The following is a 107,156-nucleotide window of genomic DNA, read 5'->3' as shown; positions in this document are numbered from 1 at the left end:
AGGGAACCCACTTAGTGGGCAGGCGATACGTGCGGAGGCGCGGATTGTTAAGGCTCGCGCTTACGAGCCTTAACTCGGTTGAGGCTGTTGAGGTGAGATATTCACCAAGCTAATATCAACCGAAACCAGATGCGGTTTTAGATATGAACTTCTACCATAACGCTTTTTAGCCGCGCGATATTAGCTTAGCCCCAGTGCCTTTTTCACACCCATTCCATAGTCTGGATGTACTTGCTCAAACAGCGCTATCTGACGGCGTTGAATCTCTTCTGGCACCTGCGAAAGTTCCCCAGCAATACGGGTAAACATGCGCTGATGTTCTTCTTCGCTCAACAGGTTAAATAAGGCCCGTGGCTGACTAAAATAGTCATCGTCATCGCGGTGATTCCAGTGATCCGCCGCACCGGTCAGCGTCAACGGTGGCTCGCTAAAATCAGGCTGCTCCTGGAATAAACCGAAGCTGTTCGGCTCATAGGTGGCGGTATTGCTGCTGTTTCCGTCCACGCGCATTGCGCCATCACGATGATAGTTGTGGAACGGGCATTTGGCGCCGTTAACCGGAATCTGATGGTGATTAACGCCTAAACGGTAACGATGCGCATCGCCGTAGGAGAACAGGCGACCTTGCAGCATTTTGTCTGGAGAGAAGCTAATGCCCGGAACCACGTTGGCCGGGTTGAACGCCGCTTGCTCCACTTCAGAGAAATAGTTCTCTGGGTTACGGTTCAGTTCGAAATATCCGACGTCAATCAGCGGATAGTCACCGTGTGGCCAAACTTTGGTTAAATCGAACGGATTGTACGGAACTTCCGAGGCTTCGTGCTCCGGCATAATCTGCACTTGCAGAGTCCAACGAGGGAAATCACCGCGCTCAATGGCTTCGTACAAATCGCGCTGAGAACTTTCCCGATCGGAACCGATCAGTTTTTCCGCTTCATCATCCATCAGGTTTTCAATGCCCTGCTGGCAACGGAAATGGAATTTCACCCAATAACGCTCGTTCTGATTGTTGATAAAGCTAAAGGTGTGGCTGCCGAAACCGTGCATATGACGGTAGGATTTTGGTAGGCCGCGATCGCTGAAATCGATAGTTAACTGGTGAAGTGATTCAGGAAGCTGAGAGAAGAAATCCCATTTGTAGGTTGGGTTACGCAAGTTGGTTCGCGGATCGCGTTTGACCACATGGTTCAAATCCGGGAATTTCAACGGGTCGCGCAGATAAAACACCGGCGTATCGTTGCCCACTAAGTCCCAGTTACCTTCTTCGGTATAAAACTTCATGGCAAAACCGCGAATATCCCGCTCTGCGTCAGCAGCGCCGCGTTCACCGGCTACCGTTGAAAAACGCACGAACATATCGGTTTTCTTACCGATCTGAGAGAAAATCTTAGCGCGAGTATACTTGGTTATATCGTGAGTAACGGTAAAGGTACCGTAAGCGCCAGAGCCTTTGGCGTGCATCCGGCGCTCAGGGATCACTTCCCGATCAAAGTGAGCTAATTTCTCAAGAAACCAGACATCTTGCAGTAACATCGGGCCGCGAGGGCCTGCGGTCACCACGTTATTGTTGTCGACAACGGGTGCGCCTGCTGCCGTAGTTAGTCCTTTCTTTTTGCTCATCATGTTCTCCAGTATCGCTGTTGAATTGACTGCGGGTGTTGAAATGAGTCTGAGTGAGAGACTCTGTTAAAAATTGGACTTATTGCCAGATGACAAAGAATGACTTTAGCGAATCGCCGCTGACTGTTCTTTGATCCCCCCACTAGTTGTAGCTGTATAGGTCACCTTCGGCAAATAGATATAGGTTATCGCTGGGATTAAATCTACGGCGGAACGATTCATCGCATTTAGTTACAATCATATGAAATGATGAGTTATTTATTCGGTTTTTTCTGGCTTGTTATGGGAAGCTTTTCGGTTAAACTCATGGCGGGAAAGCTCTGTCGGCAAGTTGCGCGGCAGATAATTGAATAATAACGAGAGATTATATGAGAAAGACACTTATTGCCTGTGCAGCAAGTTTGCTGTTTGTAGCAGGTTCAGCCAGCGCGATCAGCGTCACCGCAGAAGCAGGACGTCATTACACTAACCTCGGTGTCGGTATGGGCACCAACAGCGGCGGCCTGGCTGTGAGCGGTAACTGGGCGCGTAGCGACCACGACGGTGACATGGGCAGCTTAGGTCTGGGCTTCAACCTGCCAATTGGCCCATTGATGGCGACCATTGGCGGTAAAGGTATCTATATGGCACCTGAAGACGGTAAAAACGGCGGCGCAATTGCCGTTGGCGGCGGGTTGAGCTATCCGATAACCAAATCATTCACTTTATACGGTGAAGGTTATGTAGCGCCAGAATCCCTGACCAGTGGGATGAAATCCTACACCGAAGCGAACGCCGGTGTGCGTTGGAGCGTGATTCGCCCGTTGACGGTAGATGTTGGTTATCGTTACATCAATATGGAAGGGAAAGAAGGCCGTCGGGATAACCGTCTGGCGGATGGCATGTATATCGGTGCCGGTCTAAACTTCTGATTTCATGCGTTGAAAACAAAACGGGCGCTGGGTGTGATACCCGCGCCCATTTTTTTATGTAGAGATACTCGGTTTCTATGTGGAGATACTAGGTATAAAACCTGTTATTTCAGTGTATTAACCCACTGCGGGTAATACCCCGGCGACAATACCGACCTGAATCGCAATCACGGTTACACCGCAGGTAAATACCAGTGCCAGAGCTGGTTTACCGCCCCAAACACGATAGTTTTTACCCTGATGCATCTGGCGCGCTTTCCAGGCCAGTAACGAAGGCAAAATCAGCGCCAGCACCGATAGGGCAACGGCGGCAAAGCCCAGCGCCATGACAAATCCGCGTGGGTAAAACAGGGCGAACAGCAGCGGTGGTAGGAAGGTTATTACGCCGGTTTGCAGTCGACCGCGCACCGTATTACGACGCTTAAATAAATCTGCCAGATAATCGAATAACCCTAAGGCTACGCCGAGGAATGAGGTCGCCAGCGCCAGGTCGGCAAACAGGTGTACCGCCAGTTCAACGTGCGGTGAGGCGACGACTTCACGCACGGCCTGTAATAAACCGTTCAGACCGGCCTGCTGCGCCAGAATACCGACAAAGGTATGAGAAGAAATCGCGCCCAGCGTCGCTAATTGCCAGAAAATATAAGCGATTAATGGAATGGCGCTGCCGATGATAAACACCCAGCGCAGTTTGCGAATATTACCGCCCATATAATTGACGATACTTGGTACGCTGCCGTGGAAGCCGAAAGAGGTGAAAATCACCGGAATGGCAGACAGCGCCAGCCCTTGCTCCAAGGGTAAGGTCAGCAGGTTGGCTTTTTCCACGTGCGGCATCATTAATGCCAGCATTACCACGAGGAAAATAATTTTCGCGCTGAATAAAATTCGGTTAAATAAATCGACTGAATGGGTGCCAATGCACACAACTCCACCGGCTATCAACGTGAATAGCAGTACGCCGAGATAGGTCGGGAAGCTCTGCTCTGTCCATTGGCTGATACTGGTTGCCAAAAGCTCACCGGCGCCGCTGATATAGGCAGAGGTCAAGGCGTACATCAAAAACATCATGCTAAAGCCGGTTAACCACTGACCACGGCTGCCTAGATAGCGTTTGGCCAAAGTGCCCAGACCGGTATCAGCCGCTTCGTGTTGATATACTTCAACCAATAATAATGCGGTGTAGCACATCAATAGCCAAAGGGAGACCAGAAGGGTCAAGGTTACGCTGAAACCCACGCCAGCGGCAGCAAGCGGCATCGCCAGCATCCCTGCACCAATTGTGGTTCCCGCCACGATAAAAATACTGCCAAGAGTGCGATTCTTCACGCTTTCCTCTGCTAACCGACATTTTATTGAAATTATTGAGTGCAGCAGAGTAGATGATCCCATTAATTCTGTCAAATCGACGTTACAACTGATGTAAAATTATGTTTACACTCGGTTGTTGTTTGATTTATCAGGTTTTATTTTAAAGTTGTTGCGGGCGCGGTGGAAAGAGTAGAAAAGATTGTGTTTCACCGAGGCTGTTCTTAAAGTGTGAGTAAGGGAATTTGCGGAGAGAAAAATGCTGAGAATTGAGATGTTAAGCACCGGCGATGAAGTATTGCACGGGCAAATCGTGGACACCAACGCCGCCTGGTTGGCGGACTATCTGTTTACTCAAGGATTGCCGATGAGCAGCCGGGAAACGGTAGGTGACGATTTGGAAGCGCTCATCGCCGTACTGCTAGAACGCAGCCATGTAGCCGATGTTCTGATCGTCAACGGCGGGTTGGGGCCGACCAGCGACGATTTAAGCGCGCTGGCGGCAGCACGAGCCTGCGGGGTGGAACTGATCGAACATCCACAGTGGATTGCCCGTATGGAAGCGTTTTTCGCCGAGCGCGGAAGAGTGATGTCCGCCACTAATCGCAAACAGGCACACATACCGGCCAACGCTGAAATGCTGGATAACCCCGTGGGAACTGCCTGCGGTTTTGCGTTCCAACTGAATAAATGTCAGATGTTTTTCACTCCGGGCGTGCCTTCTGAATTCAAAGTGATGGTGGAGCAGCAGATTGTGCCGCGTTTACGGGAAAGTTTTCCGCAGATTGCGCCACCGCTTTGTTTACGTATGACCACCTTTGGCCGTTCGGAAAGCGATTTGGCGATGGAGCTAGACCCGCTGCCGCTGCCGGAAGGCGCGGTGCTAGGTTATCGTTCTTCCGCCCCTATTATTGAGCTGAAACTGACCGGCCCGGCTTCACAGCGTTCGGCGATGGAAGAAGTCTGGCAGCAGGTGCGTCAGGTGGCCGGTGAAAGCCTGATTTATGAAGGCACAGAGGGATTACCAGCGTTGGTTGCCGGGCAGTTGAATCAGCGCGGATTAACGCTGGCGCTCAGTGAGCAATTTACCGGCGGGCTGATCAATTTACAGCTACAAAGCGTGCAGGCACCTTTAGCCGGTGGGGAATTGCTGCCGTTATCCTGTGTGGAAACTTTGCCTGAGCTTGCCGCCCGCGCTCAGTCGTTGGCTGCCCTGTGCGGTGCGCCGTTGGTATTGGCGGTTAGCGCAATGAAAGGTGAAAATCTTAGCGTAGCCTTACATACGCCAAACGGTACTTTCGGACAGACGGTTCGCTCTCAGGCCAGCCGTCACGGGTTAAGAATTCGACAGGAAACGAGCGCGATGCTGGGCCTGGAAATGCTGCGTCGCTGGCTGGCAGGAGGCAAAGTCTGCGGTCAGCACGGCTGGCTGACGGTGATTGAAATGCTGTGATATCACGGCGCAAACAAAAAAGCAGACAGTGCCATCACTCTGTCTGCTTTTTATCTATTTCGTCGATTTTTATTGCCGCCGCGGATTATTTTTCCTGCGCGCTGTGTACTTCCTTACTGGCTTCCCACAGACGATATTTCACTTCCACGCCTTGAGGCACGTATACCACGATTGGCAGGCGGCTGTTATAACGCTGCATGGTATAGTTACCCAGATTGGCGGTAACAAATGCCGGATGTTTAGCGCTTTCTGGGCAGGCCATCTGGGTTGATAAAACTCCAGAAATTTCATTCATTACCAGATAGTCATAACCCCAGCCATCCAAAGTATGGGATTCTAACTTGCCGCCCAACATATGGTGGTTACAGTCAACTTCCAGATTTTTGCCAATCAACAATTCAACTTTAAAGCGATCTTCATCAGGCCGCTGCGGCAGATAAATAACATGGCGGCTCATACCTGTTTCAGCGGCTGGGAAGGGCGCGATTTTTTCCAGCGGCTGCTGTTCTGGTGCCGCATTGTCTGCGGCGATAGCTCCGGCGGAGGCGGCAAGCAGTAAACCGGCGATCAGGGAAAATGTTTTATTCATATTGATTTCTCCTTGCGATTAATGCCGATAATTTTAACACAAAAGTATCATAAGGTTAGTATATGCAATTGGCTATAATCATATTATTCATAGATGATTATAGCCCTGATTTTTTGTTAAAATGCTGAATATAATTTTACAATGCTCGTTTTATAAAATGAAAAACTAAATTTTGTCTTATTATACCTCCTCATAGTACAAGGTATGTATGTGCCCAATGATTCCAAGGGTACGTGATTCCATATTTCTATTCATTATTGTTAATGAATGAATATTTTTTTATATATTGATTTACTGTAATTGTAATAAGGAGAGGCTATGAATGTTGGTATGACATCAGGCGTTTATCAGATTAATAATTCAATGGAAAACGTCGCTGAAATTAAACGTGGTTCTCAGTTCACTCATTCGTTGGCTAAACTTTTAACTAAAGTAAAAAATGTCTACATTTCACTTGTTACCTCGGTGAGGTCATCAGCAGTATCGAAAGGGGAAGATAAAACTTCCCCTGAAGTGAAATCAGAAGGACGGTTACAAAAATTGCTAACCGGAATTAAACAATTATTTGGCTCTTTATCCACATCCTTTAATATCGACAAATCAAAATCATCAGCAGCGAGTTTTACGTTACACAGTCTATTTGATATTAAGGAGGTAGAGCGCGGCGATGGGATTGAAAAACTTTGTAAAAAAATAAAAGAGACTGCAAAGCATGAAGATATTCTTACTATGTTTAGGACGTCACCGTCGAGCGATGATGCACAAGAAATAAAACAAAAAAGGTTTGGCTTCGAACAATTTTGTTCAAGTCAGAATTGTACTCCTGAGGTTTTGTCCTCAATTTTCAAAAAAGAGATGAGTCATCTTTTGCCTAAATTAGATAATAATGATTTTAAGCGTCTTCCTGATATTCATCCCGAAAATAAACAAACGCTTGATGATTGCAAAAACGCGGTACGGAATGTCTTGATAGAGAAAATTAATCAGATGCCTGCGGATAAAATAAAACTTGTGGTTATGATGCTCAATACGCTAGCAGAAGTTAAAAAAGTGGCAATAGATAAAGAGGACCATACTCTAAGAGACATCAATGGACTTAACCGCTATGTGATTCCCCATTTGATTGGTGATGATCTTGAATCTCGCTATTTAGAAAAAATACCCGGTACCAATAAGATGATGAAAGATGATATTGAAGCTAAGTTAACTACGCCATTTAATCACTGGCAACATCTATCTATAGCGCAATCTGGTTACGTACAGGTATTTAACTGAGATAAAAGTTGGGTGGTGATATGTTTAATAAAAAACCGCGCTAGGGGCGCGGTCATCAGTAGTTTACTTTGTTTTATCTGTCTGCCTGAAAAAGTGCGTTGCAGACTAAATTTCCAGCTCAATATCACCCACCGGTTGGCAGCAGCAGGGGAGAATTTCCCCTTCTTGTACAAAGGCCAGCGGTTGCTGGGCGTAGCAAACTTCGCCTTTTAGCAAACGGATACGACAAGAACCGCAATAGCCCGAGCGGCATTGGTATTCGACCTGAATCTGATGCTGCTCCAGCACTTCCAACAGGTTGGATTCATTATCGGGATAGGGCAACTGCGTACCTGAAGTACGCAGATTGATAATAGATTTTTCCATGCAATTAAAGCTGGAAATCACTCAAATCGTCGGCGCTGACTTCGGAATCAATCTGACCGACCAGATAGGAGCTAACTTCCACTTCCTGCGGGGCAACCTGCACGTTGTCTGACACTAACCAGGAGTTAATCCATGGAATCGGGTTGGTGCGGGTTTTAAACGGAATGCCTAAACCTACGGCCTGCATACGGATATTGGTGATGTATTCCACGTATTGACACAGAATATCTTTATTCAGGCCGATCATCGAACCGTCGCGGAACAGGTATTCTGCCCATTCTTTTTCTTGCTGCGCGGCTAGTACGAATAGGTCGTAACACTGTTGCTGACATTCTTCGGCAATTTCAGCCATTTCCGGATCGTCTGCACCGGAGCGCATCAGGTTAAGAATATGTTGAGTGCCGGTCAGATGCAGAGCTTCGTCGCGGGCAATCATTTTGATGATCTTGGCATTGCCTTCCATCAGTTCGCGCTCGGCGAAGGCGAAAGAACAGGCGAAGCTAACGTAGAAGCGAATCGCTTCCAGCGCATTGACGCTCATCAGGCACAGATACAGCTGCTTTTTCAGCTCGCGCAGGTTAACGACCACGGTTTTACCGTTGACCTGATGGGTGCCTTCCCCCAGTAAATGGTAATAGCTGGTCATTTCAATCAGATCATCGTAATAAGCCGAAATATCTTTAGCGCGTTTCAGAATTTCTTCATTTGTCACGATATCGTCAAATACCACCGCCGGATCGTTCACGATATTGCGAATAATATGGGTGTAAGAACGAGAGTGAATCGTTTCCGAGAACGACCAGGTTTCTACCCAGGTTTCCAGTTCAGGAATGGAAATCAGCGGCAATAAAGCCACGTTCGGGCTACGACCTTGAATGGAATCCAGCAGCGTTTGATATTTCAGATTGCTGATAAAAATGTGTTTTTCGTGTTCCGGCAACGCGTTGTAATCGATGCGATCGCGGGAAACGTCAATTTCTTCAGGGCGCCAGAAGAAAGAAAGTTGCTTTTCAATCAGCTTCTCGAAAATTGGGTGTTTCTGTTGGTCGAAACGTGCCACGTTAACGGACTGACCAAGAAACATGGGTTCGAGTAACTGGTTGTTTTTGTTCTGAGAAAAAGTGGTATAGGCCATGATGTCCTCGAGGATATCGCAAAAGGCAAAAAGAAATGGCCCTCAGGATGACTCGATTTTTGCGCGGCCGAAACGGCAGGGCGCAAAATGATCAACCGCCAGCCAATCGCTGAATGGATTGTCCGGCGGGAGGGCCTTAACTAAAAATCAAATCTTACACGCACCGCCTTCGCAGTCGTCGTCTCCGGGCTGACCCTGAATGTCTTCCTGCACATCGTCAGCCCCGTCGCGGGTGTTTTGATAATACAGTGTCTTCACACCAAATTTATAGGTGGTCAGCAGGTCTTTTAGCAATTGCTTCATCGGCACTTTGCCTGATGGGAAACGAGCCGGATCGTAATTGGTATTAGCTGAAATGGCCTGATCGACGAATTTCTGCATTAAACCGACCAATTGCAGGTAGCCATCGTTATTTGGCATTTCCCACAGCAGTTCGTAAGCCTCTTTCAGGCGTTCATACTCAGGAACAACCTGACGCAAAATACCGTCTTTCGAGGCTTTGATACTGACATAGCCGCGCGGTGGCTCAATACCGTTGGTGGCATTGGAGATCTGCGAAGAAGTTTCTGATGGCATCAGGGCAGACAGCGTGGAGTTACGCAGGCCGAATTCCTGAATATCTTTACGCAGCGTTTCCCAATCGTAGTGCAGTGGCTCATCGCTGATCGCGTCCAAATCTTTCTTATAGGTATCGATCGGCAGAATACCTTGAGAATAAGTGGTTTCGTTAAACCACTGGCATGCGCCTTGCTCACGCGCTAACTGATTAGACGCTTTCAGCAGGTAATACTGAATGGCTTCAAAGGTACGGTGAGTCAGGTTATTTGCGCTGCCATCGGAGTAACGCACGCCGTTTTTCGCCAGATAGTAAGCGTAGTTAATCACGCCGACGCCCAGAGTACGACGACCCATAGCGCCACGGCGAGCCGCTTCGATCGGGTAATCCTGATAGTCCAACAAGGCATCCAGCGCGCGAACGGCCAGAATAGCCAGGTCTTCTAATTCATCCAGGCTATCAATTGCGCCGAGGTTGAAGGCAGACAGCGTACAAAGCGCAATTTCACCGTTCGGATCGTTGATGTCGTTCAGCGGTTTGGTCGGCAGCGCGATTTCCAGGCACAGGTTGGACTGGCGTACCGGCGCAATCTTCGGATCAAACGGGCTGTGGGTGTTGCAATGGTCAACGTTCTGAATGTAGATGCGGCCAGTTGATGCACGTTCCTGCATCATCAGGGAGAACAGTTCCACCGCTTTGACGCGTTGCTGACGGATGCTGCTGTCCTGCTCGTACTGGGTATACAGACGTTCGAATGCTTCCTGATCGGCGAAGAAGGCGTCATACAGCCCCGGTACGTCGGACGGGCTGAATAAAGTGATGTCGCCGCCTTGCAGCAGACGTTGATACATCAGCTTGTTGATTTGTACGCCGTAATCCATGTGGCGAACGCGGTTTCCTTCCACCCCACGGTTATTTTTCAACACCAGCAGGCTTTCAACTTCCAGATGCCACATCGGGTAGAACAGGGTGGCTGCGCCGCCGCGAACGCCGCCCTGCGAGCAGGATTTCACCGCGGTCTGGAAATGCTTGTAGAACGGAATACAGCCGGTGTGGAAAGCTTCGCCGCCGCGAATTGGGCTACCCAGCGCACGGATACGACCGGCGTTGATACCGATACCGGCGCGTTGAGAAACGTATTTCACAATGGCGCTAGAAGTGGCGTTGATAGAATCCAGGCTGTCGCCGCACTCGATCAGTACGCAAGAGCTGAACTGACGGGTAGGAGTACGTACGCCGGACATAATCGGCGTCGGCAGTGAAATCTTGAAGGTGGACACTGCATCATAGAAACGCTTGATGTAATCCATGCGGGTATCACGCGGGTAGCCGGAGAACAGGCAGGCCGCAACCAGGATATACAGGAATTGGGCGCTTTCGTAGATTTCACCGGTAACGCGGTTCTGTACCAGATATTTCCCTTCCAACTGCTTAACCGCAGCGTAGGAGAAGTTCATATCGCGCCAGTGGTCAATAAAACCGTCCATCTGCTCGAAGTCTTCAGCGGTGTAGTCTTCCAGCAGATGCTTATCGTATTTGCCCATGTCGACCATTTTGCTGACGTGGTCAAACAGTTTTGGCGGCTCAAACTGGCCGTAGGCTTTTTTACGCAGATGGAAAATCGCTAGACGCGCGGCCAGATATTGGTAATCCGGTGCGTCACGGGAGATCAAATCCGCTGCGGCTTTGATAATAGTTTCATGGATATCGGCGGTTTTGATGCCATCATAAAACTGGATGTGAGAACGTAATTCTACTTGAGATACTGAGACGTTATGTAAACCTTCCGCGGCCCAGTCGATGACTCGGTGGATTTTATCAAGGTTGATGCGCTCTTTGCTGCCATCGCGTTTAGTAACAAGTAGACTTTGGTTCATGTGTTCTTGACCTTTTTTCCCCTGTTCAGCCTACATAAAACACAAGTCTATGCTCTCCTTGATTGCAGTAATCATTGAGGGCAGTAGTGCATTGTTCAGTATGTAAACACTATATGTGGGGGTAGTATGTTGGTGAGATAACAAGATAGTGAGAAACGACGATTTTAGCAAGTGAACAAAACCGACGAATTGTGTGGATAACTTGGGGGTGAAATGTTACCAACGGCTTACAACCTGCGTCAGCACTGGAGATCTTGCTCCCTCAGTCTGGGGGATAAGATTTTACCGAAAATCTTAAAAATTTGATTGTTTGACGCTTTATTAAACGTTAGAAAAAAACGCGATAAGGTCTCTGTTTTAATGTCAAAAAAAGCGGCTTGGATCGCATTTTTCTGTTGACGGCGCATAAATCAACGTATTTCGGATAGAAGCTGATCAATCTGATAAAAATTCGGGCGACGCGCAGTTGGCCGCCATCGCCCTTAAAGCTATGAACTATTCAACGCTACCCATTAAGACTCTCTTGATCCCTTTGGGTGTGTAGCATGTAGTTGACGTCTACGTTGCGACCGAGCTTAAAGTGATCGGTCAGAGGATTATAATGCAGGCCAATAATTTGCTTTTCTCGTAGCGGAGTTTGGTCGATCCAACCGATCAATTCTGACGGACGAATGAATTTTTTCGAGTCGTGAGTGCCTTTCGGTACCATTTTCAAAATGTATTCAGCGCCAACTACCGCCATCAGCCAGGATTTGGTATTGCGGTTAATGGTAGAGAAGAATACGTGGCCGCCGGGTTTAACCAAACGGGCGCAGGCGCGAATCACCGAAGCCGGATCTGGAACGTGCTCAAGCATCTCCATGCAGGTCACTACATCGTACTGCTGCGGATGCGCTTCAGCGTGAGACTCGACGGTTTCTTGTACGTAATCGAGCTTGACGCCGGTTTCCAAGGCGTGCAAACGAGCCACTTGCAGCGGCTCGGTGCCCATATCCAGCCCGGTGACTACTGCGCCTTCCCGCGCCATACTTTCCGCCAAAATGCCGCCGCCGCAGCCGACATCCAGAACTTTCTTACCGAAAATACCGTCTGCGCGTTGCAAAATATAGTTCAGTCGCAACGGATTTATCCGATGAAGGGGTTTGAATTCACCTTCTAAATCCCACCAACGGGAGGCGACGGCCTCGAACTTGGCGATCTCGCTTTCATCAACGTTAGGGCGGTTTGCTGGGGTTTCTGCACGCATGGCTGAATATCACTCCTCTATCTCTTTGCGCGGATTATACATGCTCCCCGCAGATTGGCGCAGTTTTGTATCGTCAGCCTAAGTTTCATCGGAAGCTTGTGGAACAGGAATTCGAGGATAAACTTGGCATATTCACGTCTGTAGTTTCCCCAAAATCTGCGGTTTGTGATATAGTTTCGTACCTTTGAATCCGGTAATTAGTAGAGGGATAGCGGCTCAATGAGCGACCTTGCCAGAGAAATAACACCGGTCAACATCGAAGAAGAGTTGAAAAACTCCTATTTGGATTATGCGATGTCCGTGATTGTGGGACGTGCGCTACCAGATGTTCGAGATGGATTGAAGCCGGTACACCGTCGCGTTCTGTTTGCGATGAATGTACTGGGTAACGACTGGAATAAACCATACAAAAAATCGGCCCGTGTAGTTGGGGACGTTATCGGTAAATATCACCCGCATGGTGACAGCGCGGTCTACGACACAATTGTGCGTATGGCTCAGCCGTTCTCACTGCGCTATATGCTGGTGGATGGGCAGGGCAACTTCGGTTCCGTTGACGGCGACTCCGCCGCGGCGATGCGTTATACCGAAGTGCGCATGTCAAAAATTGCTCACGAACTGCTGTCGGATCTGGAAAAAGATACCGTCGATTACGTGCCTAACTACGATGGCACCGAGCAGATTCCTGCCGTCATGCCAACTCGCATACCGAACCTGCTGGTCAACGGCGCGTCGGGTATTGCCGTCGGTATGGCAACCAACATTCCGCCGCATAACCTTTCTGAGGTTATCGATGGCTGTCTGGCGTATATCGAAGATGAAAACATCACCATTGAAGGGTTGATGGAACACATCCCAGGGCCAGATTTCCCAACGGGCGCCATTATCAATGGTCGCCGTGGTATTGAAGAAGCTTATCGTACTGGCCGTGGCAAAGTGTATGTCCGCGCCCGTGCTGAAGTGGAAGCTGATGCTAAAACCGGTCGCGAAACCATCATTGTTCACGAGATTCCGTATCAGGTGAACAAAGCGCGGCTGATTGAAAAAATCGCCGAGCTGGTGAAAGAGAAACGCGTCGAAGGCATTAGTGCGCTGCGCGACGAGTCTGATAAAGACGGTATGCGCATCGTTATCGAAGTGAAACGCGACGCGGTTGGGGAAGTGGTTCTTAACAACCTGTATTCTCTGACTCAATTGCAGGTCACTTTCGGTATGAACATGGTTGCCTTGTCTCAGGGCCAGCCAAAATTACTGAATCTGAAAGATATTCTGGTGGCATTCGTGCGTCACCGCCGCGAAGTGGTTACACGCCGGACTATCTTTGAACTGCGTAAAGCCCGCGACCGTGCTCATATCCTGGAAGCGCTGGCGATTGCACTGGCTAACATCGATCCGATTATCGAACTGATTCGCCGTGCGGCAACGCCTGCCGAAGCAAAAGCCGGTTTAATTGCCAATCCGTGGGAACTGGGTAACGTTGCTTCCATGCTGGAACGTGCTGGCGATGATGCTGCGCGCCCGGAATGGTTGGAACCAGAGTTTGGTATCCGCGACGGCAAATATTACCTCACCGAGCAACAGGCTCAGGCGATTCTGGATCTGCGTTTGCAGAAACTGACCGGTCTGGAGCATGAGAAACTGCTGGATGAGTATAAAGAACTGCTGACTTTGATCGCTGAGCTGATCTTTATTCTGGAAAACCCAGAGCGCTTGATGGAAGTGATTCGCGAAGAATTAGTGGCGATCAAAGAACAGTACAGTGACGCACGTCGTACTGAAATTACCGCTAATACTTCCGATATCAACATCGAAGACCTGATCAGTCAGGAAGACGTGGTTGTGACGCTATCCCATCAGGGTTACGTCAAATACCAGCCGCTTTCTGATTACGAAGCGCAGCGTCGCGGCGGTAAAGGTAAATCAGCAGCCCGTATCAAAGAAGAAGACTTCATCGATCGCCTGCTGGTTGCCAATACCCACGACACTATTCTGTGCTTCTCCAGCCGTGGTCGTCTGTACTGGATGAAGGTGTACCAATTGCCAGAAGCCAGCCGCGGTGCTCGTGGTCGCCCAATCGTTAACCTGCTGCCGTTAGAGCCGAATGAGCGTATTACCGCTATTCTGCCGGTGCGGGAATACGAAGAAGGGCGTCACGTCTTTATGGCAACCGCCAGCGGTACCGTGAAGAAAACTGCGCTGACCGAATTCAGCCGCCCTCGCAGCGCCGGCATTATTGCCGTCAATCTGAACGAAGGCGATGAGCTGATCGGCGTCGATCTGACCGATGGTAGCAACGAAGTCATGTTGTTCTCCACCGAAGGTAAAGTGGTTCGTTTCCCAGAAGAACAGGTTCGTTCGATGGGTCGAACCGCGACCGGCGTGCGCGGGATTAACCTGAATGGCGATGACCGCGTCGTGTCACTGATTATCCCTCGGGGTGACGGTGAGATTCTGACGGTGACAGAGAACGGCTACGGTAAACGTACTGCGGTAGAAGAATATCCTACCAAGTCTCGTGCAACGCAGGGCGTTATCTCCATCAAAGTCAGTGAGCGTAATGGTAAAGTGGTCGGTGCGGTTCAGGTTGCGCCAACTGACCAAATCATGATGATCACCGATGCCGGTACTTTGGTGCGTACTCGCGTTTCAGAAGTCAGCATTGTGGGCCGTAATACCCAGGGTGTGACGTTGATTCGTACTGCTGAAGACGAGCACGTTGTCGGCCTGCAACGAGTTGCAGAGCCAGAAGACGACGATGAGGATGAAGCACTTGAAGGTGAAGAAGGCAGCGCAGAGAACTCTGAGCTGCCAGCAGCACCGGAAGATGATGCCAACGACGCGCCGGAAGACGACAACGGATAATGTTAAAACAGGTGCGGAAAATCGCGCCTGTTATTGACTGCTGTGATGAAAAGACAAGCCAGCCTCAGTGCTGGCTTTTTTATGTGTTATCGGTAGTGTATTCTGTTAGCAGAACTGCCCATCCGGCAACGTTTTCACCATGGTATCCGATTGAAATATCTTTCTTCTTTTCGAACAACGCTAAAAATATCCCGCTATTTATTCCGGGTACTTGCCGTTATGCTGTGGTCGCTAGGCGCACTGCTGACCACCTTCTATATCCTGAATATTCTGAATGAGAAAAAATCGGATATTCGTCAGGAATATAATACCAATTTCGAACAGGCGCAGAATTACATCCGGCATTCTGCTGATATTATCCGTGATATCAGATATATGGCGGAAAATCGCCTCAGCGAGCTCAGTAATTCCGTCGAGATACGCAGCAATGGCATGGCGCATAAAGCCGGTGAGCCAAAATATTATCCGCTTAATGTCAACGCTGAATGTGGCGATCTGCGTTCTTCGTACCATTCTTCGCTGGAATCGCTGAGCGATCTGATTCTGTACTGGAAAGAGAACTTTGCCGCTGCGTACGACCTTAACCGGATCTTTTTCGTTGGCGCTGAAAGCCGCTGTCTGGTTGATTTCAATATACGTAATACGCCGTTGGATCAGAAAAACCTGCTTTCCGCTCTGCATGAACATATGCAGAAATATATGGATGCGAAAAATCAGGATAAAGACAACACTCTGTATTTTGTGGTGCCCGGCGCGCGCTCAGATACCGGTTATCTTTATGTGCTAACGCCGGTGTTTATTGGCAATAAGCTGGAAGCGTTGATTGGTACTGAGCAGACGATTCGTCTGGAGGACTTTATCTCAGCGGGAACCTTGCCGATTGGCGTTACTTTGCTCGATCAGAATAATGAGCCGGTGCTTCGTCTGGCTACCGGCGAACGCTATGCCTCTATGCTGGATGAATATCCGGACTCACCCTCCTATTTTGGCTATGCAGATGATTATAACGACCTGATCCTAAAGAAGAATTTACTGCCTTCATCGCTTAGCATTGCTTATTCATTGCCGGTGAAAACCGTGGTTGAACGTTTTAAGATGTTGATTTTTAACGCGCTGCTACTCAATGCTTTGTCTGCGGTTGTGATTTTTACTTTAGCCTGGGTATTTGAACGCAAAATGTTCCGCCCGGCAGAAAATAACGCTTCGCAGCTGGAAGAACACGAGCAATTTAACCGGAAAATCGTAGCTTCCGCGCCGGTGGGGATCAGCATTTTGCGGCTCAGCGATGGGACTAATATCCTGAGTAATGAGTTGGCTCATAACTATATTAATTTGCTGACCAACGAAGACCGGGAACGCATTACGCGAATTATCTGCGATCAGCAGGCTAATTTTGTCGATGTGATGACCAGTAATAACAATAATTTGCAAATCAGCTTCGTCCATTCCCGCTATCGTAATGAAGACGTGGCGATCTGTGTACTGGTGGACGTCAGTTCGCGGGTCAAAATGGAAGAGTCGTTACAGGAAATGGCCGCCGCCGCCGAGCAGGCTAGCCAGTCCAAGTCCATGTTTTTGGCTACGGTTAGCCACGAATTGCGCACGCCGCTGTATGGCATTATCGGCAACTTGGATTTACTACAAACCAAGGAGCTGCCGCCGGGCGTGGACCGCTTGGTCACGGCGATGAATAACTCTTCCGGTTTACTGCTGAAAATCATCAGCGATATTTTGGATTTCTCCAAAATCGAGTCAGAACAGCTAAAAATCGAGCCTCAGCCCTTCTCCTGCGTGGAAGTGATTACTCATATTACTGCGAACTATTTGCCGCTGGTGGTGAAAAAACGGCTTGGCCTGTACTGCTTTATTGAGCCTAACGTTCCGGTCATGATGAACGGCGATCCGGTGCGTTTACAGCAGGTCATATCCAACTTATTGAATAACGCCATTAAATTCACCGATACCGGCTGCATTATTGTGCAGGTCAGGCTGCACGGTCTGTATTTGGAATTCCGCGTACAGGATACCGGCGTTGGTATTAATGCGAAAGAAATCAATCAGTTATTTGACCCCTTCTTTCAGGTCGGTACTGGCGTACAGCGCCACTTCCAGGGAACGGGGTTGGGGCTGGCGATCTGCGAAAAGCTGATCAATATGATGGATGGCGATGTTGAGGTGAATTCCGAACCGGGTATCGGCAGCGTATTTTCAATCCGAATTCCGCTATATAACGCGACGTTACCGACGCCTCCGACTGGCAAATGCTGGAAGGGGAAGACTTTGCTGATGGAAGTGCGGAACGCCCGCCTCGAATCTTATCTGACCAGCCTGTTTTGCAGTTACGGCGCAGATATTCAGCGTTACAACGGTCAGGCAACCCGTGGGGATGAGGTGCTGATTACCGATTACATTCCGCAAGTCGCCACGCCGCTGTTGGCGCGAATTCATTTTTCTATCGAACATATTGGTTTACCGCAGGAAACCCGGCCAGGCTACTGGGTGGTCAGCACTTCAACGCTGCTGGAAGCCGTTCCTCTGTTGCATCGAATTTTGCTGGATGTATCGATTATGACGTCCACGCCGCTGCAATTACCGGTGCCGGATAAAGATAATCAGGTAGATAATAGCGATATGCGTATTCTGGTGGTAGATGACCATCCGATAAACCGTCGTTTATTAGCTGACCAGCTAACGTCCTTAGGTTATCAGGTGCTTACGGCTAATGACGGCATTGATGCATTGACGGTATTGGGTAGCAATCCTATTGATATCGTGTTGACAGATGTCAATATGCCAAATATGGATGGTTATCGCCTGACCCAATGTTTGCGCGAACAGGAGCTGCATTTCCCAGTGATTGGTGTAACGGCTAATGCGCTGGCGGAAGAGAAGCAACGCTGTCTGGATGCGGGAATGGATGACTGTCTGTCTAAGCCGGTGACGCTGGATACGCTGCGACAAATGCTTAATCACTACAGTGAAAAGGTGCGGCAGGGGCGGTGAGTGGATTTGAAATAATAAACCCGACGCGAGAAAGCCGGGTTTATTGGTAGGAAAACCGCTTTATTACCCTTTATATTACTCTTTATCAACCTGGCTGATGCTGACGGAAGACAGGTAATTTAGCAGGGCAATATCGTTATCCACACCCAGTTTCAGCATGGCTGATTTTTTCTGGCTACTGATGGTTTTGATGCTGCGGTTCAGTTTCCGGGCGATCTCTGTCACCAGGAAGCCTTCGGCAAACAGGCGCAACACTTCGCTTTCTTTTGGAGAAAGACGTTTGTCGCCGTAGCCGTTAGCGCTGATTTTTTCCAACAGTTTAGCCACGCTTTCCGGGGTGAATTTTTTCCCTTTCTGCAATGCGGCCAAGGCTTTGGGTAAATCGGTCGGCGCACCTTGTTTGAGCACAATCCCATCGATATCCAGATCCAAAACGGTGCTGAGAATCGCCGGGTTATTATTCATGGTCAAAACAATAATGGCCAGATGCGGAAAATGACGCTTGATATATTTGATCAACGTAATCCCGTCACCGTACTTGTCTCCAGGCATGGAGAGGTCGGTAATCAGAACGTTGGCATCAAGTTTTGACAAGCTGTTTATCAGTGCAGTGGAGTCTTCAAACTCACCGACTACATTTACCCATTCAATTTGTTCTAGTGATTTCCGAATGCCAAACAAAACGATTGGATGGTCATCTGCAATAATTACATTAAGGTTGTTCATGTTATGGGTTACCTTGCTGCAACAGCCTACTGACGAACGAATCAATCTGGCTGATGCTAGTTTCGATCTTCAACTGATCGCCGTTTGCGATATGCTGTTCTAATGTTTCACACAGTTGCTTGCCGAGAACCAGATTCAACATAGCAAACACGCCTTTCAATCGGTGCGCGGTCTGCGAGAGCGATATAAAATCACGTTGCTGGGCCTCAGTATACAGTTTCTTCAAATCTACCGGTACTGTCTCAACAAACAGCGCATAATAGTCACTAGATTTTAACTGTTGCTCATATCCGGAAATATCATCCTCGACAGGGTTTTCTTCCGCTGTTTCCACGCTATGAGCGGACTCATAGGAAGAAATCTGCTGCTCTATCAGTAACAGAATGGCGTCTATCACCGCGCTGCCAAGGTTGTAGTTAACCCGAATATAGTTCTGTTGCAACTGTTGTAAACCCGGCTCGTCTGAAGTCAGTAAGAGGGTATAAGGCGCATAGTTTTGCGGGTTATCCGTTAACATTACGTCATACTCCCTGCCCGGCAGACGATCGTCTGCAATAATACAATTTGCACCGAACGCATTCAGTAGCGTAGTCACGATGGATTTCACTTCATCTGAAGTAATATCCAGCATCACGGTTACGCCATCTAGTAATTTCTCCTCTTCATCTTCTTGATTTTCGTGCAATCCCATAGCAACGCGGACGGTGTAACGGGTACCGATGTCCACTTTACTGCGGATTTCCAGCTGCCCGTTCATTTTTTTGCATAACTGATTGCACAAAAAGAACGTCAGACCAGAGCCCTGACTATAGCGATCAACCAGCGTTTGGCTTAGGAACGGATAGCTGAGATTACTGATTTCTTCGTCTGAAATACCGGCACCGGTATCCACAATCTGAATAGTCAGTAACTCTGGATGCTCAGGTTCATGTTTCACCGTTAAGGTAATTTTACCGTAGCTGGTGGTCACAATGGCATAGTTCAGCAACAACGCTAGCACTTTACGCAATGCACGTTCATCACCGATATAGGTTTTGTCTACATCTGCCAAATAATGGTTGAATAAACTCAATCCTTTTCGGTTTATGGACGGCAAAGCTTGCAGCAATAGCTCATCGATCAGTCTGGATAGCGAGAAATTCTGCTGTTCCGGTTGCCAATCCTGCGTTTCCAGACGGGTGAGCAGAGTGATGTTATCGATGAGCGTTAGCACGCTATCTGAATGCTGAACCAACTCGTTGACTAGAGACTCACGTAACTCTGGATCGGTGTCCGGATGCTGTAGCAACCGGTGCGCTAGCTGATTTAACATGCTAACCGGTTGATTCAGCTCGATGCCCAGATTATGCAACATCAGCTTCCGCGCCTGTAGATTCTTATCGTATTCGCGCCGCGCCATTTGCAGTTTTTTGTTCACCAGTACTTCTTTATCCTGATCGTGCAGCAGGAAAAGGTAAGTTTTTGGGGATAATCGACTGCGGAACATTCGTATTTCATATACTTCGTTGTTAACCGTTCCCTGAATGACCCCGTGATGCTGTTCTGCCATATGGGCAATTTTTTGCAAATTAAGATGAGGCAGCAAGTGCTCGGCAATTTTGTTGCTGGCCACCAGCTTACTGGTCGCAAAGTTATATACCAGTAATCCTAAAGGCAGGCTGGCAATAATTTCCTGATTCAGAGACTTCTGTGCTTCCAATTGCTCGGCCATATCTTCACCGGGGCGAACATACTGATGGCGAATCAAATAGATGCACAGCAGCGTCAGGCCGAATAAGAACAGATTAGTTAAGATCAGCCAGGAATTATTGCGCGCCAGATCGAGGGCCAGACCGGTCAAGGGAACGCGATACACTACTTTGAGCGAGGCATTGGCCAGCGGAGCGGCAAACTCCAGCCATGAACCGTTAATGGCTACCGAGGCGGTAGCCAAATCTTCCGGAGCCATCCCGCCATCGCCAATTGGCGTGTTGTCCGGCTGGAGCAGGAAGCTGGAGCGCGCCATATTGACTGGAATCAGATCGTTAATCGGCAAATCAAAGGCGATAACCGTCGCCAGATGGCCGGGATGGTTGAAGGTGGTTCTGAGCGTAAAATAATAGGCATTTTGAAAACGCTGTTTACGTAACGGAGAAAAACTTTCCCGCTCATCCAGCGTATTGGCCTGTTGCAGCATTTCCGCCCGGCGAGACTCAGCGGACGCTGTCAGGTAGGTTTCCTTAAAGCGGGTGGTGAGCTCTTTTAGCGACTGAGTCGTAATCAGGATCAGGCTGTTATCCTGCCCGTTCAGGTAGTACATGGAAAAGGTGTCGCTCTGTGAACCCCAGCGGCTATCCAGATAGTTTGACATACGCAAAGTCATGCCCAGCGTGGCTCTATCATGATTACCGAAAATCACCGCATCAGTTTTAGCTCTGGGTTTTTCAATGAAATAAACATCAGGCCGCAGGCGGGTTTCTTCTACACCCGCGGGTAGCACCTCATCGGCATCATTGTAGGCGGGATTGGTCGCCAACTCGTAAATCTGATAGGTATTGTAGCGATAATCATCAATACGCTGCTGCAAGCTGGTAGCGATATTATTCAGAGCAAACTTTTTTTCTGCCAGATATGCGTTGGTATAGTTGTAGCCGTAGAGACCCACGGCGATCAGCAATAGCAGGATAAACAGCCAAAAACAGCGGGCGATATTGGTCAGGCTAAGAGGTAACGAATTATTTTGCATAGGGATAACGCTGATTCCTTGATTAACGCGTTACTGTCCGGGCGCTGGCCGTTACGCTGAGTAACAGAACCGCTACGCACCCGAAGGCAAAGGGCAAACTACTGAGCTGTGCGATAAAACCTATCAGCGCAGGACCTGCCAGAATACCGGCGTAGCCAATGGTTGTCATTGAGGCAATGGCTAAATTCGTTGGCATAACCCGCTGATTGCCCGCAGCGGTAAACAGAATCGGTACCACGTTCGAAGCCCCCAACCCGACCAGCATAAAACCAGCCATAGTTGCCGTAGGATTATCAAAGCTGATAGCAATAATAAAACCGGCGGCGGCAAATAGGCTACCGCCCAATAATACGGCATAGCGGCCTAGTTTATTCACGATACGATCGCCGTTCAAACGCCCCATCGTCATAGCGATGGCAAAAATAGCGTAGCCCATGCCGGCCTGAGAAGGTTCGATACCGCGTAAGCTAGTGAGAAACAATGCGCTCCAGTCCAACATTGAACCTTCAGCCAAAAACATCACGAAACACAGGAAACCGAGAAACATCACCCAGCCTTTAGGGCGTACAAACAGCGGGCCATCGTGCGGTTCTCCGCTGCCTGCCAGCAGGTTTCTGTTCGCCATCGCCAGCAAGGCAATAATGACTATTACGGTAATCAACACCGCGACTAAAGGAGAGAGACCTAGCCACAGTAGCGCACTGACTCCGCCAGCACCGGCGATACCGCCAACGCTGAACAGGCCGTGGAATCCTGACATCATGGCGCGACCGCTGGCCTTTTCGACAATCACCGCCTGAATATTCATTGCTACATCAATTACCCCGATAGCAGCCCCAAATAGCAGCAATGCCACGGCCATGCTGATGGGAGTATCCATCAGTACCAGCAGCGGTAAATCCAGACACAAAAGGGCACCGGCAATCAAAATAACCCGGCGACAGCCCCATTTCGCCGTCATTACGCCGGTCAACGGCATAGCCAGCAGGGATCCAACGCCAATACACAGTAGCAGTAACCCTAATGACGCATCATTAAGAGCAATTCTGGCTTTGGCGAAGGGGACTAGCGGCGCCCAGGCGGCCATTGCCAAACCGGCAATAAAAAAGGCCAGGCGGGTAGCGATCTGTTGAGGAACGCCGGGCAGTTCGTGTTGTTGCTCTATTTGGGTGCTCATGTTGATTTTGGCTTGTCGTGAGGGTGAATAACTAAAATTGAGACTTGTTTCTATCACAAAGCGAAATCCGGGTCGAAGATATTCACGGCTTCGGACGGATTAATCGTGGGTTAGCGTGCTGGGTTGATAAGGTCTGGGTCGTTTCATTGGGGGGTAATTCAGCCTGTTATTATTTTCTCTGGATTTTTTAATGATTAAAAAAATTTAATAATATGGTTTGGCGGTGATTCTTCCAGTGATTATCTATTTTTATCATATAAAAAAATTCATACACATCGTCAGGGACAAAAAAACCATAAAACACCGATAGGTCAATTGGCGAACTGCTTGATTAAATGTAAAGCCATTGCAATTAGTTAGTTAACTTTGTGTCACCCCGAATGACCCTTTAAGGTTCGCCCCGTCATTGATTCCCCTACTTTTTATCATGATTAGTATTCACTCAAATAATGAAAATATTTTTGTACAAGCGTTGAAATATCTACTTATATCTAAGTATTAGCTTTTGAAGTAACTACGCAAAATTTTAACAAAATAAATGTATTTATCGTGCCTTGGTTCATTTTTACGTTGTCATCAACACCGAAAACAAGCTTAAACCCAGATTAACAAGGTTTACTTTACTCTCCTGCGTCTGACTACCCGCCCTGGGGTGGTTTTACGTGGAGGTCGCGTCCTGCTTGCTTTGTGAGGTTACCTATGGCGAACACCGCTGCCGGCTCAGTTGATATCATTTCCCGCCTAAATGGCAAACAAATCACCCATGTTGCCAGTGGCAATCAAATTGTGGTGCTTAATGAACCCAGCGTGGTGCGTATCCATGCGGCTACGGATAGCGTTGTTCGCTATGAGCGTCAAGGTAACGATCTGATTTTACATATGAAAGATGGTAGCACCGTACGCTATCAACACTTTTTCAAGGCAGATGCAGAAGGCCACTACAGTGAGCTGGTGTTTGATGACGGCTTGCATCAACCGTTCTATGCCGTCTTCCCTCCGACGCTGTTGGCCGCAGGGGGCGAAACCGTTGCTCTGGTGCCGGAATTTGCCGCCATCGATGGGCTATCCAGCCTGGTCTTAAGCGACGGTATTGCCTCCAATGCTGTGCTGGCTGGCGTTTTAGGCTTTCTGGCCATCGGTGCCGGGATTGGTATCGCAGCGGGTAGCAGCGGCGGTGGTGGCAGCGGCGGCGGTAATCCCAATACGCCGACTTTGACGGTAAATCCGTTGACCGGTGACAACCGTTTGAACGCGAACGAAACCCATGCATCACAGGTATTGAGCGGCGAGACAACCTTTATTGCTGCGGGTCAGACAGTTACATTGATTTTGAACGGCGTAACCTATACCACCACCGTCGGTGCCGATGGTAAATGGAGTTTCAATCTGCCCGCTTCGGTACTAGAGGGTCTGCAAGACGGCCGCTATAGCGTGATTGTCAAAGTGACCACGCCAGGCGGACAGACGCTGGAAAAAGATTTCACGCTGGAAGTGGATACCGTTGCGCCAGCGCTCACGGTTTCACCTTTGGCTGGCGACGGTATTCTGGAAGGCGCGGAACTGACTCAGCCGCTGGTGGTGAATGGTACCGCGTCGGCTGGAGATGCAGGACAAACCGTAACCGTTGGCTTTAACGGACAGACATATACCACCACGGTAGGATCTGATGGCAGCTGGAGCGTGACAATTCCGCCTTCGGCCTTGACCGGTATCAGCGTGGGTTCTCATCCGGTCACGGTGACCGTTTCCGATGCGGCGGGCAATACTACCACGGTAACTCAACCCTTGACCGTCGCGGGCAATGCTTCGCTGACTATCGGCGATTTTGCGGTGAATAATATTCTGGATGGAGCGGAACAGCAGCTTAATCAAACCATTAGTGGCAGTACCAAAGGCATTACCACCGGGCAAACTGTAACTGTAACTTTGAATGGTAAAACCTACACCGCAACCGTGGATACGAATGGTAATTGGAACCTGTCCGTACCCGCCGCCGATCTGGCGTTGCTGATGAATGGCACTAGCACCATTCATGCCTCGGTTAACGATCCGGAAGGGCGTCAGGTCACCGGCAGCCATGATTTCATGGTGAATAACAACTTCAGCGCCATAGCTATCAGCCCGGTGTCCGGCGATGGCCTGATTAATGCGACCGAAGCGCAAAGCGATATGACCGTCAGCGGCAGTACCAGCAATGTTGCTGCCGGTACTCAATTGACGCTGACTTTAAATGGCAAAACCTATACTGCGACCGTTGGCCTCAACGGCAGTTGGAGCGCGCAGATTCCGGCGGCGGATCTGGCATTGCTGGCCGATGGCAACATCACATTGACTGTAAGCGGCACTGATGCCGCCGGTAATCCGGTCAGCGGATCGCAGCAACTGGGCATTTATATCCACGATCTGCCGTCAGCTAGCCTAACCTTGCCTTTTGGTGATGGTTCATTGAACGGCGTTGACGTGCAGGGGAATCAGACATTAAGCGGTTCGACCGGAGTCAGCGGTGCGGGGCAAACCGTGAGCGTCACCATTGGTGGCATGACTTATCCGGCAGTGGTAGCAGCGGACGGCAGCTGGTCTGTCAGCATTCCGACTTCTACCTTACAAGGTTTGGGGCAAGGCCCGCAGCCGATCTCGGTGACGGTGAGCGATATCGCAGGTAACACCAATACCCAAGTCACGCCGGTATTGGTGGATACTTTCGCGCCGACCATAACCCTTTCCCCTATTGCTGGCGACGGAACAATTAACGCAGCCGAAGCCGCGTTACCGGTTGCCATTAGCGGTACTTCTTCTGAAGCGGGCTCGACTATTACGGTGAGTTTCAACGGCGGCAGCTATATCGGCGTGGTGCAAAACGACGGTACCTGGAGCGTGAATATTCCTGCCAGCGCCTTTGTCGGTCTGCCGGATGGCCCGGCATTGGTTAGCGTGACGGTCACTGACGTCGCAGGCAATACGACGACGGTCAATAAAACCGTCATTATGGATGCCGCTCCGGCTAATTTGCCAACGTTGGATATCCATAACTTTGCTGGCGACAACGTACTGGATGGCGCCGAGCAAAAAGTGAATCAAACCATCAGCGGGAGTACGACTCATATCGAAGCGGGTCAGGTTGTGACCATTACTTTGAATGGGAAAACCTACACCGCGACGGTGGATGGAGTGGGGAACTGGAGTACTCAGGTGCCTGCTGCCGATTTGGCGTTGCTAGCCAATGGAACAACCACCATCAATGCTCAGGTTGGCGATGTCAGCGGTAACCTGGCGTTTAAGAGCGAAATTATTGACGTTGATAGCACCAAGGGGGGGCTGGCTATCAACACCATCGCTGGTGATAACTTACTGAATATTCAGGAAGCGTCCGCCTCTATCAATATTACCGGTACTTCTGCCAACGTAGCCGTGGGGACGCTGTTACAGGTGACGATCGGCGGGGTGCCTTATTTTACTACGGTTCAGGCCGGCGGCGTTTGGAGCGTAACCATCCCATCGGTTAGCCTGTTCGTGTTGCCTGATGGTAGTACTCCGGTCACCGTTTCCGGGGTCGATCTAGGGGGGAACCCGGTTTCCAGTACTCTGGACTTAGGCGTATTCATACATAATCCACCCAATATTTCGGTCGATCCGCTGTTTATCGATGACAGGCTGAACGCTGCAGAAGTAGCGGTCAATCAGACGATTACCGGTTCTACCGGGATTACCGGCCCTGGCCAAACCGTGGCTGTGACTTTTGGCGGTGTCACTTATCAGGGTAATGTGGCTGTGGATGGTAGCTGGAGCATAACGCTGCCCAGTGCGGCGTTACAGGCTCTGGGGCAAGGTCTGTTGCCTTTCAGTATCATCGTTAAGGATATTGCGGGTAACGAAGGATTCTTTGCGACCAGTATTCTGGTGGATACCGTTGCGCCAACGTTAGCCGTGAACCCGGTTGCCGATGATGGCATTATCAATCTGGCGGAAGCCACTGCAACGGTAGTGATCAGCGGAACCAGTTCGGAAATTGGGGCGCAGATCAGCGCGACGCTCAACGGAAAAACCTATTTTGCAACAGTATTGTCTAACGGTACCTGGCAGTTCAGCGTGCCGCCGGCAGATCTGGTGGGGCTGGCAGAGGGCAACTATTCGCTATCTGTTATGGTAAAAGACGGCGTTGGCAACACGACAACGGTTTCACAGAATCTGACGATCGATGCCGATCCGGCCAATTTACCAACGCTGACCATCAATCCCTTTGCGGGTAACAATATTCTGGACGGTGCCGAGCAACAGGTCACGCAAAGCATCAGCGGTGTCACCACTGGTATTGAAGCGGGTAAGAGCGTGACCGTGACTTTAAACGGTAAAAGCTATACCGCAATCGTAGCCGGTGACGGCAGTTGGAGCACGCAGGTTCCCTCCGCAGATTTGGTGTTACTGGCGAATGGCAGCGCCACTATTACTGCTAGCGTCAGCGATGCAGCCGGTAATCCGGCGGTAGGCTCGGAAACTATTACGGTAAATAACCAGTTAGCCGGGCTGAGTATCAATCCGGTCGCTGGCGATAACCTGATTAATGTGGCTGAGGCCGCCAGTAATATTACCGTGAGTGGCGCCTCGACCAATGTCAATGTCGGGCAAATTGTCACTCTGACGCTCAATGGCAAAACCTATACCGCGACGATTGGAGCGGGCGGCGTATGGAGTGCGCAAATACCAGCGGCTGATTTGGCTCTGCTGGCTGATGGAACAATGACCCTGACTGCCAGCGCTACCGATGCAGGGGGTAACCCGGTTTCTGGTTCAGTAGATTTGGGTATTTATATCCACAACCTGCCGGTCGTTAGCGTCGGTCCTCTGTTTGGCGATGGTGTGGTGAATATTGCCGAAGCGGCGGTAAATCAAACCATTACCGGTAGCACTGGCATTAACGGCGCGGGGCAGAAAGTATCCATCACCGTTGGCGGCGGAACCTATACCGGAATCGTGGCGGCGGATGGTAGCTGGAGCGTCACGCTGCCAAGTGCGGCGCTGCAAGGATTGAATCAAGGCAGTCAATCGCTGATAGTGACGGTTTCCGATGCCGCCGGTAATACCAACAGCCTGAGCACGCCGATTACGGTAGATACCCAAGCTCCGTTACTGACTCTGGCACCGATCGCTGGCGACAACATTATTAACAACCCTGAAGTTCAAGGCGTAATTACGCTAAACGGGACTAGCTCAGAGCTGGGCGCTACCGTTTTTGTCACGATCAATGGACAAACCTATACCGCGGTAGTTCAGCCGGGTGGTAACTGGAGTTTGTCATTGCCAGCGGGCGCGCTGTCTGGCCTGAGCGATGGTAACTATGCGTTCACGGTGAAAGTGACGGACGCGGCGGGCAATCCGACCACGGTAACGCAAAATGTCGCCGTTGATGCCGATCCGGCTCATTTACCAACTCTGAGTATTCATGTTTTTGCGGGGAATAATATTGTTGATGGTGCTGAGCAGCAGGCCGCGCAAATCATCAGCGGTGTCAGTACCGGATTAGAAGCTGGACGTATCGTTACCATTACCTTGAATGGCAAAACCTATACCGCCGCGGTCGGCAGTGACGGCAACTGGAATACGCAGATTCCGGCGGCAGATTTGGCTCTGCTAAGTAACAGCCCGTTCACCATGACCGCCAGCGCCACGGATATTAGCGGCAACCCAGCTAACGGTAGCCAAAGTATTACGGTAGATAACACCGCTAGCGGTTTGTCCATTAGCCCGCTAACCGGTGATAACCTGATTAATGTGGATGAAGCTCTGGCCGGTGTTACGGTTAATGGTACTTCCAGCAATGTGAACGTGGGTCAAAGCGTGGTTATCACGCTGAATGGCAAAATTTATACCGCGACGGTTCAGGCTAACGGTAGCTGGAGCACCACGATCCCGACCGTTGATTTAGGGTTACTGGCCGACGGAAACATTACTTTATTCGCCACCGCTACCGATGCTGCGGGCAATTCTGTTAGCAGCAGCGCCGATCTGGGCATCTATCTACACAGCCTGCCAAACCCACAGATCAACACGCCATTTGGTAATGGCACATTAGATGCGAGTGAGGCGGCGGTTACTCAAGCTATTACCGGTACAACCGGCGTCAGTGGGTTGGGGCAAACGGTGACAGTGACTATCTCTGGCGTCGAGTATCAGGCGCAGGTTGGTACCAATGGTCAGTGGGCGCTCAATCTGCCGAATAGCGTTTTACAGGGGATCGGCCAGGGGGCGCAGACCATTGATGTGACTGCTACCGATGCCGCCGGTAACTTCGCTAGCCATTCAATCCCAATTTTCGTCGATACCGTGCCGCCAACGCTGACTGTAGGCAATATTTCCACCGATAACGTTGTGAATGCGTTGGAAGCAACAGCCATTATACCGATTAGCGGCACGACGTCTGAGCTGGGCGCGACCGTTAGCGTTACCATTAACGGCATCACCTATACCGGCTTAGCCAATGGTTTAGGCGTCTGGACCGTCAATATTCCGGCCAACATCTTGAATCAATTACCGGATGGGACTTATCCGGTACGAGTTAGCGTCGCGGATGCTGCGGGCAATACTACCGTGGATACCCAGAATATTAAGCTGGTGACTCAAGGCGTGCCGGTTCCATTCATGAATACGCCGTTTGGCGACGGATATTTAAACGCCGCCGAAGCGGGAACCAGCCAAATTCTGACTGGCAGCACCGGCGTTTCCGGTAGTGGTCAAAGCGTCACGGTAAACGTCGGCGGTACGCCTCACTTGGTCAGCGTGGACAGCACCGGGAACTGGCAGTTGGTGCTGCAAAGCAGTGAACTTTTGGCATTGCCAAACAGTCACGTGGCGATTGTCGTTACCGCGACCGATTCATACGGAAATAGCGTGGTGTTGAACGGATCTGCGGTGGTAGATAAATTGGCACCGACGCTGAATATTGCCCCGATTACCGGCGATAACATAATCAACGCCGCAGAAGAACTGGCACCTTTGGCCGTCACAGGGACGACAGATGTTAGCGAAGCCGGACGTACGGTTTCCGTGGTATTGAACGGGATAACTTACACCGGTCTGGTGCTGAGTGACGGTAGCTGGAGTGTGGCGCTGAGCAATTCGGCGGTGCAGGCATTGGCCGATGGCAACTATACCTTGACCGTTAGTGTGCAGGATCTGGCGGGTAACCAAACCTCGGTAGATCGGGTGATTACCATTGATGCTAACCCGGCTAATTTACCGACCATCACCATCGGCGCGATTTCCGGTGATAACTATATCAGTCGGGCTGAGTCAACACAGGACGTATTGATAAACGGTGTAACTGAACGCGTCGAGCAAGGTCGTCAGGTCACCGTTGTGTTAAATGGGAAAAGCTATTTCGGTACGGTGCAGCCGAACGGCAGTTGGTCGGTAACGGTACCGGCCGCAGACGCTACGCTGTTGCCGGAAGGGCCACTCACGGCGCGTGCCAACGTTAGCGATTTGGCCAATAACCCAGCCTCGGATGTTCATCAAGTCACGGTCATTGCGTCGCTGGCGGATCAGCCTTCTCTGACGGTTGGAACCGTGGCTGGCAACGATATTATTGATTTGCAGGAAAGTCACTCGCCGCTGATTATTTCAGGGACCAGCCAGCGGGTTCCGGCTAATCAAACGGTGACCGTGACGTTAAACAGTAAAACCTATACCGCGCAGGTTCAGGCCGACGGTAGCTGGCAGGTCAGCGTGCCTTCTGCCGATGTGAAAAACTTGCCGCAGGGCAGTAATACCATTGAAGCCAGCGTGAACGATGCGGCGCAGAACCCGGCTAATGCGACTCACCCTGTTAGCGTGGATACTCAGGCACCGCTGCTGGTGGTGGACGTGGATACCAGCATTAACGGCGTGCTGAATCTGGCGGACGCATTGCTGGGCTTGGTGGTTCACGGCACCTGTGTTGGCGATACGGGCCTACAGGTGACCGTTACCGTCGCGGGCAAACCTTATCAGGCGACGGTGCAGAATGACGGCACCTGGACTTTAACCATCCCAACGGCGGATTTACTGCTGCTGGGCGATGGTTCGTTGGTCGGCGGAATGAATGTAAGCGTCACTGATGCCGCCGGTAATAAATCCGAACAGGTGGTAGATTTGACCGTCGCGGTGCATCAATTACCGACGCTAACCTTCGACCCGCTGTTCACCGATGGCATTCTGAATCATGCCGAAGCTGCTGTAAGCACCACTTTGACCGGTGTCAGCAGTGGGCTGGACGTGGGGACACCGGTAACCTTAACCCTTAATGGTGTAGGTTATCTGGGCAGCGTGACCTCGTTGGGCGTGTGGCAGGTGAACGTCAATGCATCGGTACTAACCGGTTTGGCTGACGGCACGCTGCAAGTTTCGGTTTCCGCTACGGATCCGACTACCGGCAACCCGGCCAACGGTTCGGCCAGTCTGGATGTGCTAACGCATAATATTCCGAATGTCACTTTCCCAACCTTGCCGTTTGGCGACGGCCTTATCAGTAAAGCGGATTCCGATTTAACCCAGTTATTAACCGGTCAAACCGGCGCTACCGGTGCTGGACAGACAGTTTCCGTCAATATTAACGGTGTGGACTATCTGGCTAATGTGGCATTGAATGGTACCTGGACGCTGTCAGTGCCGAGTCTGATCCTCACCGGTTTGACCGACGGTTCACACACTATTACCGTCACGGCAACCGACCGCGCGAAAAACGTGAGCGTGGAAAGTGTAGACTTCACCTCGATTATCAACAGCATGCCAGCACCGACCATCAGTTCCGTCAGTTTTGGCACCGAGCTGAATGCGACCGAGGCGCTTTCTCCAGCGCTATTGACCGGTACTGTGGGAACCCCCGGGACTTTTGGCAATGTGCAGGGTGTCACGGTCTTTATCAACGGTTTTGGCTATACCGCCACGCTACCGAATCCGCAGGATGGCACCTGGTCTCTCAGCGTACCGTCAGCAATATTGAAGGCCTTGCCGGACGGTTCATGGCCGATTCAGGTGGTGACCACCGATGCGGCGGGTAATACAGGTTCTGTGACTGGCTCGGTCGATGTACTGATTCACGGTCTGCCAAATCCGACCTTCAATCTTCCGTTTGGCGATGGCATTTTGACGTACGCGGAAGGCGCACTGACGCAAAATCTGACCGGTACCACCGGCGCGCTCGGGGCGGGGCAAACGGTGACCGTCGTCATTGACTCACTGGCGGGGTTAACCTTTAGCGTTACTGCGAATGCGGACGGCACCTGGTCGCTGCCTCTGAGTTCCAGTGTGTTGCAGTCTCTGGCTGGTGGAAACCATACCCTTAGCGTCACCGTCACCGACCGGGCGGGCAATGAAGCCACTATCACGCCGCCGCCGTTTTTATCGCAGCAGCAATTGCCTTTGCCAACCATCGATACTCTGTCGTTTGGCACCAGCCTGAACGCATCGGAAGCCGCTGGTCTGATTATTATTCGCGGGACTACCGGATTGAGCGGTTTGGGCCAGAACGTTTCTCTGAAAATTGATATTGCTGGTGTAAGTTACCCCGGCATTGTTGATTCAGTCGGCGGCTGGTCGGTGAACATTCCTGCCGGTGCGTTAGGTGGTTTACTCAACGGTTCCCATTCTGTCAATGTCACCGCGACCGATTCGGTGGGCAATAGCGGCAGCATCAGCACGCCGTTCGATAGTTATGTTGTGTTACCTGTTCCAACGATCAATACGCCAATCTTTGGCGACTATCTGAGCGCCAACGAATCGAACGCTGGAGTCACCTTTACCGGAAACTCCGGCACTTTAGGTGCGGGTCAAAGCGTGAAGTTTTACATCAATGGCTCAGAATATACGGCGACCGTTAACCCATTGACCGGATTCTGGACTGCGCCTGTTAGTTCTCCTGACTTAAAACTGTTGGTGGATGGCGTACAAACCATGAACGTAGTGGTGACGGACGCTGGCGGTAACGTTGTGAATACGACCCAAGAATTCACCTCCGTTATTCATAATTTGCCGACCATCACCGTTGGAGCTTACAGCTTCGGTAGCGAGCTGGACTTTAGCGAGAGTCATACTAATCAGACAATTAGCGGAACGACCACCCACATCGGTATTGGTCAGCAAATTACCGTGAATGTCGGCAGTCTGGGGCCGCTAACGGCTACCGTTGGTGTGGGCGGAATCTGGTCACTGACGTTAACTCCGGTTCAAATGACGGCGGCAAGCTTGGGCGCCAGCCCGGTACATGTTTCTACATCTTATACGGATATGGCCGGTAATCCGTCCACGGGCACCGATCTGCCAGACTTTACCCTGAGCCTGACGCCGCCGGCGGTTAACCTAACGATCAACGCGGTTGCTGGCGATAACGTCATTAACGTTGCGGATAATTTACAGGGTTTACCTACTGACCTTATTACCATTAGCGGCACCGTTACTGGTGCGAACCCCTTATTACAAACCGTTACGGTATTGATTAACGGCGTGCCGGTTTCCGTATCGTTACCGATTACCAGTAATACCTGGACCACTCAGGTATTGGCCTCGCTGTTTGCCAACAACGCGACAACCACCGTTGAAGCAACGCTGGTGGGCATTGGCAGCCCGGCTTCGGCCACGGTATCCGTTATCCGTGATACCACGGCTCCAACGCTGACGCTGGCTGATTTTGCGGGTGACAACATATTGACCATCGACGAATCTCAAAGCAGCAAGACAATCAGTGGCACCGCCTCACTGGATGTGGTTGGGCAGGTGGTTACCGTCACGCTGGGAGCCAAAACCTACTTTGCAGAGGTATTGGCGGGTGGCACTTGGAGCGTGACGGTGTCGCCTACCGATCTACAAGCGCTGGCGCAGGGGAACGTCACTCTGTCAGCCTCGGTGAAAGACAGTGTGGGTAACGTGGGTGGCGCGAGTGAAACCATTGTGGTTGATACCGTAGCGCCGCTTATTTTGCTGGATGTCGGTACTAATCTGTTGAATAACCTCGGCGGATTGTTATCAGGTACGGCGACCGGTGCGGAAGGTAAAACTTTGACCATTACGCTGGGGAGCAATCCGGCAAACGTGATCAACGTAGTGGTGGGATCCGATGGTAAATGGACGGCCAATATCGATCCCTCCAATCTGGTTGGTCTGATTAACGGTCCGCTGGTGGCGGATATTACCGTGACCGATGGCGTAGGTAATACCGCAGATACCCATGTGACTCTTAGCGTGGCGCTCAACAATACGCTGGCGCTGGTGGTTGACCCGCTGTTTAACGGTGGCTACCTGAACGCCGCCGGAACTTTGGTTTCGCAGGTTATTTCCGGCGTTGCCACCGGAGCCGGTTTAGGGGCCAAGGTGAATCTAACCCTCGGCGGTGTGTCGCTGGAAGCAACGGTGGGTAGCAATGGTAAATGGAGTCTGACGATTCCGAGTGCCCAGTTAGGTAACCTCAGCGACGGTTTGGTTCACTTGGATCTGGTGCTGACCGATGCTAACGGTAACATCACCAATAAAGTGGTGGATCTGAACGTACTGAGTCACTTGCTGCCGAGCTTTGGAACCACCAGTCAGGTGTTTGGCCCCGATGGCATTCTGAGCGCGGCGGAAGCCTTAACCACTCAGACGCTGAGCGGTGTAATTAACAACGTTGCGCCGGGGGCGTTAGTCACGGTAACCGTAGGCAGTGCCTTGCTGTACACCACGGTCGGCGCTGGCGGTGCCTGGAGCATCAATCTATTACCAGCGTTGCTGGGTGGATTACAGGATGGTTCGTTGCAAATTGGCGTTTCGGTGAAAGATGTGGCCGGGAATATTGTTAATTCGGCGCTAAATCTGAATGTTTTAACTCACAACCTGCCAAGCATTACCCTGAACCCGATCTTTGGCGATGGAATCCTGAATCTGGCGGATGTATCGCTGGGGCAGGTCATCAGCGGTGTGACCAAGAATCTACCGGCTGGATCGACCGTCAATATTCTGTTTGGCAGTACGCCACTCAGTGCCATCGTTGGGGCGGACGGTACCTTCTCCGTACCGGTTCCGGCGGGCTTGCTAAGTGCGCTGACCAACGGCACGGTGAATGTGACCGCTAACGCCAGCGATGCGGCGGGCAACCCGACATCGTCAACCGGTGTGCTGAATGTCAGCGTCACCTTACCGCAAATTACCTTGCCAGCACTGTTTGGTGATGGATCCCTGAGTTTGGCGGATACCGCAGTGGCTCAGTTGATATCCGGTACGGTGAGCGGTGTAGCCGCCGGAACTCAGGTTAAAGTGAGCCTAGGGGGGAAAGATTTCTTCGGCGTTACCGCAGCCAACGGCAGCTTCAACATTACTTTGCAACCGGCCGATCTGAAAGCGCTGGCGGACGGTAATCTGTCTGCCATTGTCTCGGTGACCGATGCGGCAGGCAACACCGGCACCGCCAACGGCGCGCTGAATGTCATTATCAACAACGTACCGAAACTGATACTCAACCCAATCTTCGGCGATGGTCTGCTCAGTCTGGCCGATTCCTTACTGCCGCAGATTATTAGCGGGCAGGTGGTCAACGGTGTGGTTGGCTCGCAGGTTCAGGTGACGGTGGGAGCCACGACGCTGTATGCAACGGTCGGAGCCGGTGGAATTTGGAGCCTGCCTGTGCTGCCAGGAATTCTCTCCGGATTACTGGACGGTACGCAAAACATCAGCGTTTCTCTCACTGATAGCGTCGGTAACACCAGTAGCGCCAGCGGCTCGGTAAAAGTGCAAATCCATGCACTGCCAACCCTGACGGTGCAACCGATCTTTGGCGACGGCGTTCTCAGCGTGGCGGATCTGTTGACGGCGCAAACCATCAGCGGGACGTCGACCAACGTGGCCGTGGGAACGCAGATCAGTGTCACGCTGAATGGAAAAACCTACCTGACTACGGTGGGGACCGGCGGTGGCTGGAGCGTGGCGGTACCACCATTGGATCTGAAAGCGATTCTGACCGATGGCAGCATATCGGTTAACGCGAGTCTGACGGATGCAGTGGGCAACCCGGCAACGGTTTCCGGCTTGCTGAATGTTATTTCTAACACGCTGCCGAGCCTGACGTTAGACCCCATCTTTGGCAACGGTTTGCTGAACGCGACGGAAGCGGCGCTGACTCAAACTATCAGCGGGCAAACCACCAACGCGGTGGGTTCAACGGTGAATCTGACCGTAGGCGGGCTACATTTCAGTACCACCGTGGGCGCGAACGGCAGTTGGAGCATCGCCATACCGCCGACCAGTTTGTCCCAGTTGCTGGATGGCACTATTGGCGTTAGCGCCAACCTGGTGAACGCCGCGGGTAATAGCGCGGGCGCGGCAGTCAATGTGACGGTGGGCATTCACAACCTGCCTACTTTAAGTCTGGGCACCTTCTTTGGGACGGACCACTACCTGAACGCCGCCGAAGCGTTGGCCGCGCAGGTAATCTCCGGCACCAGTACTCATGCGGCGGGGGGGACCGTTACCATTACCTTGGGCGGCGCTACGCTGACGGCTAGCGTCAATCTGGATGGCACCTGGAGCGTGCCAATCACGCCATCGGTGCTGACCGGATTACTGGATGGTACTGCCAACATTGGCGTGACACTGACCGATGCCGTGGGCAATAGCATCACTGATAACTCCTCCTTTACCGTTAAAACCCATGCGTTACCGCTGCTGGGGATTAACCCGGTTACCAGCCTATTGGGGATATTGCTAAATGGTCTGGTGGTTTCCGGTAGCAGTAAAAACGTCAGCCCGCCTGCGCAAGTCAGCGTGACCTTGCTGGGCCAGACACTACAGGGCGATATTGCTCCAGATGGTAAATGGAGCGTGAAATTCACCGGTTCCATTCTGAATCTACTGAATCTGGGCAACCTGCTGACTACGCTGGTCAACGTCGCGGTTACTGATGAAGCCGGCAACCATAAAGAGTTAACCGTCGGCTTGGGCGTGGGGTCTGTGCTGCCGCTTTCTCTGTCGGCAGAATCAGAGGCTCAGGCCACCAGCTTTATGCTGACCAGCGATACTGACACCAGCCACACCACCACGTCAGATCAGCATCAAACGGCGGCGATTAATGGTGAAAGTACCGATACCGGATTACACACTGCGGCTGCGGCGAATACGGTACAGGCGGAATCCACGTTGGTCGAACCATTGGCGCAGCAAATCGATAGCATCCTAATCACGGATGTGACCGAGGGCGGCTACACCATCGGCGGCGTTACGCTGAATCTAGCGGATGGCACCGTGCTAAGCGGTGAGTCGCTGACCGGTAGCGTCGAGAACGATGAGTTCATTCTGAATACTATGGACTTTACTCATATCGACGGCGGTTTGGGCACCGATACCTTGTTGTTGGGCGGTCTGCATCAGGTGCTGGATCTCACCAGTCTGGGGCTGAAAGTAGAACATATCGAGGTTATTGATTTAGGCACCAGCGGGACTAACAGCATTGTGCTTAATCTACATGATGCTTTAACCATCACTGATAAACCGCAGGACGACCTGCTGATTAAAGGTGCGGAAGGTAGTCAGGTTACGTTGAGTCATACCGAAGGCGGCGTCTGGAGCAGCGTGAGCCAGCGTATCGTTGATGGGCAAACCTTTGACGTATACCACAACTCGTCATTAGACAGCAGCAATACTCTGGGTGATGTACTGGTGCAGCACGGTTTGCAGGTGCATCTGGCCTGAGGCTAAGCGGCGGCGAGGTGACGGCATGTCCCTCGCCGTATTTTTATAATAAATCAGATGGTTAAACGCTGGATTCATCAGCGCGAAATACGAGGTTGGGAAGTATCGGAATGGGTGCCTGGGAGCGCCTTTTTCGCAGGGCGCAAAGCCAGTCGGCGTGACTGGCTGATACATCAGTACAGCAACATGATTCTAATAAAGAATCTCGGCAACGGAGTCGTGTCGGTGATGAAAAACACACAGCAGCACCTTCTGCCCTGGCGCATTGCGGGCAACTTGTTGGCAGTAGGTATTTTTTCAATTGGAATTAATGCCGCTACGCTGGCTGAAAATGTGCCGCCGGCGGCAGTTTTTAACTGGCAGGCGGCACCCAGCGAGGAAGCCCTTGCTGAACTCAGCCTGCGGGAAGCCATTCTGCGGGCTTTTGCACGTAATCCGCAAATCGCTCAGGCGTCCGCGCAAATTCGGGTGGGACAGGGGGATTTGGACGTCGCTGAAAGTGCCTGGTATCCGCAAATTTCTTTACAGGGAACGGCGGGGAAATCCCATCAAACTGATTCTGCCGGTAGCCTGAATAGCAACGCTTCTGCTGGTGTGATGCTCAGTCAGTTGTTGTATGACTTCGGGAAAACCGGAGGCAGCATTGATGAACAGAAACAACTCTCCGACGCCTATCGCTATGAATTGTTTAACACGATGACCGCCGTGGGGTTAAGCACTTTACAGGCCTATTTACAGGTCAAACGCTATCAGGCGCTCACCGCCGCGGCCAGAGACAATCTGGCTTCTCTAGAGCGAGTCAGAGACATTGCCCAACTGCGGGCGGATGCCGGTCTCAGCTCTCAGTCCGACGTATTACAGGCCGGAACCCGCATTGCCGGTATGGTGGCGACGCTGGAGCAATATCGGGCGCAGCAGCGCTCGGCTCAGGCGCAGCTTACGGTTCTTACCGGTGTGGTTTCCGACAATCTGCCGGATCTGCCTAAAACGCTACTCAATCAGAAAATTGCTCTAAACGCGATTCCTTATGATGCCAGCAGCGCGGTGCGGGGGGCGGAATCCAAGCAGCAGGCGGCAATGGAACGGGTACGACAAAATCAGGCGCAGCACTGGCCGACGTTTAAAGTACAGGCGGGGCGTACTCGCTATGAAAATGACTCACGATCTTACTGGGACGATCAGGTTCAGTTGGCAGTGGAAGCGCCTTTGTATCAAGGGGGCGCGGTCAGCGCACGAGTACGTTCTGCCGAAGGAGCCAGAGCTGCTGCGCAGGCTGAAGTGGAAAAAGCCAAGCTAGATGTGAACCAACGTGCCTCAACCGCTTATGCCGACATGATTGGGGCTCAGCAGCGCCAGCTCGCCGGCGAGCAGCAGTTACAAAGCGCGCGTCATACCCGCGAGGTTTATCAGGATGAATATAAGCTCAGCAAGCGCAGTCTGAACGATTTGCTCAGCGTGGAACAGGATGTATTGCAGGCCGATTCAATGCGTCTGATGGCGCTGTATGACGGCTGGGATGCCACCGCGCGTTATGCCGCTGCGGTAGATAATCTGGTCGATATGTTAGGAATTGATCGTGTGGCCCAGAGCGGTGAAAAACTCCCCGCTCTCTGATAACCGCCCCTTACGCGATTGAGGTAAGGATGAGGTGTTTAATTGACCGTTTCTGATGAGGCGACAGGGGTAACATGACAGTACAATCAACGCCAACGGAGGTTTGGATCACTGCAATGGCAAGGGTTGCCAGCCGCTATGGTCAACCGGCCGATATCCATTTCCTCGGCCAGCAAATGCGCTGGTATGAACAACTCAGCTGGCCACGCCAGTTGGAGCGACTCAGTAGTTTGCTGGGATTACAGGTAACGCTGGTTCCGATCAGCAAAGTCCATTGGCGCAATGAATTAATGCCGGTGCTGCTAGAGCTGGAACCGGGCAGCGTAGCGGTAGTCGAAGGCATCACTGAAGCAGGCCTCGCCAATTATTGGTTGAGCGACGGCGGCGATTTGGTGCGAGAAGCGGAGCTGACAGAGCTGCTGGCGCGCAGTCCGGGCATGGCCATTATGGTTGGCATTGCCGCCCGAGGCCGTGACCAGCGCATTGATGAATTTGTGCAACCTTACCGCAAACATTGGTTTTGGCGACATTTTCGCGGTGCCGGACGCAAAATTGCCGAAATTTCGCTGGCGTCAGTCATAGGTAACGTACTGGCGCTGGGGGGAATTCTCTTCTCCATGCAGGTCTACGACCGGGTGATTCCAGCACAGTCTTATTCGACGCTGTGGGTGCTGTTCATTGGCGTACTGTTGGCGGCGGCGATGGAGTATGTCATTCGACTGACCCGCACGCAGGTTTCGGATCTGATGGGGAAAAGCATCGATCTGAAAGTGTCCTCCATGCTGTTTGTGCGTGCGATGGCGATTAAGAACGAAGCGCGTCCGAAATCTACCGGTTCTTTTATCTCACAACTGCGTGAAATCGATCAGGTACGAGAGCTGCTGACGTCCACTACCGTGGGCGCGGCGGCGGATATGCCTTTTGTGCTGTTGTTTTTAGCGATAATGGCGTTTATCGGCGGCCCGTTGGTGATTATTCCGCTGCTGGCGATCCCGCTGATTGTGATTCCCGGTTTACTGATTCAATGGCCGATGGCCAAGCTGGCGAAAGAAGGGATGCGCGAAGGCGCATTGCGTAACGCCATTTTAGTCGAAACTATCGAAGGCATCGAAGACATAAAAGCGTTGCAGGCTGAGCCGTATTTCCAGCGTCAATGGGAACAAACTCATGAAGTCAGCGCTGCAGTAGGGATGAAACAGCGTCTGTGGGGCGCCCGCCTGACCGGTTGGGCATCAACGGTACAGCAGCTAACCTACGCCGGTATGCTGGTATTCGGTACTTATCTGGTTTTGGCCGGAGATATCACCACAGGTACGCTGGTCGCTAGCAGCCTGCTTTCCTCGCGAACTATTGCGCCGTTGATGCAATTAACCATGGTGTTTTCCCGTTGGCAACATGCCAAAAGTGCCATGACCGGTCTGGACGAATTGCTGAAAAAACCGCTGGATCGGCCAGAAGATGGCGAACTGGCGCATTGTCCGGTACTCAACGGCCACTATTTGCTGCGCAACGTGCAATACACCTACGATGCGGAGAAAGGGCAAAATGTTATTGGTATCGGCTCGCTGGAAATCAAACCCGGAGAGAAAGTGGCGATTCTTGGCAAAGTCGGTGCGGGGGAAACCACTTTACTGAAGCTATTAGCCGGTCAGGCTAGCGCCAGCAAAGGCAAAGTTATTATTGATGGCGTGGATATGCAGTGCATTGAACCCGCCGACTTGCGTCGCCAGTTGGGCTTTCTCTCGCAGGATTCCCGTCTGTTCTTCGGCTCCTTGCGCCAAAACCTGATGCTTGGTCATCCGCACGCTACTGAGCAGGAAATGCTTCAGGCGCTGCGTATCAGCGGTGCGCTCAGTTTGGTACAGCAGGACGCCGCCAGCTTGGATCGCATTATTAATGAAGGGGGACGCGGTTTGTCCGGCGGCCAGCGCCAAATGGTATTGCTTAGCCGAATGATATTGCGTAACCCGCAGGTAGTTCTGATGGATGAGCCTACCGCTTCTATGGATGAACAGCTAGAAGACTATGTTATTCGCCAAATGAATGCGTGGCTCACCGGGCGCACCTTAGTGCTAGTGACTCATCGGCCAGCGCTGCTGAAATTGGTTGACCGCATTATCGTGATGGAGGGGGGACGGGTGATTGCCGACGGCCCGCGCGACCAGATTCTCAATGCGGTATCCGCGGCAGAAAAATCCAGACAGGGTGCAGCTTAAGGGGAATTAGCATGGCAAATTTAGGCTTGCAGCAAGAAATGGCCCAACAGGAACGGCGGATTTCCGCCATTATCTGGTTTACGCTGGTGGGGATGGTGGTGATGTTTGTCTGGGCATATTTTGCCATTCTGGATGAAGTGACGGTGGGGGTAGGGAAGGTCACGCCCTCCAGCCGTGCGCAGCTGATTGAAAGTCTGGACGGCGGTATTATCGATGAGCTGTTGGTGCATGAAGGTGCCATTGTCAGTAAGCAACAGGTGCTGGCTCGTCTCGATCCCACGCGTTTTCAATCCAATTATGGCGAAGCTGCTGCGCGGGTGACGGCTTTGCGTGCTTCTTCAGAGCGTTTACGGGCGGAGCTGACAGGAGAGAAACTGGTTTTCAGCGCCAAAACCTTAAAAGAACCGGCTTTAGCAGCGCGAGAAATGCAGCTTTACCTCTCACGGCGACAAAATATGATGGAAACTGTCAGCAACCTTCAGCAGTCTCTCAAACTGGTTCAGCAAGAGCTGCAAATGACGGAGCCTCTGGTTGCGAAAGGTGCGGCCAGCCAGGTTGAGGTGATCCGACTACGGCGGCAAGTGAGTGAGATCCGCGGCAAAATCGATGATGCTCGCAACCAATATGCGGTCAGGGCGCGTGAAGAGCAGGTGAAAAACAATGCCGATCTGGATGCCCAGCTTCAGGTGGTTGCCGGCAAAGAAGATCAGCTGACGCGCACCACCTTGATATCGCCGGTGCGCGGCATAGTAAAAGATATTCAGGTTTCCACTGTGGGCGGCGTGTTACAACCCGGCGGTAAGCTGATGGAAATCGTTCCTATAGAAGAACAGCTCTTAATTGAAACGCGAATCAACCCGCGTGATATCGCCTATATTCGCCCCGGATTACCGGCCACGGTAAAAATTACTGCTTACGATTCATCAATTTATGGAAATCTTACCGGAGAGGTAGAGTCTGTATCGCCAGACACATTACAGGACGAAGTGCGGCGCGATCAGTTTTACTATCGCGTGTATGTACGCACCGACAGGGCAGAGTTAACCAATAAAGCCGGTAAAGCTTTCCCGATATTACCAGGAATGGTTGCTAGCGTAGAAATAAAAACCGGGCAAAAATCGGTGATGGATTACTTGATAAAACCGCTTAATAAAGTGAAGGAGTCTCTGCGGGAACGCTAATTATTTACTGAGAATCCTCAGTCTACGCTCAAAATAAACCCCCAAACCCTTTCTTGTTGAAGGGTTTTATTTCGTTTGTTAGGCGGGGAATTCACTCGGTAATCTGAGCTTTACGTGCTGAAATAAATTAATGAAACTATACATCTCAATAATTATCACGTGTAACTATTTAGCAAACAGCAGAAACAAATATCCTCAATCTCTCCTTAATTGTGATAAATAAAAAAAGCCGATCAAGAGATCGGCCGTTAAATAAACGTATTTATAGAGATGCTTTAATCCGAAATGTGGGTAATAGCAAAAATAATGATGATAGCGGAATTATTATATCGTGATGGCTTACGGTGTTTCTTATCAATTAGTGCTAAAAATGAACTCCAGTTAATTCTTTGATTTTAATGTATTTTTTATTTTATCTTGATTTTTGTTGCTATAAATAATGTATTTTATAGTTCTGTGAAAGTTCGCTCGTATTTACATTATGAAACCCTTAGTTGCTGTATTGAAACATGTTCGGCTATTTAGTAGCATTTTCTGTATAGATTAATATTATTCTTATTACCACAATAGCAATACCCAATTGGGATAAATTGCTCGTCAGAGCAGTGGCGATAATAAGACATAATTACCGAGGATAATAACGATGAAACTTCGAGTTCTTTCTCTGCTGGTTCCAGCATTATTAGTAGCGGGTACCGCAGGCGCAGCTGAAATTTACAACAAAGACGGTAATAAACTGGATCTGTACGGAAAAATTGATGGCCTTCATTATTTTTCTGATAACAACGGTGTGGATGGCGATCAGTCTTACATGCGTTTTGGCCTGAAAGGCGAAACCCAAATTAGCGATCAACTGACTGGTTACGGCCAGTGGGAATATCAGGCAAACCTGAACAAAGCTGAAAGTGAAGATAACAAAAACTTCACTCGTGTCGGCTTTGCCGGTTTGAAGTTCGCTGACTTCGGTTCACTGGATTATGGCCGTAACTACGGCGTGGTTTATGACGTCACTTCCTGGACTGACGTACTGCCAGAATTCGGTGGCGACACTTACGGCCCGGATAACTTCCTGTCTCAGCGTGGCAACGGCATCCTAACCTACCGTAACAACAATTTCTTCGGTTTGGTTGATGGCCTGAACTTCGCTATGCAGTATCAAGGCAAAAACGGCAGTGGCACCGAAACCAATAATGGCCGTGATGTTCAGGGTCAAAATGGCGACGGCTACGGTATGTCCGTGTCCTACGATCTGGGCTGGGGCGTAAGCGCATCTGCGGCGTTCGCTAGTTCGAAACGGACTGACGACCAGAACGCTCCAGGTATCTATGGTCACGGCGACCGTGCGGATGCCTATACCGGTGGCCTGAAATATGACGCGAATAACGTTTATCTGGCGGCAAACTACACCCAAACTTACAACTTGACTCGTTTTGGTGATTTCAAAAACACCAGCGCTGACGCGGCTTACGGCTTCGCTAACAAAGCGCAAAACATTGAGTTAGTGGCTCAGTATCAATTTGATTTTGGTCTGCGTCCTTCCTTGGCTTACCTGCAATCCAAAGGTAAAGACATGGGTAACTACGGCGACCAGGATTTGGTTAAGTATGTTGACGTCGGCGCGACCTACTTCTTCAACAAAAACATGTCTACCTACGTTGATTACAAAATCAACCTGTTGGATGACACTGCCTTCACCAAAAATGCCGGTATCAACACTGATGATGTCGTCGCGGTTGGTTTGGTTTACCAGTTCTAATCCCGATGGTTCTGGGCAAGATCTGATGCAGAACGCGGCCAAATGGCCGCGTTTTTTACATACGCGCTCGGTGAGTCGGATTGGTTGAGGACATGCGTTGGGGCTGTAGGCGAAAATTTGGGGATAAACGGGTTCTTCAGCGCATTTTTATCGTTCCCGCTAAGATTTAGTCCGGTTTTGAACAAGATGGAATAAGTAAAAGAGTGAAGCGCTGCAACAGCAACGGGTTCAGTCACAAAAACAGAATTAATTTTGTTCAATCTGACTTTTTTTAATCAGATTCAGAACGAAGTTTGACCAAACGAATTAAATTCCCATTTTTTTTAAATGAAACACTAGACATATCATCGCGCTAAGATGATAATGCCGCCCATTGGAAGGATGGCTGAGTGGTTTAAGGCAGCGGTCTTGAAAACCGTCGACTGTAACAGGTCCTAGAGTTCGAATCTCTATCCTTCCGCCAAATTCGCCGGCATAGCTCAGTTGGTAGAGCAACTGACTTGTAATCAGTAGGTCCCGAGTTCGACTCTTGGTGCCGGCACCAGCAGTAAGAAAAAAGACATCTTCGGATGTCTTTTTTTTCGCCCAAAATTCACCTCCTGACCTTTGCCAACCTTCGGCTCTATCGAGCTAATCTCGGAAAGTCTTTATACTGAGCCATCGCCTATCGTGGGCATTATGCGGAATCACCTATGTTTCCCCCGTTAAAGACTCAGCGTTGTCGATTGCGAAAAATTCGCCCTACGGATATTAAACAGGTTTTTGCCGCACTGTCTGATCCGGCGGTAATTACCCACTACGGCGTGGCTTATTCCTCTCTGGCCGCCACGCAGATTCAGATGGATTGGTTTAGTAATATCTATGCGCAGCAGAGCGGTATCTGGTGGGGCATTTGCATTGCCGGAAACGATCGGGAAATTATCGGAGCCTGCGGGTTTAATCAATGGAATCACGACGTTCGCTCGCTGGAACTGGGCTATTGGCTACTGCCAGAATACTGGGGGCAGGGATTGACTCGCGAGTGCGTCAATATCATTTCCAGCCATGCCTTTACAGAAATGGGGATTCATCGTATTGAAGCCGTGGTCGAGCCGGAAAACCGCGCCAGTTGGCGACTATTGGAAAAATGTGGCTTTCATCATGAAGGCACGCGGCGGGAGTGCGAAATCAAAGATGGCAGGTTTATTAGCCTGAAAATTTACAGTCGCCTGGCAACCGATGAATATCCGGTAGGATTGCCCTGAGAAATGAAACGAAAGCATTGCTCGTTGTTGAACGCTGTATAAAGAAACTAAACATAACAAATTAATCATAAAAAACTGATCATAAGAAACTGAAGCCGCGAGCAGCCGTTTTAGCGATGCTGTCCTCGCAGATATGAAGCAGTCCGATCATTGATGGATTTTTGCTAATGAGTAAAAAGGGCATCGGTGAGATGCCCTTATGCCTACGAGTTATTGATCCGATAATGATTGGATCGTGATTTTAGCGACCATTGCTGGCTAAATCGGCTACCAGCTGGTTCACACCATCACTCATATTGGTGAATTTGGTCAGCTGTGTGCGCGTTACCACGACGAAAACACCGATGTTTTTTTCAGGAATCATCGCCATATAGGTAATAAAACCGCCGCCGCCGCCGGTTTTTTGAATAATTCCCGGCAAGCCATTTCTCGGAGCCATATACACCCAGCCTAAACCCAAGGCATCAGCCTGACCCGGTACGTCCATTCCTTTTAATGAAACCAGCTCATGCCGCTGGAAATACATCTTTTGTTCACGTTTCGCCGTGGCTTTTCTTGGACTGTTTTGCGTAGACAGGAACTGCTGCATCCAGCGTTGCATATCTTCTGGAGTGGAGTAAATTCCGCCGCTGCCTGCCGCCGCCGTAGTATTACGACAGGCACTTCCACCAACGCCAACCATCAGTCGAGCGCATTGTTCAGCCGTCGGCGTCAGGGTGGTATTTTTCATACCCAGCGGGCCGGTGATTTTTTCTCGCAGCAGCGTGGTGTAAGGTTTTCCAGCCGCTTTAGAAAGCGCATCCGCCAGCAGGTCATAGGCCAGATTTGAATAAGCCGCCCGGACACCCGGCGGTACCGTAACTTTGGCGGTTTTCAGCCATTGCCAACGGTCGCTCTTAGTCGGCCAGGTAAATACCGGCCTTTTTTGCGGGCCACCGGGCTGTTCACGAGGAAATCCACTGGTGTGGCTAGCTAAGCTCAACAAGGTGACCGGCTGTTTAGCGTTATAGCCGGGGACATAGGCGCCTTTGGGGGCATATTTTTTTAGCGGATCGGTGAGCTTCAGTTTCCCTTCTTCAGCCAGTTTCACCATGATTTCGCTAGTCATTAATTTTGTAATAGAAGCAATACGGATCAGTGAGTCCTGACGTGGGCGGATGTTATTGCCCGGTCGGGTTTCGCCAAAACTACGATTGACCACCTGATTGTTATCTATCACCACCAGCGCCATTCCCATTGCGCCACTGTTATAAAAAATATGCTCGGCGTGTTGATCCACAACTTGTGCCGTTAAACGTTCCGTTTGTGCATAACTGTGTACCGGCAGAGTGAACAGAGCCGCCACCAGTAAGGAAGTAGAGAAAGCTTTCAACTGTTTTTATCCATTTTCAAAAGCAGAAGGGAAATTCACCCTGCTATATTAGTCAGTTATTGTCAGAAGAAAATGAAGAAAGGTGCAGTAGCGCAATATATTTATCGTGGTTGAATATATAGAAAGTCGGCAATGGCCATGTCACCCGAGCTTTTTTTACTGCAAATCAACACAACATGTTGATATTAAATAAATAAAATTTTCAAGGCCTGTATTCAGTTCTGAAAACGGTATCGGATTTTATTCGCACCATGAGCGCGCTGGTGTTTACCCGCAGAATTTACTTCAACGAAGGGAAGGGCGTTATCAAGGAGGAAACTTTGTACTACAGCCGGTTAGGCCGGAAGAATATACCGTATTGCTTAATGACCATGGTTCCCGCCTGTGGTGGCATCAATGGCCGCACCTGATTTCGACAAGAGGCCGGTATGGCTAACGGGTTCGTAAGCCCCTCATTCTTTAGGATGAAAGTCACCGCCCTTAATCAGCGACGGTTATCCTTGTGTCATTGGCTTTCCGCTATCGGTTTAATTAATATTGCGGCCGTTTCTTTAACACCCAACGGATTATTCCCCCAGCATTGCTCATATTGCCAACCGGTAAGCTCTTCAGCCACCGCGCGAGCGTGGGGAGGAATATCGGCTATAGCGCCACCGGCTTTGATGCGGGCAATCTCTTCTAACAAGATAGCGTGGTTTTTTCCTGTCTAATTTCATTTGCGTGGTATAAAAAATGGCGACCAACGCTAGCGCAATCACTCCAACAGCAAATACCCCAACAATGGCCTGAACCGCGATTTCTGGTTGTTCTGATTGGCCGGAAACAAAGCCGAAACTGCTGAGCCTCCAGCCCATGGAAAACACAATCACCGAACGCACCATCTTGCCGGCAAAAGTCATGGCACCGGCGTAAATCTCCTCGCGGCGGCGTCCGGTCAGCACTGCATCTACGTCGGCTAAAAAGGTATAAACCGTCCACGGAATGTAGTAAATGTCACCGGTACTCAGGGCGAATACGGCGGTAATGGCGAACAATACAACCACCGTGGTGGTTTCGGACCAACCGGTAAAATACAGCGCGGCGTAGGCGATTACGCTAACAATCACAACCCGTAATGCGATACGGAAAGGGCGGGCAAAGCCGATTTTGACGCAAACACCGATAAATATGGCGGTTGATATCAGTTGCATAATCGAACTGAAACTGTTGAGTTGAGAAACCAGTGTGGCATCTTGCCCCAGACCAAAAATAATAAAGTAGGTAAATGCTGAAGCGAATAACCATTCTGCACCGAAGCCAAACAGATACATTCCTAAATGCTTGCGGAAAATGCGCAGATGGACAGTGGACGCCATATCAACGCAGAGTTTTTTCAGCGCTTGTCCCAAGCTATTGGTGGTTTCTCTAAGAACTTCACTGGCCGGTCGTTCCCAGGAAGAAGAATACAGCGGGATCATTGCACTACACATAATCAAACCGTAGGCGATACCGGTATAAAGAAACGGCGTTGGCGAATCTTTCCCGTAGATAGCAATAAACTGGCCGGGGATAAAAGCCGACAGAAAGTTGGCCACTTTGCCAAAAATTGCTTTAGAACCAGTGAGTTTGGATCGTTTGGCAAAATCTGTCGTCATTTCGGTAGCCAGCGTTTCATAAGGCACCATAATTGAGGTATAGATAAGCTCGAACAGCGCGTAGGTCAGCAGGTAATACCAGAAACCAAAACCGCTCATCCACAATAAGGGATAAACCAATACTAGCGGGATACCGAGCAGGATAAAAAAGCGACGGCGGCCAAATAGACGACCCAGACGAGTGTTATAGAAATTATCCGTGATGTAGCCCATAACTGGGTTACTAATGGCATCCAGAATGCTGGCGATGGAGAAAATCGTCGCTGCTTCGACCACCGTTAACCCACAGAATATGCTATAGAAATACATCAACCAAGCGCCGCTTATAGCCAATGCGCCGCTGCCTAAGAGGTTGGCACTGCCGTAAGCCAAGGTATGCCGCGCTGAAATTTGTCTGTTCATTCTTATCGTCGAAAAAAATAAAACAATATTTTATTTATAGTGTTTTATTGTTTCTTTTATATGAGTTTACTTTGGTCAAAAATGAGTCAAGGATCACGAAACAGTGTTTTGAGTTTGAAAGAGACGAGTAACCTGATAAAAGTTGATATAAATCAACCTAGGCTATAGGCATGAAAAACATGGGTGACATCATATCGATGTGCCCAACGCGGCGTTAGAAAAGTACAGGCTAATGAGTGATGGCTATTTTTTCGCCGCAATACGGTGATGAACGCGGTAATTTTGAGAAATTGGATCGTGATTTTTAGTCAGGTTCCAATTAGCCAACCGATGGTTGGAGCGGGTAGAAATAACGTTAGCTGACGCTGCCTATGAGGCTGTAAGCCACATTTGAGGAAAGACATGGCCAGAAAAAATCCGTATTACGATGCCAGCAAGCCGCATCACACCGAATTCGGGTTTCAGAATCTGGAGCCGGTGGCCCATCATTCGCGGGATCTCAAGCGTTGGCGCGAAGAACGGAAACGTCAATCATTGCCTAAGCCGCCGTCACAGGGGTATCCGGCGTTTATTGCCCAATGGTGGCAACAGGCCGAGTTTAGTGGTGAAGATGATGCTGCGTGGTGGTTAGGTCATGCCTGTGTCTTATTGCGTATCGGTGGGCGGACAGTGCTGTTTGATCCAGTGCTGTCATCGAGAGCCTCCCCACTGCATTTCTATGGCCCACATCGTAAAACGCCAGTCCCGACCAAGGTTGAAGGATTACCGAATATTGATGTGATTGTAATTTCGCATAATCATTACGATCATCTGGATGCCAGAACTGTCGCCCAGTTATTAAGACATTCTCCGCAGGTCAGTTTTATGGTTCCTCTAGGTTTAAAACCTTGGTTGCTGAATCACGGTGCCAAAATTATTCATGAATTGGATTGGTGGGAAAGTTATCAAATCGCCGATACCGAGTTTCATTGTGTTCCGGCTCGCCACTGGAGTATGCGCACGCCTTGGGATCGCAACCATTCGTTATGGTCTGGCTGGGTAGTGAAACAGCAGGGGATTAATTTTTACTTTTCTGGTGATACCGGCTATTGCCCGCAGTTGGTTGAAATTGGTGAACGGCTTGGTCCTTTTAACTATGCGGCTTTACCGATTGGAGCCTATGCGCCGAGATGGTTTATGCTGGCGCAGCATATGGATCCGCAGCAGTCGGTTCAGCTTTACCAGCAATTAAACGAACCTGTTACCATTCCAATTCACTGGGGCGTTTTTGAGTTAGCCGACGAATCCTTAGATGAACCGCCGGAACAGTTAGCGTTGGCGCTGGCTGCCGCTGATTGTGATAAAGACCACTTTAAACCGATTAAAATTGGCGGCCGTATCCCGTTAATAGCCTAACTCATTGAGGTCATAGCCAATGGCTTAGCGCGCTGTGGTTCCTTCAGATAACCAGGGTGAAGCAGTACTCCAGAAAATTACATTCGCACCTAAATAGTTCTCTGCATAATCGGTAAACTCAGCTTTGGTAAAGGGTTTGCCGGTTTTAGCATTGGTGTAGGTGAGGGTGGGTTCCTGGACGGCCATTCCAACCAGACTAAGCTTGCCTTTGTATTGATTAAAGAACGGATAGGCATTTTTCATCTGCGCTTTTTTATTTGGTACGATATCTGGCCCGCCCAGCCCCACCTTGTTTTTCGCAGCGAATTCAAACAGGCGTGACATGTATTGATGATCATTATTCCATTCACAAGGCCAAAAATTGACGTATTGCACCACATGAGATTTAGAGAAGACTTTACGGGCAAAGGCCATATTCTCCATCTCTGCGGCAAAGTATTTATCGCAGCTAAAGCCGGATTTATCCCTTTTAATATCGGGGTCAATGGCGGTTTCTGGCAGATTGACGCCAAATACCCGGCCGTCGAATTTTGTAGCTAATGCCGCCAGTAGTTTTTGATAGCGTTGTTGTACCGCCGGATTCCACTGCTGGGTTACCCAACCTGAACCCGCAGGCTTATTTTCGCCGGGATTATCATATTGCGGTACGATACCGCCGTTATAGCGCGGATCTTTCATTAGATAGGCAGGAACGTTTTTAGCTTGAGGCTCAAAGAAACGATCCTGAATTTGAATAAAAAGTTTCTTATTTAAACTATTAAGGTAGGCAAGGTCACGCTCGATCTGTGAAAAATCATACTGATCTTTGTCGGTTTCTAGCGCCTTCCAATTATAGACAATTTGTACTCCGCCAATATCAGGCCGCTGAATCAGAGAGGAAATAGTCGTTAAATCGTCTGAACCGGTATACAGAAAGTTTTGCGGTACAGCGCCAGTGGCAGCATAGGAAAATAACGTTATTAGCAGACCGGCGTGTAATAAAATATTTCCTGCTAGTTTCATATTCTTCCTTAAATAAGTTGGGCTAATTATTTTTCGCGAGTTAACGGCGATAACATTCGCAGCAATACATTCGCAGTAATAAATGTAACGCAATTAAACACAGAGTAATTAAACGTAAAGTAATAAAACTGGCTGATAGCGTACACGGCTAGGTACCGGTATTCAGCCCTCGTAGCGCTCGAATAGCCTTAGGCTCAAGATAGACTACTGTTCTATGACTGCTAATAATACGGCTTACAATGACGTTGCGTGGCCCGGTTTGCCACGCCTCGCTGCGGTAGAACTGTGCCTGTTTGCGCTCAAGCTCTGCGAGATTGGCGTATGAGCGAATCAGATAATAACTGTCTTCCAGTTCTACGCCTTTGCCATAAGCCACTACGTCCATACCGGCTTTCTGATGCAGTGGAATACTAATATCCTGCATAACCCGATGGAATATATTGCCGCTATCGGGCTGTAATTTATATAGAAGAATTTCGACCGTTCGATACATGTCTATCTCCGGATAGATGCAGATCGACGGAGATTAGCTTTCCATAGTCAGCCATTCGTCCGCTTCTTCAAACATCTCTTCGATCAATCTGTTCAGAGCAGATTTTTCCAACTTGGTCACGCCCGATACGTTGAGACCGTTGGCCTGCATGGCCTTAACGTGGACGTCAGCCTCTGGATGAATCCGATGCACACGTTTGGTCAACTCTTCTTTGATCAAATCAGTGGCGTTGGTCAGACCGCCGACGTTTCTTTTGTCATAAATCAATTCAATACGCATATCTTCCCCTAAAAATGTCAGGATAACCCATTCAAAAACAACTGGGTTAATATACAGTATTGGCGCGTTGACACCAAGCCGGTTTTTTCTGCTGCCAGGAATTTAGGACAGTATGTAAGACTGAACCTAGCGATATGTCAGGGTAAAACTCGCTACGCTATTGGCCGCCCCCGGCGTGATTTTGACCCCGGTTTGGTAATAACGAGCAGTCATCGGGATTTCATTAGCTCCAACCGTGGTGCTATCGAGTAAATTCGTGGGCGCGCCCAGCGGAAGGGGATTGCCATCATACAGGATCTGAATTCCCAGACCGCTAGCCACCTGTTCTCCTGTATTGCCGTTTAACGGCAATACATTGTCGCTACTGCCGGAAGTCCCCAGAGTGAGTGAAACTTTGGTGTCAACTTGGCAGTCCAGCCCGATGGTAAATGGGACGGAGCGGCCATAGCTGCCGGGGCCGGAGAAAGAATGACTATTGACGGTACCCATAGGAACCTGAATGGACGGCGTGGTGGTGTTACAGCCGTTGACCTGAATATCTACCGCTGGGAAGGATATTTGACCTAAACCCTTGCCATTTGTGATACCCAGACAGGTGTAACTCACACTGACCGGGTTATATGCCGGCAACGTGCCAGAGGTTATATCGGCATATTTCACCAGGAAATATTCCAGATTGGTGCGCATCAAATAGCCTTCATAGGTGTACTGTGGTGCGTAAACATCTAGCAATCCGTCTCTACCGTCGGTTCTGTACGCGATGCCGACGCCTTCCTTTGAAGTTTTATACACTGGCATTGAATCGTAATAGATGCCCGTCCATTTAGTGGATGTTCGTGGTTGAAGAACGAAGTTCCCCGGTGCGCCGAACGAGTTGTTTTTTACTACTTTTACCGCATAGCTATAAACGCCAGAGGCAAGTAATGAGCCTATCGGGGCATTCATTGGAACGGTAACGGGTCCCTGGCTGGTACTGGGGTAGATATCCCACACCGCCCAGCATTCAGCTTCGGCATAACTTTTGGGTGTGAAAACCAACGTCAGCAGAAGAATGAGATAAATCCCTTTTTGTCTTATGGACAACATTTTCAATCTATTCAGCATAAATTTCTCCTGCTCCATGAGAGAGTTTCCCTCATTAAGATAACGGGGGAATAGTGGTTAGCGTTTTCTTTTCCACTTAACCTTCCCCGCTATCTCTCCATTGTGGCCAATAAATATTATAAATTTCAATCAATTAGTTTTTTTAGCCGGATTTTAGCCAGCTTATCCAGTCGCGTATATTCCGGATTTAAATATCAATAATGGCGGCTTATTTTTCGCTGCGGCTGAAACTCTGGATCGGGCTGATGAGTAATACGGTTACGAATATCTCTTCTGAATATTTCGATAGTCCACATCCACACCACGTGACCGAACGTTTCGGATAAAAGCTCTTCAAAAGGCAGGTGCCACAGCGGTGGGCCCCAGCCGAAAAGTGGTAACAGCACGCCGTGGAAACCTAAAGTGACCAGAATGGCAAAAGCCGCGCCCTGCCAGAGTTTGATCGTCGGGAATATTTCAGCCACTAAGCAATAGAACAGGGCAAACAAGATGGAAAATAGCTGATGAACGCCCGCCACGCCCCAGTTAATAATATGGCCTGAATATTGATAGATCATATCGTTGACCTTGAAACCCAAATCTTGCAGCATCTCCGCCGGCGGAATGGCTCTGTCCGCTGTCCTTGGGGGAAAAGGGATCTCCGCTCCCCATTTGACGAAACTGGCAATATTCCCGCCTAAAAAACCGGCCCATAGGGCGGCGCTATAGTTCCTGTATTTTTTCTGTGTAGTAGCAAAACGTAATTCCATAAATATTCCTTGTTTAAAACGGCCAATACTTCGGTTTTTAGGCTGAATATTTTATTAAATTATATAATTTAATAAGTTAGAGCCTGTTGAATCACCCTTATTTAGAGAAAAGCGAAGATCGCCGGATGAGAAATAGTGTTCCGAGTGATGAAAAAATCGCTTTTATCTATCATCTTTTATCTATCATGCTGTGTTGCTCCTGTCCTCAATTTCCCGAAATGACAATATCTATCTGAAAAATATGAACTTTATATCAGTAATTCTCTCGTAGTGATTGACCAATCATCTGCTACCTGTAATTCAGCGTAATATTGGCCGTGCTGCTGGCTCGACCTGCGTTGATAAACTCTTCTTTCTGGTAATAACGGGCGGACAGTAGAATCTGCGCGCAGCCTGTTTCCGAGAATGAAATACCGCTAAACAGGTCCCCTAACGTGATAGGTTGCCCGCGGTATAACAGTTGAATGCCTATTCCTTGCGCCGTACCATTGCCGCTATCTAATGCCAGCAGGTCAGGCGAACCTTCAATGCCAGCGCCGCCGATCGCTATTTTGATTTTGTCCGTGGCGGTACAGTTGAGTGGGATTGAAAACGCCACTTCATTTGCAGTGCTATTCAGGCCGGAAAAGGCGCTTATTTTTACCCGTTCCAAAGGAATATGTAGCTTTGCCTTCTGAACGCCACAGGCTCGTACTCGAACTGAAGCCCCGTACATCAACCCATTCCAGTCGTAAAGGCCGTTTCCCCCGCTGGCGAAGCAGGAATAACCGATGTTGAATATTTTATGGCGTAATAGCTTTCCCCCCGAAATTGGCCCGTACTTAACCAGGTAATAATCAAGATTTGAGGATATGGCATCGCCCCTCAGGTTTTTACTGTTATGGGTTATTTGCCGCGTTTCGGCGCCACCTTTTGTTGGCGTCACGGTATAGGCCACGCCAACGCCCTCCAGATTGGTTTTAAATACACTGATTCCGCGATATTTAAGCCCGGTAAACTGAGTTAGCGGATTGATAGTGATAACAAAATCTCCCGCTGAACCCGCATACGAATTATCCATAATACGCGCCGCAATATGGGTTTGCCCTTGAGCCAGCAGGCTGCCTATGGGCGCACTTTTATCCACGTATACCGGTTTGGGAAAAACCAGAATCGGGGCGTGAGTGAGGAAAGAACGACATCCGGCCGCTCCCTCCCGCATTTCCCACATCATCAACATGAAAAATAAGGTGATATAGCCTAAATAGCGCGGTAATCTCCGAGCCCTCATCCTTGCTCCTTGCCTCAAAATGGCGACCGCATACGTTTGACCGTCCTTTACTTAGCTATGTCATTACCGCTTTACAGCTGGCCTGTAGGGTCAGTACCGATGAACCGTTATCGTCAGAAGTTTCTGGTAGGATGTAGTCCGCCACGCACTTCTGCGGTGTGCCGTTGCTGTCCCATTCCACCAGTAAACTTCCCTTATCAGGGATACCGCTCAAATAAACCTCCGCATTATTGGCGACAATTCCGCTATTGATTGATAGGTCGTCATTATGTTTTAGCGATGCGTTGGCGCCGAACGGAATGGTTTTTCCATCGAAGTTCAGTTTGATTAACGCTCGTTTTCCCACGCGGGTTTTGAAATCAGCCAGTACAACGGCACCTTTGGTCGGCACCACGGTTTTGACACTGGTATCAATATCAATGTTTTCGCCCAAGGTTTGGGTGTCCAGCGCAATTCGGTTTTTACGATAAGTACTGACATAAGGAACGACCGCGTACCCTCGCCAGTCGGTATAGACGCCGCTGCTATTTTGCACCTTCACTCCGCTGGCTCCCGGCGCTTTAACCAATGCCAGTGTCTCACCTTGGGATTGCGAGAAAGTGACACCGAATGGATGCGCAACCACGCCTCCGCGCAGGTTATAGTTCAGGCGGCGGGAATCGTTGTCATAGCTGTAACCAGAGCCGATTTCGCCATAGGTGCCGCGATAGTTGGCGTTAAGGTTGCCGCTGGCACCGTTGCCCTGATTAGTATAATTCTGCTGAATGTTGTAATTCAGGTTGTTGTCCGCCAGCGCGGTGCCGCTCAAACCGAGCTGCTGGGTGGTACGCCCGGATTTGCTGTGGTTGACGTTGTAGGTAGACCAGCTGTTAGCTAACCAACGATCGAGAGGAACCTGCACGCTGAAAGCTAACACACTGTCGCTATTACCTACGCCCGGTGTCTGGGTGTGGCTATATGACAGACTGTAGTTAATGCCTCTATGATTCAGGTTATAACCGGTGCTGATATTGCGTTCATAACCAGATTGCCACCAATAATCCTGCTGATACCCAGAGATATAAAGATGACCGTATCCGCCCATAGACTGATTAAGGTTGAGCTGTATTTTGCTGCGTTTATTGTAGTTTGGGCGCCAGCCGTTGACATTTTCCCGATATTCATTAGCTTCACTTAAGGTATAAAAACCTTCAGTGGAATAGCGATAACCCGCCAAAGTAAAATTGGTATTAGTGGTACTAATATCTTTGGAATACTGGAACCGATAAGACTGCCCCTGGGTTTTTTTTCCTCCTCTATGAGAAGTATTAGCCTGAGTGGCATCGAGAGATATCGATCCTATATCGCCGAACCCATGACCGACTCCTAGCACGCCGGACGTGTATTTCTCTGCAGCCAATACTCCCCCGTACAAAGTGGTGTCTGCGGGCAACCCGTAAATCAGGGTTGACTGGGCAAAGTTCGGCGTTGCCGCAAAAGGGGTGGTAGTGCGATATTTCCCTGCCGTAACGGCATATTTCAACTGGCCTTCGCGCTGCATAATAGGCACGGCGGAGAAAGGCTGCACAAAGCTACGCTCAGTACCATCCGCTTCCCGAATAGTGACGTCCAACCCACCGCTGGATGAGGTTGGGTAGAGGTCGGTAATGGCAAAACTTCCGGGAGGAACATAGGTTTGGTAGATGATATAGCCGTTTTGTCGAATGATGACCTGAGCGTTACTCTGTGCGATACCGCGGACTACCGGGGCAAAACCGCGGCGGCTATCTGGCAGCATATTGGTATCGGAGGCTAACTGGACTCCGCGAAATTGAACGCTATCAAATACTTCGCCGGGCGTCGAACTGTCACCCAGGGTCAGTGCGCCTTTCAGCGGCTGAATATCCCGTTGTACGTAGGTATTAATGTTCTTCCACTCACGCCCACTCTTATTATTATCGGTGTAGGTGGAGTAGTTACGTAACCGCCAGGCACCTAAATTGGCTCCGCTACGCAAGTTAAGATAATAGTTACTGTTAGTCCCTTCACTACGCGAATCCCAGGTGTTAGAACCGGTAAAGCTGTAGTTAACCAGCGCGGCGGGAATCCCCTGATTCCATAACTTTGGGTCAATGGCATCGCGCGCTTCATTATTAAGCGCCGCTTGTGGAATGCTGATATCCAACCGCTGGCGGTTAAAGTTGAAACGAGTGAACGCTTCGGGAATATGTTGATCTAAATTGCTGAATGCTTGAGTCGGCGGTAACGTTTTAAGTGATGAAAAAGCCTCAATATTGACACCCATCGCAGCCAATTCTTTTGTGGTTAATTCCGGCAGAAGCTTGCCGTTACGATCCACAAAGGTCACCGAGCGTTCATCGACTTTGCTGTCGTTTAGGTAAATATCCACCCGATAGGTTCCGGGAATTTGCGAACCGGTGGTAGAAAACTGACCCAGACTGACGTTCTGAGGTGTACCTTCTTTCAATTCAAGCGCATAAGGATTGAAATAGTCTGCTGCCGAAACGTTGACTATCGGTGCAGCAGACGCGACAGAGACTAGAGTCCAAAGGATATGCCGGGTGAGTCCCGCTGGCTTGCAATGTTTTTCCATAACAAAATTCCTCCATTTGGGGCCGAAAAAAGCGTACGGATACCCCTTACCCGGTATGGATGGGCAAGATGTCATTTCAGTCAGGATTAGGTTTTGCGAATTAGAGAGAAACGGTCTCTTTGGCTGAAATGCCACCGTAATCGGTAATCGCCTGCCAGCTTATCTGCCCTGATGCGCCTGAAGGTAACGGCCAGCTGCGGCTGCTTTTCGGAGCGATCATATCCGCTTCTTTTATCTCTGATTTCCCAACGTTAAGTTCATAGAACGAAACGTAATAGGGCGTGGGATTAACCACTTCCAATTGATTACCTTTACGCTTGAACTGGAGAGATTTATAGGCATTTGCAGCCTGATTTCTCAGCAGCCCGGTTGGACGATAAAATAATTTGATACGCGATTGAACCGTGATTTGTAGCTGATTCTCATCGGTTTTATGCGTTGCCGGGATAGATTTAACGCTGAGCCAGAATACCGACTCGCGATCTTGCGGTAAGTTACCGCCGGCCCGAACAATACGCAGCGTATTCTCTTGCTCGGCATCCAATCGAAACAATGGAGGAGTGACGATAAAGGGAATCTTAGTCGTGTTTGATGCATCCAGATTATCGATCCAGGATTGAATCAGGTAAGGCCGATCCTTTTCCGGGTTGGTTACTGATAAAGAAGCCTCTTTTTTACTGCCATCGTATATGACGCGTGTGCTACCTATAACAATCCCAGCCTGAGCCTGATAGGTAATCGTTAGCAGGCAACATACAGAAATAAAAGAACGTATCCATGACATATCAGAATTCCTCATAACTAACTGCCCAGCAGATTCTCTGCCGGTAAAGATATTTTTCATGTAAAAATAAGCATCCTTGCCTCGCCCTTGAAACATGGGTGATCCTTTTGTTTGTATTTTTTAAATTTAATTAACCCTAACTAAAGCAGCGCTATTAGTTATAGGAAATACTAAACTGAGTGACTGCATTAGCTGGGCCGGTCGTGACAGTGGCATTGGTTGACATATATTTGGCAATGTAGCTAAAGACGGGATTCACACCTTTCGTCACGGCTTTTTGCGCGGAAGGAGCCGTCATGGGAATCAGAGTTGTACCGTCTGCTTCATAAATTGCGATACCCAACCCAGTAGCTACGCCAGTTTCAGTGGTCAACGCGAGCAGATTGGTATTATTTTCTGCAAAAGGACCATCAAACTTTACCAAGGCCTTTGTCACTGAATCTGGACAAGAGGTCAGGGTGATATCGAATTTTGCCGGCATGGCAGTGGCACCGACCGCTGGGAAAGCCTTGGCGCTGACATTACCTAAAGCAACCGTCTGGCTGGCGCTCGCTGTGCTAACGGTACAAGCTTCAGCAATAACTGTACCGGTGAAATTGATGGTGCCGTCTGCTGCATTTGCAGCATGAGAGAAAGAAGCAAATGCTGCGCTAGCGAGTAAAATAGTTGCGCGTAATTTAGTGTTCATAAAGGTCTCTCCATTTAAATAAATCACCCTAATTTACATCCTAATTTAGGGGCATTTTCTCAGCATTTAATCTCAGTGAAATAATAGGAGCCTTGTCTACTTAATAGTATTTGTAATAAAAATACTATTAATTTTTTTTGACTACCTATTCTCCGACTTACGTTGATATGACTCTGCGTAGGGTAGTTTCCATTTTCTCACGACGTAACATTTTTAACAATCACGTCACATTTGCAGTGTCATATTAACGGAGCATAGGTTTACACAAAAGATCAAAATGTAAAAACTTTATATCTTTTTTAAGTAAAATTAAGAATAAAAAACTGTTTTTATCAAATAACGCTGTTCCAATGAGGTCTCACACAGTTACATTTTGAAATATTGAGGTGATTATTCTGACTTAATTCAAATAAGCATTATTTATTAACGAATTATTATTAAATATTTCTCATTCCGATTGAATGAATTTATGGCGAATATTTAGACACCATGCAAAAAAAGTCTTAATGGATTTTAGTGGATTTAATGAACTTAAAAGAATAATTCCCCGTGCAGAGATCTCCGTTCTGATTAATTGATTTCGTATCTTCGCGATATAAAAACGGAGAAACTTGAGAATAAGATGTGATCTCAATTCTATTTTCCATAGCACGCTTTTCTGCCTAAAACTATTAAATAAATCATCTTGTTGATTTAATAGATAGGAGTGGGTTGTTAGTCATATATTTTGAATATTCTTCAAAATACCGAACTTAACAGGAAAAAAAATGAGTATGGGCGGATGAGTTAATCCAATGTCATTCGTAAACAGAGTTATGTGATTTTGAGTTTACAGGATGTTTGTCTCAATGAGAGTCGTTTTCATTGCAACCGATTATTTACACAAAGAGAGTATGGTTATCGTTCGCTTTTTCTAAGATTAATCTTAGATATCTATATAAAACAATCGCCATATTTAATTAATTCAATTAGTTACATTAATGAGCGTTAATTCAAAGGTTACAGGGAGGGCAATCCAGCCCAATCAGAAGAATCGGCCATAATATTGCTGCATAATCAGCACGATTGCCCAGATAATTTGATTGGATAAATATGCACTACGCAAAATGACCTCAATAGCTTGCCATCTTAAAGAAACCGGTTTCGGTAATTTCAATCGTCAGCGACTCACTATTGAATAGAAGTCGTTTACCAGTGCCTGAATCGGAGGCTGAGTGCATCATTTGACTGAAATGTAAGGTTACGGATGCCGAATCGCTCGCAGTAGCATGTTCTTTTCATCACACAAATAAACCTTGGGTAAAATGCGTTTTTTTTATACATTTCTGCTCTGTTGAATTGCTTCTGGTAGAAGTGAGGAAGTCGGCGCGAGATTCTGTCCGATACGGGTGCAAACCCTCAGATGAGGGAGTGTTAGCTTAAAAATTGTTCTACGTAGGCTTAACGCTGGCGAGAGGTTGTGAAAAAATCAGCAAACCAATCATCAAAAAGTTATTTGGCTAAGTCTCCTGTAGAGGCTGAAAAGCGCGTAGGCGAGTTTTGGCAAAATCTGCGTGTAACTTCTGCCAATCTTCTCCCAGATTCTTCGTAACGTCACCGGTGATAAAAGTGCTTACATATCAATACTTTAATTTATTTTTTCGACTTTATCTTGTCGCGTTTATCTAAGGTTTAATAATTTATGTTAAGAGTTGGCAAATTTTTTAGCACTAAATTCTGCTAAATATAGATTCATAGTTTATTTGACTGGCATGTTAAGTAACGGCTAATCGGGGTGTGTTTAGTAGCCACCGAGAGGGCTTATTCACTACGGGAACATTTAGGAGCCATAGAGATTTTTCTAGCTCCATAAATGTGGGCTTCGGATAAAAGGTTGTTTTTCTCTACTTCTCTATAAAAGTTCAAAAAACCATTGTCTGGTTTAAAACCGGTGTAAATAACTACCTGAACATGTATTGGTGGTTTTATCACTTTATCTCTAAAATGAGATGTAGCGCATCGTATTGGCCTTGACTGAGTGTGGTTAATGCGAAACGGATAAGTCTTGAAAGTATCTTATGTGGGCTTAGAGGCGCTGTAAGCGAATGTTTGGCTGGTATTCACTCAAACTCTGACTATCGAAATGCCCTCTTAAGGTTTTGCTAATGAATGTGGGGAAATGAGAACTTATTTCTCTTAGATTAAAAAGTATATTAGCACCACCGTAGCGAATATTTGTTCATTTTCAGCGCGTTAACGTTCGGTTCTGATTGCGCTGAAGCTCTAAGAGCGAAAATAGCAGCGAACTTGTTAGATTACTTTATTTTACCGTCTCGGTAGCGGTTATTTATTACCCGTCTATGGCCAGTGTTATACACAGGGAAAATAGAAGAACAGAATGTAGACATACCTGCCCGGAACTGAATATTGCGCGGCTATGCTCTGCTATTGTGAAGGTTTGTTATTTTTGTGGCGTATTGTGAGTATCCCAGATCCACAGGTGATCATGGGAATCTGGCTAATGACTGATGCAGCGGCTAGACGTGTGGCATGGGTTGTCTATTGATGCTGACCTGAAATTGGGGGCGTTATCCTACTCGCCATCTGAAATTTACATCGGTGTCTGGTTGCTAATTTCTTTGGCTGGCGGGCAAATTCTGGCGGTCATACTAACCTAACCGGGCACCCAGTGGCGGTGGGCATTACCTTTACGATTTTAGCGATTACTGGTTGTATCCTGCGGATCGTATCCAGAAGCTATTTTATCGTCGACCATCTTTAAGCCTAGGCAACTTTATCGTTCAATATCAATAGTGGGGATGAGGTGCAGGTAGAGTATTTCGCGTTACTGGATTCGGTCATTCCAATGTTTAAGTCTGATCAAACCGATCTTTTGCCGGTTGAACAGCCAGAGATTAAGTCATCATTAACTGGGGAGGGGCACGGTATAATTCAGAATGTCTGATGAAGGTTGGTTGACTCTCCATGACGAGAAATTGCAGGGATAGCGAGCGAATACCGCTATTTTACCAATAGTATTGACCGGCGTTATTTGTGAAAGGCGTAAAAAAACCAACCACAATGGGTTGGTTTTAAAAAGATTCTTTGGTCGGCATGAGAGGATTTGAACCTCCGACCCCCGACACCCCATGACGGTGCGCTACCAGGCTGCGCTACATGCCGACGCAGTAAATTTATACTACATTTTCTCTCCGATATTGCAAGAGTCGGGCGTAACGTTCGCTTGATTATTAATCGGTTAGGCTAATGTCACCTAGTTGGCAATAAAGCGTTTTACGTCGGTTAGCACCTGCAATAACAGCGCCAGCTGCGGTTTCTCATCTTTCACTTCATGGCCTTGCAGGTCAAAGGTTCGATAATTTCCACTGTTGTCGAGCACAATAGTTTGGGTTGGCGTAGTAATAACCAGCATGCCGTTTTCACCGGTAGCAAGCCAATTATGAATCCGCTGAGCGGCAAATAAATCCTCACCCTGCGAGTAATCTTCTGGCGAAGTGCGTACATGCAGTAAACGCTGCATCAGCGTCGTCATCACATCTTCATGGCTGGTCAGTTTATTCACTTTTTGTGCTGGAGTACTCGGCCAGTGAATAATCAGCGGAACCTGTAATTGGTGACGGTTAAAGTTGCTGCCAGCCCCCCAATCACCGTTGCCACTATCATTAAATTCTACGCCGTGAGACGCGGTGATCACCACCACGGTTTTATCCAGCAACCCTTTGGTTTTCAAGGTATCAATGATAGTCGCAATTTGTTGATCGACGTTTTTGGCACCGTCCTGATAATGGCTGATAAAGTCATTTGGCGCGGCCGGATTGCCACCTTCCACCGGGTCCTGCGATTCTTGTGAACCAATCAGGTTAACGTAGGAGAACCAAGGCGCCGGGCTGGATAAATTATTCAACCATTGTTGCCATTCCAGCGTTGTCGCGCTGTCGCTCTGACGTTTTGGCTCCGGTAACGAAAAATCGGACAAAAGAGCCTGGCGATAGAGCGCCGACTGGAAGCCGTCAGAGGAGAACAGGCCGAACTGGTAGCCTTGATTACCCAAGGCATTAATAAAGGCCGAAGGTTCACGGGCGGCCAAAATGCCGTCCAAATACGTCGGGGAAATCCCGTAAAACAGACCAAATAGGCCGGTTTCTTTCCGGTTTCCCGCGCTGTAATGACGATTGAACTGAATATTATATTGAGCAAAATCATTCAGCGCTGGCATGTCCTGCTTCAAACTATCAGGGCGAATCCCGTCCACGACGATCATCAGTAGGTTATAGCCGCTGCCCTTATCGCTAAAGGTAATGGTATTGAGCGGATATTCCACGGTAACGGCTTCGGGATTTCCTTGTTCGATAATGCGGCGTTGATATTCCTGTTGATCCAGCAGGCCGTGTTTCTCCAGAAACTTACGCGCCGTCATAGGATAGGAAAGCGGCAGATTTGCACGCTGCATGGTGATTGGCCGATAGAAATTGGCGTCCGCCCAGATATAAATCAGGTGGGAGGCGAAAAACGCAGAAATAAACACGGCAACCAGCGGTTTAACGAACTTTTGCCGGTTCAGGCTACGCAGCTTTTGCCAGCACCAGGTGCCAAAAAGCATCTCAACCAAAAAGATAATAGGCACAGAAACAAAGATTAACTGCCAGTCCCTGGCCAACTCGCTTTGATCGGGGTTAACCACCAGCTCCCACACCACCGGATTGAGGTGCAAGTGGAAACGGGTAAAAACCTCACTGTCCACCAGTAATAGGGTCAGACCTGTAGTGGCAAATGCGGCGGAAAGGAACCTGAGTAACCGCTGCGACATCACGACAAAGGTGAGTGGGAAAATCACCAATAGATAGGCAGCGAATACGATAAAACTGAAATGCCCTAGCCAACTGACCAGGGCATAGGTACGGCCAACCAAAGAGGCTGGCCAATCGGAAACAAATAGATAGCGGCTGCCCAGCACCAGGCTAAACAGAATATTGAATAAGGCGAACCAGTGCCCCCAACTGATCATTTGGGACACTTTTTCACGATAGCGCTGACGATTTGTCACCATATAGAGATAGCAGTCTTAATTAAGTAATTAATGAGCTTTATCTTCACGTACCGAAGCCTGAAGAGCCTCGGCGAAAGATCGCGCCAATACCTTGCGTTGCGCTGGGGCAATGCTGGTATTGAGCAGATTTGTAACCATATTCCCCAAAACCATCAAGGAAAGATCGGTTGGGGTGCGGTGTTTTTCCAGTACTTGAACCAGTTCAGAAAGCAACTGTTCAACGTGTTCGTCACTGTAACGAGATGATTGTGGCATAAAAAGTGTGCTCAACGCCTGACAAAGTCCCACATCTTACCGTATAGAGCCGCGCTTTTCCGCTACTTTATAGCATTAAGAATCAATTGCAGAGGATTCGGCGTTCACGCCGCTTTTGAGTTGCGGCATCAGAGCATCGGTGTTTGAATACGCCCCTAGCTAAAAGGAGTATTTATCATGAGCCTTGATATCGACCAAATTGCTTTACATCAATTGATCAAACGTGACGAACAGACCCTGGATGTGATGTTGCGGGACTCTTTACTGCCGACTAATGCGGTAGTTGAAGAAATGATGACGGAACTGCATCGTGTTTATAGCGCCAAAAGCAAGGCGTATGGTTTGTTTAATGAGCAAAGCGAGTTGGCCGATGCCTTAAAACGCTGCCGTAAAGGAGACGAAGATTTTCTCGCCTTTAGCCGCGCGGCTACCGTGCGTCTGCGGGATGAACTGGCGAAATATCCTTTTGCCGAAGGCGGCGTGGTGTTGTTTTGTCAGTATCGCTATCTGGCGGTTGAGTATTTATTGATCTCAGTGCTAAGCAGTTGCAACAGCATGCGGGTTGATGAGCAGCTAGATTTGAGCACAACTCATTATCTGGATATCAATCGCGCTGATATTGTGGCTCGCATTGATCTGACCGAATGGGAAACCAATCCGGAGTCCAGCCGTTATCTGACCTTCCTGAAAGGGCGCGTTGGTCGTAAGGTTTCTGACTTCTTTATGGATTTCCTGTCTGCCGCCGAAGGCCTGGACACCAAGGCGCAAAACCGCGGTTTACTGCAAGCCCTTGATGACTATTGCGCCGATGCGCAGTTGGATAAAAATGAGCGTCAGGCATATCGTCAACAGGCTTATAGTTATTGCAACGAACAGTTGCAGGCCGGCGAAGAAATTGCGTTGCAGGAACTGGCTCAGGAATTGCCTAAACTGGGTGAGAAGGACTTTAAAGAGTTCTCCACCGAGCAGGGTTATGCGCTGGAAGAGACGTTCCCTGCCGATCGTAGCACTTTGCGACAGCTGACCAAATTTTCCGGCAGCGGCGGTGGTTTAAGCATTAACTTCGATGCATTATTGCTGGGCGAACGTATTTTCTGGGATCCGGCCACCGATACGTTAACGATTAAAGGCACGCCGCCGAATTTACGCGATCAGTTACAGCGGCGTTTGAGCGGCGGCGACAAATCCTAAAATAGCCGCTCACTGCTCAAGTGTTATCGACGTAACGCCACGGAGTCTGGAAACCTTTAACATTGGTTTCTAAACTCGGTGGCGTTATTTTTTTATTACATATCCATGAGGTGAGTTTATTGTTTGTTTTCTATGGTTAAATTTAAGTGAGCTTAAATCTTTATTATTACTTTTCATTAAATCCTATTAGTTAATAATTTTATTGGTGGCTTCATGGTAATTCCGGATGCCATTGTTTATTTATTCTAATTTGTTTTTTATTTCACTCAAGCATAGTCTTATTGCTCACCATGGTGATGTTTATTTTCATTTAACTTAATTTAATTACCGAGGATTTAAATATGAAGACAATTGAAGCTACTGAGTTAAATCTTATTTCAGGCGCATTAGCAGGAGATGTACCAACTCCTGCGATGGATATGACAATTGCTATCACCACGGCGACTGCGGCCGGTGCTACAACTGGCGCATTGTTTGGGCCGATTGGTGTAGCCGTTGGCTCTGCAATTGGTGCGGCAACTGGTGCTATTGCATCAATGGGATGGTAACAGTTTTATTAAAATACTTAATGCTATTGTTTTTTAAATAGACATTTAGTTTGTTATATCGGCTTCTCTGTTATTTATAGCAGAGAAGCTTTAATGCATGTAAAAATAATAAATCAGAAGTGAGGTAAATATTGCCTATTGGCTGATCTTTCGGGTGGTGTAGTATTTATTTCTTGAGTAGCACGCTATTTTAATTGGCTTTGTATGTGTTTTCGATCTAATCATTAATAGCCAGCAGCAGAAGGTAATAAAAATAGCAGCTAATAAAAATGCCAGTCAGAGTAAACCGACTGGCATCTCCCATCGCATCAGCGATGCTTTCTCATTTTCGGCGTCCCGAAATATCGATATCGCAGATTAAACGCGAACGAAATCGATATGAGTCAGTTTTGGTTTGAAAGCGTGACGCTGAACAGCCTGAACCTGAACTTTAACTTCTTTACCATCGATAACCAAAGAGATTGGCTCGTTGTAAAAACCTGGTTTGACTTCCATGTTTTTAGTGGTGTCATGGTCCAGAGCGATAGAAACCGCTGCTTCCTCGCCACCGTAAACGATAGCTGGGAATTTATTTGCTGCACGCAGGCGGCGGCTCGCACCCTTACCCTGGTCGTTACGTACTTCTGCATTGATAGTGATCATTTTGTTTTCTCTTAAAAGAAAATTTACCCTGCTACAGGCGACCCAGCAACAGGTTCGATAGTCGGCTTACTTTGGGCGAACCCAGAGTAAAGCGGGCGGCATTCTAGCGAAATATCGACCAGACAGCAAACAAAACCGCAAATAACTCAGGGCAGAAAGGCGCTAGCCAAGGGCGTTTGCCAGGCGAAAACGCCCCTGATAATCAAAAACCTTTTCGCGAATTTGCCACCCTTGGCCCCGTTTCCGGGCAACGACAAAATCGGGGTGACGCAGAAGCGCCTGCTGGGCGATCACGTCCGTCGCCGTTTGCCATTTTAAGGGGATTCCCGGCGCGCGTTGATGGGGACGCAGAAATATTTGCTCAAAGGCCATACGCTGTGCGGACGTGGTGAGGCGAAAGCGTTCGCTGGTACTGGTGCCGTCTTCATCGTAATAAGTGATTTTCAGCCATTCTCCTTTGGCATCCTTGCCTGATTCCAGCGCCATTCCTCCACAGCGCAGAACCAGTGCATCTTTCAGTCTTAGCGCGGCTTTGAGCATATCATCGGGATCGACCAGCACTTCCTGGCACTGATGACAGCGTCGGGCGGCAATGTCATTTTCTGCTCCGCAATGTGGACAGCTTTTAAACCGGAAACGATAGTCACATTGAGCGCGCTGGCCTTCATCATCTTCAAACCAGCCCTGACAGCGGCGGCCATAGTGTTCGATAATATCGCCGGATTCAGTGCATTTCCCCCAAAATACATTGGCAAAACCGCAGTCTGGGCAAAAGACCTGTACCGGCTGGCTGTCGCCATGAGGTTTACTGGTACCCACTTCGGGAGTGAACAGATCGTGTGGATTACCGGCGTAGTCGAGAATCAAGCAGTCTTCCTTTCCCGGTGATAATCGTAACCCGCGGCCGACGATTTGCTGATACAGGCTGACGGATTCGGTTGGGCGCAGAATGGCGATCAAATCCACGTGGGGCGCGTCAAAACCGGTAGTCAGTACCGCCACATTCACCAGATAACGTAATTCTTGTTGTTTAAACGCATTAATTAACGCGTCGCGTTCGGCGGCGGGGGTGACGGCGCTAATCAATGCCGCCTGTCCCGCGGGGAGCAGCCCGTACACCTCTTTAGCGTGCTCTACCGTAGCGGCAAAAATCATCACGCCTTTGCGAGTGGCTCCATATTCGACGATTTGGCTGACAATATGCGGCGTAATACGGCTTTGCTGTTTGATTTCCCGATCCAGGTCTTCCTCGCGAAACAGACCCTTGCTATTACTGGTCAGACGGCTGAAATCATACTGCACCACCGGCATATCCAGCCGTTCTGGCGGTACCAGGAAACCGTTTTTGATCATGTAGCGCAGGGGCAATTCATAGATGCAATCGCGGAATAAACTATTTTCATCACCACGGGTAATGCCGTGATAGTGGAATTGATAAATCCAGCCTTTGCCCAGACGATAGGGCGTTGCGGTCAAACCCAGTAAGCGAAGCTTCGGATTGTTTTTCCGTAAATGCTGAATGATTTGCTGATATTGGCTGTCGTCTTCATCGCTGATTCGATGGCATTCATCAATGATTAACAGGGAAAAGGCACTATCGAATAGTGAGAGATTACGTGCTACGGACTGCACGCTGCCAAAGACGACTTTGCCTTCGCTTTGTCGTTGCTGTAAACCTGCGGCAAAAATATCGGCATCCAGACCGTAAGCACAATATTTAGCGTGGTTTTGTGCCACTAGCTCTTTAACGTGGGCCAGAACCAATACTCGCCCGCGAGCCAGTTTAGCCAGCTCGGCAATGACCAAACTTTTACCCGCGCCGGTGGGCAGCACAATCAGAGCCGGTTCCGGGTGGCGGCGAAAGTGAGCAATAGTGGCGTCAACCGCTTCTTGCTGATAGGGGCGGAGTGTAAAAGCCATTGCTTAGGCTACCCCAAGCGGAACGGTGGTCATTTGCAACATATCCTTAAGGTTTTTAGCGAAATCTATCCGGTTAAACTCGACATTATTTTCTATTATTATGCCTATTCGGTGCCATAGGTGCGAGAACCTCTCGGTCGGGTGTAACTGTTCCTAGGATGATAGGACAACCCCCGTTATACTGATGTGTCTCATAGGCAGCAAATGATGTTCCTCCTACACGATTTTTACTGCTTCATTTAATTTCCAGCGTTGCTACTCCTCAAAGTGGCAAGGCAACGTGTTGATTAGCAACACGACCAGACAAACAGGCAAAGTAGATTCAATGCGATTGGACAAGTTTTTATCTCAGCAATTAGGGGTTAGCCGTGCGTTGGTTGCGCGCGAGCTACGGGCAAAACGTGTGACCGTGGACGGCGAAATCGTCAAAACCGGCGCGATGAAGCTGACGCCAGAACAGGAAGTGATGTTTGATGGCAATCTGCTGCAACAGCAGGTGGGGCCGCGTTACTTTATGCTGAATAAGCCTCAGGGCTATGTCTGCTCCACCGACGATCCCGATCATCCAACCGTGCTGTATTTCCTCGATGAGCCGGTGGCCTATAAATTGCATGCGGCGGGGCGTTTGGATATCGACACCACCGGTTTGGTTTTGATGACTGACGATGGTCAATGGTCACATAGAATTACCTCACCAAAGCACCACTGCGAGAAAACCTATCTGGTGACGCTGGAGCATCCGGTGGCTGAAGATACCGCCGAGCAGTTTGCCGTGGGCGTACAATTGCATAACGAGGCTACCTTGACCAAACCGGCGCAGCTGGAAGTGATAGAGCCGCAATTGGTTCGTTTAACGATCAGTGAAGGGCGTTACCATCAGGTAAAACGCATGTTTGGTGCGGTAGGTAATCGCGTAGCCGCGTTACACCGCGAACGTATTGGTGCCATTGTGATGGATGAAGATCTGGCACCCGGCGAATACCGCCCGTTGACTGAAGAAGAAATTGCCAGCGTTGGCGCTCCGCATCTGAGTTAACAGCGCCATCGTTTATCAAAGCGATTATGTGTGAACCTAAGAGGGAATCCCTTGATTTTAGGGATTCCCAACGTCTCGGGCGTTGCCAAAACGAACCATTTCCCCCGCCATCGTGGTACGACTGCTCTGTTCGATCTGAATAATTTATTTGGAACGAACGGCTGTTGAAGGAGTTGCAAAGCGTGCAAGAAAAACGAACATCTCATATTGGTTTGATCTTAATTCTGGGTTTGCTTTCCATGCTGATGCCGTTGGCCATCGATATGTACTTGCCCAGTATGCCGATTATCGCCAGAGAGTTTGGCGTGGAGGATGGTCGCGTACAAATGACGCTGAGCGCTTATGTGCTCGGGTTTGCTATTGGTCAAATGTTCTATGGCCCGATGGCAGACAGTATTGGCCGTAAGCCGGTTATCCTGTGGGGAACGGTAATTTTTGCTCTGGCAGGCGTAGCCTGCGCCATGGCGCAATCGGTAGAGCAACTGGTCAATATGCGCTTCCTGCACGGTTTATCCGCCGCTGCGGCCAGTGTCGTGATCAACGCATTGATGCGAGATATGTTCACGAAAGATGAATTCTCTAGAATGATGTCATTTGTGGTGTTGGTGATGACCATCGCGCCGCTATTGGCACCAATTATTGGTGGCGCTTTGCTGGTGTGGTTTAGCTGGCACGCCATTTTCTGGAGTATGGCCGGCGCAGCGCTGGTTGGTGCGGTGCTGGTAGCGTTCTTTATTAAAGAAACGCTACCGCGAGAACGGCGACAAAAGTTCCACCTTCGCACCACAATTGGCAACTTTGGTTCACTGTTCCGTCATAAACGCGTACTGAGCTATATGCTGGCCAGCGGATTTTCCTTCGCCGGTATGTTCTCTTTCCTCAGCGCCGGGCCTTTTGTTTACATTGATCTTAACGGTGTGTCCCCGCAGAACTTCGGTTATTACTTTGCGCTGAATATTGTCTTTCTATTCCTGATGACGTTGATCAATAGCCGAAATGTGCGGCGCGTCGGAGCCATTAAGATGTTCCGTTTCGGCCTGTTTGTGCAGTTGGTTATGGGCATCGGTTTAGTGGCCGTGTCAGCTTTGGGACTGGGATTCTGGGCGCTGGTGTTGTGCGTGGCAGCCTACGTGGGCTGTATCGCAATGATTACATCCAACGCCATGGCGGTCATTCTGGATGATTTCCCGCACATGGCAGGGACGGCTTCATCTCTGGCTGGCACCTTGCGTTTTGGTATCGGCGCGTTGGTCGGAACCATTTTGTCATTGGCTCCTTCCCGCAGTGCCTGGCCAATGGTTAGCTCAATGGCTTTCTGTATCATTGCGGCAGTATTCTTCTATCTGTACGCCAGTCGTCCGGGCAAAAAGGCGGCCTGATTTGGTTTATCACGCTGCCGGTTGTTTCGCCGGCAGCGCAATGACCCACTTTACCTCAATGATTTTTCCCCGCTCGGCTTTCCCTTTTTTGTTCTTCTGCACCAAATATTTATTTTACTGATAATTTTATATATTCAATCACCTTCTGAAATGACCCAATCAGAAATAAGGTGATATTAGTAAGCGCGCTTATTATCATGTTGATTACTTGTTAATGTTGGCTTGAAATAAGTTAAAATAAGGAAAATAACATTTCGAAGAATATGCGGTTTTCGCGATTATTTTCCATGCATTAAATCCTCACTTAATAATATATTTATCAATGAGATGTCGGTGTTTTCTTCCTGGTTTTCGGCGGGGAGGTGTTCCTTATTTGTAAAATATTAACGAAAAGTAGGTAACCGACTTGCAAGAAAAATGGTTGAGAAGACATGCGGAAAGGTATACATATAACGAAAAAATGAGATCTAAATCTCAAACTCGCTTTTTGGGTTAGTGTAGGGAAGCGGGAAAGACGTCAGAAATGGCCAAATAAATAACCTTGTTAGTGATAGGTTTATGTATTGTTATAAATTTACACTTTGATGAGGTTCTAATCAGGCATAATGGCGCTTTAGCGGCTATAACTTAGTTAGCATGTGACTTTGTTGTGCTTTTGTAATAGTTATTGTTAATTTTTTACTAGGAAAGACGCGTGAATAATATTCAACTTTCGGTGGTTCATCGCCTGCCGCAAAGTTACCGCTGGCTGTCAGGCTTTACCGGTGTCAAGGTTGAACCGATTCCGCTAGCGACGATAGATGAAAAGAACAACCTGATGGGGTTGAAATTACTGAGTCATGACGGTAGCGCCGCCAGGCAGGTAATGCAGCGCCTGCACCTTTCGTTGCAAGAAATTCAGGTTGATTCTGCTATTGTCGAATGGGAAGGGGAGCCTTGCCTGTTTGTACACTGTCATGATGAAAGCGCCGCTATGTGCCGCTTGAAAAATGTCGGTGTTGCCATCGCAGAAAAAATGACAGCTCTCTATCCTTTCTAATCCTCCGCGGCAGAACTGTCTCTGAGAAACTTTTGCATGCTCAAGGTTCCTGCGGCTTTTAATCGGCTAGTTGCAATAACTGTCGGGTATAAGGCTGCGCCGGTGCGGTGAGTACCCGTTGGCAATCCCCTTGTTCTATCACTTCTCCCTGTTTCAGTACGATCAGCTGGTGGCACAGTGATTTCACTACCTGCAAATCGTGGCTGATAAACAGATAGCTTAATTGATACCGTTGCTGAAGCGATTTGAGTAGCGCCAGAATCTGTGCCTGCACCGATTTATCCAGCGATGAGGTTGGTTCATCGAGAATCAATAGCTGAGGCTGCAATATCAGCGCTCTGGCAATGGCAATGCGTTGACGTTGCCCGCCGGAAAACTCAGTGGGATAGCGGTGGCGAGTGGCCGGGTCTAATCCCACTTCTTCCATGGCGGCAATCACACGCTGTTCCCGCTCGGCGGCGCTGAGCTTCTGATGAACCTCCAGCCCTTCAGCGATAATTTGCCAGACCGCCAGACGGGGATTGAGCGCCGAGTAAGGATCCTGAAATACCACCTGAATACGGCTGCGGAAAGGCAGCATCTGCTTGTTATTAAAGCTATGTAGTGGTTGACCGTCGAAACAGATCTCCCCGCTGGACGGTAATAAACGCAGCAATGCCAGCCCAGTGGTGCTTTTTCCCGATCCTGACTCGCCGACCAAACCGAGACTTTCCCCCGGACGTAAATCAAAGCTGATACCTTTCACCGCGTAGTGATGGCCAACCGTTCGACGCAGTAACCCTTTTTTGATAGGAAAACCTACCTGAAGATTTTTGACGCGCAGCAGAGGCGCTGCCATCGGCGGTAGCGGTATTGGCTCGCCTTGAGGCTCGGCGTCGAGCAATTGCCGTGTGTATGGGTGCTGAGGGTGACTAAACAGCGTCTGGCGGTCACTCAGCTCCACTCTGCGCCCTTCGCGCATCACCGCCACGTTATCGGCCAGACGGCGCACGATATTCAGGTTATGAGTGATAAACAGCAAACTCATTCCCATTTCTTGCTTTAACTCTTTCAGCAAACTTAAAATCTGCGCCTGTACCGACACGTCGAGGGCGGTAGTGGGTTCATCAGCAATCAACAGCTTAGGCTGGGTGAGTACCGCCATAGCGATCATCACTCGTTGCTGTTCGCCCCCGGAAAGTTGATGAGGGAAATCTCCGAGCCGCCCTTTGGCATGGCGAATACCGACGCGATCCAGACAGCTGATAATCTCTGCACGCGCGCTTTCCCGCCCCATTCCGCGGTGGAGGGACAACACTTCCGCCAGCTGTTTTTCGATAGTATGCAGCGGATTCAGCGAGACCATGGGTTCCTGAAAAATCATAGCGATCTGGTTACCGCGAATTTTGCGCAGCGTATTTTCATCGGCATGGAGCAGCGATTGACCGGAAAATAGAATGTCTCCGCTCGGATAAACCACCGGCGGTGAAGGTAGTAAACGAAGTACCGACAGGGCGGTGACGCTCTTGCCCGATCCGGATTCGCCGACCAGTGCCAGAGTTTCACCAGCTTCTACCTGCAGGGAAAGCTGGCTGACAACCTGACGTTCCTGTTGGTTCTGGCGGAAAGCAATACTGAGATCCTGAATATCCAGCAGAGGAGTCGCCATATCAATACGCCTTACTTGGGTCGAAAGCGTCACGCACCGCTTCGCCGATGAAAATTAATAGGGAAAGCAGCATCGCCAACGCGATAAATGCGGTTAATCCTAACCAAGGGGCTTGCAGATTGTTTTTCCCTTCCAACAAGAGCCCTCCCAACGATGGTGAGCCGATCGGCAGGCCAAATCCGAGAAAATCCAGTGAGGTTAGCGTGGTAATAGACCCACAAAGAATAAACGGCAGGAATGTCAGAGTTGCTACCATCGCATTTGGTAGCATATGGCGCGACATAATCACCCGATCGCGCACGCCCATCGCGCGGGCTGCCCGAATATAATCGTAGTTGCGGGCACGTAAAAACTCGGCGCGCACCACGCCAACCAGCGCCATCCAGCCGAATAAAACGGTAATCGCCAGCAGCCACCAGAAATTGGGTTGAATAATGCTGGACAGCAAAATCACTAAAAATAACGTTGGCATACCTGACCAAACTTCAATAAATCGTTGCCCCCATAAATCGATTTTTCCACCGTAATAGCCCTGCACCGCCCCGACGCAAATGCCTATCACGCTGGAAAATAGCGTCAGGGTTATGCCAAACAGCATGGAAATACGAAAGCCATAGATAACCTTAGCCAATACGTCACCGCCGTTGCTGTCCGTGCCTAATAAATTGTGGCGATCGGGCGGAGAAGGGAAGGGAACCTGCGTGGAGAAGTTTATGGTGTTATTACCAAAGCGAATCGGCGCCCATATTGCCCAGCCGTGGTCTTCGATACGGCCTATTACGTAAGGGTCTTGATAGTCGGCGGCGGTAGTCAGAATACCGCCAAAGGCGGTTTCATCGTAGTTCACCATAAAGGGCATATAGAGTTTGCCCTGATAGCTGACCAGCAGGGGCTTATCGTTAGCAATAAGTTCTGCGAATAAACTGATGATAAACAGCGTCAAAAAAATCCACAGTGACCAATAACCGCGTCGGTTGTGTTTGAAACGCGCCCAACGGGCACGATTGATGGCGCTGAGTGGTTTCATTGGCGGCCCTCGAAATCAATGCGTGGGTCAACCAGCGTGTACGTAATGTCACTGATAATATTCAGTAATAAGCCAATTAGCGTGAAAATATACAGAGTGCCAAACATGACCGGATAATCTCGTTGTAGCGTGGCGTCGTAGCCCAGTAGGCCCAGACCATTCAGAGAAAACATCACTTCTATCAATAGTGAACCGGTGAAGAACATACTGATAAAGGTGGCGGGGAAACCGGCGATAACTAATAACATCGCATTGCGGAACACGTGACGATACAGAATTTTATCTTCGCTCAAACCTTTGGCGCGAGCGGTTACCACGTACTGCTTTCGAATTTCATCCAGAAAGGAATTCTTGGTCAACATGGTCAGAGTCGCAAAGCCGCCGATCACGGTAGCCAGCACCGGCAGTGTGATATGCCACAGATAATCAGTAATCTTCCCGTACCAGGGGAGGGTATCAAAATTACTGGATACCAGGCCGCGCAGCGGGAACCAATCGAAATAACTACCGCCGGCAAATACCACGATCAGCAAAATAGCGAACAGGAAGGAGGGAATGGCATAACCGATAATAATTAGCGTGCTGCTCCAAGTATCGAAGGCCGATCCGCTGCGCACCGCTTTTTTAATTCCCAACGGAATGGATACCAGGTAAATAATCAGGGTGCTCCATAACCCCAGGGTTATCGACACTGGCAGGCTGCTTTTTATCAACCCCATCACGGTTTCGCCGCGAAACAGGCTGTCGCCAAAATCAAAGCGGGCATAGCGCCAGAGCATATCGAAATAACGTTCATGCAGAGGCTTATCGAAACCGAAGCGCTGTTTAATTTCCGCTATGACTTCTGGGTCGAGTCCGCGTGAGCCGCGATATTGTCCTTCCCCTAATGGCCCGGCGTTCACGCCGACTTTCGCGCCGCCCAGATTCCCGTCTGAAGCACTGTTCAAACCGCTGTGCTGGCCAAATTCGATATTAGCTATGGCCTGATCCACCGGCCCGCCGGGAGCGATTTGCACAATAAAGAAATTGATAGTGATGATCGCCCACAGCGTTGGGATAACCAATAATAAACGACGTAATAAATAAGCGCCCATATGTTGCTCCTTAGCGCCGTTCAGCCGGCAAATGAGCCGCTTTATTTACGTCGAACCACCAGCTATCAAAGCCCAGAGAATAGGTTGGGCGCACCGCAGGCATAGAGAATTTATCCCAATAAGCAAAACGGGTGTGATTGGAATACCACATAGGAATCATAAAGTTATTCCATGTCAGCACTCGATCCAGCGCGCGACCAAGGGAGAGTAGGGCCTCCGGTTGCCCCTGATGGCTAATAATTTGCTGAATCAGAGAATCAATAGCCGGATCGCTGACGCCCGGACGGTTATACGTAGAATCAATATATTCTGAGCTCCAATATAGCCGCAGATAAGTGCTTGGGTAAGTGAAGGCGGGATAAACCGCCGGGAGCATATCGAAATCGCGGCTGCGCAGGCGGCTAAGGTACTGTGAACTATCTACCTCGCGAATATTCATGGTGATGCCCAAACGTTGCAGGTTATGTTTGAACGGCAGCACGTATTGGAAATTGCTGCCGCTGAGTAACAGCATTTCGAAGACAAAAGGTTGCCCCGTTTTGCTATTAACCAACCGCTGGTTTTTCACTTCCCAGCCGGCTTGCTGCAAGAGTTCGCGCGCTTTCAGCAGGTTATCCCGATCGTTGCCACTACCGTCGCTGGAAGGTGGTTGATAGATTTTGCTGAAAACTTCGTCGGGTATCTTGCCTTTTAGCGGTGCTAGCCAGGCTAATTCCGCGCTATCGGGATAACCGGTAGCCGCATAGTCGGTATTTTGGAAAAAACTGTTGGTGCGTTGGTAACTGTTGAAATAGAAAGCTTTATTCATCCAGTCGAAATCAAAGGCTAGGGTGAGCGCCTGACGTACGCGCCGATCGCTAAATAGCGGACGTTGGATATTAAAAGCCATCCAACGGGTATTTTGTGCCGATTTATCCTCTAAATCCTGCTTAATGATGTAGTTTTTGGCGAAATTGCTACCAACATACTGCGATGCCCAGCTTTTGGGCGACGTTTCTTCCCGCAGGTCAAAGGCACCGGATTTAAAGGCTTCCAGTGCGACTTTATCGTCTAAATAATAATCGTAACGGATGGAGTCAAAATTATACATTCCGCGATTGACGGGCAAATTGGCCGCCCAATAGTCGCGCACTCGTTGATAGGTAATATATTGGCCAATGCGGTAATCGCCAATGCGGTAAGGGCCGCTGCCTAGCGGCGGCTTGCTTAACGGCTCTCCCAGTTTACGGTTCTGCCAGTCGTGCGCGGGTAAAACCGGCAGCCCCAACATACTCAGCAACTTATCTTTACCCGGCTCTGGGAACTCAATGCGCACCGTCAGGCGGGAAATGGCTTTAACCTTCACGTCTTTATAAGCGATGCGAAATTGAGGAACGCCTTCGGTCATTAACTTATTAAAGGTAAATTCGACGTCGTTGGCGGTAATAGGAACATTGTCGTGGAAGCGAGCGTGAGGGTTGATATCAATTTCGACCCAGCGCATATCCGCAGGGTAGCGAGCAGATTCGGCAATCAGCGGATAATAGCTGCCGATTTCATCGTCAGAACTGGTAAACAGGCTATCGTACAGGCGTTCAAAGCCAACCGCAGGCACGCCGCGTAGGGCAAAGCGGTTAAAGTTATCAAAGGTGCCAATGGCGGACAGCGTAATATTGCCGCCTTTGGGTGCCGCCGGATTAACATAATCAAAATGAGTGAAATCAGCGGAATATTTTGGCTCGCCCAAAATTGAGAATGCCACGCCTTCGTTTAGCGTTTCTGCATGCAATCCTAGACTGAAAGTAGCAAATATTAGTGCGGTGAATGCCCGTAATAGCATGATAACGGTGAACCCCTGCGACAAACCTACATAGCAACTGTTTCAAGTAAAACTACCAGCTGTCCGGGTACGAAGGCAAACATTAAAGAAATTTGTTTTCATTACAAAACTTCAGCAATTTCTCCAGCGTTAACGGCCTGCTGAGTAAATAACCTTGCAGGAAGTGAACGCCGTGAGCAATCAGATATTGTGCCTGTTGCTCGGTCTCAATTCCTTCGGCCACGGTTTCAATTTTCAAATTCTTCGCCAGTATCAATACGGAGTCTAAAACGGGTGCGGTAAGGGTTTCAAATCCGATATTATTGATAAATGCCCGATCGATCTTAATATAGTCTAGCGTGAAGCGTTCCAGATAAATTAGCGCGCTGTGTCCGGTACCAAAATCATCTACGGCAATTTTCACGCCGTGCTCACGCAGCCAGGCGAATTGGGAAATAGCTTGTTCTTCTTCTACCATCCCACGTTCGGTTATTTCAAATATAGGGTCGAAGGTATCTAAGGGTAACCGCGCTAACAAACTTAAAACATCCTCACGGAATGTCGGCTCACCTAAATGAAGTGGTGAAATATTAAACGCCAGTTTGGTGCCGGTGGGAATGGAACCAACCATTCTGGCCGCATCCGCAATAATTAAATCAAACAAATGCTGGGTTAGTTGTTGTATCAAACCCTGAGCTTCGACAACGGGAATAAACAAATCCGGCGGAATACGACCCTCAGTCGGGTGCTCCCAACGCACCAGCGCTTCCAGCCCGGACATTTTACGGCTGGTTGCTTCGAATACCGGTTGATATTCGATAAAGAATTCACCGCGCTTCATACCGCGCAGAATCTCGGCCTCGGGGTTTTGGCGGTTGGACATAATGTAATAGGCAGAAATTCCGACAAAGGCGGCCAATAATAATCCGCCAAGTAAAATTATCCGAATATCACTGGCTGTGAAATTGACGCTATACAATAGTAACTTGATGGGATAACCCGGAATCTGGATCTCGCGAGAGGCTGTGTCGGGCAGTTGTTCAATTGGAATGACTTTGGCATTAAAGGTTGTCACGGCCTGGTTGCCAATAACAATCGCCATACCGTTGACGCCCTTATCATTAAAGTTAAGCAATAAATAAGGACGCAGGTTTAACTCTAAAGTTGTCAATACGCCGGTATTTCCGCGGCCAGGCTGACGTAGCCAAACGGCGACCGCCGGTTTATCTGGCAGAATAGGCGTACCCTGCTGAAGCTTGAAATCCAGAGTCTGGTATAAATTAAGTTTTGGGTAAATAGCGTTACTGCTGACATGCATTTCGCCGGTAGCCGATGAGCAATAAGTGAAACCATTTCGTACCAGTAAGAATGTCCGCACGCCGTTCGTAAACGCTGCCTTATATTGCAGTGCAGGCTCCGCTAACTTGCAGGATTTCTCCGTTAATGGAATCAGCTGAGACATGGTGGTGGTTAAGTCATTTAAGAAATGCGAGGAGTAAGCGACTATTTGCTCGCTCTGGGCAGATAATCTTTTCTCACTGTTACGATAAAGAAAAGACAGAGTAACGGTAACAAAACAAATAAAGAATATCAGAGAAATAGTGGCACTTTTTTTAATCAGGCGGCGCGGGGATACAATATTGCGAAAGAACGCATTTTTTGAACCCATGATAACGCGACTCCCTGACCCGATGAAAAAAGTAATTATAAGTATAAATATCTTAGCGGTGAAGCGCTACTGGTTTGGTATTAGCCTCGATGCTTCAGAGCTGATATTAGACTAATAAATAAAATTTAATATTTTAAACTGACTTAATGGCAAAAATGTATTAAATAGACTTAATAATGTCTAACTTTAATTATTAATATGATTTTTACCTAAGCTAAGTTGGAACAATATGCTGCGGTTGGTTTAATCAACATCAAACAAGGAAACAGAGTAAGCCTTAGCTGTTTCTCGTCGGCGATTCTACAAGAGAATGAGGGATTGTGAACCCCATTGAGCAGAAAAAGGACGTTTCCTACAGCATAAGGGAACTAATCTGAAGGCGTTGCAGGTTCAACAGCAAAAAACGCTGCGACAAGGGCAGCGTTTTATCACTTCGTTTGGCATTTCTGAGCAAGCAGGGAACTGTCTCAATTAGCTTTGCGTGCGGTTACTCAGTACGCGGCGGCCATCTTGATAACGCTTATTCCAGTAAGTATCGGTCAGGTTCGAAATTGTCACACCGACACTGGTCGAAGCGTGGACAAATTTATCGTTACCCAGATAAATACCTACATGGCGTCCTGTCGAACCTGCGCGGAACAGCACAAGATCACCGGGGCGCAGTTTTGTACGCTGGATTTTTTTACCAATATCCTGCTGCTCTGAGGTTGAGCGCGGTAAATCCATGCCAAATTGTTCGCGGAAAGTCAGTTGTACAAAAGCGGAACAATCAATACCGCGTTTGCTGCTGCCGCCTAAGCGATAGCGAACCCCTTTCCAACCTGCGTACTGTTCTAAAATCTTTGACTTGATGTCAACGTTGCGAACCATCGCTTCGAATTCATCCTGAGAGGCTTGCAGTAAAAGACCGTTTTTATCATTAACTGCACGCATCTCAGTTTGCGTATTTTGTAGATTCGAAGCGTTGTTCGAGCTACACGCGGATAACATGACCGCGGCAGCTACTGCAGGTATTAACCGCAGAATGTATCTCATAATAGGTTGAGACTTGACCATTGTTATTGTTTTCCCTTGCTGTCCTTACGACGGATATCGCCACTAAAAAATGCCAAACGAAGTGAGACTAGGGTTCACACATCGATCAGACAATAACTTAAACGAATAAATGTGCAGAGACGCACAATTTTTATTGGATTAAGCGCAAAATGCTGATATTCGAGCGCAAACTTTTTCGAGGTTACCGGATTGACTTATAAAAGGCGAGTATTTTTGCACAGATTCTTATAAGAAATCCTGATGTAACATAATGTTATATTTTATTCCTTACTCGATTAGCAATCAGATACATCAAAAACCAGTTTAACTTATTGTTTTAAAGGTAAATAACTGGCTTATCATTGCTCTCCTCGTCATGACGAACTTTTGTACACTAATATAGCTCTCTAAAAATTATGCATGAATATGTACCAAAACAATTTGGGCAAGGGAAAAGTAAATCATGACCAGCAAGGCATTTAACTTGTAAACAAAAGCAGGTCTTTTTGGGAGTATTCCTAATTTATTGCCTCTGGAGGTATCTGACGAATCTTCTATTTGCGCATTGCGTGCATTGTTTATTCTGATATGGGTAACCTGATATAGATAAATAGCGCTGAGTATCCTTGGAAGGATATGTGCGTTCTAATGGCTAATTAGGCTGTCAGTAAAAGTGTAATGTGATTTGTGTCACCCTTTTAGGGTTTAATAACCACTTAATCAACTTCAGTCATAACCGTGGTTATCTGCGCAGGTTGCAGTTTTTCTATCACCTTGTTTCAGCGCTCAACGATTTAATATTTGGAATATGATAACGAACATATTGGTTTATCTTTAAGGCGATCGATGCGATTTTCGTCGAAATAGCGGTTCTAAAATAGAAGAAATTTTTAATTCGACTCCTTTCTAACTTTGTTGTTCTTTGCACTGCTCTACCAAATAAAAAATGTACCGTTGAGCTGGGGAAATGTCTTGCGGTTTGGGTGTGACTCGCAGTGAATTTGTCACCAACGCTGGTAGCCATGGTGGGGAAGATACTTTGGTCAAGGTGATTAATTTTTTCGGAAAGAATCAATCCATTAATTAACCAACCGAGAGCCGTATGCTGTCACATAATCAAACCTTAAAACGTCAAGATGATCTCCATAAATTGCTGAAGGATCACTACTCGTTATTTATTCAAGGGATTAGCGAGACACGGCACATTTCTCCTCGTACAGTGCGACGGAATATCCGCTCCCTGGTCATAAAGTATCCGAACATTAACAGGTTCTATGGTCGGGTTGCTATAGATGCATGTGTCCCTGGAAGATTTTCCTCAGAGTCAAATCATCCTTATTAGGGGAAATATAGGGAATAGCTGCGAGTTTACCTATGGGGAAGAAACCATCTGGTAAATTGGCCGCTATAAGTTTGATGTGTCTTTTATTTCAAACGAGCACTTTGACTTGGTACACGGAGTTTCCGTGCCCCGTCTTGATAACGTAAGAATGAAGCAGCAGCTAATGCTTTGTTCAGAAAAAAGTTATTTGATTGCAGAAGGGATTAAGTTCAATAAGTTCTCATTCCATAAGGTTGCCGATTTGACGCAGTTTGACGGCGTGATAACCGATGGCGCTATTCCAAAAAAGACGATTGATATGTCGATCAGCAAAAATACGGAAATAGATTTAATCGAGATCTAACGGGGAGCGGCGACTCCCCGTGGCGTGGAAATACGTATCAGAGCCGTGGACGCTGTGCGCTCGGCAGACGTTGATTTATCCAGTCAATGATTCGATCGCTGGCTGGCGTGAGTAATATCCAACTGGCACCGACCAATACAACGGAAAGCGCGCCGACGGCAATATCAGTAAACCAATGGGCGCCGATCATTATTCTTGGCAGAGAGAACACGATGGCGATAATCAACGCAATGGCAAAAGCCCCGCGTGAGAAATAGCGCAGCATGAAGCAGGCGAATATGATTAACATCATGCCATGGTCGCCGGGGAAGCTATCGCTGGAGGCGTCTTTGGTTGGGATACCAATAAGCTCGCTAACGCGGTTGATATTCTCAAATACCAGCGTCGGGCTTGGGCGTTTAACCGGTAATAAATGTCCGAGCTGGTTAAGAAATACGGCCGTCAGTAACATCACAAAACCCATTACGATTAAACGACGGCGTCCTGCCGGATTTTCTTTTAAGAAAAAATACATGTACAGCGTGCCCATGCACAGCAGAGAAATAACGTCGAAGGCACGGTTATTGGTTACCGCCACCACATGTAGGAAGGTTGGGCTGGAAAGCAGGCGCTCATTGAAGTAATGGAAAATGGCGGAATCGGGGCCGAACCACCAACCATGATTTTCAGGTAAGTACCAGGATAGGAACAGGGCTATACCCAATAGGTTGAGCATCAAGATTGTCGGTAAATTGCGGCGGGTCATGCGAAGGCCTATATATAATTAGATGTTTAAAACAGTAACGCAGATAAAAATACGTCGGGCATTATACCTACTTATGTAAACGAATATTCAACAAATTGCCCTGTAGCTTATTCCAGTCGTTGTCTCCGGAAGAAATCACTTCAATTCGACTGTCTGGCGGCGGAGTGGGGCGGGTCTCAATTTGTAAATCATTTCCCTGCCGATTAACCACCAACGCGCCTTCGGGAATACGCATCACGCCTTTAACACGTTCTACCGGACTCAAACGAACCCATTCAAGCAACGGCACGGTGTCAAATATCGCCTCGCTGTTAAATACCCAACCGCAGCTAGTATAACCTTGCCCCTGGTTAAGCGCTCTGCGCCAGGGTTCGCTACCGTTCAGGTTTAATGCAGCCAGGCCTTTTTTTGGGGATGATTCTCCGTGATGATGGCGTGCATCCGGCAGTTGGGTCTTATTGGTATGCAGAATATCCAATACGGAAATAGCTATTTTTCCCGAATCAGAGAAATATAGCGGACGCTGCGAATTCTGAGCTTGCTGCCATTTTGCCAATGCCTGACGGTCGGTATCGATATAAGTATCTTGCTTACTGGCAATAATGACATCCGCTGCGGCTAGCTGGTCGCGGAAATTCTCGTTTTCAGTGTAGCGTTCATCATGTAATTGGCGGGCATCCAGCAGGCACAGCGTGGCGCTAAGACTAATCCAGGGCTGATAAATATCGGCGGTTAACAGAGACAAAATTTGCTTTGGATGACCCAAACCGGTGGGTTCGATTAATAACCGATCCGGTTTGGCCTGCTGTAGCAGCATATTCAATCCCACTTGCATAGGTAAACCATTCACGCAGCACATACAGCCGCCGGGGATTTCTTTTAGTATCGCGCCACTATCGGATAATAACGCGCCATCGATGCCAATTTCTCCAAACTCATTAACTAGCACCGCCCATTTTTCATGTTCGGGTTTTTGCGCCAATAACTGGCGAATCAGGGTGGTTTTACCGCTGCCAAGAAAACCGGTAATCAGATTGGTTTTTGTCACCACATGCTCCCAGTAAAAAAACGTTGCGTTAAGCATACCGAAAAATAAAGGCAGCGGAACTGTCACATCATGCGCTTAAAAATATAATTTATTAAGTAGCTTAATAATCAATCAGTTATTAAGACAACTCTTAATGCAGAGCCTGAATAGGCTAACGACTGACGTTGATAATTTAACTATTTTAATGGGTTATGCGCCGATTAAGGTAGTAAATAATGCCTTATCAACACCATTGTTTTGAGCGAAATCCTCTACTCTTTAATTGAGTCTTAGCGGATTTTGAGGTGAACATGGGTCAATATCGAGTACTCAGCGTCGCACTGGTTTTATTTTCATGGACCGCATTGGCTTATGGCACAGCCACCAGCGGTATCGTTCGCTTTACTGGCTCCATTGTAGATGCACCCTGCCAGATTGATTTATCTGCACAAACTCTGGCAACCCGATGTTATAGCAACGGAAAAAACCTTTCTCAACGTCAAGTTATCACGACGGGCATGAACACAACTTCCAACTTACCGGGGAATCTGGGCACTTCAGAAGTTCAATGGCTGAATAAAGAACGCAATCTGGCTATTGTCACCATTAATTATCGCTGAAAGAATAGCTATTGCTAAAAGAACAGTCGTAGCTAAAAGAATAATTATCTCTGACAAACCAACGCTTATCCATTCAACGCTAGCAGCCCGATTTAATTAAATCGGGCGAATCTGTAGCATAATTCTTTGCCTTTCTGTGAGCCTCTGCGCAGCTCTGCCGATTTTTCTGTCGGACCAGATGTTATACTTCCAGTCACATATAGGGATATTATCGGTTAAACCCACCTTTTTGGTCAGGCCAATTCAGCTTGGTACTGTTAAACAGGCTAGATTCAGGTAATAAAATAATGCGTTTATACCAAGAAGTCGGCGGGAAACTGCGCGATGCACTGAATGCGGGTGAATATATCGCAGGCGATCGCCTACCGCCAGAGCGAGATATTGCAGAAACATTTCAGGTCAGCCGCAGTGTGGTGCGGGAAGCGCTCATTATGCTTGAGCTGGAACAACGGGTGGAAGTCCGGAAAGGCTCGGGCGTGTATGTGCTTAGCAAACCAGAAAAAAATGCTGATGATGAGCAGCTCGAAATTATTGATAGCGGGTATGGACCGTTTGAATTGCTACAGGCCAGGCAACTGCTGGAAAGTGAAGTTGCCGCTTTTGCTGCATTGCAGGCCACCAAGGCCGATATTCTCAAAATGCGGCAGGCGATAGAGCAGGAAAGGCTGTCGCTAGAAGCCGGACAAATAGATGAAAGTGCCGATGAGCTTTTTCATAATCTTCTGGCGCAATCGACACAAAATAGCGTATTGGCCAGTATGGTGCGGGAAGCTTGGCAGGCGAGGGATACCAGCGTGATGTGGCAGGGCGTTCACCTGCACGTTGCCGATTTCAGCTACCGTTGGCAATGGCTGGAGGATCATCAAAAGATCTTGCAAGCGGTGTTACGGCGGGACAGCAAGGCGGCCAAACAGGCTATGTGGCAGCATTTGGAAAACGTGAAGAATATTTTGTTAGAAATTTCCGATTCCGATCATCCTGATTTTGACGGTTTTTTGTTTGAATCGGTGCCAACATTATCAGATAACGGATAAATAACGGGCAGGGATAAGTTGGGGATAGATGGTGTGAATAAAATTAATAGCGCGGCTAAACAATAGCGGCTAAACAATAAATGGGAATGCTTTGCGACAATGCCACTGATCGCCTTAGACGGCCAGTGGCATTGGATTGATCAGGCTTTCTCTAACAGGACGCGCACCGTTTCTTTGGCGCCATTTTGTTGTAACTGAACATAAGCCTGAGTGACGGCAGCGACAAATTCAGCCCGCTGCGGCAGCTCTTCGCCGAAGATGCTTTTTAGTGCCAGCAAAGCCTGCACTCGTTCTGCGCCGTCTCTGGTTTCCGCGACGCAGGCTTTAAAACTTTCCAGCATTGGATCGCGAATATCAATTTCCTGACCTGCATCGTCAATACCGCCGACATAACGCATCCAGCCTGCAATGCCCAGCGCCAGACAGGCGTAAGGTCCGCCGTTTTTCAGATGCCAACGCACGGAATCCAGCATTCGCTGCGGCAGTTTTTGGCTGCCGTCCATCGCGATTTGCCAGGTGCGGTGTTTCAGCGAAGGATTGCGGTAACGTTCGATAAGGCTATCTGCATATGCACCTAGATCGGTATTTTCGACGCTAAGCGTTGGTGCCTGTTCTGCCATCATCAACTGACGAGCGGCACGCACATAGTTGGCATCGGTCATACAATCGCTAATATGTTGATAACCCGCCAGATAACCTAAGTAAGCCAAGAAAGAATGGCTGCCGTTCAGCATGCGCAATTTCATTTCTTCAAAGGGCAGTACATCAGCCACTAACTGAGCGCCGACGGCCTGCCAGTTTGGGTGTCCGGCAACAAATTTATCTTCGATAACCCATTGAATAAATGGCTCGCAGGCTATGCCGCAGGGATCGGCTACGCCCAGTTCGGCGGCGATTTCATGCAGCGTTTCATTGGTTGCGGCCGGTACGATGCGATCCACCATGGTATTGGGGAAAGTGACGTTCTGGCGGATCCATTCGGCCAGTTCCGGATCGCGAACGGCGGCGAGGCTCAGTACCGTACTGCGAGCCACATCGCCATTTTCTGGAATGTTATCGCAAGAAAGTACGGTGAAAGGCGGCAAACCGCGTAAACGACGCAGGCGCAGCGCTTCAACCAGCACGCCGGGTGCAGAGGTTGGCGCTTCCGGTACGGCCAGATCGGCCTGAACCATCGGATGATTGAGATCTAACTGACCGCTGCCGGGTTCAATGCAGTAGCCTTTTTCAGTGATAGTCAGGGAGACAATGGCGACCTGGGGTTCAGCCAATTTATCCAACACCGCCATGATACCGTCTAAACGGGCATGCAGAGATTCGCGTACTGCGCCAACCACTATGGCCTGATTGCCTTCGGCACCTTTTTCCAGCACGGAATACAGATGGTCTTGCTTACGTAAGTCCTGAATCAGGGTATCCCCGCCGAACAGACTGACTTCACAAATCCCCCAGTCACCGCCCAGCTGATTCAGCACCCGATCGGTCAATAACGCCTGATGAGCGCGATGGAAGGCACCGAAACCCAGGTGAACGATACGGCTTTTCAACTGGCTACGATCGTAAGTCGGAAGGCGGACGGCGCCGGGAAGCGGGCTATTGGCAAGGGTCTTCATACATAAGCTCCAGAATGGTTTACCTTCCCAAATGTTCGCCTGAGCGTCTGGGAACCGGTATCAAATATAGGCAAGCTGGAAAGGTGTTGGACCAGTTTGGTAAGTCTGCTTCTCTGGGCTAACCCTCTCTATCAGGGAGAGGTTTTTCCGCTGCTTGTCATGATTAGCGGCTTGCAGTGTAAAGCGATATGATAGAAATTAAAATTGGTTAGTCCAAAATTGGTCATATTCGTGAGGTGGATCAACCAATATACTTTTGCTTTTTGACACTTCTTCACTAAAGAGTAAGGTTAAAGTTGAGTGATATCTATTGATAATCGGTATAACAACATTTCGGTAAAAGGTTAGATACGTGAAATTATGACCGCTTGGATACCGGATTGAGCTTTAGATGATGAATAACCGTGAAAAAGAAGACAGTTTGACTCCCGCATCGCAGTTATTGCCGATGGTGCAGTAACACGGGGTAATTCAATGATGACAATGACGCAGGTGAGAAGGTAAAGCAGATGGAACAAACATGGCGTTGGTATGGCCCGAATGACCCAGTTTCGCTGGATGACATCCGTCAGGCTGGGGCAACAGGCGTAGTAACTGCACTGCACCATATTCCAAACGGCGAAGTGTGGCCGGTGGAAGAAATTAAACAACGTCAGGCAGAACTGGCGGCGAAAAGTCTGGTGTGGTCGGTAGTAGAAAGTGTGCCGGTACATGAAGAGATCAAAACTCATTCAGGTGAAGTCGATAGGCACATTGCCAACTACCAGCAGACGCTGCGGAATCTGGCTGCCTGCGGTATCGATACCGTGTGTTACAACTTCATGCCGGTGCTGGACTGGACTCGTACCGATCTGGAATACACGCTGCCAGACGGTTCTAAAGCGCTGCGTTTTGACCAGATTGCCTTTGTAACCTTCGAACTACACATTCTGAAACGTCCGGGCGCGGCTAAAGACTATACGGCGGAAGAACAGGCGCAGGCAGCGGATTATTTCGATTCGATGACCGAGGCGGAAATTGCCCGGCTGACCGGCAATATTATTGCGGGTCTACCGGGAGCCGAAGAAGGCTATACTCTGGACCAGTTCCGCGCTCGTCTGGCTGAATACGACGGCATCGACAAAGCCAAATTGCGTGAGAATATGGCCTATTTCCTGCGTGCAATTGTGCCGGTGGCGGAGCAGGTAGGTTTACGTATGGCGGTGCATCCGGACGATCCTCCGCGTCCGATTCTTGGCCTGCCGCGCATTGTTTCCACCATTGAAGATATGCAGTGGCTGAAAGAGACCGTAGACAGTATTCACAACGGTTTTACCATGTGCACCGGTTCCTACGGCGTGCGGGCGGATAACGATCTGGTCAAGATGATCGAAACCTTTGGCGATCGCATTCATTTCACGCATTTGCGTTCAACCTGTCGTGAAGGTAATCCGAAAACCTTCCACGAAGGCGGACATTTGCAGGGCGACGTAGATATGTATGAAGTCGTGAAGGCGATTCTGACGGAAGAACAGCGCCGTCAGCGAGCAGGGGATCGGCGTCCTATTCCGATGCGTCCGGATCACGGCCACCAAATGCTGGATGATTTGCACAAGAAAACCAATCCGGGCTACTCGGCAATTGGGCGTTTGAAAGGTTTGGCTGAAGTGCGCGGCTTAGAGTTAGCGCTGAAGCGAGCGTTTTTCCCTGAATTGCGTTAATTCAGTGAAATGATGGTTAGTGGAATAATGATGGTTAAGGGCCGGTTTTACCGGCTCTTAACGTTGAATCAGCAAAGATTAATCTGCGCGCCCCATATAACGGCGTTCTGCGATATGAATGCGGATTTTCTCACCCGGGCTGATGTACTCGGGCACCTGAATTGACAGGCCGGTACTCATGATTGCCGGTTTGTTACGAGCACTGGCTGAAGCGCCCTTGATGCTCGGCGCGGTTTCCACAATTTCCATATCGACCGTCTGCGGCAATTCGAGCGCCAGCAACTGGCCTTCCATCGTCAATACTTGCATTCCCGGCATACCACCTTCAGGAATAAACAGCAGTTCTTCTTCGATCTGCTCTTTTTTGAAGTTGTACGGCGTATAGTCTTCTTCATCCATAAAGACATATTCGTCGCCGTCAATATAAGAGAAGTTGACCGCGCGGCGGGTTAGAGTGATGGTGTCGAGAATATCATCGCCCTTAAAACGCTCTTCCACTTTCAAACCGGTACGCACGTCTGAAAAACGCATTTTGTATAAAGTACTCGCACCACGGGCGCTTGGGCTTTGTACATCAATATCTTTCACCAACAGCAATTTGCCGTTGTAGTTGACTGCCATACCGCGCTTAATTTCGTTAGCTCTTGCCATAAAAATAACCTGCCAATCAGGATTGAAGATAAGTTGCGACAAATTACCCGTGCTGCGGGCTACAGGCAAGCAGATAGCGTAAAAAGAATGAGGAAAAAGCGCGAAAACCTGGCTTGGAACAAGCAATGATTCGATGGCGGATTATTGCGGGAAAAAGAATGTGCCGCCGGAGAGGAATTGGCCCGGCGGCGCAGAAGATTGGAACCTATTGATAGACCGGCAGTAAGCCCATTAATGCACAGATATGAGCCACGGCGTTAATCAGGCCAAAGGCGATGATAAAGCCGATCATCAGGCTGCCGCCCGGTGCTCGGTAAGTGGCCTGCGGGAAGCGGCGGCGAGTTGCGCGCGCCATCAGTGCCGGAACAATAACGGCCCAAATAGTGGCGGCCAGACCGGCAAAACCAATGGCGTACAGGAAACCATTCGGAAACAGTAAGGCACCGATGGTGGGTGGCACAAAGGTCACTAACGCTGATTTTGCCCGGCCAATGCCGTCATCGGCGAATTTAAAGAAATCGGCGATATAGTCGAACAGTCCCAGTGATACCCCGAGGAAGGAACTGGCCAGCGCCATATAGGAGAAGGCATTCAGCAATTGACCGGTCAATGGGCCTGCGGAAACCGTATCCATCTGTTTTAACAGGCTGCCAATGTTGCCGCCGTCGGCAATCACCAGTTTGAAAGCATCGCGCGCGATGTTGCCCTGAATCACATACTGCCACAGGATATAAATCGCCAGAGCTATCAGCGTGCCGAATAACAGACTGCGCACCACGGATTTACTGTCTTTGCGATAATACTTCACCAAACCGGGCACGTTGCCGTGATAGCCAAATGAGGTCAGCAGATAAGGCAGAGCCGCGAGCGCGTAGGGCAGATAGCTGGCGTCGCTTTGGCTATGGTTAAACAGTACGTCGGCTTTTACATGGGTATACATATCACCAACGGACATAACGAATGTGATTACCATCCCGCCAATCAATATGGTACTCAAACGGTCTACCGCGCGAGTAGATAACCAAACGATAAAGGCCACCAGCACCGCGAAGACTAAGCCTGACGTGGTTTGCCCCACGCCGATAATGCCGTCCAGAGTGTGGGCGATAATGGAGCCACCCGCCGAGATATAGGCGTAAGTCAGGATATACAGCACAAAGGTAATGGACAGGCCGTTGATTGAGCTCCACATGCGCCCCAGCAAGTCCTGCACCACCGTATGGAAACTGGCGCCAGTCGGGTAGTTGAGGTTAGCTTCCAGGATCATCAGGCCGGAAATCAGCATACATGCCCAAGTGTAGATCAGCAGCGCGACAGAACCGCTAAACCAAACGCCGGCGGTCACGATAGGAATAGAGAACATTCCTGCGCCGACGGCGGTACCTGCTACGATCATCGCGCCGCCGAGAACCGACGGACGGGATAGGGACTGAGTAGAGTCCATTGACATGCATTGCTCCTGAAAGACCCGCTGAGGGTAAGGTTCTTTTGTACTAGCTCAATGGTACAGTGGTGGCGGGGCGCTGTAAATAGCTGAATATACTTAGACTGAATAATTAGCCGGTTAATACTTCGGCCATCAGCGTCATTAATATCGCTATATGATGCTTATAGTTTAGACTTTGGTTAAATAATCGACAGGTCGATTGAGTGATTCATCTCAGTTATTGAGGCGGAATCATCCGGGGGAAGGATAGTGCTGGTAGTTATTGACGGCGATTGCTATTGTCCGCCATCTACTCTGCCAGCCCACCGGAGAATCACTGATGGACTGTCGCTCAGATTGCGGTGCTTGTTGTATTGCCCCCTCGATTTCCAGCCCCATTCCGGGTATGCCTTTCGGCAAATCTGCCAATACCCGTTGTATTCATTTAGCCATTGATATGCGTTGCGCCATTTTCCACTCTCCGCAGCGGCCTAAAGTGTGTGCCAGCCTGCAGGCTCGACGGGATATGTGTTTTACCCACCGCGATGAGGCTTTGGTGTATCTGATTCAGTTGGAAGCCGCCACCGCGCCATAATGGGCAATAGCGCCTGGTTTTGGGCATAAAAAAGGCGATATTGAATATCGCCTTTCATGTTTTATCTGCGGAGCCAGAGGTACATCCTCTGGCTTCATGTTGTCACCATTAAGCGCCTTCTGGCACCGCATGTGCGGTATTTTTTAGCACCTGACCGGTATATTTCTCAATTTCCAACTGCGCCATCTGGCCACAGTTACCCTGAGCCAGACTGGATGAGCCGATATCGAAAGTCAGGCAGTTGATATTGCCGTTTTTACAGATAGAGCCCGGTTCCGCCGGTTCTGCCGGATCGAACCACGCTCCCTCACTGACGCGAATCACGCCCGGACGAACGTCTTCGGTCACCACTGCGCCCACCAGGATCTGACCGCGATCGTTAAAGGCACGAACCAGATCGCCGTTGGTAATACCGCGTGCGCTAGCATCCTGCGGGTTGATCAGAATAGCTTCACGATCGGCTACCGCATATTTTTTCCGCAGCGGGGTGTTATCCAACTGGGAGTGCAACCGGTTGATCGGATGAGCGGTATTGAGCGACAACGGGTATTTTTTCGCTTCCGGCCCGCGATACCACTCGTATGGCGGCATCCAGGTAGGAATTCCCCGACAATCGGCATAACCCATTTTGGCAATGGTATCTGAATAAATCTCGATCTTGCCGGATGGCGTCCCCAGCGGGTTTAACAGTGGATTTTCCCGATAATCGGCAAAACGAATCCATTGTTTATTGGCCTCTGGAATCGGGAAGCGAACGTAGTTATTCGACTGCCAGAACATATCAAACGGCGGCAGAGCGACTCGCGCCGTTCTGGCCTGAGATTTCATATCGTCGTACATGGATTTGAGCCACTGGGTTTCGTCTTTGCCGTCGGTAAAGGCATCGAGAACGCCCAGTCTGGCGGCCATGGCAGCGAAGATATCAAAATCGTTACGAGATTCATGCTGCGGCGGTACGCATTGATGCATCGGGAAAACATACAGTTGCGAGTAATCGCCGCCCATTTCCAGATCGTTACGTTCGTAGCTGGTGGTGGCAGGTAGCACGATGTCGGCGTACTTGGCGGTTGCGGTCCAGTAAGGTTCGTTCACCACGATGGTTTCCGGATGCTGCCAGGCTTTGATCAGCTTATTGGTATCCTGATGCTGGTGGAAGGTGTTACCGCCAGCCACGTAGACCATTTTCACATCGGGATAAGTTACCTTGGTGCCATTAAAATCAATGGTTTTACCTGGATTAGCCAGACATTCCGCAATACGCGCCACCGGAATTGGAGCCGGTGAGTTCTTCGGCGCATTACCGGCGGAAATCCCCGGTAAAATGCCGCCTTTGGCCGTTGGGCTACCGCCGGAAGAGTAGTGATAGCTGAAACCGAACCCGCCGCCCGGCAGGCCGATTTGGCCGAGCATTGCCGCCACGGTCACCAGCAACCAGTGCTGTTGTTCTCCGTGATGCTGACGCTGAATGCCCCAGCCGCCCATGATCATGGTGCGCTGTTTGGCCATATCCCGCGCTAGCTGACGCAGAACTTCAGCATCTACGCCACTGATATCAGCGGCCCATTCGGCATTTTTCGGTTGACCGTCATTTTCACCTAACAGGTAGGACTGGAATTTATCAAAGCCGACGGTGTAGGTCTTAACGAAGTCCGGGTCATACAATTTTTCAGTCAATAAGGTATGGGCGATACCGATCAGCATCGCGCTATCGGTATAAGGGCGCGGAGCGATCCATTGAGCGTTAGTGAATTTGGCGCTGTCGTTATACACCGGATCGATGCTGATAACTTTGGTGCCTTTTTTCTTCAGCGCTTCAAAACCGGTCTGGCCCACGTGATCCGGAATGTTCCAGCTATTTTTTAGCGTGATCATCGGGTTACAACCCCACAGGATCACTAGCTCGCTGTTTTCTACCACGTTTGGCCAGGCGGTTTGCTGCTCGTAAACCTCCATAGAGCCGACGACGTGGGACATAATCACTTGCGCGGCACCGGTAGAATAGTCACCGGCATAGCCGAGGAAACCGCCGGTCAGGTTCATCAGGCGTTGTAACAGGGTGCGGCTGTTGTGCAGCATTCCCACGCTTTTCCAGCCGTAAGAACCGGCGTACAGTGCCTGCGGGCCGTGATCTTTCTGTACGCGGGTAATTTCGCCACACACCAGTTCAATCGCTTTATCCCAACTGACACGAACCCACTCATCGCGGCCACGTAGCTCAGTACGGCTACCCGGCCCGCCTTCCAGCCAGCTTTTACGCACCATAGGATATTTGATGCGGTTTTCCGCGTGCACCTGATAAGGTGCCATGGTGATCAGATCGTTAGGGTAGGGATCGTCTTTTACCGGCTGAACGGCGACCATACGGCCATTTTCGACAATAGCTTCAAACGCGCCCCAGTGAGCGCCGGTCAGAATGCCTTTCTGTGCCTGGCGCAATGCCAAAAATTGAGGCAACGCCTGGCTAATAGCCTCTGCCAGCGCAGATTTAGGCCACAGGCCGGCCACTAAAGGTAACGCCGCTAACGCGCTGGTGCCCATCAGGAAACGGCGGCGGCTCATTTGTAACGGTTTTTGTTCGTATTTGCTCATTTTCGCCTCTCGTTTACGACTTGGCCGGCATATCACTGGCATGTTTTTGTACGTATTGTGTCAGTACGCGTAGCTGTTCCTGAGTCAGGGAAGTACGCGGTGCCATGCCTTTAATCACGCCAATCCACTGGTTAGCATTGAAACGATCCAGTGCAGTCAAACCGTGGCAACCGGTGCAGTTGGAAGACATCATATCGGCGGCGTAGCGCCAGATTTTTTGTTGATCGTCAACCAGCTGTTTCTTCGGTAACCAGACTTGTAGCGCCACCTGATGCCAGATCAGACCGGTTTCAGCATCGGTTTGTGAGGACGTGGTTTTCAGCGCTTTCTGCGCTTCTTCGCCCAGTAATACGCTGAGGATGCGTTTACCTTGAGCAGCGTAGAAGACTTCCGCTACGCCATCTTGCTGCCAGCCTTCCACGTCGACTAGCACCTGATCGCCTTGCTGTTTCACGACCTTAACTTCGGTAGACGGCATCAGATTACCGGCGTTATGGCTATCACCCGCCTGCATAAAGAAAGGTTCGGTGGCAATGGTGTATAACGTGGTTGCGTCAGCCGGTGTTTGTGCTGCGGCGGTGGCTAGCTCGGCAGCCCCAGCTTGAGTCAGCTCGCTCATATCCGGCAGGATGTGGGCCACGCCTTTGTGGCAATCAATACAGGTTTCCCCGTTTTTGATGGCGACCGGATGCTGAACGCGGGCTTCAGCACTTTGCGCGGTGATGTCCATGGCGTCATAATTATGGCAGGAGCGGCAGGTGGCGGAGTCGTTCTCTTTGAGGGTTTTCCACACCGATTGCGCCATCGCCAGCTTATGGGCTTCGTACTTCTCTGGCGTGCTGATGGTCCCGACCATTTCGCCGTAGATATCTTTCACCGCCCGGATTTTAGTCCACAGGTAATCCAGTGGCTCATGGGGAACGTGGCAATCAGCACATTCGGCGCGGATGCCTTTCGGGTTCTGGAAGTGGACGCTGCCCTGATACTCGGCCAAAGGCTGCTGCATGGTATGGCAGGAAACGCAGAAGGTAGTATCACTGGTTTTATGGAAAACGGTGGCAGTACCAGCCAGAAGTGCAGCGCCAAGAATGATGCCGATCAGTAATAGCCATAGCCATCCCCACCGACGTCGTTTACCGAGTTCAGTCTGTTTTTTGCTCATATTACACCCATGTTATGTGTCTAATTGTTTTGGTAACGCTAGATTGGCGAACGTTGGGCAAGACAAAATCCGTTGCCCATAAAAATAGTGCGTCTATTGTAAATGGATTTTTTGCTGAAAACTAACCAGATAGAGGTATTTGCAAGATTAGATCAAATTTGCTGAGTATAAATACAGGAAACGCACAATTTTTTACCAAGCATAGACAATAAATACTTGAAATGCTTGGTTATATAACTTTTTATATAGCGCTATTTTTTAGTTGGAAGAGGTATAAAAACGGCGAGTTAACCAGAGATGAATGGCATTTTTACTTGCCTCAAAGTGTGGTTCGGGCAGTTCATTGGGGGGGCACCAAATCCATTGGCTACATTTCTCCGGCTCTTTATTTTCCACCTCGCCGCCGGGATACTCGGCCAGTAAACATACCGAAACCGTATGTTTGCCTTCGGCCTGCCAGGTGGCGATATTATTGGTCAGAGCAATAACCTGTGGCTGCTGAATCAGCAGACCGGTTTCTTCAGCCACTTCCCGCTGCGCGCACTGTTCAAAGGATTCACCAGCCTCTACATGCCCGCCGGGAATCGACCAGTAGGGTGCATGCTTACCGCAGCGTTTTCCCAGTAATACCGAACCTTGAGGGTTCACTATGATGACGCCAACACCCACAACCACAGCCATATTTTTTCTCCATCAGCAAATCGTCAGCAAAGTATGCCATTTCTGCCTTAAACCCTACCAGTGAAAGCGTCTCCAGAGGTAAAATGTGCGTGACATCAAAAATCTGCTATGACAATTCGAAGAAAACTTGCATAAACCCAAATGTAGAAACACACTATTGAAACGTTTCAGCGTTATCTGCTTCACTGGGTGATAAAGGGTAACGCTCCTTTTTCTCATAAAAGCTGAAACGATTCAATTTCAGTAAGAGAGGAGACTTATGTTCCAGTTGTCACTGAAGGATATCCATTTGGCTGCCAACGCGGCCGATAAAAACGAAGCCATCAAGCAGGTAGCCGCAGCGCTGACCGACGCCGGTTGTGTCGATGCCGCCTATGTTGATGGGATGCTACAGCGCGAGCTGCAAACTTCTACTTACTTGGGTAACGGTATCGCCATTCCTCACGGCACCACCGATACCCGCGATCTGGTGCGCAACACAGGCGTGCAGGTATTTCAGTTTCCGCAGGGTATCGCTTGGGGCGAAGATCAAACCGCTTATATCGTCATAGGTATCGCGGCGCGTTCCGATGAGCATCTGGCGCTGCTACGCCAGCTGACTCACGTACTGAGTGACGATACGGTAGCGGCTCAGTTGGCAAAAACGACCTCACCAGAGGAATTGCGCAGCCTGTTGATGGGTGAGAAAAAAGCGGCTGAATTCCATTTCGATACTTCATTAATCGCCTTGGACATAGCGGCAGATAACCTGATTACCCTTCAGGCGCTGAACGCCGGTCGTTTACAGCAAATTGGTGCGGTTGATGCCAGCTTCGTTAGCGATGTGATTACTCGTTCGCCGCTGAATCTGGGGCAGGGGATCTGGCTGAGCGACAGCAGCGAAGGCAATCTGGTCAGTGCGGCAACCCTCAGCCGTCCGGCGGTGCCTTTTGAGCATAACGGTGAAAAAGTGGCGCTGTTGCTGACGCTGTCCGTAGCCGACCAACAGCCGCTGAACATGCTGAATTATTTAAGTGATTTACTGTTGGCGAAAAAAGCTGACGCCTTGCTGAACGCCGATGCCGCCACCGTGCTGGCATTGCTGACCAGCGAATATGTAGAACAGAGTCAGATGTTAAGCGCGGAGTTTGTCATCCGCAACGAACATGGGCTGCATGCGCGCCCAGGGACAATGTTAGTGAATACAATCAAACAGTTTACCAGTGAAATTACCGTTACCAATCTGGACGGCACAGGTAAACCGGCAAATGGACGTAGTCTGATGAAAGTTGTGGCATTGGGTGTGAAAAAAGGGAATCGTCTGCGCTTTACCGCCAGCGGTGAAGATGCGCAGGCTGCGCTGGATGCCATTGGCACCGCGATCTCAGCCGGTCTTGGGGAGGGCGCAGCATGAGCAGAAGAGTCGCGACTATCACCCTAAATCCAGCCTACGACCTGGTCGGTTTTTGCCCAGAAATTGAACGTGGCGAAGTGAATCTGGTAAAAACTGCCGGTCTGCACGCCGCCGGTAAAGGCATTAACGTTGCCAAGGTACTGAAAGATTTAGGTATCGACGTTACCGTGGGCGGTTTCCTCGGTAAAGACAATCAGGATGGATTCCAGCATTTATTCAGCAATTTAGGTATCGCTAACCGTTTTCAGGTAGTGCCGGGGCGTACCCGTATTAATGTAAAACTGACCGAAAAAGACGGCGAAGTGACAGATTTCAACTTCTCCGGTTTCGACGTTAGCAAGCAGGATTGGGATCGTTTTGTGGTGGATTCCCTGAGCTGGCTGGGTCAGTTCGATATGGTTGCCGTAAGCGGTAGCCTGCCAGCAGGCGTTAATCCCGATGATTTTACCGATTGGATGTCGCGCCTGCGCAGCCAGTGTCCGTGCATTATTTTTGATAGCAGCCGCGAAGCGCTGGTTGCCGGTTTGAAAGCGTCGCCGTGGTTGGTGAAACCTAACCGCCGCGAGTTGGAAATCTGGGCCGGTCGTCCGTTGCCCGCTTTATCTGACGTCGTCGAGGCCGCACATGCCTTGCGCGATCAGGGAATTGCTCACGTGGTGATTTCTCTGGGTGCGGAAGGGGCGCTGTGGGTGAATGCTTCCGGAGCCTGGTTGGCCAAGCCGCCTGCCTGTGAAGTGGTTAGCACCGTGGGTGCCGGTGACTCTATGGTGGGCGGTTTGATCTATGGCCTGCTGATGCGCGAATCCAGTGAACATACGCTGCGATTGGCAACGGCAGTTGCTGCTTTGGCCGTCAGCCAGAGCAACGTTGGCGTTACCGATCGTCCGCAGTTGGCCGCAATGATGGCTCGTGTGGATCTGAAACCTTTTAATTGATATTCGGAGGCGAAATGAAAACGCTACTGATACTAGACAGCGCGCATGGACAGGCCAGCGGCCATCTGGCGACGTTAATGCTGGGCGCCGCGGCCAGCAAAGCCGGTCTTACATGGGTTGATAAAGCGGAAGACGCGGAGCTGGTGATTGTTACCGGTTCGGCAATACCGGCCGACGGCGCATTAAACGGCAAAAAAGTGTATCTCGGCGACCTGGCTAAAGCGGTTCGCGATCCGGATGCTTTTCTGGCAGATGCCATTGCAAAAGCGCAACCTTATCAGGCTAGCGTTGAAGCTCCTGCGGCAGCATCAGCCAAAGGGCCAAAACGTATTGTGGCGGTTACTGCCTGTCCAACCGGCGTGGCGCACACCTTTATGGCTGCTGAAGCTATTGAAAGTGAAGCTAAAAAACGCGGCTGGTGGGTGAAGGTCGAAACCCGTGGCTCCGTAGGCGCTGGCAATGCGATTACGCCGGAGGAAGTGGCGGCGGCTGATTTAGTGATTGTGGCAGCCGATATTGAAGTGGATCTGGATAAATTTGCCGGTAAACCGATGTATCGCACTTCTACCGGTCTGGCGTTGAAGAAAACCGTGCAGGAATTGGATAAAGCTTTGGTTGAGGCTGAAGTGTATCAGCCGAAATCTGCCGGTAGCGCCAATACCGGCGTGAAAAAATCTGAGGGCGGTGGTGCTTATCGCCACCTGTTGACCGGTGTTTCTTACATGCTGCCGATGGTGGTTGCCGGTGGTTTGTGTATCGCGCTGTCCTTCGTATTCGGTATTAAAGCCTTTGAAGAAAAAGGGACGTTGGCTGCGGCCCTGATGCAAATCGGTGGTGGCTCTGCCTTTGCCCTGATGGTGCCGGTATTGGCCGGTTTTATTGCCTTCTCCATCGCTGACCGCCCAGGTTTAACGCCGGGTCTGATAGGCGGGATGCTGGCCGTCAGCACTGGCGCCGGTTTCCTCGGTGGGATTATCGCCGGTTTCCTCGCCGGTTATGTGGCTAAAGCCATCAGTACCAAACTGCGTTTACCGCAAAGTATGGAGGCGCTTAAGCCGATACTGATTATCCCACTGGTGGCCAGCCTGATAGTTGGTTTAGTGATGATTTATGTGGTCGGTACGCCGGTGGCAAAAATCATGAGTGGCCTGACTGCCTGGCTGCAATCCATGGGGACGGCCAATGCGGTGCTGCTGGGAGCCATTCTGGGTGCCATGATGTGTACCGATATGGGGGGGCCGGTGAACAAAGCCGCTTACGCCTTTGGTGTAGCACTGCTGAGCTCGTCAGTTTATGCACCAATGGCTGCCATCATGGCAGCGGGAATGGTGCCACCACTGGCAATGGGTCTGGCAACTCTGCTGGCACGTCATAAGTTCGACAAAGGCCAGCAGGAAGGGGGCAAAGCGGCGCTGGTACTGGGTCTGTGCTTTATCTCTGAAGGTGCGATTCCCTTCGCCGCTCGCGACCCAATGCGTGTGTTGCCGTGCTGTATCGCTGGTGGCGCGCTGACCGGTGCACTTTCTATGGCATTCGGCGCACAACTGATGGCACCTCACGGTGGTCTGTTCGTGCTGCTGATCCCTGGGGCGATTCATCCGGTACTGCTGTATCTGGTGGCGATCATCGCCGGTACTGTTTTGGCCGGTGGCTTGTACGCGATGCTGAAACGCCCTGATGCTGCATTGGTGAAAGTGGCTTAATGCATTATTAGCAACACTTAAATAGCATTAAAATAAATTATCGATACCAGTCAGTTAACCCTGACTGGTATTTTTTTATTGGAAATATAGAGTTTTATATTTCAGACGGTTAATTTGTTACTGGCCCATTTATTAACTCGCCGTATGTATTGTTAGTCGAATAATAAATCTGACTTTGTTCAGTGTTTTTGACGTTTGATCAGAAGAATCGCAGCCCAATTCGTTATACCTCATCACTTATTTCGTCACCTTACTACGTTTTGTTTAATAAGGAGGGCGGGATGAATGGCTCTATTGTGTTAAACAAGCGTTAGAATTTGCTGACCATTAATGATGAATAATACGTCTTATCAATAAATAAGGTGTTATTACCGGAACACCTGTATCACCGCGCCGATGACGTGATTTCCCGCGATGATCTGCTCAGTACTTGCCGGCTGGATCGCGTGGTTTCGCCGGTATTTTTTCCGGGTACCATCAAACATATTCGCGATGTATTGCGCAAAACTACCTAGGCTGAAGTCATTACCCAGGCTGAAGTAATAAAGACGCATAAAAGGGGAGAGAAAGTCTATTTGAGTGGATTATCGGATAGCGGGCAGCTGCAATGGGGTAAGAATGCCAGCCAGCAGTATTGGGGGAGCGGCTCTCAACGGCGAAAAAGGCGCTGCCGAGCTGTATCTACTCAGTGGAGCTTGCCACTACAGCAAAATGCCCGTCGGGGTTAAACCCGCAGGCATACTTTAGATAATGGTGATGACTAGATTTCTTCCTGTGATTTCAGCCAGGCGATTTCTTCCGGCCAGATATCCGGGTTAACGGTTTCCAGAATCAGCGGAATATTGTCAAAACGCGGATCGCGCATAATGTAGCTGAAGACGGTTTTCCCGATGTTACCTTCGCCCAGACTGTGGTGGCGGTCGACCCGACTGTTAAATTCGCTTTTGGCATCATTCAAATGCATTCCACGTAAATATTCGAAACCGACGATCTCACCCAGCGCGGCAAAAGTATTCTGACAGTCTTCTTCTGTACGCAAATCATAGCCAGCGGCAAAGGCGTGGCAGGTATCAATACATACGCCGACGCGGCTTTTATCTTCTACACCGTCGATAATGGCGGCCAGATGTTCAAATTTGAACCCGAGATTACTGCCCTGACCAGCGGTGTTCTCGATGACGGCAGCCACGCCCTGAGTTGCATCCAGCGCGATATTGATCGATTCGGCAATGCGCGCCAGACAGCGGTCTTCATCGATTTGCATTAAATGGCTACCGGGGTGAAAGTTCAGCAAGGTCAGCCCCAGTTGCTGACAGCGCGTCAGCTCGTCGATGAAGGCTTCGCGAGATTTCTCCAGCGCTTCCGTGACCGGGTGGCCAAGGTTAATCAGGTAACTGTCGTGAGGCAAAATATGGGCGGGACTGTAGTTAAATTTCTCACAGGCTCGTTTGAATTTTTCAATCACATCTTCAGGAAGCGGAGCTGCACGCCATTGGCGCTGATTTTTAGTAAACAGGGCAAATGCGGTAGCCCCGATTTCGTTCGCCCGAATGACGGCTTGATCTACGCCGCCCGCAGCGCTGACATGTGCACCGACAAATTTCATTCAATTCTCCTTTAATCACTCGCTCATTATGACATTGATAACGACTTGATTGAATGGCTGAAGGCAGATTGCGGATAAAGGAATAAAAAACCCTCTGCCGAAGACCGGCAGAGGGTAGGATGTGACTTCAATGGGGAAATCAGCCAAGCCAATGTTGAACCAACAGATTAATGCCACCGCCGCCGATAATCAGCCAGACAAACAGCATGAGCGCCAGTAATAAAGGCTTCATTCCAGCCTGACGAATCGAGCCGATATGCGTGGTCAACCCTAGCGCGGCCATGGCCATTGCCAGCAAAATAGTGTCCAGCGTAATCAAATGGCTAACGACGGTTTCTGGCAGTAAATGCAGCGAATTGAAACCGGCCATGGCGATGAAAATCACCGCAAACCACGGAATGGTAATGGCACTTTTTTGATTCTGCGAACCGGATTCTGGCTGGCGACTGCGGCTGAGATAGGCTGACAGCACGAGCAGGAAAGGAGCCAGCATCATAACGCGAATCATTTTGGTGATGACTGCGGCATTTTCCGCATCCGAGCCGATAGCATGGCCAGCCGCGACGACCTGAGCCACTTCATGAATAGTTGAACCGGCAAAAATCCCAAAGGTTTCCTGACCGATCGGTAGCCATTGGTAGTGCAGATTTAGCTGATAAAACCACGGATAAATGAAAATGCACAAAGTACCGAAGATCACCACGGTTGCGACCGCCACCGCCACTTTACTGGCATCGGCTTTTAGCACCGGTTCGGTTGCCATCACCGCCGCAGCGCCGCAAATACTGCTACCGGCACCAATCAGCATCACGGTTTGCTGATCCAGCCCGAAAACTTTACGACCCAGCCAGCAAGCCAGCAGGAAGGTGGAGCTTAACGTCATCAGATCGATAAGCATGCCGGTTGCACCTACGTCAGCGACTTGCTGGAAGGTCAGACGAAAGCCATACAAAATGATACCCAGACGTAAAAGTTGTTGTTTTGCCAACAGCACGCCCGGTGAACAAGAAGGTTGTAGCCAGGGATACAGGGTATTGCCCACTAAAATACCGAACAATATGGCTAACGTGAGCGCCCCTAATCCCAGATTGATAAACCACGGCATATCGCCCACGTGAATCGCGGCGGCGGTCAGTGCTCCGGTTAGTACCAATCCGGGAACAAAACGCATCAGTGCCGCGGGCTGCGGCCGTTGTAGAGTCTGAATCTGGTGAGTTGCCATCGTTATCTCCTACATCCTGTAAACACGCCGAGATAGTACAGGATGTCAGAAGATTAGATAAATTGATTATATGGTTATAACTTATTTGTATAAGTGGTAAGGCGCGCGTTTTTCAACCGGAAAATAGATAAGCCGAAGTGGCCTACCCCAGTTTGAGCGCTTTCGTTGATTAATTATCCTATTGATAGAGTGTCAACTGCGGCTCGGGCGTGAGTCCCCATGCCTTTGGTCGAATGTTTGTCGGTTCATACTTTTTCCGAATATATAATCAAAAAAATGGTTACGACCTACTATCGCCTTACTGTTTATGCGTGAAAATAAATTCGCTGGTATACTGAGCATTGTAATTAGAGGTTTAACGTTTGAATGAAAAATACTAAAAAATATGAAAAATCGCTGCTGGCAATTATGTTGTTCACGGCAGTGTTATATCTTTTGATGCCTCCTGCGCTTATCGCCTATTTTTTCGGACTCTATAATCTGAATCCTTTTTCAATTGGCAACCTGCCGCATTTCAATCCGTTTAACACCGAACGTGGGTTGCCGCTGCACCAAATCTACTGTTATCTGCTGCTAGCCTGGCTGTTGCTGAATGGTCTGATAATTTTGGTTATCAACTTAATTCATCTGGTTTTTTTTCGATCTGGTGATGATGAATAACCACTGCATTAGCATTTATCAGTATTTTATTCGGCAATACCCGGCGCTTTTCTATAAAGGTGTTACCCTTAATACGATAATTATCAGCGGTAATACGGCACTAACTCGTAGCCACGCATCTTTATAACATTGTAAATTATAGGGTTGTGTTAAAACGCGGCGTTCAAAGCCAGCGTATTGAAGGCAGGGCTGCCAATTTCAATTACAGAGACTGTTATGCATATCACCTTGCGTCAGCTTGAAGTATTTACTGAGGTATTGAAAAGTGGTTCTACGACCCAGGCTTCGGTGGTTTTGGCATTGTCACAATCTGCTGTTAGCGCTGCGTTAGCTGATTTAGAAGGTCAATTAGGCGTGCAATTGTTCGACCGGGTGGGGAAACGCCTGGTGATAAACGAGCATGGGCGCCTGCTCTATCCTAAGGCTGTAGCCTTATTAGAGCAGACCAGTGAGATAGAAGAACTCTTCCGACAGGATGTTGGGTCACTCCGCATCGCTGCCAGTAGCACCATTGGCAATTATATGCTGCCCGCTATGTTGGCGCGCTATCGTCATGATTTTCCTGCAACTCCGTTAGAACTGAATATTGGCAACAGCCTGGATGTCATTACCGCCGTGGCTGATTTCCGTAGCGATCTTGGACTGATCGAAGGGCCGTGCCATATGCCTGAATTGGTCACCCAAACCTGGCTCAGTGACGAGCTGGTGGTGTTTGCTTCTCCAGATAATCCATTGTGCCATAAGCCGATTACGTTGGATGAACTGGCTGACGCCGTATGGATTTTGCGTGAGCGAGGTTCGGGAACGCGTGAGGTGTTGGATCACTTGCTGCTGACCCATTTGCCACACTTCACTTTACTGATGGAATTGGGCAATTCGGAAGCGATAAAGCATGCGGTGCGCTATGGCATGGGCATTAGCTGTCTTTCCCGGCGAGTCATCGCCGAGCAGCTCGCGAACGGCAGTTTGGTGGAGATATCACTGCCGCTACCGCCGTTGGTACGGACGCTATATCTGGTTCATCATCGGCAAAAGCATCTGTCCAACGCGCTGCAACGTTTCCTGAGTTACTGTACTGAGACAGAGTAATCCCGATTTCGGGTTATGGATATTCCAGAGGTTCCCCCGTGATTGTGTTGATATTTTAGACAAAACCGCCTTTTTCATTAGGATTTCACTAATAATCTGATGGCGATCATGAAGGTATCTTATATCAGCGCATTCAGACTACCCACGCTGGCGGGATTTGTTACAATTCCGCCTCGTTTTTTTCAGGGCAGATTAGGTAAGAATGGCTCAGACAGATAATAAAATCCCCGTGCAGCATGGCGCGCAGAGATTACGCCGCGAGCTGAAATCGCGGCATTTAGCCATGATCGCTATCGGTGGCTCTATTGGTACCGGCCTGTTTGTCGCCTCGGGCGCTACGGTTTCGCAGGCAGGGCCAGGCGGAGCATTGCTCTCGTACGCACTGATCGGCTTGATGGTGTATTTCCTGATGACCAGCCTGGGCGAATTAGCTGCCTTTATGCCGGTTTCAGGCTCATTTTCCACCTACGGTTCCAAATATGTAGAAGAAGGTTTCGGCTTCGCGCTGGGCTGGAACTATTGGTATAACTGGGCGGTCACTATCGCCGTGGATCTAGTTGCGGCGCAGTTAGTCATGAACTATTGGTTCCCGGAAACTCCCGGATGGATCTGGAGCGCACTGTTCCTGGGGCTGATGTTCCTGCTGAATTACATTTCCGTTAAAGGTTTTGGCGAAGCGGAATATTGGTTCTCACTGATTAAAGTCACTACGGTTATCGTGTTCATCATCATCGGCGTACTGATGATTGTGGGCATCATGAAAGGTGGTGAAAGTGCGGGTTGGCACAACTGGACGATTGGCGATGCACCGTTTGCCGGTGGCTTCTCTGCGATGATTGGCGTGGCGATGATTGTCGGTTTCTCTTTCCAGGGCACCGAATTGATCGGTATTGCTGCCGGTGAATCGAAAGATCCGGGTAAAAATATCCCGAGAGCCATTCGCAAAGTGTTCTGGCGTATTCTGCTGTTCTATATTCTGGCAATTCTGATTATCAGCCTCATTATTCCTTATACCGATCCGAACCTGTTGCGCAACGATGTCAAAGACATCAGCGTCAGTCCGTTCACTCTGGTATTCCAGAACGCCGGCCTGCTATCCGCTGCGGCGGTGATGAATGCGGTCATTCTGACGGCGGTATTGTCTGCGGGTAACTCGGGTATGTACGCTTCGACCCGTATGCTGTTCACGTTGGCCTCGGAAGGTAAAGCGCCGCGTATCTTCGCCAAACTGTCCAAAGGCGGTGTGCCGCGTAACGCGCTGTATGCCACCACGGTGGTCGCTGGTTTGTGCTTCCTGAGCTCAATGTTCGGTAACCAAACGGTTTATCTGTGGTTACTGAATACTTCAGGTATGACCGGCTTTATCGCTTGGTTGGGGATTGCTATCAGTCATTACCGTTTCCGTCGCGGTTATATGAAGCAGGGCCGTGATCTTAACGATTTGCCATACCAGTCCGGGTTTTTCCCGCTGGGGCCAATTTTCGCCTTCGTGCTGTGCCTGATTATCACTCTGGGCCAGAACTATCAGGCGTTCCTGCAAGATCGCATCGACTGGTACGGCGTGACCGCAACCTATATCGGCATTCCACTGTTCCTGGTTATCTGGTTTGGCTACAAGCTGACTCGTGGAACCAAAGTAGTAAAATACGATGAAATGGAATTCCCGAAATGGAAAGATGAACATTAAGGTTTATTGTTTGCTTCGCTGAAAGCGTTCGGCAATATAAATTAATGTGATAGAAGGGCGATTATTTAATCGCCCTTTTTTAATGGGAATAATTCTCACCTTATTGTTTTTATGAAATCTTGGGCAAAAATTTTCGTGAAGATTGGTCGGATCTGTTTATTTAAGCTGACGGAAATGAAACGGGTAGGTTAATTTATTTTTATAAAATAGGTATTTACAAAAGATTACATTCAATAACCTTTAGCAATCTTATTGATAAGTATTATCGTTTGTTTTATTGTTAGCGCCATCTTATAAAGACGACCAAGGATATCTGCGTGAAATCTGTATCACGGAAAATGGCTAAAGGTGTAAGTATCAGTCTTTTGATGGGCAGCACATTAATGGCGGGTTTTAGCGCCTGGGCTGAAAATATTACTGATATGGCAGGGCGTTCGGTAGAAATTCCGGCCAAAGTCGATCGCATTTTATTAGGTGAAGGACGCTTATTCTACGCAGTCTCTCTGCTGGAAGGCAAAAAGCCCTTCGACCGAATTGTCGGCTGGCAGGGTGACTTCCGTAAACTGGATACCCAAACCTACGCCGTTTATAAAGCCAAATTCCCGCAGGTTGATAATATTCCGTTGATAGGCAATACCACTGCCGACAGTATCAGCCCGGAAAAAGTCCTGACGCTGAATCCCGATATCGCTATTTTTGGTTTATCTGGTCACGGACC

General features: G+C 49.2%; 72 protein-coding genes, 3 tRNA genes and 1 pseudogene (1 of these 76 only partly in view). 34 read left to right on the top strand and 42 right to left on the bottom strand.

Annotated features, from left to right (window positions below):
- Window positions 1–180: 180 nt before the first annotated feature.
- Complete coding sequence (gene katA / locus DBA33_RS09400; protein ID WP_162975192.1) at window positions 181–1,620, bottom strand: catalase KatA; 1,440 nt, start codon at window positions 1,618–1,620, stop codon at window positions 181–183.
- Between the two features lie 368 nt (window positions 1,621–1,988).
- Here katA and DBA33_RS09395 point away from each other — a divergent pair, with 368 nt between their 5' ends.
- On the top strand, window positions 1,989–2,531 hold the full coding sequence (locus DBA33_RS09395) for a YfaZ family outer membrane protein (protein ID WP_064517297.1): 543 nt from the start codon (window positions 1,989–1,991) through the stop codon (window positions 2,529–2,531).
- Window positions 2,532–2,648: 117 nt separating this feature from the next.
- On the opposite strand, the gene tyrP is transcribed toward DBA33_RS09395, so the two are convergent.
- Window positions 2,649–3,860 carry a tyrosine transporter TyrP gene (tyrP, locus tag DBA33_RS09390; RefSeq protein ID WP_064517300.1) on the bottom strand — a complete coding sequence of 404 codons (1,212 nt, stop codon included), beginning with the start codon at window positions 3,858–3,860 and terminating at the stop codon, window positions 2,649–2,651.
- A 238-nt stretch (window positions 3,861–4,098) separates the two neighbouring features.
- On the opposite strand from tyrP, the gene DBA33_RS09385 reads away from it, so the two are divergent.
- Entirely contained in the window at window positions 4,099–5,292 is a 1,194-nt protein-coding gene (locus DBA33_RS09385; RefSeq protein ID WP_120806312.1) for a nicotinamide mononucleotide deamidase-related protein YfaY, read from the top strand.
- 85 nt (window positions 5,293–5,377) lie between these two features.
- Here the strand turns inward: DBA33_RS09385 and eco are convergent, their stop codons facing one another.
- Complete coding sequence (eco, locus tag DBA33_RS09380) at window positions 5,378–5,881, bottom strand: serine protease inhibitor ecotin (RefSeq protein WP_120806311.1); 504 nt, start codon at window positions 5,879–5,881, stop codon at window positions 5,378–5,380.
- A 318-nt stretch (window positions 5,882–6,199) separates the two neighbouring features.
- Here eco and DBA33_RS09375 point away from each other — a divergent pair, with 318 nt between their 5' ends.
- Window positions 6,200–7,156: a hypothetical protein gene (locus tag DBA33_RS09375; protein WP_064517308.1), complete on the top strand. Its 957-nt coding sequence runs from the start codon at window positions 6,200–6,202 to the stop codon at window positions 7,154–7,156.
- A 105-nt stretch (window positions 7,157–7,261) separates the two neighbouring features.
- Here DBA33_RS09375 and yfaE read toward each other — a convergent pair whose 3' ends face one another.
- From yfaE to ubiG, 4 genes are all read right to left on the bottom strand, one after another.
- Complete coding sequence (gene yfaE / locus DBA33_RS09370; protein ID WP_120806309.1) at window positions 7,262–7,522, bottom strand: class I ribonucleotide reductase maintenance protein YfaE; 261 nt, start codon at window positions 7,520–7,522, stop codon at window positions 7,262–7,264.
- A gap of 4 nt (window positions 7,523–7,526) precedes the next feature.
- Window positions 7,527–8,657, bottom strand: a complete 1,131-nt coding sequence (nrdB, locus tag DBA33_RS09365) for a class Ia ribonucleoside-diphosphate reductase subunit beta (RefSeq protein WP_049597061.1) — start codon at window positions 8,655–8,657, stop codon at window positions 7,527–7,529.
- A gap of 147 nt (window positions 8,658–8,804) precedes the next feature.
- Entirely contained in the window at window positions 8,805–11,090 is a 2,286-nt protein-coding gene (gene nrdA / locus DBA33_RS09360) for a class 1a ribonucleoside-diphosphate reductase subunit alpha (protein WP_064517312.1), read from the bottom strand.
- A 505-nt stretch (window positions 11,091–11,595) separates the two neighbouring features.
- Window positions 11,596–12,336, bottom strand: a complete 741-nt coding sequence (ubiG, locus tag DBA33_RS09355) for a bifunctional 2-polyprenyl-6-hydroxyphenol methylase/3-demethylubiquinol 3-O-methyltransferase UbiG (protein WP_064517315.1) — start codon at window positions 12,334–12,336, stop codon at window positions 11,596–11,598.
- Between the two features lie 219 nt (window positions 12,337–12,555).
- Here ubiG and gyrA point away from each other — a divergent pair, with 219 nt between their 5' ends.
- Together gyrA and rcsC are read left to right on the top strand one after the other, a co-directional pair.
- Entirely contained in the window at window positions 12,556–15,198 is a 2,643-nt protein-coding gene (gene gyrA / locus DBA33_RS09350; protein ID WP_120806307.1) for a DNA topoisomerase (ATP-hydrolyzing) subunit A, read from the top strand.
- Between the two features lie 150 nt (window positions 15,199–15,348).
- Complete coding sequence (rcsC, locus tag DBA33_RS09345) at window positions 15,349–18,201, top strand: two-component system sensor histidine kinase RcsC (protein WP_064517320.1); 2,853 nt, start codon at window positions 15,349–15,351, stop codon at window positions 18,199–18,201.
- A 75-nt stretch (window positions 18,202–18,276) separates the two neighbouring features.
- Here the strand turns inward: rcsC and rcsB are convergent, their stop codons facing one another.
- From rcsB to DBA33_RS09330, 3 genes are read right to left on the bottom strand one after another with little or no spacing between them, the layout of a single operon-like run.
- A complete protein-coding gene (gene rcsB / locus DBA33_RS09340; protein WP_064517323.1) occupies window positions 18,277–18,927 on the bottom strand; it encodes a response regulator transcription factor RcsB in 651 nt (216 codons plus the stop codon).
- Window position 18,928: 1 nt separating this feature from the next.
- Window positions 18,929–21,652 (bottom strand): phosphotransferase RcsD, encoded by a 2,724-nt coding sequence (gene rcsD / locus DBA33_RS09335; RefSeq protein ID WP_064517325.1) that lies wholly within the window; start codon window positions 21,650–21,652, stop codon window positions 18,929–18,931.
- Between the two features lie 22 nt (window positions 21,653–21,674).
- Window positions 21,675–22,829: an MFS transporter gene (locus DBA33_RS09330; protein WP_064517327.1), complete on the bottom strand. Its 1,155-nt coding sequence runs from the start codon at window positions 22,827–22,829 to the stop codon at window positions 21,675–21,677.
- 699 nt (window positions 22,830–23,528) lie between these two features.
- On the opposite strand from DBA33_RS09330, the gene DBA33_RS09325 reads away from it, so the two are divergent.
- The 8 genes from DBA33_RS09325 to DBA33_RS09290 all read left to right on the top strand — a co-directional run bounded on the left by DBA33_RS09325 (window position 23,529) and on the right by DBA33_RS09290 (window position 45,522).
- Window positions 23,529–37,511 (top strand): Ig-like domain-containing protein, encoded by a 13,983-nt coding sequence (locus DBA33_RS09325; RefSeq protein ID WP_120806305.1) that lies wholly within the window; start codon window positions 23,529–23,531, stop codon window positions 37,509–37,511.
- A 228-nt stretch (window positions 37,512–37,739) separates the two neighbouring features.
- Complete coding sequence (locus DBA33_RS09320) at window positions 37,740–39,125, top strand: TolC family outer membrane protein (RefSeq protein ID WP_120806317.1); 1,386 nt, start codon at window positions 37,740–37,742, stop codon at window positions 39,123–39,125.
- A gap of 74 nt (window positions 39,126–39,199) precedes the next feature.
- Window positions 39,200–41,341: a type I secretion system permease/ATPase gene (locus tag DBA33_RS09315; protein WP_205582771.1), complete on the top strand. Its 2,142-nt coding sequence runs from the start codon at window positions 39,200–39,202 to the stop codon at window positions 41,339–41,341.
- A gap of 11 nt (window positions 41,342–41,352) precedes the next feature.
- Window positions 41,353–42,522 carry an HlyD family efflux transporter periplasmic adaptor subunit gene (locus DBA33_RS09310; protein WP_064517335.1) on the top strand — a complete coding sequence of 390 codons (1,170 nt, stop codon included), beginning with the start codon at window positions 41,353–41,355 and terminating at the stop codon, window positions 42,520–42,522.
- A gap of 643 nt (window positions 42,523–43,165) precedes the next feature.
- Window positions 43,166–44,278 carry a porin OmpC gene (gene ompC, locus DBA33_RS09305; protein ID WP_064517338.1) on the top strand — a complete coding sequence of 371 codons (1,113 nt, stop codon included), beginning with the start codon at window positions 43,166–43,168 and terminating at the stop codon, window positions 44,276–44,278.
- Window positions 44,279–44,653: 375 nt separating this feature from the next.
- A tRNA-Ser gene (locus tag DBA33_RS09300) sits at window positions 44,654–44,741 on the top strand.
- A 5-nt stretch (window positions 44,742–44,746) separates the two neighbouring features.
- Window positions 44,747–44,822: transfer RNA gene (locus DBA33_RS09295), tRNA-Thr, on the top strand.
- 148 nt (window positions 44,823–44,970) lie between these two features.
- Entirely contained in the window at window positions 44,971–45,522 is a 552-nt protein-coding gene (locus DBA33_RS09290) for a GNAT family protein (RefSeq protein ID WP_064517342.1), read from the top strand.
- 241 nt (window positions 45,523–45,763) lie between these two features.
- Here DBA33_RS09290 and ampH read toward each other — a convergent pair whose 3' ends face one another.
- Both ampH and DBA33_RS09280 read right to left on the bottom strand, forming a co-directional pair.
- Window positions 45,764–46,894, bottom strand: a complete 1,131-nt coding sequence (ampH, locus tag DBA33_RS09285) for a D-alanyl-D-alanine-carboxypeptidase/endopeptidase AmpH (RefSeq protein ID WP_120806302.1) — start codon at window positions 46,892–46,894, stop codon at window positions 45,764–45,766.
- A 505-nt stretch (window positions 46,895–47,399) separates the two neighbouring features.
- Window positions 47,400–48,930, bottom strand: a pseudogene (locus DBA33_RS09280) (MFS transporter).
- Window positions 48,931–49,332: 402 nt separating this feature from the next.
- Here DBA33_RS09280 and DBA33_RS09275 point away from each other — a divergent pair.
- A complete protein-coding gene (locus DBA33_RS09275) occupies window positions 49,333–50,325 on the top strand; it encodes an MBL fold metallo-hydrolase (RefSeq protein WP_064517347.1) in 993 nt (330 codons plus the stop codon).
- A 24-nt stretch (window positions 50,326–50,349) separates the two neighbouring features.
- Here DBA33_RS09275 and DBA33_RS09270 read toward each other — a convergent pair whose 3' ends face one another.
- The 9 genes from DBA33_RS09270 to DBA33_RS09230 all read right to left on the bottom strand — a co-directional run bounded on the left by DBA33_RS09270 (window position 50,350) and on the right by DBA33_RS09230 (window position 59,287).
- Window positions 50,350–51,327, bottom strand: a complete 978-nt coding sequence (locus DBA33_RS09270) for a hypothetical protein (protein ID WP_064517350.1) — start codon at window positions 51,325–51,327, stop codon at window positions 50,350–50,352.
- 148 nt (window positions 51,328–51,475) lie between these two features.
- A complete protein-coding gene (locus DBA33_RS09265; RefSeq protein WP_064517353.1) occupies window positions 51,476–51,820 on the bottom strand; it encodes an NIPSNAP family protein in 345 nt (114 codons plus the stop codon).
- A gap of 33 nt (window positions 51,821–51,853) precedes the next feature.
- Complete coding sequence (locus DBA33_RS09260; protein ID WP_049597078.1) at window positions 51,854–52,099, bottom strand: DinI-like family protein; 246 nt, start codon at window positions 52,097–52,099, stop codon at window positions 51,854–51,856.
- A 126-nt stretch (window positions 52,100–52,225) separates the two neighbouring features.
- Window positions 52,226–53,203, bottom strand: coding sequence for a fimbrial protein (locus DBA33_RS09255; RefSeq protein WP_158513770.1), 978 nt, complete (start codon window positions 53,201–53,203; stop codon window positions 52,226–52,228).
- A 194-nt stretch (window positions 53,204–53,397) separates the two neighbouring features.
- Complete coding sequence (locus DBA33_RS09250) at window positions 53,398–53,952, bottom strand: DUF1440 domain-containing protein (RefSeq protein WP_064517359.1); 555 nt, start codon at window positions 53,950–53,952, stop codon at window positions 53,398–53,400.
- A gap of 289 nt (window positions 53,953–54,241) precedes the next feature.
- Window positions 54,242–55,222: a fimbrial protein gene (locus DBA33_RS09245; RefSeq protein ID WP_120806300.1), complete on the bottom strand. Its 981-nt coding sequence runs from the start codon at window positions 55,220–55,222 to the stop codon at window positions 54,242–54,244.
- A gap of 55 nt (window positions 55,223–55,277) precedes the next feature.
- Complete coding sequence (locus tag DBA33_RS09240) at window positions 55,278–57,815, bottom strand: fimbria/pilus outer membrane usher protein (protein ID WP_120806298.1); 2,538 nt, start codon at window positions 57,813–57,815, stop codon at window positions 55,278–55,280.
- Between the two features lie 100 nt (window positions 57,816–57,915).
- Entirely contained in the window at window positions 57,916–58,599 is a 684-nt protein-coding gene (locus tag DBA33_RS09235; protein WP_064518520.1) for a molecular chaperone, read from the bottom strand.
- 154 nt (window positions 58,600–58,753) lie between these two features.
- Window positions 58,754–59,287: a fimbrial protein gene (locus DBA33_RS09230; protein WP_064517373.1), complete on the bottom strand. Its 534-nt coding sequence runs from the start codon at window positions 59,285–59,287 to the stop codon at window positions 58,754–58,756.
- A 2,507-nt stretch (window positions 59,288–61,794) separates the two neighbouring features.
- Between DBA33_RS09230 and DBA33_RS20630 the strand changes: the two genes are divergently transcribed.
- Window positions 61,795–61,944, top strand: coding sequence for a hypothetical protein (locus DBA33_RS20630; protein ID WP_162975190.1), 150 nt, complete (start codon window positions 61,795–61,797; stop codon window positions 61,942–61,944).
- A 428-nt stretch (window positions 61,945–62,372) separates the two neighbouring features.
- Here DBA33_RS20630 and DBA33_RS09225 read toward each other — a convergent pair.
- From DBA33_RS09225 to DBA33_RS09215, 3 genes are all read right to left on the bottom strand, one after another.
- Window positions 62,373–62,449: transfer RNA gene (locus tag DBA33_RS09225), tRNA-Pro, on the bottom strand.
- A gap of 91 nt (window positions 62,450–62,540) precedes the next feature.
- Window positions 62,541–64,334 carry an LPS biosynthesis-modulating metalloenzyme YejM gene (gene yejM / locus DBA33_RS09220; RefSeq protein WP_064517376.1) on the bottom strand — a complete coding sequence of 598 codons (1,794 nt, stop codon included), beginning with the start codon at window positions 64,332–64,334 and terminating at the stop codon, window positions 62,541–62,543.
- 27 nt (window positions 64,335–64,361) lie between these two features.
- Complete coding sequence (locus DBA33_RS09215) at window positions 64,362–64,589, bottom strand: YejL family protein (RefSeq protein WP_049597085.1); 228 nt, start codon at window positions 64,587–64,589, stop codon at window positions 64,362–64,364.
- A gap of 177 nt (window positions 64,590–64,766) precedes the next feature.
- Between DBA33_RS09215 and yejK the strand changes: the two genes are divergently transcribed.
- The gene (gene yejK, locus DBA33_RS09210; protein ID WP_049597086.1) at window positions 64,767–65,780 is read left to right on the top strand and encodes a nucleoid-associated protein YejK; all 1,014 of its coding nucleotides are present in this window, start codon (window positions 64,767–64,769) and stop codon (window positions 65,778–65,780) included.
- Between the two features lie 341 nt (window positions 65,781–66,121).
- The gene (locus DBA33_RS09205; protein ID WP_064517380.1) at window positions 66,122–66,328 is read left to right on the top strand and encodes a hypothetical protein; all 207 of its coding nucleotides are present in this window, start codon (window positions 66,122–66,124) and stop codon (window positions 66,326–66,328) included.
- 357 nt (window positions 66,329–66,685) lie between these two features.
- Here the strand turns inward: DBA33_RS09205 and rplY are convergent, their stop codons facing one another.
- On the bottom strand, window positions 66,686–66,970 hold the full coding sequence (rplY, locus tag DBA33_RS09200; protein WP_064517383.1) for a 50S ribosomal protein L25: 285 nt from the start codon (window positions 66,968–66,970) through the stop codon (window positions 66,686–66,688).
- 162 nt (window positions 66,971–67,132) lie between these two features.
- Window positions 67,133–68,890, bottom strand: a complete 1,758-nt coding sequence (locus DBA33_RS09195; protein WP_064517386.1) for a DEAD/DEAH box helicase — start codon at window positions 68,888–68,890, stop codon at window positions 67,133–67,135.
- A gap of 325 nt (window positions 68,891–69,215) precedes the next feature.
- Here DBA33_RS09195 and rsuA point away from each other — a divergent pair, with 325 nt between their 5' ends.
- From rsuA to DBA33_RS09180, 3 genes are all read left to right on the top strand, one after another.
- The gene (gene rsuA, locus DBA33_RS09190; RefSeq protein ID WP_064517389.1) at window positions 69,216–69,926 is read left to right on the top strand and encodes a 16S rRNA pseudouridine(516) synthase RsuA; all 711 of its coding nucleotides are present in this window, start codon (window positions 69,216–69,218) and stop codon (window positions 69,924–69,926) included.
- Window positions 69,927–70,108: 182 nt separating this feature from the next.
- Window positions 70,109–71,305: a Bcr/CflA family multidrug efflux MFS transporter gene (locus DBA33_RS09185; RefSeq protein ID WP_064517392.1), complete on the top strand. Its 1,197-nt coding sequence runs from the start codon at window positions 70,109–70,111 to the stop codon at window positions 71,303–71,305.
- A 694-nt stretch (window positions 71,306–71,999) separates the two neighbouring features.
- Entirely contained in the window at window positions 72,000–72,344 is a 345-nt protein-coding gene (locus tag DBA33_RS09180) for a YejG family protein (protein ID WP_064517396.1), read from the top strand.
- 58 nt (window positions 72,345–72,402) lie between these two features.
- Here DBA33_RS09180 and yejF read toward each other — a convergent pair whose 3' ends face one another.
- The 6 genes from yejF to mepS form a co-directional block, all read right to left on the bottom strand.
- Window positions 72,403–73,992: a microcin C ABC transporter ATP-binding protein YejF gene (gene yejF / locus DBA33_RS09175; RefSeq protein WP_120806296.1), complete on the bottom strand. Its 1,590-nt coding sequence runs from the start codon at window positions 73,990–73,992 to the stop codon at window positions 72,403–72,405.
- A gap of 1 nt (window position 73,993) precedes the next feature.
- Window positions 73,994–75,019, bottom strand: a complete 1,026-nt coding sequence (locus tag DBA33_RS09170) for a microcin C ABC transporter permease (RefSeq protein ID WP_064517402.1) — start codon at window positions 75,017–75,019, stop codon at window positions 73,994–73,996.
- Window positions 75,016–76,113, bottom strand: coding sequence for a microcin C ABC transporter permease YejB (locus DBA33_RS09165; RefSeq protein WP_064517405.1), 1,098 nt, complete (start codon window positions 76,111–76,113; stop codon window positions 75,016–75,018). Before DBA33_RS09165 ends, DBA33_RS09170 begins: the two co-directional genes overlap by 4 nt.
- Before the next feature lie 10 nt (window positions 76,114–76,123).
- Entirely contained in the window at window positions 76,124–77,932 is a 1,809-nt protein-coding gene (locus DBA33_RS09160; protein WP_120806295.1) for an extracellular solute-binding protein, read from the bottom strand.
- An 82-nt stretch (window positions 77,933–78,014) separates the two neighbouring features.
- A complete protein-coding gene (locus DBA33_RS09155; RefSeq protein ID WP_120806293.1) occupies window positions 78,015–79,580 on the bottom strand; it encodes a cyclic di-GMP phosphodiesterase in 1,566 nt (521 codons plus the stop codon).
- Between the two features lie 471 nt (window positions 79,581–80,051).
- Complete coding sequence (mepS, locus tag DBA33_RS09150) at window positions 80,052–80,636, bottom strand: bifunctional murein DD-endopeptidase/murein LD-carboxypeptidase (RefSeq protein WP_064517412.1); 585 nt, start codon at window positions 80,634–80,636, stop codon at window positions 80,052–80,054.
- 1,081 nt (window positions 80,637–81,717) lie between these two features.
- On the opposite strand from mepS, the gene DBA33_RS20930 reads away from it, so the two are divergent.
- Both DBA33_RS20930 and DBA33_RS20925 read left to right on the top strand, forming a co-directional pair.
- Window positions 81,718–81,957: a DeoR family transcriptional regulator gene (locus DBA33_RS20930; RefSeq protein ID WP_071925609.1), complete on the top strand. Its 240-nt coding sequence runs from the start codon at window positions 81,718–81,720 to the stop codon at window positions 81,955–81,957.
- 76 nt (window positions 81,958–82,033) lie between these two features.
- A complete protein-coding gene (locus tag DBA33_RS20925) occupies window positions 82,034–82,300 on the top strand; it encodes a DeoR/GlpR family DNA-binding transcription regulator (protein WP_071925610.1) in 267 nt (88 codons plus the stop codon).
- A 37-nt stretch (window positions 82,301–82,337) separates the two neighbouring features.
- Here DBA33_RS20925 and DBA33_RS09140 read toward each other — a convergent pair whose 3' ends face one another.
- Window positions 82,338–83,045, bottom strand: a complete 708-nt coding sequence (locus DBA33_RS09140) for a phosphatase PAP2 family protein (RefSeq protein ID WP_064517417.1) — start codon at window positions 83,043–83,045, stop codon at window positions 82,338–82,340.
- Window positions 83,046–83,112: 67 nt separating this feature from the next.
- Window positions 83,113–84,093 (bottom strand): GTP-binding protein, encoded by a 981-nt coding sequence (locus DBA33_RS09135; RefSeq protein ID WP_064518523.1) that lies wholly within the window; start codon window positions 84,091–84,093, stop codon window positions 83,113–83,115.
- Window positions 84,094–84,383: 290 nt separating this feature from the next.
- On the opposite strand from DBA33_RS09135, the gene DBA33_RS09130 reads away from it, so the two are divergent.
- Both DBA33_RS09130 and DBA33_RS09125 read left to right on the top strand, forming a co-directional pair.
- Window positions 84,384–84,692, top strand: a complete 309-nt coding sequence (locus tag DBA33_RS09130; protein WP_120806291.1) for a hypothetical protein — start codon at window positions 84,384–84,386, stop codon at window positions 84,690–84,692.
- 287 nt (window positions 84,693–84,979) lie between these two features.
- On the top strand, window positions 84,980–85,726 hold the full coding sequence (locus DBA33_RS09125) for an FCD domain-containing protein (protein WP_120806290.1): 747 nt from the start codon (window positions 84,980–84,982) through the stop codon (window positions 85,724–85,726).
- Between the two features lie 140 nt (window positions 85,727–85,866).
- Here the strand turns inward: DBA33_RS09125 and DBA33_RS09120 are convergent, their stop codons facing one another.
- Window positions 85,867–87,339 (bottom strand): fructuronate reductase, encoded by a 1,473-nt coding sequence (locus tag DBA33_RS09120; protein ID WP_064517425.1) that lies wholly within the window; start codon window positions 87,337–87,339, stop codon window positions 85,867–85,869.
- Window positions 87,340–87,848: 509 nt separating this feature from the next.
- Between DBA33_RS09120 and uxuA the strand changes: the two genes are divergently transcribed.
- Window positions 87,849–89,039, top strand: a complete 1,191-nt coding sequence (gene uxuA / locus DBA33_RS09115; protein ID WP_064517428.1) for a mannonate dehydratase — start codon at window positions 87,849–87,851, stop codon at window positions 89,037–89,039.
- A gap of 78 nt (window positions 89,040–89,117) precedes the next feature.
- On the opposite strand, the gene yeiP is transcribed toward uxuA, so the two are convergent.
- A complete protein-coding gene (yeiP, locus tag DBA33_RS09110; protein ID WP_049597106.1) occupies window positions 89,118–89,690 on the bottom strand; it encodes an elongation factor P-like protein YeiP in 573 nt (190 codons plus the stop codon).
- 205 nt (window positions 89,691–89,895) lie between these two features.
- Window positions 89,896–91,140 carry a tryptophan permease gene (gene mtr, locus DBA33_RS09105; RefSeq protein WP_064517430.1) on the bottom strand — a complete coding sequence of 415 codons (1,245 nt, stop codon included), beginning with the start codon at window positions 91,138–91,140 and terminating at the stop codon, window positions 89,896–89,898.
- Between the two features lie 316 nt (window positions 91,141–91,456).
- Between mtr and DBA33_RS09100 the strand changes: the two genes are divergently transcribed.
- Window positions 91,457–91,711, top strand: coding sequence for a YkgJ family cysteine cluster protein (locus DBA33_RS09100; protein ID WP_064517433.1), 255 nt, complete (start codon window positions 91,457–91,459; stop codon window positions 91,709–91,711).
- Window positions 91,712–91,819: 108 nt separating this feature from the next.
- Here the strand turns inward: DBA33_RS09100 and torA are convergent, their stop codons facing one another.
- From torA to DBA33_RS09085, 3 genes are all read right to left on the bottom strand, one after another.
- Window positions 91,820–94,300: a trimethylamine-N-oxide reductase TorA gene (gene torA / locus DBA33_RS09095; protein WP_064517436.1), complete on the bottom strand. Its 2,481-nt coding sequence runs from the start codon at window positions 94,298–94,300 to the stop codon at window positions 91,820–91,822.
- A 13-nt stretch (window positions 94,301–94,313) separates the two neighbouring features.
- The gene (locus tag DBA33_RS09090; RefSeq protein WP_064517439.1) at window positions 94,314–95,462 is read right to left on the bottom strand and encodes a NapC/NirT family cytochrome c; all 1,149 of its coding nucleotides are present in this window, start codon (window positions 95,460–95,462) and stop codon (window positions 94,314–94,316) included.
- A gap of 258 nt (window positions 95,463–95,720) precedes the next feature.
- Window positions 95,721–96,143, bottom strand: a complete 423-nt coding sequence (locus DBA33_RS09085) for an NUDIX domain-containing protein (protein ID WP_064517442.1) — start codon at window positions 96,141–96,143, stop codon at window positions 95,721–95,723.
- Window positions 96,144–96,402: 259 nt separating this feature from the next.
- Between DBA33_RS09085 and fruB the strand changes: the two genes are divergently transcribed.
- The 4 genes from fruB to DBA33_RS21160 all read left to right on the top strand — a co-directional run bounded on the left by fruB (window position 96,403) and on the right by DBA33_RS21160 (window position 100,921).
- Window positions 96,403–97,536: a fused PTS fructose transporter subunit IIA/HPr protein gene (fruB, locus tag DBA33_RS09080; protein WP_120806288.1), complete on the top strand. Its 1,134-nt coding sequence runs from the start codon at window positions 96,403–96,405 to the stop codon at window positions 97,534–97,536.
- Complete coding sequence (fruK, locus tag DBA33_RS09075; protein ID WP_064517448.1) at window positions 97,533–98,471, top strand: 1-phosphofructokinase; 939 nt, start codon at window positions 97,533–97,535, stop codon at window positions 98,469–98,471. The genes fruB and fruK overlap by 4 nt, the downstream gene beginning before the upstream one ends.
- Window positions 98,472–98,485: 14 nt before the next feature.
- Window positions 98,486–100,174, top strand: coding sequence for a PTS fructose transporter subunit IIBC (gene fruA / locus DBA33_RS09070; protein WP_064517451.1), 1,689 nt, complete (start codon window positions 98,486–98,488; stop codon window positions 100,172–100,174).
- A 618-nt stretch (window positions 100,175–100,792) separates the two neighbouring features.
- Window positions 100,793–100,921, top strand: coding sequence for a hypothetical protein (locus DBA33_RS21160; RefSeq protein WP_256966685.1), 129 nt, complete (start codon window positions 100,793–100,795; stop codon window positions 100,919–100,921).
- Between the two features lie 13 nt (window positions 100,922–100,934).
- Here the strand turns inward: DBA33_RS21160 and nfo are convergent, their stop codons facing one another.
- Both nfo and DBA33_RS09060 read right to left on the bottom strand, forming a co-directional pair.
- Entirely contained in the window at window positions 100,935–101,780 is an 846-nt protein-coding gene (gene nfo / locus DBA33_RS09065; RefSeq protein ID WP_064517454.1) for a deoxyribonuclease IV, read from the bottom strand.
- 139 nt (window positions 101,781–101,919) lie between these two features.
- The gene (locus DBA33_RS09060) at window positions 101,920–103,002 is read right to left on the bottom strand and encodes a YeiH family protein (RefSeq protein WP_064517457.1); all 1,083 of its coding nucleotides are present in this window, start codon (window positions 103,000–103,002) and stop codon (window positions 101,920–101,922) included.
- 366 nt (window positions 103,003–103,368) lie between these two features.
- Between DBA33_RS09060 and DBA33_RS09055 the strand changes: the two genes are divergently transcribed.
- From DBA33_RS09055 to DBA33_RS09040, 4 genes are all read left to right on the top strand, one after another.
- Window positions 103,369–103,662 carry a hypothetical protein gene (locus DBA33_RS09055; RefSeq protein WP_064517460.1) on the top strand — a complete coding sequence of 98 codons (294 nt, stop codon included), beginning with the start codon at window positions 103,369–103,371 and terminating at the stop codon, window positions 103,660–103,662.
- A gap of 216 nt (window positions 103,663–103,878) precedes the next feature.
- A complete protein-coding gene (yieE, locus tag DBA33_RS09050; protein ID WP_064517463.1) occupies window positions 103,879–104,751 on the top strand; it encodes a DNA-binding transcriptional regulator YeiE in 873 nt (290 codons plus the stop codon).
- Window positions 104,752–104,953: 202 nt separating this feature from the next.
- Window positions 104,954–106,438, top strand: coding sequence for an amino acid permease (locus DBA33_RS09045; RefSeq protein WP_064517466.1), 1,485 nt, complete (start codon window positions 104,954–104,956; stop codon window positions 106,436–106,438).
- A gap of 368 nt (window positions 106,439–106,806) precedes the next feature.
- Window positions 106,807–107,156: the beginning of an ABC transporter substrate-binding protein gene (locus tag DBA33_RS09040; RefSeq protein WP_275482613.1), read on the top strand. Its footprint extends 736 nt past the window's final position; 350 of the gene's 1,086 nt are visible here — the first part of the coding sequence; its start codon is at window positions 106,807–106,809; its stop codon lies off the right edge, out of view.

The sequence above is a fragment of the Yersinia sp. IP36721 genome (assembly GCF_003634395.1).
Taxonomy (GTDB): domain Bacteria; phylum Pseudomonadota; class Gammaproteobacteria; order Enterobacterales; family Enterobacteriaceae; genus Yersinia; species Yersinia entomophaga.
Note: the sequence above shows the minus strand (reverse complement) of the source record. Positions and strands in the feature narration are given on the sequence as shown.

Bases quoted from the DNA above. Each gene is read 5' to 3' on its own strand.
- DBA33_RS09090 (WP_064517439.1), bottom strand. From the start codon at position 95,462: ATGAGCAAAAAACAGACTGAACTCGGTAAACGACGTCGGTGGGGATGG.
- DBA33_RS09195 (WP_064517386.1), bottom strand. From the start codon at position 68,890: ATGGCTTTTACACTCCGCCCCTATCAGCAAGAAGCGGTTGACGCCACT.
- DBA33_RS20630 (WP_162975190.1), top strand. From the start codon at position 61,795: ATGCAGCGGCTAGACGTGTGGCATGGGTTGTCTATTGATGCTGACCTG.
- DBA33_RS09330 (WP_064517327.1), bottom strand. From the start codon at position 22,829: ATGAGCACCCAAATAGAGCAACAACACGAACTGCCCGGCGTTCCTCAA.
- rcsD (WP_064517325.1), bottom strand. From the start codon at position 21,652: ATGCAAAATAATTCGTTACCTCTTAGCCTGACCAATATCGCCCGCTGT.
- DBA33_RS09100 (WP_064517433.1), top strand. From the start codon at position 91,457: ATGGACTGTCGCTCAGATTGCGGTGCTTGTTGTATTGCCCCCTCGATT.
- DBA33_RS21160 (WP_256966685.1), top strand. From the start codon at position 100,793: ATGCCAGCCAGCAGTATTGGGGGAGCGGCTCTCAACGGCGAAAAAGGC.
- fruB (WP_120806288.1), top strand. From the start codon at position 96,403: ATGTTCCAGTTGTCACTGAAGGATATCCATTTGGCTGCCAACGCGGCC.
- ubiG (WP_064517315.1), bottom strand. From the start codon at position 12,336: ATGCGTGCAGAAACCCCAGCAAACCGCCCTAACGTTGATGAAAGCGAG.
- nrdA (WP_064517312.1), bottom strand. From the start codon at position 11,090: ATGAACCAAAGTCTACTTGTTACTAAACGCGATGGCAGCAAAGAGCGC.
- yeiP (WP_049597106.1), bottom strand. From the start codon at position 89,690: ATGGCAAGAGCTAACGAAATTAAGCGCGGTATGGCAGTCAACTACAAC.
- DBA33_RS09155 (WP_120806293.1), bottom strand. From the start codon at position 79,580: ATGGGTTCAAAAAATGCGTTCTTTCGCAATATTGTATCCCCGCGCCGC.
- yfaE (WP_120806309.1), bottom strand. From the start codon at position 7,522: ATGGAAAAATCTATTATCAATCTGCGTACTTCAGGTACGCAGTTGCCC.
- DBA33_RS09230 (WP_064517373.1), bottom strand. From the start codon at position 59,287: ATGAACACTAAATTACGCGCAACTATTTTACTCGCTAGCGCAGCATTT.
- nrdB (WP_049597061.1), bottom strand. From the start codon at position 8,657: ATGGCCTATACCACTTTTTCTCAGAACAAAAACAACCAGTTACTCGAA.
- DBA33_RS09290 (WP_064517342.1), top strand. From the start codon at position 44,971: ATGTTTCCCCCGTTAAAGACTCAGCGTTGTCGATTGCGAAAAATTCGC.
- DBA33_RS09395 (WP_064517297.1), top strand. From the start codon at position 1,989: ATGAGAAAGACACTTATTGCCTGTGCAGCAAGTTTGCTGTTTGTAGCA.
- DBA33_RS09385 (WP_120806312.1), top strand. From the start codon at position 4,099: ATGCTGAGAATTGAGATGTTAAGCACCGGCGATGAAGTATTGCACGGG.
- katA (WP_162975192.1), bottom strand. From the start codon at position 1,620: ATGAGCAAAAAGAAAGGACTAACTACGGCAGCAGGCGCACCCGTTGTC.
- DBA33_RS09045 (WP_064517466.1), top strand. From the start codon at position 104,954: ATGGCTCAGACAGATAATAAAATCCCCGTGCAGCATGGCGCGCAGAGA.
- DBA33_RS09240 (WP_120806298.1), bottom strand. From the start codon at position 57,815: ATGGAAAAACATTGCAAGCCAGCGGGACTCACCCGGCATATCCTTTGG.
- yejM (WP_064517376.1), bottom strand. From the start codon at position 64,334: ATGGTGACAAATCGTCAGCGCTATCGTGAAAAAGTGTCCCAAATGATC.
- DBA33_RS09160 (WP_120806295.1), bottom strand. From the start codon at position 77,932: ATGCTATTACGGGCATTCACCGCACTAATATTTGCTACTTTCAGTCTA.
- yieE (WP_064517463.1), top strand. From the start codon at position 103,879: ATGCATATCACCTTGCGTCAGCTTGAAGTATTTACTGAGGTATTGAAA.
- gyrA (WP_120806307.1), top strand. From the start codon at position 12,556: ATGAGCGACCTTGCCAGAGAAATAACACCGGTCAACATCGAAGAAGAG.
- yejF (WP_120806296.1), bottom strand. From the start codon at position 73,992: ATGGCGACTCCTCTGCTGGATATTCAGGATCTCAGTATTGCTTTCCGC.
- DBA33_RS09310 (WP_064517335.1), top strand. From the start codon at position 41,353: ATGGCAAATTTAGGCTTGCAGCAAGAAATGGCCCAACAGGAACGGCGG.
- DBA33_RS09315 (WP_205582771.1), top strand. From the start codon at position 39,200: ATGACAGTACAATCAACGCCAACGGAGGTTTGGATCACTGCAATGGCA.
- DBA33_RS09375 (WP_064517308.1), top strand. From the start codon at position 6,200: ATGAATGTTGGTATGACATCAGGCGTTTATCAGATTAATAATTCAATG.
- mepS (WP_064517412.1), bottom strand. From the start codon at position 80,636: ATGGTCAAGTCTCAACCTATTATGAGATACATTCTGCGGTTAATACCT.
- DBA33_RS09245 (WP_120806300.1), bottom strand. From the start codon at position 55,222: ATGAGGGCTCGGAGATTACCGCGCTATTTAGGCTATATCACCTTATTT.
- rplY (WP_064517383.1), bottom strand. From the start codon at position 66,970: ATGATCACTATCAATGCAGAAGTACGTAACGACCAGGGTAAGGGTGCG.
- DBA33_RS09325 (WP_120806305.1), top strand. From the start codon at position 23,529: ATGGCGAACACCGCTGCCGGCTCAGTTGATATCATTTCCCGCCTAAAT.
- DBA33_RS09260 (WP_049597078.1), bottom strand. From the start codon at position 52,099: ATGCGTATTGAATTGATTTATGACAAAAGAAACGTCGGCGGTCTGACC.
- DBA33_RS09250 (WP_064517359.1), bottom strand. From the start codon at position 53,952: ATGGAATTACGTTTTGCTACTACACAGAAAAAATACAGGAACTATAGC.
- DBA33_RS09085 (WP_064517442.1), bottom strand. From the start codon at position 96,143: ATGGCTGTGGTTGTGGGTGTTGGCGTCATCATAGTGAACCCTCAAGGT.
- DBA33_RS09205 (WP_064517380.1), top strand. From the start codon at position 66,122: ATGAAGACAATTGAAGCTACTGAGTTAAATCTTATTTCAGGCGCATTA.
- DBA33_RS09215 (WP_049597085.1), bottom strand. From the start codon at position 64,589: ATGCCACAATCATCTCGTTACAGTGACGAACACGTTGAACAGTTGCTT.
- DBA33_RS09275 (WP_064517347.1), top strand. From the start codon at position 49,333: ATGGCCAGAAAAAATCCGTATTACGATGCCAGCAAGCCGCATCACACC.
- fruA (WP_064517451.1), top strand. From the start codon at position 98,486: ATGAAAACGCTACTGATACTAGACAGCGCGCATGGACAGGCCAGCGGC.
- DBA33_RS09270 (WP_064517350.1), bottom strand. From the start codon at position 51,327: ATGAAACTAGCAGGAAATATTTTATTACACGCCGGTCTGCTAATAACG.
- nfo (WP_064517454.1), bottom strand. From the start codon at position 101,780: ATGAAATTTGTCGGTGCACATGTCAGCGCTGCGGGCGGCGTAGATCAA.
- DBA33_RS09130 (WP_120806291.1), top strand. From the start codon at position 84,384: ATGGGTCAATATCGAGTACTCAGCGTCGCACTGGTTTTATTTTCATGG.
- rsuA (WP_064517389.1), top strand. From the start codon at position 69,216: ATGCGATTGGACAAGTTTTTATCTCAGCAATTAGGGGTTAGCCGTGCG.
- DBA33_RS09235 (WP_064518520.1), bottom strand. From the start codon at position 58,599: ATGTCATGGATACGTTCTTTTATTTCTGTATGTTGCCTGCTAACGATT.
- DBA33_RS09060 (WP_064517457.1), bottom strand. From the start codon at position 103,002: ATGGCAACTCACCAGATTCAGACTCTACAACGGCCGCAGCCCGCGGCA.
- DBA33_RS20930 (WP_071925609.1), top strand. From the start codon at position 81,718: ATGCTGTCACATAATCAAACCTTAAAACGTCAAGATGATCTCCATAAA.
- uxuA (WP_064517428.1), top strand. From the start codon at position 87,849: ATGGAACAAACATGGCGTTGGTATGGCCCGAATGACCCAGTTTCGCTG.
- DBA33_RS09055 (WP_064517460.1), top strand. From the start codon at position 103,369: ATGAAAAATACTAAAAAATATGAAAAATCGCTGCTGGCAATTATGTTG.
- rcsB (WP_064517323.1), bottom strand. From the start codon at position 18,927: ATGAACAACCTTAATGTAATTATTGCAGATGACCATCCAATCGTTTTG.
- fruK (WP_064517448.1), top strand. From the start codon at position 97,533: ATGAGCAGAAGAGTCGCGACTATCACCCTAAATCCAGCCTACGACCTG.
- DBA33_RS09170 (WP_064517402.1), bottom strand. From the start codon at position 75,019: ATGAAACCACTCAGCGCCATCAATCGTGCCCGTTGGGCGCGTTTCAAA.
- DBA33_RS09165 (WP_064517405.1), bottom strand. From the start codon at position 76,113: ATGGGCGCTTATTTATTACGTCGTTTATTATTGGTTATCCCAACGCTG.
- DBA33_RS09320 (WP_120806317.1), top strand. From the start codon at position 37,740: ATGAAAAACACACAGCAGCACCTTCTGCCCTGGCGCATTGCGGGCAAC.
- mtr (WP_064517430.1), bottom strand. From the start codon at position 91,140: ATGTCAATGGACTCTACTCAGTCCCTATCCCGTCCGTCGGTTCTCGGC.
- DBA33_RS09255 (WP_158513770.1), bottom strand. From the start codon at position 53,203: ATGCTGAATAGATTGAAAATGTTGTCCATAAGACAAAAAGGGATTTAT.
- DBA33_RS09265 (WP_064517353.1), bottom strand. From the start codon at position 51,820: ATGTATCGAACGGTCGAAATTCTTCTATATAAATTACAGCCCGATAGC.
- DBA33_RS09140 (WP_064517417.1), bottom strand. From the start codon at position 83,045: ATGACCCGCCGCAATTTACCGACAATCTTGATGCTCAACCTATTGGGT.
- torA (WP_064517436.1), bottom strand. From the start codon at position 94,300: ATGAGCAAATACGAACAAAAACCGTTACAAATGAGCCGCCGCCGTTTC.
- DBA33_RS09120 (WP_064517425.1), bottom strand. From the start codon at position 87,339: ATGAAGACCCTTGCCAATAGCCCGCTTCCCGGCGCCGTCCGCCTTCCG.
- eco (WP_120806311.1), bottom strand. From the start codon at position 5,881: ATGAATAAAACATTTTCCCTGATCGCCGGTTTACTGCTTGCCGCCTCC.
- DBA33_RS09125 (WP_120806290.1), top strand. From the start codon at position 84,980: ATGCGTTTATACCAAGAAGTCGGCGGGAAACTGCGCGATGCACTGAAT.
- ompC (WP_064517338.1), top strand. From the start codon at position 43,166: ATGAAACTTCGAGTTCTTTCTCTGCTGGTTCCAGCATTATTAGTAGCG.
- yejK (WP_049597086.1), top strand. From the start codon at position 64,767: ATGAGCCTTGATATCGACCAAATTGCTTTACATCAATTGATCAAACGT.